The sequence below is a fragment of the Curtobacterium sp. MCBD17_008 genome, from assembly GCF_003234475.1.
Lineage (GTDB): Bacteria > Actinomycetota > Actinomycetes > Actinomycetales > Microbacteriaceae > Curtobacterium.
Map to the genome: position 1 here is coordinate 1 of NZ_QKTK01000010.1, position 115,343 is coordinate 115,343.

Genomic DNA, 115,343 nt, shown 5'->3' on the forward strand with positions numbered 1-115,343 from the left:
ATGGTGGGCAGGGGGCCGGGAGGGGGTGTGGTCACGCTGGTGGTCCTGTCTCGGCCGTTCCGGCCGGTGTCGGTCTGGAGGCTCGGTTCAGCTCTTCACGGCGCCCTGCGTCACGCCGCTGATCACCCAGCGCTGCGCGAACAGGTAGACGATGACGGTCGGCGCCATCGCCATGAGGTACGAGGCGAACGCGACGTTGTAGTTCGTGCCGAACTGGCTCTGGAAGATGTTCTGCACGACGGGCAGCGTCTGCAGCCCCGGGTCCGCGGTGATGAGCGACGGCATCATGAAGTCGTTCCACGAGGCGAGGAAGGCGAAGATGCCGACGGTCGCGTTCATCGGTCCGAGCAGCGGCAGGATGATGCGCCAGAAGATCTGCCACGTGGAGGCGCCGTCGATGCGGGCGCTCTCCTCGAGTTCGACCGGGATGGAGCGCAGGAACGCCGAGTAGAGCAGCACGCTGAACGACAGTTGGAACATGGCGTGCAGGATCGCGACGCCGATGGGGTTGTCGAGCGAGATCATCGCGGTGAGCTTGATCTGGGGGAGCGCGACGACCGGGAACGGCAGGAACATCGCCGCGAGCAGGTACACGAACGACCAGCGGAAGAAGCGGCGGTGCCAGTTCCGGACGATGGCGTACGAGGCGAACGAGCTGAGCAGGAGCGTCGCGACGACGGTGAGTGCGGCGACGCCGAGCGACACCGAGAACGAGACCGGGAAGCGGGTGAGCGCCCACGCCTCGGCGAAGCTCGCCGGGTTGAACGGGGTCGGCAGGGACAGCGCGTTGCCGTCGACCGCCTGCGCGCTCGTCTTGAACGCCATCGCGACCGTGACGTACAGCGGGACGAGGACGGTCAGGGACGCGAGCGCCAGGATGATCGTCAGCGGCCAGTTCACGCGCTCGAGGCGGCGGCGGCGCGGCTGGTCGGGGGCGGTGCGGGCGGCTGCGGTGGCCGGGGACCGGGTGTCGATGGCGCTCATGCGAGTCGGAGGTTCCTTCCGCGCGTCACTGCGAGCTGCAGGACCGAGATGAGGACGGTGATGATGAAGAAGACGGTCGCGTTGGCCATCTGGTAGGCGTAGTCACCGCTGGTGAAGCCGGTGAAGATCGTCATCGCGACACTGCTCGTCGCGGAGCCGGGCCCGCCGTTCGTCAGGCCGACGATGACGTCGTAGGCGCCGAGGTAGCCCTTCACGCCGAGCACGGTGTTGATGACGATGAAGCCACCGATGAGCGGCAGGGTGATCGACCGGAGCTGCTTCCACGTCCCGGCGCCGTCGAGGGAGCTGGCCTCGTACACGTCGGCCGGGATCGAGGTGAGTCCGGCGGTGTAGATGAGGAGCGCGCCCGGGATGGTCTGCCACGCCGAGACGATGACGATGGCGAGCCACGCCAGGTTCGGGTCGCCGAGGATGCTCTGCTCGAGCGGTCCGATCCCGACGGACGTTGCCAGGGCCGGCAACGTGTTCGAGAACAGGTAGTTGAAGACGTAGGCGACGATGATGCCGGACACGACCATCGGGATGACGAACACCGACCGGAGGCCCGCGGCGAAACGGACCCGCTTGGACAGGGCGATGGCGAGCGACAGCGCGATCGTCTGCGTGACGATGACGGTCACCACCGCGAAGCCGAGCGTGAACCCGTACGACCCGAGGATCGCCGGGTCGGACACGAGTGCGCGGTAGTTCTCGATGCCGAGGAAGTGCCACTGCCCGAACCCGAGGTAGTCCGTGAAGCTGTAGAAGATGCCGACGCATGCCGGCGCGACGACGAACGCCGTGAACAGCACGAGGGCGGGCACGAGGAACAGGTAGTACATGCCCTCGGTGCGGTGCAGGGAGCCGACGCGGCGGTGGACGCGGGTCGCTGCGGTGGCGGGGCCGGGACGGGGGTCCTCGGTCTCGGGGGTCAGGGGGGTCTGCATGGTCATGATCGCTCCTGGGGTCCGGTCCGGCTGTTCCTGGTCGCGCCGGTCAGACCGTCGCCGAGCGGCCGGCGAGTCGTCGCCAGTCGGTGTCGAGCCGCCGCAGCATCGAGTCGAAGTCGCCGCTGCGGATGGCGGTCTGCAGGTAGTTGCCGAGCGGGATGGAGGTGGGGATGAACGTGCCCGCGCCCTGGTAGAACGCGCCGTCGTCGACGTACTGCTGCAGTCCCTGGATGCGCTCGTCGGTCTGCGGGGCGGCGTCCTCGGTGGTCGAGAACGCGAGGTTGTCCAGGTTGTAGGCGTTGATCACGTCGGGCTGCATGAGGAACTCGACGAGCTCCTGCGCCTGCTCGAGGTGCGGGGTGGTGGTCGGGATCCACAGGCCGAGGTCGATGTTGACGCGTGCTTTCCGGTCACCCGGGTCGTTCGAGACCGGGAGTGCGAAGGTCCCGACGGGCAGGTCCTCGTCGACGAGGGCGATCTGGCTGAGCGCCCACGGTCCCTGCAGGTACATCGCCGCCTTGCCCTGCCCGAAGGCGAGGTTGCCGTCCGCGTAGGACCGGGTGGCGTGGTCGGGGTTGAAGAACGACGAGATCGTCTTCGCGCGCTCCATGGGCAGGGCGAAGTCCTTCTCGAACGACACCTCGGCGTCCGGCCCGACGTCGGTCCCGAGGGCCTTCATCTTCCGGAAGAACGAGCCGGTGTCGACCAGGCTCCCGACCGAGTAGTCGAACAGGCCCTGCCAGAGCGTCCAGGTGTCCCGGTCGGTCGCGTAGACCGGGGTGATGTCGGCCTGCTGGAGCGCGGTGCAGACGTCGACGAACTCGTCCCAGGTGGTCGGGACCGGCAGGCCCTGCTCGTCGAAGATGCGCTTGTTGTAGATGACGCCGGCGGCCGCGAGCGAGAACGGCAGCACGCTCGTGCGGTCCTCGTACTTCGCGTACTGGTTCGTCAGGCCGTCGATGCTCTTCCGGACCCGACCGGCGGAGGGCAGGTCGCTCAGGTCACGGAGCACCCCGCGCTCGATGTAGCGCGCGAGTTCGAGGTTGTCGTTGAAGCAGCCGACGTCGGCCGGCTCACCGCGGACGAACTGCGGGGCGATGGCGACGGTGCTGTCGTGCACGACCCGCATGCCGCGGTTCTCCCGCTCGAAGCGGCGGAGCAGGTCGTCGAAGTAGGCGATGACCTCCTGCTTCTGCTCATAGAAGCGCAGGGTGCTGCCGCCCGCCGCGGTGCTGCCGGCCGAGGGGGCCGAGCACCCGGCGAGCGCCAGTGTGCCGAGCCCGAGCCCGCCGACCGCGCCGGCGAGGAACCCGCGCCGGCTGAGTGCCGTCCGTGCCGTTGTGCTGCCCATGCCCATGGTCACTCCCTTTCGCGCTCCATCGCGCCAGCCCAGTTTTACAGCGCTGTAAACGCAAAGTCAACGCCGAAGTCGCGTTCTCCGGGGAGGGTCAGGGGAGGGACGAGCCGCGGGGGTCCGGTGCGTGCTGGAGCTCCTGCCGCAGGGACCGGACGGCCCGCATGAGGTCGTCCTGCTTCCGAGCGCTGGCGCCGAGCGGCGATCCCAGCGCGGGGCGCGCGATCACCCCGAGGCGTCCTGCCCCCGTGACGAGGGCGAGCGACCAACCGCTCTGCCCGGTGATGGTCCTGCGCTCGTCGGGTTCGACGTCGCGGAGGTCAACCCACGGGATCTCGACGACGGGCTCGGCCTGGTCGGGTGTCCACGCGTGCAGCCCGACCTCGTCGACGGTCCAGAGCGTCGGCCGTGCGCGACGCCGGGGAGCGATGCCGAACGCGGCGAGGTCGCCCCGGAGGTCCACGTGGGTCGGCAGGAACAGGCGCGGCTGCAGGCGCCACGCCCGAGCACGCTCCAGCGCGGCACGGTCGCGACGGCGGTACCGGGCGGTGCCGATCGCGAGAGCGACCGCGGCGAAGAGGAGGAACCAGGGCAGCAGCCAGCCCCGAGTGCTGCGGCCGTCGCCGGACCCGCCCCCACCTCCGTGGGAGAGCTCGAGCGCGACGCTCGCGAGCCCGAGCACGCCGAGGACCGCGACGGCGACGACGGTCTTCCAGACGGGCGGGAAGGCGCCGTCGCGGAGTCGCTGCATCCAGGGTTCGGGGACGGAGGTCATCTCCCCAGCCTGGCAGGGGGACGGCCACCCGTCCGGCGTGGATGCGGTCCGGGCCGTCAGGCGTAGCGGCGGGCGGCGCGCAGTGCGGCGTCGGTGTACGAGCCACCGAACAGGAACACGTGGAGCAGGAGCGGGGCGAGCTGGTGCAGCGCCACGCGGTCCTGCCACCCGGGCGCGAGCGGCGACTCGTCGTCGTACGCGGCCAACACGGTCCCGAGCTCCGGGAGGCCGAACAGCGCCAGCAGCGCCAGGTCCGTCTCCGCGTGACCGCCGTGCGGGGTCGCGTCGATGAGCACGGCGCCGGTCGGTGCGTCCGCCTCCCGCGGCCAGAGCACGTTCCCGGCCCAGAGGTCGCCGTGCAGTCGGGCCGGACCCTCCCCGACGAGCGCCGGCTGCGGGGACCCGAGCGAGCCGTCCTCCAGGCGGCCGCAGACCCGCTCGAACACGGCGGCCTCGGCACCGTCGTACCCGCCGGCGTCGACGATCCGCTCGACGAAGTCCCGGATCCGGTACTCGGCGAAGAACGCGCCCCAGGACGTCGGCGCCTCGGACGCGGGGACGAACGGCGTGCGCGAGCGGCCCATCCGCAGCGGACCGTTCGCCGGGAACCCGGGCGACGGGGCACCCCAGTGCGCGGCACCGGCGGCGTGCGTGTGGGCGAGCGAGCGACCGAAGCGCGCCGCCTGCGCACGGGTCGGCGTCCCGTCGGCGATGAGCTCCAGATCGAGCAGGGTCGGGTGCGGACGCCCCAGGACGCGGGCGATCCGGGTGCCACCGGTCTCCTCGGCCTCGGCGAGCCACTCGAGGCCGGCTGCCTCGGCGGCGGCCTCGTCCGGGTCCGTGAAGGTCTTCGTGTGCGTCGAGGCCATCACCCCATCCTGCCGACCGGGGACGACTCCGGGTTCAGACGGCGTCGACCAGGGCCCGGGCGAGGGGGTGCCACGGCCGCGAGGACGGCCCGCTCAGCACCAGCGTCCGCTGGTACCCGGGTGACACCGGCAGCATGACGAGGTCCGGCGGCAGCATCACGCGGCCGAGCGTCGGCACGATCGAGACGCCCTCGCCGCGCTGGATCATCCCGAACATCGTGCTCATCTCCCGCACGCGATGGGCGTAGCGGAACGGCTGTCCGGCCCGCTCGTGCATGAGCTGGATCTGGTGCTCGCAGCCACCGCCGCCCGCGACCAGGCCGTCCTCGTGCAGGTCGTCGAGGGTCAGCGCCGGGAGCTCGGCCAGCGGGTGGTCCCGGCGGACGACGGCGGCCATCTCGTCCTGTGCGACGACGACCCCGCCGTCCGGTACCGCGGTCGGGTCGACGAGCACCGCGGCGTCGACCGTGCCCGCTTCGAGCCACTCCGGCATCTCGTCGTCGTCGCCCTCGTACACCTGCACGTCGACGTCCGGCAGCGTGACCGCCCAGACCGCGCGGAGCCGGGGGAGCAGCCCCTGGCACACCGTCGGGACGGCGGCGAGGCGCACGGTGCCGCGTGCCGGGGCGGGCCGCACCACGGCCTCCAGGGCGTCGACCGAGGCGAGCACGCTCCGGGCGTGGGCGAGCAGGCGGTCGCCGAGCGGCGTCGGCGCGGTGGCGGCGCCGCGGAGCACGACCGGGCCGCCCACCTCGCGTTCGAGTCCGGCGACCGCGTGCGAGACGGCCGACTGCCCGACACCGAGCGCGAGCGCGGCCGCGGTGAAGGAGCCCGCGTCGACGGTCGCGACGAACGCGCGGAGCTGGGGGAGCGATACGGTCATGCGCTTCCTTCATGACGGCATGAGCGTCATGCGTTTGCCGCATGACCGGACACTCCCGAGACTAGGCCTCGTGAACGCCCTCCTCTACGTCCTCGTCGCCCTCACGTGGGGCTCGAGCTTCTTCTTCGCGAAGATCGGGCTCGAGGGCTTGGCGCCCCAGCAGGTCGCCACGGTCCGCACGGTGCTCGGCGCACTGACGCTCGTCGTCGTGCTGCTCGTCACGCGCCGTCGGTGGCCGCGTGAACGGCGGCTGTGGGGGCACCTGTTCGTCGTCGCGGTGTTCCTCAACGCCGTGCCGTCGTCCCTCATGGCGTGGGCCGAGCAGACCGTGCCGTCCGGGCTCGCCAGCATCTACAACGCGACGACGCCCATCATGACGCTGCTCGCGCTGGCCGTCCTGGTGCCGACCGAGCGGTTGAACCGGCGGCAGGTCGGTGGGATCGTGCTCGGCATCGTCGGGGTCCTCGTGCTCGTCGGTCCCTGGGACGTGCTCGGCGACCCGGAGGTCCTCGCGAGCGTGCCGGGACAGCTCGCGCTGCTCGGCATGACCGCGTCCTACGGCATCGGCCTCGCGTGGCTCCGCCGCTTCGGCGTCGGCGGCGGGATCGATCCGACCACCGTCGCGACGGTGCAGCTGACGCTCGCCGCGGTGCTCATGCTCCTGGTCGCACCCGTCATCGCGACCGGTCCGGTGCGGCTGGACTGGAGGATCGGAGCCGCGATGGTGGCGCTCGGCGCGGTGGGCACGGGGCTGGCGTACGCGTGGAACACCCGGCTGGTCGGGGCCTGGGGTGCCGGGCGCGCCTCCACCGTGACCTACCTGACGCCGGTCGTCGGGGTCGCACTCGGCGTCCTCGTGCTCGGGGAGCCGCTGCGGTGGAACGAGCCGGTGGGCGGTCTCGTCGTGCTCCTCGGCATCGCCCTGGCGTCGGGACTGATCGGGTCGCGGCGTCGGTCGGTTCCGGCGCCGGCCGGTGAGCAAGGGGCGGCGGCGGCCGGTCGGTGACGAGCCCGCGCGTCAGCGCCCTGCGGCGGACGGCGTCTGCTGCCGGAGCGGCTGCGTGCTGGTGTCGTGCAACCCCTTGCCCGTCGTCTCGGGTGCCATGACCTGCGACAGGATCCCGCCGGCGACGCAGACGGCCGCGGCGATGAGCATGCACGCACCGATGCCGATCGTCGAGATGCCGACCGGGAGCAGGAACGTCCCCGCGGCCGCGCCGATGCGGCTGCACGCGGCGGCGAACCCGACGCCGGTGGAGCGGACCTCGGTCGGCAGCACCTCGATCGGGTAGACCGCGGTCAGGTTGCCCTGCACGGCGTTCATGAACGAGAACACCGCGAAACACAGCACGACGACGACGCCGGGCGCGGATCCCCACAGTCCGACGACGGCGAGCGCCACGGCCATGATCCAGAACGGCGGGATCAGCTGCCGGCGACGACCGAGCCGCTCGATCGTGAGCATGCCGACGAGTGCTCCGACCGCCGCCATCGCGTTCACCGTGATCGTGCCCGCGGCCTCGTCGTGCAGCTGCAGGGACTTCAGCACCGTCGGGGCGAACGTGAAGATCGCGAAGTAGGGCGCGACGTTGCACGCCCAGAACAGGGAGATGAACGCCAGACGCTGCCGGTTCTCCTTCGAGAACAGCACGCGGTACCCGCCGGCTTTCTGCTGCTCCGCCGCGTACTGCTCGTCGCGGAAGTACGCGTCGCCGCCGAGGTGCTCGGCGACGATCGTCCGTGCCTCGTCCACCCGGCCACGGGCGAGCAGCCACCGCGGCGACTCCGGGAACCCGATCCGGGCGACGGCGGTGACGACGGCCGGCAGCGCGCTCGTCACGAGCACCCACCGCCAGCTCAGGCCGAACGCGTCGATCATCACGTAGGCGGTGACGACGGCGATCAGGTAGCCGCCGTACCAACACACGAGCAACCCGGACAGCCGTCGGCCGCGGTCCTTCGCGGGGGCGAACTCGGCGAGCATCGCGGCACCGATCGCGTACTCCGCGCCGATCGCCACTCCGAGCAGTACCCGGACGACGAACAGCTGCCAGCCGTCGGCGACGAACGCCTGCGCGAGACCGAGGACGATGAACGCCAGCACGTCGATCGTGAAGACGCGCTTGCGGCCGAACCGGTCGGTGAGCCAGCCGGCGAGCGGCGCTCCGATGAAGATGCCGATCAGTGAACTCGCACCGATCAGTCCTGCGAGCACCGGGTCCAGGCCGAGCGCCACGGTGACCGCGGGCAGGGCGACGCTGATCACGCCGAGGTCGAACCCGTCCAGGCCCTCGCCCCACGCGCAGGCGAAGGTCATCCGGCGCAGGAACCCCCGCCGCCCGGCCGGGATGCTCGTCGTGGTCATGGTGATCCCTCCTGCGTGCGCCCCGTGGTCGACGCCCATCGGACCCTAGGCCGGAGGTGGTCGTGTGCTCGTCCAGGTTCTCCGTGTGCGGACCCCACGAGGGTGACCGCCGGCCTCGCACTGCCCGGTGGCATGGCTCGTGGCGACCGAGCGCACGCCCGCTCCGTACGCTGGCACGGTGACCCCTCCGCGCAGGCCCTCGACCGTCCGCCTGCTCGTCGCGTCCTCGCACCCCGGCCCGACCGTGACGGTGACGGTCCTCGCCACCGTCCTCGCCGCCGCGGTGGGGCACCCGGTGGGGACCGTCGTGCTCGTGGCGCTCGCCGTGGTCGCCGGCCAGCTCTCGATCGGGCTCGCCAACGACTGGATCGACGCCGACCGTGACCGAGCCGTGGGGCGGAGCGACAAGCCGGTGGCCCGGGGGCTCATCGCCGTGGGGACGGTCCGCGCCGCCGCCGTCGTCACCGCGGGCATCGCCGTCGTGCTGTCGCTGTTCCTCGGGCCGGTCGCCGCGGTCGCACACGTGGTCCTCGTCGCGGCCGGGTGGGCGTACGACGCCGGCCTGAAGCGCACGGTCTGGTCGGTCGCGCCGTTCGTCGTCGCGTTCGGGCTGCTCCCGGTCGTCGCGATCGCGGCGGGGCCCGACGTCAGGTGGCCCGCCGCGTGGGCGATCGCGACCGGTGCGGTCTTCGGCGTCGCGATCCACTGCACCAACGTCCTGCCCGACCTCGTCGACGACGAGGCGACCGGGGTGCGCGGCTTCCCGCACCGGCTCGGCCTGCACGCGTCCGGGGTCGTCGCGTTCGGTTCGCTCGTCGTCGCGGCCGTCCTGGTGCTCGTCGGCCAGCTCGGCGGCGACGACCCGGTCCGCGGGGTCGGCGCTGTGCTGGCTGTGCTGGGTGCGGTCGTCGTGGTCGTCCTGGCAGCGGTCGGGCTGCGACTCGTGCTGACCGGGCCGCCGACCCGCACGTTGTTCCGCCTGGTGATCGCGTCGTCGCTCGTGCTCGTCGTCGAGCTCGGCTTCGCGGGAGGGGCCCTGGTGGCCTGAGCCGCGGCCGCGGCCGCGGCCGCCGCCGCCCGCACACCAGCCCCAGGGCGAGACCGACGCCAGGGCGTGCGGAGCGCCCGATCAGGACCGGCGCAGGAACGGGTCGATGACCGCCCACGTCGCGTCCGGGGCCTCCAGGTGCGGGAGGTGCCCGGCCGCCGGGACCTCGACGAACTGCGCACCGGGAACGGCTGCGGCGACGGCCCTGCCGTACGCGGGCGTGACGACGCGGTCAGTGGCACCCCACACGACGAGGGTCGGGACGTCCACCGCCCCCAGACGGCCGAGGAGCGTCGGGTCGCTCATGCTCGTGCCGGCGACGGCAGCCATGGTGCGGCCGTTCGCCTGCTGGACCGCGCGCTGCTCGTCGGTGGAGCCGGCCGGGTCCCGGTACCCGCGCTCGGGGTCGTGCCATGCCACCTCGGCCAGTCCGCGGGCGTCGAGGGCGAAGAAGTCGGCGATCGGCTCACCGTCCACCACGACGCCGACGCCGTCGATCACCACGACGGCACCGATCCGTCCGCGGTACCGGTCATCGGCGGCCGCCTGGACGGCCATCTCGAGGGCGACCCACCCGCCGATCGACGAACCGATCAGGACGACGTCGTGCTCGTCGCGGTCGACGAGGTGGTCGAGGTACGCGTGCGCGAGGTCGGCGACCGAGGCGATGGCCTCCGGCCGGGCGGTGCCGTCCCAGCCGGGGTGGGTCGGCGCGACGGCGTGCATGGTCGCCGCGAGGTGCCCGACGATCGGTGCGACGGTCTGCGGGCCACCGCCGCCGTGGAGGACCAGGGCGATCCGCGCGGCGGGGTCGCCGTCCTGGTCGACGGGGAGGTCAGTGGGGAGGGTGCTGGTCATGGTCCACCTGTCTCAACATGTTGATGTAATGATGTTGATACCGTAGCACCATGGCGACGGACCTCGAACTGCTCGGACAGATGCTCAAACGGGCGCAGTACCGGAACCACCGGACGATGGACGCTGCGCTCCGCGACGTCGGGGTCAGCCTCGTGCAGTGGGACGCGCTCCGTGCGGTCGACCGGATGCCCGGAGCCTCCGGCCACGACCTCGCCGTCGCCACGTTCCAGAGCGACCAGGCGTTCGGCACGCTCGCGACACGGCTCGTCGAACGCGGCCTCATCGAACGGTCGGCGGGACTCGGGCGCCGTCTCGTGCACACCCTGACGGACGCCGGCCGCGCAGCGCTCGACGACGGCCACGCGATCGCGGTCCACGTGCTCGACGAGCTCTTCGCACCGTTGGACGACGCGGGTCGGCGCCACCTGGAGCGCGCGCTGGCTGCTCTCACCGCGGCGGAGTGAACGGCCCCCCCCGCGTCCGGGTACGCGGGGCCCTCGACCGTGCGGGCCGTACAGTGCACCATGACCGAAACCACGCCGACACCCCACCTGCTCCGGCTCGGGGTGCTGGCTGTCTCCCGGAAGGCCGACGAACGTCGCCTGCCGATCCACCCCGCACACGTCGAACGCATCGACCCCGACCTCCGCGCCAGGATGGTCCTCGAGCGCGGGTACGGCGATCGCTTCGGCGTCCCGGACGAGCAGCTCGAACCCCTCGTCGGAGCGATGGCCACGCGTGCGGAGATCATCGCCACCACAGACGTCGTGCTCCTGCCGAAGCCCCAGGCACCGGACCTCGCCGACCTGCGGGACGGCCAGGTGCTCTGGGGGTGGCCGCACTGCGTGCAGGACCAGACGCTGACGCAGCTCGCGATCGAGAAGCGCCTGACCCTGATCGCCTGGGAGGCGATGAACCACTGGCGGGCCGACGGCGGCTTCGGCCTGCACGTCTTCCACAAGAACAACGAGCTCGCCGGGTACTGCTCGGTGATCCACGCGCTGCAGCTCTGCAGCTCTGCGGCTCCACCGGGGACTACGGGCGTCGGCTCACCGCCGTCGTCATCGGTTTCGGTGCCACCGCCCGTGGGGCCGTCACCGCCCTCAACGCCCACGGCATCCACGACGTCCGCGTCCTCACGAACCGCGACATCGCCGCTGTCGGGTCGCCGATCCCGTCCGTCGACATCCTGCAGATCGAGCACGACGAGGACGCACCGACGGGCAGCACGGTCCGGACCCGGGAGGGCTCGGTCCCGCTCGCGCCGTACCTGGCGCGGAACGACATCGTCGTGAACTGCACGCTCCAGGACCCGAACGCGCCCCTGACCTACCTCCGCACCGAGGACCTCGAGGCCTTCCGCCCGGGGAGCCTGGTCGTCGACGTCTCGATCGACGAGGGGATGGGCTTCAGCTGGGCACGGCCGACGTCGTTCGCCGAGCCCATGGTCACCGTCGGCGGGTCGACGAACTACTACGCCGTCGACCACAGCCCGTCACTGCTCTGGAACTCGTCGACGTGGGAGATCAGCGAGGCACTGATGCCGTTCCTCTGGACGGTGATGTCGGGGCCGTCGGCGTGGGCGGAGTCGGACACGATCCGTCGGGCGATCGAGATCGAGCACGGGCAGGTCCGCAACGAGGCGATCCTCGCCTTCCAGGGCCGCGCGGCCGCCTACCCGCACGTGGTCACCGCCTGACGGCGGCGTCTGCTCGGGACGCCTCGATGGCTCCGAGACGCCGCCACCTCCCGCGGCGTCCCGACCACTCGGCGGCGTTCCGCTCGGACGGGCCCGTCTCGCAGGCCAGTCGGACGGACGGGAGGTCGACTACGCCCAGGCCATCGCGTACAGCCGGGCCAGGGCACGCGCGGTCGGGAGCGCCAGGACGGACCGGAGCAGCGCCTCCCGGCCGACGCCGACCACGTCGGGGACCGCGCGGCCGAGGGCCATGTTCGCCTCCGCCTGCCGTCCGGCCCGTCGTGCGGCGGCCTGCCGCCGGCGCGCGTAGACCGGCCATGGTCCGGCCGCACCGGTGCGCACCGCGTCGGCGAGGACCGGTGCCAGGTCGGCCGCGTCCAGCCACCCGAGGTTCATGCCCTGTCCACCGATCGGGCTGATCTCGTGGGCCGCGTCGCCGACCAGGACCACCCGGCCGAGTCCGACGCGGTCCGCGGTGCGGCGACGCACGCGGAAGGCGCTGAGCATCGAGCAGGTGGCGGGGTCCGGCGCGACACCCGTGCGGTTCCGCACGATCGCCGCCAGCCGGGAGGCCCGGTCCGCCTCCGGCGCGTCGGCTGCGGCCGCGGGGACGGCCGGGTCCGCCAGGGCGTCGTCCCGGGGGAGGAGCACGACGTACCGTCGGCGGCCGTCGGGGAGCGGGAAGGACTCGACCACGCCCGCCGCGCCGACGTCGACGAGGGCGGCCGAACGGGCGTCCGCGTCCTCGGGGTCGGCGAAGTCGCCCATCACGTAGCGGTCCGGGTAGTCCCGGCCGGTCGTCCCGATGCCGAGCAGGTCGCGGACCAGGCTCCGGGCGCCGTCCGCGCCGACGACGAAGGACGCGCGGATCTCGACCGGCCGGCCGTCGCGGTCGGTGCCGGTCGCGTCCACGTGGTCGCGGTGCCGGGTGAGCCCGACGAGTGCGGTGCCGGTCCGGAGTGCTCCGGGTGCACCGGCATCGAGCCGGTCGCGGAGGAGCACCTCGGTCCGGTGCTGGTCGAGCGTCGCCACGTACGGGTGCGTGTCGGACGCGCCGTCGAACGACAGCGTGCCGAGGACCCGACCGCGACTCCGGGCCACCCCGGTCCGCACGAGGACCGCCTCCGCGAGCACCGTGTCGGCCAACCCGATCTCGGCGAACGCGTCGAGCGACGGCGGGTGGATCCCGATCGCCCGCGAGCCGACCGGGTCGGTGGTCCGGCGCTCCCAGACCTGCACGGCGGTTCCCCTGGCCGCCAGGAGCGCGCCGAGGAAGAGGCCGACCGGTCCGCCGCCGACGACGAGGACGTCCGTGGTGTCCGTGGTCACGGGCCGAGCCTACGCACGGCCGGACCACCGGTTGCCGGGAACGCCACCACGACCCCCAAAGAGCCCTTTGACGGTGCCGTCTCGCGAGTGTCACCATGACGCCGTGTCCGCCATCGACGAGCTCCGCGCCACCGCCCACCCCGTCCGCCTGCGACTGCTCTCGCTCCTGACCGGCGTCGCGATGAGCGCGGCCGAAGCCGGCCGGGAGCTCGGGCTCTCGCAGGCGACCGCGAGCTACCACCTGCGCGTGCTCGAGCGTGCCGGACTCGTCCGGGTCGTCGAGGTCGTCCGGCTCCGGGGCGGTGACGCCAAGCGCTACCGGCACGAGGCGTCGTCGGTGCCGTTCGACGTCCACGACGTGCACCCGCTCGACCCGGACACGGCGGAGGAGCGCGTCGCCTACCTCGGGTTGGTCGCGGACGAGCTCCGGCGGCGAGCCCTCGACCAGGTCGACGGCCCCGGCATTTCCGCCGACGCCGAACTCTGGGTGGACCCGGAGACGTGGCGCCGCGTGGTGCACCACGTCGGGCAGACCGCCGCCCTCCTGCACGCCGCCGCACGTCCGCCGCGGACACCCGGGACACAGCCGGTGTCGATGACGGCGGCGCTGTTCCCGGTGCGACGTCGGTGAGCACGACGGTGAGCACCACGGTCGACCGTCTCGGTCCGCTCCGGCACGCACCCTTCCGGCGGCTCCTGGCGGCCCGCACGACGAGCATCCTCGGCAACGCGGTCGCGCCCATCGCGCTCGCGTTCGCCGTGCTCGACCTGACCGGGTCGGCGGCCGACCTCGGGATGGTCGTGGCCGCACGGTCGGTGGCGAACGTCGCGGTCCTGCTGATCGGCGGCGTGGTCGCGGACCGCCTGCCCCGCGACGTCGTACTCGTCGGGACGTCCGGCGCTGCCGCCGTCACGCAGGGCGTGGTGGCTGCGCTCGTCCTCACGGGGTCGGCGAGCATCCCGACCCTCGTCGTCCTCAGCGTCCTGAACGGAGCCGTCGCGGCGGTCAGCCTCCCCGCCGCGGCGGCACTCGTGCCGGACACCGTGCCCGCGCCGATGCTCCGCCCCGCGAACGCGATGCTCCGGCTCGGCCTCAACGGCGGGAGCATCCTCGGCGCCTCGGCGGGTGCCGGCCTGGTCGCCCTCGTCGGGCCGGGATGGGGACTCGCGGTCGACGCGGCCGGCTTCGCCGTCGCCGGCCTGCTGTTCGCACGGATGCGACTGCCTCGGACCGGCGCGGCAGCGGCCGACGCGGACAGCGGGACGTCGCGGTCCGTCGTGTCCGACCTGCAGGAGGGGTGGCGCGAGTTCGCCAGCCGCCGGTGGGTGTGGATCGTCGTGGTGCAGTTCGCGGTGCTCAACGCGGCGTTCGTCGGCGCGACGGCCGTCCTCGGGCCCGTCGTGGCGGACGCGTCCTTCGGTCGGGCCGCGTGGGGGCTCGTCGTCGCCGCGCTCTCCGTGGGGCTCGCGATCGGCGCGGGCATCGCGCTCCGGTGGCGGCCCCGGCACGCACTCGGCATCGGGGTCGCACTGATGGTCGTCGCCGCCGTGCCCGTGCTCGCCCTCGCGCTGACCCCGTCGGTCGTCGCGCTGGTCGTCGCCTTCGCCGCCGCCGGCGTCGCGATCGAGGTGTTCTCCATCGCCTGGGACCAGTCCCTGCAGACGAACGTGCCGCGCGACGTCCTCGCCCGCGTGTACTCGTACGACGCGGTCGGTTCGGTCGTCGCGGTGCCCGTCGGCGAAGCGCTCGTCGGACCGCTCGCGCACACCGTGGGAGCGGTGCCGACCCTGCTCGGGTGCGCCGCGCTCATCGTCCTCGCCACCGTGGCAGCGGCCGCCACCCGGAGCGTCCGGCACGTGACGGTCAAGGAGTCCGCGGGCTCCTGACCGACCGGTTCCCGACTGTCCGCGAACCGCACCAGGTGCCGGATCTGCCAGCCCTCACGGGCGCACCCGAGTTCCGTTCCGTGCGGATCGACCACCAGCACGAGCACCACCGCCAGGAGGCACCCATGAGCACACCCGACGACGACACCCGGCCCGTCCGCGGCACCGGCGCGCACGACGGCACGGGTCGTGACGAGACGCACCACGACGGCGACGCCGCTCACGCGGTCGCCGCTCCCGGTGACGACCGGAACGACGGACGCGACCACGCACGGAACGACGGCGTCGCTGCGGGTGCTGCCGGACGCGCCGAGCGCGGTGCGACCCAGCGTGAGACCGTCCTCGAACGCGAGAAGGAGGAGTTCGCCGGCTTCAAGTGGGGCTCGGCGTTCTTCGGCTGGCTCACCGCCACCGGCACCGCGGTCATCCTGACGGCCCTCCTCACCGCCGTCGGCGCGGGCGTCGGCCTCGGCCAGAACGGCGGCGACGTCGACGACGCTGCGAAGGACGTGACGCAGAACGGCGACGTCGTCGGCATCGTCGGCGCCATCGCACTCGCCGTGATCCTGTTCGTCGCCTACTACGCCGGCGGCTACGTCGCCGGCCGCATGGCCCGGTTCTCCGGTGCCAAGCAGGGCGTCGCCGTCTGGATCTGGGCGGTCGTCATCGCGATCGTCGTGGCGATCGTCACCGCCGTCGCGGGCAGCCAGTTCAACGTCCTCGGGAACCTCAACAGCTTCCCGCGGATCCCGGTCGACGAGGGCACGCTCACCGTGACCGGGATCATCACCGTGATCGTCGTCGCCGTCATCAGCCTGGTCGGCGCGGTCCTCGGCGGCCTCACGGGCATGCGGTACCACCGCAAGGTCGACCGCGTCGGTCTCGGCCGCTGAGCCGAGGCACTGCCCCGGGCGCTCTGCCCCCACGAACCCACCTGACACACCACCACCGCACGACGAAGGGAACGACCATGATCGACACGAACAACATCAACAGCGTCTTCGACGCCAAGGTCATCGACCCGGACGGCCAGAAGGTCGGCACCGTCAAGCAGGTCTACGTCGACAACACCGACGGCCACCCGCTGTTCGCCAGCGTCTCCACCGGCCTCTTCGGCACCTCGGAGTCGTTCGTCCCCCTCGAGGGCGCCGACCTGACCGGTGACGAACTCCGCGTCGCGTACGACAAGGACCGCATCAAGGACGCACCGCGCATCGACGCCGACGGCGACCTCAGCGACGACGAGCAGGACCGCATCTTCGACCACTACGGCCTGGGCAGCAGCAGCAGCAGCACCACCACCGGCACCGACACCTCGGCCGGCTTCGGCACCGAGTCGACGACCGGCACGACCGGCACCGACCCGGACCTCACCACAGGCACGGCCTCCGGCTCCGGCACGACCGGTGACGTCACCGACGTCGACCGCAGCGCCGGCCACGACACGTCCGGGGCGAACACGGACGACGCGATGACGCGGTCCGAGGAGCGCCTGGACGTCGGCACCCAGAAGGTCCAGACCGGCCGTGCCCGCCTCCGCAAGCACGTCGTCACGGAACAGCAGTCCGTCACCGTGCCGGTGCAGCACGAAGAGGTCCGCCTCGAGACCGAGCCGATCACCGACGGCAACGTCGGCGCGGCGACCGACGGCCCGGCCCTGTCCGACGAGGAGCACGAGGTGACCCTCAGCGAGGAGCGCGTCGTGGTCGACAAGGAGACCGTCCCGGTCGAGCGCGTCCGCCTCGGCACCGAGACCGTCACCGAGCAGCAGCAGGTCTCCGAGGACGTCTCGCACGAGGAGATCGAGCTCGACGAGGACGGCACCACCCGCCGCTGAGTCGCGTTCTGCACGACCGGGCGGGCGTCGGAGGGGTGCCGACCACTAGCGTGTGCGCATGGCAGCAACCGACGAGACACCGGCAGTGGAGCCGACGCCGGCACAGCACATCGATGCGATGATCGCGGCGCACGCGGACTGGCGCGGAGCGGTCCTCGCCGACGCACGTGCGGCGGTCCTGGCCGTCGACCCGGCGATCGAGGAGACCTGGAAGTGGCGGGGCGCTCCGGTGTGGGAACTCGACGGCATCCTCGTCGTCGGCAACGTCTTCAGGACGGCCGTGAAGCTCGGCTTCATGTACGGCGCGGCCCTCGAGGACCCGGACGGCCTGTTCAACGACGAACTCGGTGGCAACCAGCGTCGCGCGATCAAGTACTCCGAGGGGGACGACGTCGACGTCCCGGCACTGCAGGCGCTCGTGCGACGGGCGATCGACCACAACCACGCGCGACGTCAGGCCAGCCGACGCCGCTGACCGACCGACGCCGCTGACCGACCGACGCCGCTGACCGACCGACGCCGCTGACCGACCGAAGCCGCTGACCGACCGGCCCCGCTGTCGGGTCCGCGTCAGCTCGCGGCGGCGCTGCGGGCGGCGTGGTCCTCGGCGACCAGGCGACGGGCCTCCCGAACACGCGCGCGGAGCTTCTCGACCGGGACCTCGGTCGCGTACGCCGCCCCGATGGACACGATGACGGCGGCGGCGAAGAGCCAGACGTTCCCGAACCAGCCGATCGCGAACGTGCCGAGCAGGGCGATCACGAGCGGGTGCCAGAGGTAGGCGGAGTACGACACCCGGCGTCCGAACCAGGCGACCGGGGACCAGGACAGGGCCACGGACACCGGGGTCCGCACCGAGACCAGCCCGCCGATGAGGACCGCCGCCGCCAGTCCGGTGGCCGGCATGAGCAGGCCGAAGGTCCAGGCGTGGTCGGTCCAGTCGTCACCAATCCAGAACTGCACGCCGACCACCGCCGCGGCGCCCGCCCAGGTGCCCAGGTGTCCGGCGAGGCCGGAGGCGAACGAACGGCACCGCTCGTCGTCGAGCAGCAGCGCGAGCACGCACCCGGTGGCGAGCGGCACGACGCCGAGCACGGGGGAGAAGTACACGTCCGGGGTCGAGCCGCCCGAGGGGGTGCGGTAGCTGAGCCACGACGCTGCCGACGCCGCCACGACGACGGTGGACAGGCCGAGGACGAGTGTCCGCCGACGACGTCCGAGCGACAGCAGGAGCAGCAGCACCGGTGGCCAGACCAGGTAGAACTGCTCCTCCATCGACAGGCTCCACGTGTGCGCGAAGACCCCCTGCGTGGTGTCCCAGAACGAGCGGAACAGGTTCCCGGTGTAGGTCAGGGCGATGAACGCCGCCGACCCCGCCGAGAGCGACGCGCCCTTGTAGTCGCCGACCCAGTTCCAGAGCAGCAGTCCGGCCACGACGAGGGCGACGAGTGCCGGGTAGAGCCGGAGCAGGCGCTTCCACCAGAACGACCCGAGGCGGATCGTGCCGGTCCGCTGCCGTTCGCGGAGGAGCAGCGTGGTGATGAGGTAGCCGGAGAGCACGAAGAAGACCGTGACGCCGATCCACCCGCCCTCGAACTGCGGGACGTGCAGGTGGTACAGGACCACCATGACGATCGCGACGGTTCGGAGGCCGTCCAGCGCGAGGGCGCGACCCGGCGGCGACGCCGGAGCTGGCGGGGCCGCCACGGGCGCGGCCGCGGCGGGTACGGACGGCGCGACGACGGGCACGGTGTCCGTCGGGGGTGCGATCCGGGTCATCGTCCCAGTGTGCTCCCGCTGTCCATGAACCGGCTCCGGCCCGTCAGGCCTGCTGTCGAACCATCGACGCGGCCAGTGCGTCGAGCCGCTCGGTCGCGAGTTCCGGCAGGGTGCGGGTCTCGCCCGGGGCGATCCACTGCGCGAAGGCCAGGTGGAACACCGTCACACCGGACTGCGCCAGCAGGGTAGCGGCCGGCTCGGGGACGCCCCGCCCGCGGAGGACCTCGGCGAGCCTGCGTCCGAGACCGGAGAGCTTCGCGAGTTCGCGCTCGCCGAGAGCGGGTTCGGCGTCGATCACGGTCTGCCGGCGGCGGGACCACTCGCGGCGGTCGTCGGGGAAGAACGAGCCGGCACCGTCGAGCGCCCGTGCGATGAGCTCGACCGGCGGGATGTCGGCCGGGGCGTCCTCGACGGGTCCGACGAACAGCCCGATGAAGGCGTCCTGGCTCGCGAACAGGACTTCGCGCTTGTCGGCGAAGTGCCGGAAGAAGGTCCGCTCGGTGACGTCAGCTGCACGGGCGATGTCGACGACGGTCGTGGCCTCGAAGCCCCGGTCGAGGAACAGTTCCAGAGCCGTCGACTGGAGGCGTTCCCGCGTGCCCGGTTGCCATCTCGCCATCCTCCGAGTGTACCGACGGACCGGTCATGATGACAGCGCCTGACATCGGGTGTACCGTCTTGATGTCAGCAACTGACATCAACGAGAAGGGCACCACCATGCACGTGTTCGTCACCGGAGCCTCCGGCTGGATCGGCTCCGCCACCGTCGACGAGCTCCTCACCGCCGGCCACCGCGTCACCGGGCTCGCCAGGTCCGACACCTCAGCCGCGGCCGTCCAGGCGAAGGGCGCCGAGGTCCTCCGCGGCGACCTCGACGACCTCGAGGCACTCCGCCGTGGGGCCGATGCCGCCGACGGCGTCGTCCACCTCGCGAACAAGCACGACTTCGCGCACCCCGAAGTCAGCGACGCTGCCGAGCGCGCCGCCGTCGAGACCCTCGGCGAAGCGCTCGTGGGCAGCGGGCGACCGTTGGTGGTCGCGTCCGGCGTGGCCCGACTGGCCGGCGACCGGGCCGCGACCGAGGCGGACCCGAACCCGGCCGTCGGTCCGCACTCCATGCGCGGCGGTGGTGAGAACCGTGCGCTCGACTTCGTCGACCAGGGCGTCCGGACCGTGATCGCGCGCTTCGCCCCGACCGTCCACGGCTCAGGCGACTCCGGCTTCGTCTCGCTCATCACCGAGGCCGCCCGTCGGCACGGGGCCGCCGCGATCATCGGCGAGGGGTCGAACGGCTGGGCTGCGGTCCACCGCACGGACGCCGCGCGCCTGGTCCGACTCGGCCTCGAGGGCGCACCGGCGGGCACTCGGATGCACGTCACCGCAGAGGACGCCGTGCCGACACGGGACATCGCGCGAGCGATCGGTGACGCCCTGGGCGTGCCGGTGACGACGATCGAGCCGGCCGACGCGGTCGACCACTTCGGCTTCGTCGGACCGTTCTACGCCATGGAGATGGCCGCGACGTCGACGGCCACTCGGGATCTCCTCGGTTGGCAGCCGACCGGGCCGACCCTGCTCGAGGACATCGCGGCCGGCGCCTACACGGCCGCACGGAGCTGAGCGCGCGGTTCCCTGACCGCACGGACCGGGCCGGACGGCGGACGGGAGGTCCGTCACCCGCTGGTGACGGACCTCCCGTCCGGTTCGTGGTCGCGCGGGGCGCTACTCCGCCTTCTGCAGCTGCCAGTGCTCCGGCTCGCGGTCGCCGTTCGGGCGCACCGGGCGGACGTCGCCGACGATCGGGATCGAGCGCTTCCGCATGAACCAGACGTAGCGGACGAAGAAGTGGGTCAGCGTCGACATGCGGTTGCCGTTGCCGAGCAGGCTCGTGATGTGCACGAACACCCACGCGGCCCAGGCCACCGGCCCGACCATCGTGATGCCGCCGCGGAGCTGGGCGACGGCGGCGTTCGTGCCGATCGTCGCCATCGTGCCCTTGTCGAAGTACTTGAAGCGCTCGGTCGGCTTGCCGGCGACGAGTCGCTTGATCTGCTCGGCGACGTGCTTGCCGCCCTGCAGCGCCGGCTGGGCGAGCTGGGCGAGGGCATCGTCCTGCGCGGCGATGTCCCCGGCCGAGAAGATGCGGTCGACGCCCTTCACGCTGAGGTCGTCGTTCACCTGGATGCGACCGCCGTGCGTCTGCGGCAGGCCCCAGTTGGCGACCTCCTTGTGCGCCGCGACACCGGTCGCCCAGATGACCTGCGACGCCGGGATGACCTCGCCGCCGGCCAGGCGGACGCCGTCGGGCAGGACCTCCTCGACACCGGCGTTGAGCCGCAGCACGACACCGCGCTTGCGGAGGATCTTGGCCGCGTACCGGCGGAGGCGCGGGGCGAACGGCTTGAGGAGCTCGCCGCTGCGGTGCACGAGCGTGATCGAGATGTTGCCGCGCTCGATCTCCGGGTAGGCGCCGACGAGCGCCTGGTCGCGGAGCTCCGCGAGCGCACCGGCCATCTCCACGCCGGTGGCACCGCCGCCGACGATGACGACGCGGATCTCGTCCGGACCCTGCTTCGCCGCGGCCTGCTCCAGGCGGGTGAAGAGCTCGTCCCGGATGCGCAGGGCCTGGGAGCGGGAGTACATCGAGTACGCGTACTCGTAGGCGCCGGGCGTCCCGAAGTAGCTCGTGTTCACGCCGTTGGCCAGGATCAGGTAGTCGTAGTGCAGGTGCTCGCCGTCGGACATCTCGGCGATGCGCTCGTCGTGCCGGATGCCCGTGAGCAGCCCGTGCCGGAAGTCCGCGTTCGCCTGACGTGCGCGGAGGCTGCGGAGGAAGTACGTCACGTCGCCGGCGTTCAACCCGCCGGTCGCCACCTGGTACATGAGGGGCTGGAACATGTTGTAGACGTGCCGGTCGACGAGGGTCACCCGGACCGGTGCGTCCTTGAGCTCGCGCATCGCGGCGATCCCGGCGAATCCACCGCCGACGACGACGACGTGCGGGCGGGTGTCCTGCGGCATGGTGAGCTCCGGGGGTCGTGCGGTCTGGGCCACCCAGAAGGGTACGCCGATCAGGCAGACCCGCTGTCCACGCTCCGGACAAGAGCCGGGAGGCGCGGATCACCGCCGTCAGGCGTCGAACCGCCCGTAGGTGCTCAGCACGTTCCCCTTGCTCGTCACGGCGTTCGCGACCAGGCGGAGCCGCGTCGGCGGGTCCGTCGGCTCGAACAGCTTCCGACCGTGTCCGGCGATCGCCGGGTGCACCATCAGCTGCAACTCGTCGAGCACCCCGGCGAAGAGCAGACTCCGGACGAGGGTGACGCTGCCGCACACGGCGATGTCAGCTCCGTCCCGTCGCTGCAGCTCGCGGACGAACGCCGGCACGTCGCCGGTGATCCGGGTGGTGTTCTCCCACGCCAGGTCGTCGCCGAGGGTGGTCGACGCGACGTGCTTCTCGATCGGGTTGATCCACTGGCCGAAGGGGTCGTCGGCGTGCGCTGGCCACCACTCCGACCACTCCAGGTAGCTGTTCCGACCGAGCAGCACCGTGTCGGTGGCCGCCATCCACGCGGTCATCGCGGCACCGAGCTCGTCGTCGAAGCTGTCGTACTGGAACCCGTACGGGTCCTGCACGACGCCGTCGATCGAGGTGAACAGTCCCGCAGTGACCTTCCGCATGTGGGCGAGGGTAGCGCCTGGAGCCCGGCGGGGGAACGGTTCCCAGGCGCTGCGGCCCGGTCGGCATAGGGTCGGGGGATGCGTGCACTGGTGGAGACCGTCCAGGTCGACGGACACCCCGTCCGGCTGCGGACGATGGCGCCGGCCGGTCGGGTGCGGGACTCGTTCGCCCCCACGGTCGTGCTCGTGCACGGCATCGGGATGTCGCACCGGTCCTTCCACCGGGTGCAGACGGCGCTGTCCCGGACGCACCGGACCGTGTCGGTCGACCTGCCCGGGTTCGGCGGGTCGCCGTACGGCCGCCGTCGGTTCGAGGAGCACGAGTACGCCGACCTCGTCGTGCGCGCGGTCACCGCCCGGGGAGCGGGGGACGTCATCGTCCTGGGACAGTCGATGGGCACGCAGATCGCCGTCGAGGCCGCCCTCCGTCACCCCGACGTCGTCAGTTCCGTCGTCCTCGTCGGTCCGGTCGTCGACGACCGCCGCCGCTCCCTCGTCCGGCTCGCCGCCGCACTCGGCGTGGACGTCCTGCTCGAGGGCGCCCGGATGAACGCGATCGTCCTCTCGGACTACCTCCGGAGCATGCCCCAGTACCTCCGCGAACTCCGGCCGATGCGCAACTTCCGGATGACCGACGGCGTCCGGGCCCTGACCGTCCCGGTGCTCGTCATCCGCGGTGCGCAGGACCCGGTCGCGAAGCACGACTGGGCCGTGCGGCTCGCGGAGACCGCCACGCGCGGTGCCCTCGTCGAACTGCCCGGACCGCACCACGTGCAGGAACACCAGCCGGTCGCCGTCGCCCGACTGGTGGACGAGTTCCGTCGGGTCCAGACGCTCGAGTCGGCGCGCGACGGAGTCGTGCTGTGACCGGCCCGACCCGGCACCCGGGTGCGCCGATCGACGTGTCGGCGGGTGGGCCTCCCGTCCGGGTCGGCCTCCTCCGACGCGTGCGGTGGGCACTGCTCGATTGGCTCTACGCCGGGGTGTGGCAGGTCCGGAGCCTCGGCCCGACCACGGCCGACGACTACCGGACCGGCGACCGGCAGGCCGTCGTCGTCATCCCGGGCGTGTACGAGACGTGGCACTTCATGCGCCCCCTGATGGACGTCCTGCACGACCGCGGCCACCCCGTGCACGTGCTCACCGATCTGCGCCACAACGTCCGACCCGTCCCGGTGTCGGCGGAGGCGGTCATGGCGTACCTCGACGAACACGACCTGCAGCACGTCCTCGTCCTCGCGCACAGCAAGGGCGGGCTGATCGGGAAGTACGCGATGACCCGACTCGATCCGCACGGGCGGATCGACCGCATGGTCGCCGTGTCGACGCCGTTCGCCGGCTCGAAGTACGCGGTGCTCGCGCCCGTGCGACACCTCCGCGTCTTCCGGGCGGCGGACCCGGTGCTCGCCGGGCTGGCGCGGGAGCTGGACGCGAACAGCCGCATCACCTCGGTGTACGGGGTGTACGACACGCTCATCCCCGGTGGGTGTGAGCTCGCCGGGGCGGAGAACGTGCGGCTCGAACTCGGCGGGCACTTCCGGATCCTCGCCGACCGGCGGACCGCCGTCGCGGTGTTGCGCGCGGCGGACGGCGACTGAGCGGTCGACCTGCTCGGTCCCGCGGCGTCCTGTCCCGCGGCGTGCTGCTCCCGCTGGGCCCGTTCCTCCGGGCGCCACTCCGCCGGGCCTCACTCCTCCGGTGGTCCGTTCCTCCGGTGCCCGTTCCTGCGGGGCCCGTTCGTCAGCGGGTGGCGACGCTCGCGCGCTCCACGATCCGGTGCGGCACGACGACCGTCCGGACCGGTGCCTCCCGGTCGGCGATCCGCCGCTCCAACAGGTCGAGGGCGGCGTCCGCGAAGGCCTGACGGTCGAACGACACCGTGGTGAGCGCGGGGATCGCGAACGCGGCCTGGTCGACGTCGTCGAACCCGACGACGCTCACCTGCTCGGGCACCCGCACACCCCGAGCTGCGAGGACGTGCAGCACGCCGAACGCGATCGAGTCCGTGAACGCGAACACGGCGTCGGGCAGGGGGTTCCCGTCGAGCCAGGTGGCGAAGGCGGTGGCGGCGGCCGCGGTGGTCCACTCGGGGAGCGGGACCCGGAGCGCGGGGTCCACGTGCAGGTCTGCGCTGCCGACCGCGTCGTCGTGGCCGAGCTGCCGCAGCCGCGCCGTCGCGGTGACCCCGTCACGCCGTGGTGCCCCGACCACGGCGATGCGCCGGTGCCCTCGGTCGAGGAGCATCGTCGTGACCTCCCGGGCCGCTGCTCGGCTGTCCACGTGCACCTGGTCGACCTGCTCGGGCTCGACCTCGCCGATGACGACCGTCGGCGGCAACCCCTCGGTGTTCGCGAGGGTGCTCGCGCTGAGCGACACCGGGTTGAGCACGAGTCCGTCCACCAGGTGCGCCCGCGCGCGCGACACCAGTTCGCGCTCCCGTTCCGGGTCGTCGGCGGTCTGCTCCAACTGCACGACGAGCCCTCGGTCGTGCGCGAGTTCGACGAACCACCGCGCGAGGTCCGCCGAGTACGCGCTCGCGAGCTCCGGCAGCGTCAGGGCGATGGCGCCGGTCCGGCCGTTGCGGAGGCCACGGGCGGAGAGGTTCGGCACGTACGCCAGTTCGGCGACCGCGGCCTCCACCCGGGCCCGCGTCTCCGGGCGCACGACGACACCGCCGTTGACGACGTTGGACACCGTCTTCGGCGACACCCCCGCGAGGGCGGCCACGTCCCGCACGGTCGCTCGCATGACAGCACCGTAGCGCGGCCGTCAGCCGACGGTGCGGACCCGCACCTGCGCCGGGTCGTCGTCGCCGACGGTGACGGTGGTCTCCTGTGCCCCGACGCGGACGGCGTACTCGCCGCGGAACCCGCGGAACACCACCCGCCCGGCGTCGTCGGTGCGCAGGGTGGTCGGCGGTGTCCACCACTCGTCCTTCACCAGCCGACGGAGGGCGTCGTAGGACGGCTTCGGGGTGCCGTCGGCCCGGACGAGCCCGATCGGTGCGCCCAGCCACGCCCCCTCGTCCGTGATGCCCCAGTAGGTGATCGCCTCGACGGCCGGGTGCCCGACCAGGCTGCGGTAGTGCCGTTCGAGTTCGTCCGCCTGGCGTGCCTCGCCCTCGGGCGTCGACGGCCACGAGTCGACCACGTGGTCGTTGAGGTCGACGATGTGCGCGGGCATGAGCTCGCCGGACACGAGTGACGTCTCGGTCAGGTGCAGCGGCAGGCCGTACCGGGCGAACCGGTCGACCATCGCGAGCATGGTGTCCTCACCCCAGTAGCCCTGGTGCATGTGGGTCTGCAGCCCGATCGCGTCGATGCGGATGCCGGCCTCGAGGACGCCCTCGATCAGGCACTCGTAGGCGTCCGAGAGGTCGAAGTCGTTGAGCAGCAGGGTGACGGCGGGGTTCGTGGTGCGGGCCTCCTCGACGGCCATCCGGATCATCGCCAGGCGACCGCGTGCCAGTGCGAGCGGCGTGATCGCGTTGTCGCCGTTCGCGAAGTGCGGCATGATCACGACCTCGTTGATCGCGTCCCACGTGTCGACCAGCCCGGCGAAGTCGCTGACCTCCCGGCGGATCCGCTCGCGCTGCAGGCGCTCGACCTCGTCGTTCCCCAGACCGAGCAGCCAGTCCGGTTGCACGGTGTGCCAGACGAGGGGATGTCCCTTCGTCGCGACGCCTCGGTCGCGGAACCACCCGGCGGTGCGCTGGAGTCGTCCGGTGTCCGGCTGCCCGCGCTCCGGCTCGAACCGGCCCCAGTAGAACGGCAGGGTCGCGGTGTTGAAGACGTCGAGCCACAGGTCCGCGAGCTCCGGCGTCCCGACGTCCGGCTCGCCGTTCGCCAGCCCGACGAAGTCGAAGCCGATGTTGCCGAAGCCGAACGCGTGCCGCCGCTGCTCGACTCGGACGTCGGCGTCCGCGACGGGAGTGCCGTCCGCGTCGGTGACGGTGACGACCGCCTCGCCGGTCCGGTGTGCTGTGTCCTGGTGCGTCGCCATCGACGGCCTCCCCATTTGTTGTGAGCGGCAACGTATCAGGTCCGGCTCGCGGACTCGAGGGGTGTGTGCGACGTCGTCGCCCGTCCGCGGGACGCCCCCGTCTGCCGGCGGCGCCGCCGACCAGGTGTGACGCCGCTGTCGACGCGAGACGCCCCTGGCCAGGCGGGACGCCGCCGGAAGTGCCGGCGTCTCGCGGGTGGGGCGGCGTCGTGCACGGACGCCGGCGTCTCGCGCGTCAGGACACCGGACGGGAGGCGCGGCTCGGTCGGGCACCGAGCCTCCCGTCCTGCGCGCGAGGCGGAGGCGGCAGGCCGCCGTCTGCCGACGCGAAACGCCCCTGGCCAGGCGAGACGCCCCTGGCCAGGCGAGACGCCCCTGGCCAGGCGAGACGCCGCCGGAAGTGGCGGCGTCTCAAGGGCGGGGCGGCGTCGTGCGCAGACGCCGGTGTCTCGTGCGCCGAGGGTGCCGGGACGGGAGGCGCGGGTCGATCGGACGCGGGGCCTCCTGTCGAGCGCGCGGGGCGGGGGCGAGACACCCCCGTCTGCCGACGGACGCCGCTGCCGACGCGAGACGCCGCCGGAAGTGGCGGCGTCTCGCGGGCAGGGCGGCGTCGTGCGCAGACGCCGGTGTCTCGCGCGCCGAGGATGCCGGGACGGGAGGCCCGGGTCGGTCGGGCACCGGGCCTCCTGTCCAGCGCGCGGGGCGGGGGCGAGACGCCCCCGTCTGCCGACGACGCCGCCGACCAGGCGAGACACCGCGGGATACGGCGGCGTCCTCCGCTCCCGGGGGTGTCTTCAGCGTCCGGCGGCGTCCTCCGTGCCCGGGGCCGCGCCCGGGGTCTCACGCACTCGGCGGCGTCCCGCGCGCCGGGTGCCGTCTCACGCGCCGGGCGGTGGGGCGGTGCTCGCGCGCACCACGAGCGACGCCGGCAGCTGCACGTGCGCGGGGACGTCCCGCCCGCCGAGGAGCTCGAGGAGCATTCGGAGGGCCTCGGCGCCGAGGTCGTGCAGTGGCTGGGCGACGGTCGTCAGCGGGGGAGCGGCGTTCGCGGCCTGCGGCACGTCGTCGAAGCCAACCACCGAGAGGTCCTGCGGCACCCGGAGTCCGAGTTCGCCCGCCACCTGGAGCACCCCGATCGCCGAGCTGTCGTTCGCCGCGAAGACCGCGGTCGGACGGTCCGGGCGGGAGAGGAGCTCGCGGGCGACCTCGGCGCTGACCGTGGTCTGGTAGTCGCCGACGCACACCAGGTCCGGGTCGAACGGGATGCCCGCGGCCTCGAGCGACTGTCGGTAGCCGATCTCGCGGAGTTCGGCCGACGCCAGGTCCGCGCGACCCCGGATGTGTGCGATCCGACGGTGTCCGAGGCCGATGAGGTGCTCGGTCGCCGCTCGGGCCCCGCCGATGTTGTCCGAGTCGATGGCCGCGTGGCCCTCGGGTCCGGTGTGCGGGTCGATCGAGACGACCGGGATCGGCGTGCTCGCCATGAGCGTGGTCGGCGTGACGACGATCGCGCCGTCGATCAGGGTGCCGGCGAGGCGGGAGAGCGACCGGCGCTCCCAGCCGGGCCGGGCCTCCCCGCTGACGAGTCCGGCGTAGGCGAGCAGTTCGTAGCCCGTGCCGTCGGCGGCCGACGAGATGCCCTTGAGGAGCTCGGTGGAGAACGGCTCGAACTCCGTGACGAGGATGCCGATGACGTCGGTGCGGCTGCGCCGGAGGCTCCGGGCGACGAGGGAGCTCTCGTACCCGAGTGACTCGATCACTGCGAGCACCCGCTGCGAGGTGGCGGCGGCGACACCGTCGCGCCCGTTGATGACCTTCGAGACGGTCGGCACCGAGACGCCGGCGGCTCGCGCGACATCGCTGATGGTGGTCCGCCCCGGGAGGGGAGCAGGACGGGCGATGGCATCCACGTCGACACCGTACTCGTCCACGAGCTCCGTCCGGCACGCCACGACCGAGTCCGTGGCATGGAGCGCGACATCGGCCGTCCACGCCGCGCACCGGACAGAAATCGTTATCGAAATCGATTGACAGCGCCTCCGGCAGCCGTGCATGCTCTCCCTGCGGCCTCGCGGTCGCATGTCAACGACGACTACCGAGGGACTCCACAATGACGAGGAAGAACAGGTTCGCGGCGGCCATCGCCATCGCAGCCGGCACCGCACTGCTCGCCACGGGCTGCTCGAGCGGCGGAGCCGCCGACGACGGCGACGGCAAGGTCACGATGACCTTCTGGCACAACTCCACCACCGGCCCCGGCAAGGCCTACTGGGAGGACACCGTCAAGGCGTTCGAGGCGAAGAACCCGAACGTGACGGTCAAGATCCAGGCGATCCAGAACGAGGACCTGGACGGCAAGCTCCAGACCGCGCTCAACTCCGGCGACGGCCCCGACGTGTTCCTGCAGCGCGGCGGCGGCAAGCTCAACGCGATGATCAACGCCGGGCAGCTGCTCGACATCAAGGACTCGATCAGCGCCGACGCGAAGAAGTCGATCAGCGCCGGGACCTTCTCGGGCTACGACGCGAAGGACGGCACCTACGCGATGCCCGTCGCCGTGCTCCCCGAGGGCATCTGGTACAGCCAGGACCTCTTCGAGAAGGCCGGCATCGAGGGCACCCCCACCACGATGGACGAGCTCAACGAGGACATCGCCAAGCTCAAGGACTCGGGTGTCGACCCCGTCGCCGTCGGTGCGAAGGACGCCTGGCCGGCCGCGCACTGGTACTACAACTTCGCCCTCCGCGCCTGCAGCGAGAAGACCCTGACCGGTGCCGCCGAGTCGTTGAAGTTCGACGACAAGTGCTGGACCGAAGCCGGCAAGCAGCTCGAGGACTTCAACGACACGAAGCCGTTCAACAAGGGCTTCCTGACCACCGCCGCCCAGCAGGGCGCGGGGAGCTCCGCGGGTCTGCTCGCCAACCACAAGGCGGCCATGGAACTCATGGGCGCGTGGGACCCGGGCGTGATCTCCTCGCTCACCCCGGACGCCAAGCCGCTGCCCGACCTCGGCTGGTTCCCGTTCCCCGCGGTCGAGGGTGGCAAGGGTGACCCGAAGTCGATGATGGGTGGCGTCGACGGCTACTCCTGCACCGCGCAGGCCCCGAAGAAGGCGTGCACCGACTTCCTCAACTTCATCGTGCAGAAGGACAACCAGGAGGGCTACTACAAGGCCTTCCAGGCGATCCCCGTCAACCAGGACGCACAGTCCGTCGTGTCGGAGCCGTACCTGAAGTCGGCCCTGGCCGCCTACAAGGAAGCCCCGTTCGTCTCGCAGTACCTCGACACCCTGTACGGCCAGAACGTCGGCAACGCGCTGAACACCAGCGTCGTGGACGTCCTCGCCGGCAAGGGGACCGCGAAGGACATCGTCACCACCACCAACCAGGCTGCGGCCAAGGGCTGACCATGACCCTCAACACCTCGCTCGGCACGACCCCGGCCACCGGGTCGGACGGCGCCGCGGGGTCCACGCCGGCGGGGAGCGGTGCGTCCAGCGCACCGCGCCCCGCCGGGCGTCGGCCCGCCAAGCGGCTCGCGGACTGGCGGCAGCGCGCGGAGATCGCCGTCCTCGCCGGTCCCGCCGTGATCGTCTTCGTGACGTTCGTCATCCTGCCCGTCGCCATGGCGGCGTACTACGGGTTCTTCAAGTGGCAGGGCTACGGCCCGCCCACCGACTTCGTCGGGTTGCAGAACTACCTCATCATCTTCCAGGACCAGGCCTTCCACTCGGTCCTCATGCACAACGGCTTCATCGTCGTGCTCTCCCTGGTGCTGCAGGGGCCGATCGCCATCGTGCTCGCACTGCTGCTCAACCAGAAGATGCACGGCCGCGGACTCGTCCGCGTGCTCGTCTTCGTGCCGTACGTCATCTCCGAGGTCATCGTCGGCACCGGGTGGAGCCTGCTCCTGCAGTCCAACGGTGCCGTCAACGACATGCTGCAGACGATCGGCCTCGGCGGCCTGCGGGCGGACTGGCTGTCCAACCCGGACATCGCCATCTGGACGCTGCTCGTGATCATCTCGTGGAAGTACATCGGCTTCGCGGTGATCCTGTTCCTCGCCGGTCTGCAGAGCATCCCCGAGGAGCTGTTCGAGGCGGCCGCGATCGACGGTGCCGGCTACTGGCAGATCCAGCGTCGCATCACCCTGCCGCTGCTCGGCCCGACGATCCGCATCTGGGCGTTCCTGTCCATCATCGGCTCGCTCCAGCTGTTCGACCTCGTCTACATCATCTGGGGGCAGTACATCGCCTCGACCGCCGGCACCTCGACGATGGCCACGTACATGGTCGGCAACGGGCGCAACTCCGGGAACTTCGGTTTCGGCAGCGCGGTCGCCGTCGTGATGTTCGTCATCTCCCTGGCCGTCGCGCTGATCTACCAGCACTTCGTGCTCCGCCGGGACACCGCGGGCGCGATCACCGAGAGGAAGAAGTGATGGCCACCACGAGCATCGTCGCCCCCGGGCGACGGGCGACGCGGGAGCGTCGGTCGAGCGCGGCCATCGGTCGCGCCAACCCGCTCACCTACGTCGTGGCGATCCTGTTCGTCGCCGCCAACCTCGCCCCGGTGCTGTACATCGTGCTGGGCGGGTTCCGGACGAACTCGCAGATCACCACGAGCCCGGCGGGTCTGCCGGCGCCGTTCGAACTCGGCAACTACGGCTCGGTGCTGAGCAGCTCGATCTTCTGGCGTGAGCTCGGCAACTCGACGATCAGCGCCGTCGCCACCACCGCCGGTGTCGTCGTGCTCGGCCTGATGGTGAGCTACGTGCTCGCCCGCTACCGGTTCGCCGGCCGCGGCGCGCTCTACGCCCTGTTCGCCGCCGGCCTGATGTTCCCGATCACCGTCGCGATCACGCCGCTGTACCTGCTCATCAAGGACCTCGGTCTCACGAACAGCCTGGCCGGCGTGATCCTCCCGCAGATCGCCTTCGCCCTGCCGACGACGGTCATCATCCTGGTGCCGTTCCTCCGGGCCATCCCCGACGAGCTCGAGGAGGCCGCGTCCATCGACGGCGCCAGCCGCCTCGGCTTCTTCTTCCGGATGATCGTGCCGCTGTCCCTGCCCGGTGTCGTGACGGTCGGCATCCTGGCGTTCATCGCCAGCTGGAACAGCTACATCTTGCCGCTGTTCATCCTCAACAACGAGGGCAGCTACACCCTGCCGCTCGGTGTGCAGGCGTTCTCGTCGCAGTACTCGGTCGACACCGCCAAGGTGCTCGCGTTCACGTCCATGTCGATGATCCCCGCCCTCGTGTTCTTCACGATCTTCCAGCGTCGGATCGTCGGCGGGCTCACCGGGGCGGTCAAGGGATGACGATCACGAACCAGCCCCGGCACACGTCGGGGGACCGCGCCGTCGGCGCGGCCCGGACCGACCTGGCGGACCCGACCCCGGGCCTCCCGGCCGTCCCCGAGGTGAGTGACCGCGTCCGCGACCTGCTCGCCCGGATGACCCTCGAGGAGAAGGCGGCGCAGATCGTCGGCTACTGGCTCGACCAGAACGGCGTCGTCGCCCCCATGCAGGGCGAGATGGCGGCCGCGCAGGACGCCCAGGCGACCCTGCCGGAGGTCACCCGCGACGGCATCGGGCACTACACCCGCGTCTACGGGACCCGACCGGTCGACGCCGAGGAGCGAGCCGCGTGGCTCTGGCAGGAGCAGCGGCGCCTGAAGCGGGAGACCCGCCTCGGCATCCCCGCGCTCGTGCACGAAGAGTGCCTCACCGGGCTCGCCGCGTGGAAGGCCGCGACCTTCCCGACCCCGCTCGCGTGGGGTGCGTCGTTCGACCCGGAGCTCGTCGAGCAGGTCGGCCGCGCCATCGGCGACTCGATGCGCGAACTCGGCATCCACCAGGGCCTCGCCCCGGTGCTCGACGTCATCCGGGACCCCCGCTGGGGTCGGGTGGACGAGTGCATCGCCGAGGACCCGTACCTCGTCGGGACCGTCGGCACCGCCTACGTCCGCGGACTGCAGGACGCCGGCGTGCACGCCACGCTGAAGCACTTCCTCGGCTACTCGTCATCGCGGGGTGGACGGAACCACGGACCGGTGTCCGCCGGGCCGCGGGAGATCCGCGACGTGTTCCTGCCGCCGTTCGAGATGGCACTGCTCGACGGGAACGCCCGTTCGGTCATGAACTCGTACACCGAGACCGACGGTGTCCCGATGGCGGCCAGCCCCGAGTACCTGACCGGGGTGCTCCGTGAGCAGCTCGGCTTCGACGGCACCGTCGTCGCGGACTACTTCGCTGTCGCCTTCCTCGAGGTCATGCACGCCGTCGCCGCCGACCGTGGGGAAGCGGCAGCGCTCGCCCTCGAGGCCGGCATCGACGTCGAGCTGCCCACCGGTGACGCGTACCTGCAGCCGCTCGTCGACCGGGTGCGGTCCGGGCAGTTCGACGAGGCGTTCGTCGATCGTGCCGTCCTCCGTGCGCTCGCGCAGAAGGAGGCGCTCGGCCTGCTCGACGCAGACGCGTACGAGGACGAGCCGCCCACCGGGGTCGACCTCGACTCGCCGCGGCACCAGGCCCTCGCCCGACGGCTCGCCGAGGAATCCGTCGTGCTGCTCGCCAACGACGGCGTGCTCCCGGTCCGGCGGACACCGCGCTCCGTCGCGGTCATCGGCCCGAACGCCGACCGGGCCGAGGCCCTGCAGGGCTGCTACTCGTTCGCGAACCACGTCCTGGCCGCGCACCCCGGGCTGCCGCTCGGGTTCTCCATCCCGACCGTGGCCGAGGCACTGACCGACGCGCTCGACGGCGCATCGGTCCGTGTCGTCGAGGGCTGCACGGTCGAGGGGGAGGACCGGACCGGCATCGCCGCTGCCGTCTCCGCCGCTGCCGACGCCGAGCTCGCCGTCGTCGTCGTCGGCGACCAGGCCGGCCTCTTCGGGCGCGGCACCGTCGGCGAGGGCAACGACTCCGAGTCGCTCGACCTGCCCGGCGTGCAGCGCGACCTGGTGGAGGCCGTGGTCGCCACCGGCACGCCCGTCGTCCTGGTGCTCCTCACCGGCCGCCCGTACGCGATCAGCTGGGCGCTCGACGGGGACCAGCCCCGTCCGGCGGCGGTGCTGCAGGCGTTCTTCCCCGGCGAGGGCGGCGGACTCGCGATCGCCGACGTCGTCACCGGGCGGGTGAACCCCTCCGGTCGCCTGCCGGTCTCGCTGCCCCGGTCCGCGGGGGCGCAGCCGTACTCGTACCTGCACCCGGTGCTCGGCGGTCCGTCGGACGTCACCGCGACCGACTCCACGCCGGTCCGGCCGTTCGGCTTCGGCCTGTCCTACGCGTCCTTCGCGTACTCGGACCTGGCCGTCGACGGCTCGGTGCAGGCCGGGGGCACCTTCACCGCGAGCGTCACCGTGACGAACACCAGCTCGGTCGCGGGTGGGCACGTCGTGCAGCTCTTCGGGCACGACGTCCACGGCTCGGTCACCCGGCCCGTCGTGCAGCTGCTCGGCTACGCACGTGTCGACCTCGACGCGGGGGAGACCGTCCGGCTCGCGTTCACGGTGCCCACCACGCGTCTGGCGTTCAGCGACCGGCGCATGGTCCGGATCGTCGAGCCCGGTGACGTCGAGGTGTGGGTCGGGTCGCACGCGGCGGCCTCTGCTTCCGTCGCGGACGTCGACGCGTCGACCGGCGGCGCGATCGTCAACGAGCGAGCGACCGCGGCGCCGGCGGTGCCCGGCACGGCGACTCCGCGAGCGCGGATCGCGGTCGTGGGGCCCGTCCACGAGGTGATCACCCGCGACGCGCGACTGGTCACCTGGGAGGTCGTCGGCTGACGGGGAACCAGCCGGAGACGCCCACCGCGGGGAGCGCGGTGCGTCGGACGGGAGGCCCGTGAACAGTCGGTCGCGGGCCTCCCGTCCGTCGTGTCCCACTGCCCGGTCCGCGCCTGGCGACGGCCCTCGGGCTGCGGCCTGCGAACGGTGTCGCTCACCGCGGAGCCCGCCGGCCGCCCGCCCTGGGTGGCGCGATGAGCAGCGCTGCCGATGGCGACCGGCGGGATGACGGCGGGCTCCATCGCCCTCGGGCTGGGTGTCCAGCTGTGGGCGTCGGCGTGGGGGTGTCGCGGGGTCTGCGCGGGGACCGGGCGCCGGTCGTCAGACCGCGCGCAGGGCGATCTGGACCGCGACGACGAACGGGAGGACCCCGAGCGCCGCGGAGGCGGCCGCGAGCCAGATCGCAGCGGTCCGACCGGGGACCCGACGGAGACCGACCGCGACGGCCACCGCGACGAGGGCGAGCGGGAAGGTGCACAGCGTCGCCCGCGCCGGCCACGCCCACGGTGCCCAGGCTCGTTCGCTCTCGTACGGCGCATCGATCGACGCCACGAGCCCGACGATGACGACGACGGTCTCGATGCCGGGCGGCACCGCGATGAGGACGTCGCGCAGCACACGCCACCGGTCCGGCCGATGGACTCGTGGTTCCTCCCCCATGTCGCGAGGCTACCGGGCGCGGGTGCCCGTGCGTCCCCGGGCGTCCGCACGGGCTGTCCGCTGCGGACGGGTCGACTCCTGACCAGTCGCGGTGGTTCCCGTCCCTAGGGTGGGGGGATGCCCACGCTGAACCGCATGCCCGTCCTGCTTGCCACCGGCTCGATCGCCATCCCGGTCGCGGAGGCCCTGGTCGCCCTGCCGTTCGAGGTGCTGCAACGCATCGAGGCCGCGCCGATCGACCCCGAGCTCGCCGACACCGCGGCGTTCTCCGAGGCGTACGGCTTCCCGGTCGCGGGCGGCGCGAACTGCATCGTCGTCGCGGGCAAGCGGGGTGACACCGTGACGTACGCGGCCTGCGTCGTGCTCGCCTCCACGAAGCTCGACGTGAACCGCACCGTGAAGGGGTTGCTCGGCGCCCGGAAGGTCAGCTTCGCGCCGATGGAGGACGCCGTGGAGCGCACCGGCATGGAGTACGGCGGGATCACCCCGATCGGGCTGCCCGCCGACTGGTCCGTGTACGTCGACGCACGGGTACTCGAGGCGCCCGAGGTCGTCATCGGTGCGGGCGTGCGCGGGGCGAAGCTGTTCCTGCCCGGTGCGGTGCTCGCCGCGTTGCCCCGGGTCGAGGTCGTCGAGGGGCTCGCGGTCGAACCCGCCGCCGACGCCGACGCGGCCGATGTCGATGCCGATGCCGATGCCGATGCAGGCACCGGTACGGGCTCCGAGCAGGTCGGCTGACGGCTCGCAATCAGTCCTGCGGTCGGACCAGGCAGAACGGGTGCCCGGCCGGGTCGAGGTAGACGCGGAACGTGTCCGTCCCCTCGCCGGTCGCGGCCGCTCCGATCGCCAGCACGGCTCGCTCGCCCGCGTCGAGGTCGTCGACCTTGACGTCGAGGTGGATCTGCTGCGGGACGTCCTGCCCAGGCCACACCGGCGCTCGGTAGTCGTCGACCCGTTGGAAGGCGAGCAGGGGGCGGTGCCCGGCGAACGGCAGGGTGACCTCCACCCACTCGTCGTCCGGAGTGAGCGTCTCGGCCTCCTCGACGACGCCCCCGAGGAGCTCGGCGTAGAAGCGGGCGAGGGCCGCGGGGTCTGGGCAGTCGAGGACGACGACGTCGAGTGAGCCGATCATGGCGGTCACCGTAGTCCTCGTGGGCAGGAGCCGTCCTCCGGTCAGCGTGAGGCCGCGGTGAGGGCCTTCGTGATCCGCTGCAGGGAGACGGTCTCGGCGGTGCCGAGCTCCTGCGCGAACAGGCTGAGGCGGAACTCCTCGAGCATCCACCGGGCGTGCACGAGCTCCGGATGCGACCCCACGACCGGTGGGAACGCGCCCCCGGCCTCGACGTAGCGATCGGTCGCGCCGGTGACCTCGCGCATCCACCCGGCGTCCCGGCCGGGGTTCTGCAGGAGCTTGGTCACCCGGGCCTCGATGCCCTGCAGGTACACGCGGATGCGCCGCAGTCGGTCGAGTCCGGCGACCGAGACGAACCCGGCGAAGACCAGCCGTTCCATCTGCTGGCGCATGTCCGACAGGGCCGGCAGCAGCGCCATGTTCGTCGCCTGCTTCAGCGCCCGCTCGGCGTTCCGCTGCGCCGTCAGGACGGCCGCGACCTCGGACACGGCGGTGAACATCGTGTCCACCACCGTCGCGGAGACCGCATCCCGGACCTGCTCGAACGCTGCCCGGGTGAAGACGAGACCGTCCGGGTGGGTCCGGCGGATCCCGGCGTCGACCACGGCGGCCAGGACGTCGTCGAAGAGCGCAGACGTGGACGGGTAGGGACTCGCGGCGAGGGCGAGCTTCTCCTGCGCGGTGAGGTGCTGCTGGATGTAGGAGACGGGGGACGGCACCGCGAGCATGACGAGTCGCCGCACCCCCGCGGGCATCTGGACGGCGCGGTCTCCCGGCGTCGCGAGGAGCTGCACGCCGACGGTTGCCTTCGGCCCGCTGCCCTCCTCGACGAGTGCCGGGTAGGCGCGGATGACCCCACCGGCCTGCTTCGTGTCGAGCACCTCGGGCAGGTCCTCGTCCGGCCAAGCGGTCAGGCCGGACCGTTCGATGCGGCGGCCCGAGCCGGCGTCCGCGACCCGGGACGAGCCTCCCGGCTGGCCCTGCCGCTGCGTGGCGGCGGCGACGCTCTGCTGCGTGCGGTCCTTGAGCTTGGTCTGCAGGGCGGCGAGGTCCTTGCCGGCCTCGACCCGGCGTCCGCGTTCGTCGACGACCGCGTACGTCGGCAACAGGTGCGCGGGCACCCGCGACATGTCGAAGTCGGACTCGGAGACGGGCACGTGCACGAGCCGCTGGATCGTCTTCGCCAGGGTCGCGCGGAAGCTCTCGGTCGGCGTCGTCGGGGCGTCGTCCGGCAGCTCGGCGACGATCTTCTCCGCCCAGTCCGCGGCCGGGACGACGTTCTTGCGGATCTGCTTCGGCAGCGCCTTGATGAGCGCGGTGACGAGTTCCTTCCGGAGCCCGCGGACCTGCCAGTCGAAGCCCTCTTCCCGCATGCGCGGCAGGACGGCGAGCGGCACCTGGACGCTCACGCCGTCGTCTTCGGCGCCGGGCTCGAAGCGGTAGCGGACGGCGAGGCGCTGGTCGCCGCTCCGCCACTGGGTCGGGTACTCGGCGTCGTCCTCAGCGGCGGATGCGGCGGACTCGTCGAGGAGGTCCTCGCGGCGCATCGTGAGGAGGTCGGGCTGGTCGCGGCGCGTCCTGCGCCACCAGCCTTCGAAGTCGCGGGTCGTGGCGACCTCGGCGGGGATGCGGGCATCGTAGAACTCGACGACCGTCTCGTCGTCGAGCAGGATGTCCCGCCGTCGGGTCCGCTCCTCGAGCTGTTCGAGTTCACGCCGGAGCTTCCGGTTCGCGCGGTCGAACGCCTGCTGCGAGTCCCATTCACCCTCGACCAGGGCGTGCCGGATGAACAGCTCCCGCGAGTGCACCGGGTCGATCCGGTTGTACTGCACCCGGCGTCGCTGGACGATCGGCACACCGAACAGCGTGACGCGCTCGAACGCGACGACCGCGCCCTGCTTCTTCTCCCAGTGCGGTTCGCCGTAGGTGCGCTTGAGCAGGTCACCCGCCAGGGGCTCCACCCACGCTGGGTCGATGCGTGCGACGGTCCGGGCGAACAGACGGCTGGTCTCGACGAGTTCGGCGGCCATCACCGCGTCCGGCTGCTTCTTCGCGAGCACGCTGCCCGGGAACACCACGAAGCGGGTGTTCCGCGAACCGAGGTAGTCGCGCTTCTCACGGTCGCGCAGGCCGATCTGGCTGAGGAGCCCGGCGAGCAACGCGCGGTGGACCGAATCGGGGTCGTCCTTGCGCTCCTTGCCGACGTGGATTCCAACCTGCTTCGCCGCCCGCGAGAGCTGGCGGTACAGGTCCTGCCACTCGCTGATGCGGAGGTGGTTGAGGAACTCCGCCTTGCACATCCGGCGGAACGCGCTCGAGGACAGTTCCTCCTGCTTCTCCTCCAGGTGGTTCCAGAGGCCGAGCAGGGTCAGGAAGTCGCTGGTGGGGTCGGCGAAGCGCGCGTGCAGCTGGTCGGCCTGTGCGCGCTTCTCGAGTGGACGCTCACGCGGGTCCTGGATGCTCAGGGCCGAGACGATGGCGATGACCTCCCGGCCGACGCCCTGCCGGCTCGCCTCGAGCACCATCCGACCCAGGCGGGGGTCGATCGGCAGCCGCGTCAGCTGCTTGCCCGTCTTCGTGATGGCGCCGGCCGTGTCGACGGCGCGGAGTTCGCGCAGCAGGTCGAGGCCGTCCTTCACGCCGCGCGAGTCCGGCGGCTGCAGGAACGGGAACGACTCGATGTCACCGAAGCCGAGGGAGATCATCTGCAGGATGACGGCGGCCAGATTCGTCCGGAGGATCTCCGGGTCGGTGTACTCGGGACGACGGTCGAAGTCGTCCTCCGAGTACAGGCGGATCGCGATGCCCGCGCTCGTGCGGCCGGCTCGACCGGAGCGCTGGTTCGCGGACGCCTGCGAGATCGCCTCGATCGGCAGTCGCTGCACCTTCGCCCGCGGGGAGTACCGCGAGATGCGGGCCGTCCCGGTGTCGATGACGTACTTGATGCCGGGGACCGTCAGGGACGTCTCGGCGACGTTCGTCGCGAGCACCACCCGACGGCGGACGCCCGGCGTCGTCGAGCGCTGGAACACCCGGTGCTGATCGGCCGCGGACAACCGCCCGTACAGCGGCAGGACCTCGGTTCCCGGGTAGTGCTTGCCCTCGATGGCGTCCTGGGCGTCGCGGATCTCGTTCTCGCCGGACAGGAACACGAGGACGTCGCCCGGGTCCTCGCGGGCGAGTTCGTCCAGCGCGTCCGTGATGCCCTGCAGCGGGTCCCGGTCATCGCCAGCCGTCGGGCTCCCGGTGCGGCCCGCGGCGCCGCCCTTCGACGTCGCCGGTCGGGTGCCGGCAGGACGCTCGTCGAACTCGTCCTCGTCCTCGTCGTCGCCAGCGGCGTCCTCGTCGGCGACGAGCGGCCGGTAGCGGATCTCCACCGGGTAGGTGCGCCCGGACACCTCGACGATCGGGGCGCCGCCGAAGTGCTGTGAGAACGACTCCGGGTCGATCGTGGCACTCGTGATGATGAGCTTGAGGTCGGGCCGCCGGGGGAGGAGTCGCTTGAGGTACCCGAGCAGGAAGTCGATGGTGAGGGACCGCTCGTGCGCCTCGTCGATGATGATCGTGTCGTACCGCTCGAGATCCCGGTCGAAGTGGATCTCGTTCAGCAGGATGCCGTCGGTCATCAGCTTGATGCGGGTGTTCGCGCTCACCTTGTCGGTGAAGCGCACCTGGTACCCGACCAGGTCGCCCAGCTCACCGCCGAGCTCGTCTGCCACTCGCTCGGCGATCGTGCGCGCGGCGATGCGGCGGGGCTGCGTGTGGCCGATGTTCTCGCGTCCGAGTTCCAGGCAGATCTTCGGCAGCTGCGTCGTCTTGCCCGAACCCGTCGCCCCGGCCACGATGACGACCTGGTTGTCGCGGATCGCAGCGGCGATGTCGTCGCGCCGCTGCGAGACGGGCAGTTCCGGCGGGTACGTGATGACGGGGGGATTCGACATGAGCATTCCAGGATACCGCCCGGGCGGGTCCACCATCAGACGAGTTGCGCCGCGAGCTCGTCGGCGGTGCGTGCCGGCAGGGCGCAGACGCGGTCGTGGCAGACGTAGGTCACGCCGTCCGCGGTGTCCCGTCCCTCCATGAGCGTGAACCCGGCTTCCGCCCACTCGGCCGCCTGCGCTCGCGTCAGCACCGCGGTGATCGTCCCGGGCCGACGTGTGGACCGGAGGGCGCGCAGCATCGCTGTCACCTCGGGCACTGACCGGTCGTCAGCGACGAGGACGACCTCGCGCGAGGGACGCTGCAGGGCGAGCGCGAGTCCGAGGGCGTCGGCGTGCCCGAGCGGGCGATCCACTCCGGTCCGCGCGCGGTCGGCGATGAGCCGTGCCGCAGCGGTCCGCCGATCGTCGTCCCCGGTCAGTGCGGCGAGGACCGCAGCCGCGCTCGCGAGCGCGACGGTCCCCGACCGGAGCGCGGTCTGCGGCTGCTCGCCGGTCGCCGTCCCGGCCGCGGCGAGGACCGGGTCGACCTCGAGTGCACCGGACAGGCCGTCGTCGACGAGCGTCCTGGCGATCGTCGCGTAACGCAGCTCGCCCGTCGCGAGCGCGAGTTCGAGGAGCCCCTCGGCGAACAGCCCGAGGTCCTCCAAGGTCGGCGCCGCCGCCGACGTACCGGCACCCGAGCTCGAGCGGACGGTGACGTGCCCGTCCCGGAGGTGTGCGGCGATGACCGCGTCCGCCGCGGCACGAGCGAGGTCGATCATCTCGTCGTCCCCGCTTCGTGCTCCGGCTGACACCAATCCTCGGACCGCCAGGCCGTTCCACCCGGTCAGGACCTGGTCGTCGAGCGGTGGTGGGTCGAGCCGGGTGCGTTCGTCGAGGGGCAGGCGGTACCACTCGCCCTCCACCCGTCGACCGTCGATCGTCGACTCGCTGTCCTGGGCGGCGACGAACGCGCCGTCCGGCCGCCGGAGCGTGTCGCGCAGGAAGTCGGCGATGCCGCGGGCACGAGCGGGGTCGGCGACGGCGAGCAGCCCGGCGTTGTCGTAGAGCATCCGCTCGTAGTGCGGGACGGACCAGTCGCGGCGCGTGGCGTACCGGAAGACACCGCCGTCCGCGTCGGTCAGCTCCGACCCGGCGATGGCGCCCAGCGCGCGGCGGAGGAGACCGCCAGCCGGCTCGACCCCGTCGGCTGCGGCATCACCGAGGAACTCCAACAGCGGCGCGTTCGGGAACTTCGGTGCGCCCCCGAAGCCGCCGTACTCGGCGTCCTCCGCTCGCTCGAGGTCGGTCACGACCCCGCGGATCGCGTCGACGGACGGGAGGCCCGAGCCGGCTCCGTCGGTGCGCCCCGCCTGCGCGGAGGCCGCGTCCGCTTCCGCACCCTGCCGGATCGCCCGCGCGATGGCCGACGCGTTCGCGTCCACCTCCTGCCGACGGTCCCGCCATGCGTCGAGCACCGCGGCCGTGACCTGGCGGAACGACGGGTGCTGCCCGACCGGCTGCGGCGGGTAGTAGGTGCCGGCGTAGAAGACCTGCGCATCCGGCGTCATGAAGACCGTCAGCGGCCAGCCCAGCTGCTCGGTGAAGGCGCTCGCGGCGGCCATCGCGCTCGCGTCGACGTCCGGGCGTTCTTCACGATCGACCTTGACCGCGACGAAGTCCCGCCGCAGCAGCTCGCCGACCTCCGGGTCGGAGAAGCTCTCCCGGGCCATGACGTGGCACCAGTGGCAGGTGGCGTACCCGATCGACACCAGGACGGGGACGCCCCGCTCGCGCGCCTCGGCGAACGCCTCGGCTCCCCACTCCCGCCAGTCCACCGGGTTGGTGGCGTGCTGGCGGAGGTACGGGCTGACCGCGGATCCGAGCCGGTTGTCGTTCATGCACCCAGCGTGCCCCGCCCGGCCTGTGTGGGCGGGCCTCCAGGCCGTCCTGTGGAGAGCGAGCCAACGTCCACAGCTGCACACACGTCAGCCGAGCCAGCCGGTGAGCAGCCCGAGCCGTCGGGCGATCTCGACCGGTGCGGACCCGTCGGTGTCCACCCGCTCGACGTGGTCCGTGACCGCCGAGTCGAGCCTCCGGGCCGTCGCGGAACTGCGCCGGACGTCCGCCGGTGGGGCTGAGCCGCCGGCGCGACGGGCCAGCCGGTCCCGGACCACGTCGTCGGCGGCGCGGAGCAGGACGGCGGTGACGATCGGGTCGTCACCGATCGCCGCAGCCAACCGGGGCGCCCCGAGGACCGAGACGGAGTTGGTGAAGACCGGGCGGTGGTGACCGAGAGCCCGGGCGTTGGCCCAGACGGCTGCGAGGTTCCGCTCGGCGAGCCGAGCCTCCGGGTGCTCCAGGTGCGGCGCCGGCCAGGCGAGGTCGAGGGTGTCGCCCTCGATCACCACGTGCCGGACCTCGGCTGCGGCGAGCAGTTCGTGGAGAGCCGCTGCCACGGTCGACTTGCCGACCCCGGATCGGCCGCCGACGAGGAGCACCTCCGGACGCCGCAGTTGCTCGACCACCGCTCAGCCGAGCCCCAACGACAGCAGCGCGAGCGCCGCGTCCTCCGGCCCGTAGTCGAACATCCGGTCCCAGAACGGGTCGTCGGCCCACGGGACGTCGCCGTCCGCGGGGGTCCGGTGGGCGGTCTCGACGAGCCAGTCGACCTCCGACCGGACCGCCTCCGCGAACCGTGGCGGGACCCATCCGAGCGCCCGGGCCGCGGTCGTGTCGAGCACGGACGGGGACGGGGTGGACCACGGCGTGAGTCCGACGAACGCCGGTGCGTCCTCGCCGAGCAGGACCTCGTCGAACGTGTGGCCGAGGTGTCCGGCGACCGTGCGGACGATCTCGAGCGCGGTCGGGGCGGTCTCGTCCGCGACGTTGAGGATCCGGCGGTCCGGGGCCTCCGCGACCAGCCGGACGAGCGAGCCGATGCCGGACGCGGCCGTCGTGTGGTCGACGCTGCGCCCCTGGTCGGCGAGCAGGATCCGCTCCCGTCCGTCGAGGACCCGCCGCACCACGAACCACTCGCGCGGTCGTCCGATCCCGATGCCGTACACCCTGGACGGGCGGAGGACGGTGACCGGTGCGCCGTGGTCGAGCAGCACCTGCTCGGCCGCGACCTTCGCCGCGGCGTACCCGTCGCGGGAGGTCGGGTCGCCGTCGCCCGGCGCGATCGTCGGCTGGAGTTCCGTGACCGCGCCGCCGAACACGGGCTTGTCGACCGAGTTGGCGTGCCGCCCCTGTTCGTCGACGTAGACGGCCTTCGACGACACGAACACGGTCGAGCCGACGTCGTCCAGGAACGGCGCGAGCTGCAGGGCGTCGTCCCGGGTCACACCGACGGTGTCGACGAGCAGGTCCGCCCCCGGCCGCAGCAGGTCCCGCAGCAGCGCGGTGTCCCGTCGGTCGCCGGGGCGGGCCAGCGCACCGGCGGCGACGAGGTCGTCGGCGACGGGACCGCCCTGCCGCGAGACGATCTCGATGGACCAGTCGTCCCCACCCCGACCCGAGAGGTCGAGGAGTTCGCGGGCGACCTGGGACCCGATGCCGCCGGTCCCGCCGAGGACCACCGCGCGTCTGCTGCTCATGGCGCCAACGCTAGCCCCCGGGCCACGTCGGCTCGGCGGTGTCGACCGCCCCGGTCAGGAGGCGATCGGCTCCCGCCACCACTCGGCCAGCGACCCGTCGTACACGCGGACCTTCTCGTGCCCGAGCATCGTCAGGGCCAGGGCGTCCACGCACGACGCGCTCCCGACCCCGCAGTACGTCACGACCTCGTCCGCCGTCAGGACCGGTGCGAGCGCCTGTTCGAGTTCCGACCGACGGAGGAACGCGTTCGACTCGCCGAGGAGGTCCCGCACACGGATGGTCGTGGTGCCCGGGACGAGGGGCGGGTGGTCGTCACCGAGGTCCTCGGGGTCTGCGGCGAGGACGAGTGCTGCTGGCTCCGACCCGTCCACGGCGCGGAGCACGCGCGACCGGTCGGCCCACAGCGGGAGTTCCTCGCCCGCGACGAAGGCGTCGTCGTCCGCGGCAGGCCGAGGAGTCCGCGAGAGTGCGCCGACGCGGACCGGCCGGCCCTCGTCGCGCCACTTCGCGAACCCGCCGTCGAGCACGGCGACCGTCCGGAAGCCGAAGGAGCGGAAGATCCACCAGAGCCGTGCGGACCACTCGCCGATGCCGTCGTCGTAGACCACGACCGTGGAGGCACGGCTCACGCCGAGCGCGCGGGCTGCCGCCTCGAACCGCTCGGCTCCGGGACGGGTGAAGGGGAGTCCCGTCTCGGGCGAGGAGAACTCGTCGACGAGGTCGGCGTAGACGGCGCCCGGCACGTGGCCGCGGCGCTCGTGGGTGTCGCGCGCCGAGTGCCACGACATGTCGAGGCCGCGGCCGTCCGTGTGCACCGACGCGTCGAGCACGAGCAGGTCGTCCGCACCGAGGTGGTCGGCGAGCCACTGCGTCGAGACGAGCGGCGAGGTCAGGACGGGGGCCATGCCCACACGGTAAACCAGACCCCTGACCCGCGACAGGGTGTGAGCAACGGGGCGACTTGTGCCGCGCGATCCGGCACGGACGGAAGGACGCAGCACGGGACGGACACGGCACCGTGCGGTCGCGCGGTGCCGTGTCCGTCCCGTGGTGTCGTGCGACGCAGCGGCTCGGTCGCTCAGTGCGCAGCCGTCGGGATGCTGCCGGTCGTACCGGCCCCGGCCCGCTCGAGACGGGCGACACGGACGGACTGGCGGTTGATGAGCAGTCCGCTGGCGATCGCCACGACCACGAGCACCCCGGCCGAGATCGCGAAGGCGGCGTGGTAGCCGTCGAGCGTGGCCTGCGCCTGCTGGAGCGCCGTCGGAGCCGCGGTCAGCCCGGACAGGCTGCTCTCCACCACGTTCGCGAAGATCGTCGACAGCAGCGCGGTACCGATCGAGCCACCGATCTGCTGCATGGTGTTCACCGTGGCCGACGCGACGCCGGCGTCCGACCGGGCGACCCCGGTCGTGGCGGTGTTCATGGCCGACGAGAAGATCGTCCCCATCCCGAGGCCGATGACGACGAGTGCCGGCAGGACGGTACCCGCGTAGGAGCTGTCGAGGTCGGTGCGGAGGAGCAGCAGGAGTCCCGTCGCGGCGACGAGTGCCCCGGCGAAGATGAGCACCTTCGGGCCGACGCGGGGGAGCAGGCGACCGCCGATCTGCGTGGCGGAGATCATGATCGACAGCGGCATCGGCAGGAACGCCAGGCCGGTCTGCAGCGCCGAGAACCCGAGGGTCTGCTCGAGGTAGTAGGTCAGGAACAGGAAGATGCCGAACATGCCGATCGCGACGAGGCCGATCGCGACGAACGAACCACCGCGGTCGCGGTCGAGCACGACACGGAGTGGCAGCAGCGGGTGCGCGACCCGGGTCTCGATGACGACGAACGCGGCGATGAGCAGCACGCCGCCGACCAGCATGCCGATCGTGAGCGGGGCGTCCCAGCCGTTCGTCTCGGCGTTCGAGAAGCCGTAGACGACCCCGACGAGACCGGCGGTGATGGTGACGACGCCGGCGACGTCGATGCGCGGACGCTCGACCTTCGGCGGCTTCGCCATGAAGACGAGTGCGCCGATCACGCCGAGGACCGCGAAGACCACGTTGACGTAGAGGCACCAGCGCCACGACGCGTACTCGGTCAGGACGCCACCGAGCAGCAGGCCGATGGCGGCCCCGGACCCGGCGATCGACCCGAAGATGCCGAACGCGCGCCCGCGTTCCTTCGGGTCGCGGAAGGTGGTGGTCAGCATGCCGAGGGCGGACGGGGCGAGCAGCGCACCGAAGACGCCCTGCAGCGCGCGGGCGGCGACGAGCAGCCCGAACGAGTCCGCGAGCCCGCCGAGCACGGAGGCGACGGCGAACCCGACCAGGCCGATGATGAAGGTGTTCTTCCGGCCGAACAGGTCGCCGAGACGACCGCCGAGCAGGAGCAGTGAGCCGAACGCGAGCGAGTACGCCGTGACGATCCACTGGCGCTGGTCGGTGGCGAACCCGAGGTCCTCCTGCGCGGAGGGCAGGGCGATGTTCACGATGGTGGCGTCGAGGACGACCATGAGCTGGGCGAGCGCGATGACCGCCAGGGCGATCCAGCGGTGGTCGGTGCGGGCCGGGGTGGTGCCCGCGGTCGTCGGCGTCGCTCCTGTGGGAGCGGGCGCGGTCTGTTCTGCCGTCATGACAGCCTCCTTCTCGAAGGATGGAAGGGGAGGGGCGCGCGCCGTCGGGCGTCCCGGAGGAGGGTGAAGCGGATGCGCGGCATCCGCTTGTGGTCACTGTACATCGAAACGGAGCAACCGCATCCGCTTGTTCCCAGAGAGGTCGATTACATTCGGTGTGTGAGCACCACCGGACCCGCAGCCGATCTCGATCGGCCTCTCGACCTCGACCGGCCCCTCCGTGCCGACGCGGCGCGGAACCGCGAACTGATCCTGCAGACGGCACGGAAGTGCTTCGCGGAGCGCGGCCTGTCGGTGACCCTGAACGACATCGCCCACGAGGCCGGGGTCGGGGTCGGCACCGTCTACCGACGTTTCGCCGACAAGGACTCCCTGATCGCGGCCCTGCTCAGCGCCAAGTTCGAGGCGCTGAACGCCGCGGCCGCTGCCGCTGCCGAGGAGACCGACCCCCGTGAGTCGCTCCGCCTGTACCTGATGGGCGTGTTCGCCTTCCGCGCCCGCGACCGAGCGCTCGCCGACGCGATCGTCCGCGCGGGCAAGGCCCGACCGTCGGTCATGCAGGAGCGGGACCGTCTCGAGCGGCAGGTCGCCGAGATCATCCGTCGTGCCCGCGAGGCCGGGGTCGTCCGGCCGGGCTTCGACGCCCGTGACCTGCCCATCCTCACGACGATGGTCGGCGCCGTGGCCGACGCGACCCGGAACCACGACCCGGACGCCTGGAAGCGCTACGCCCAGGTCCTCGTCGACGGCGTGCTGCCGCAGGCCCGGCAGGACCCGATGGTCGGCGTGCCGCTCGACCGCGACGCCCTCGAGCGGTCGATGCAGCCGCAATCCTGACGGCGGCGTCCCAGGTGCCCCCGAGGGCACGCGGATGCGACCGCGCGTGCCCGCGACGGCGCGTGCCCGCGACGGCGTGATCGGCCGAGCGCTACAACCAGCTCGGCAGCCAGTAGTGCGAGCGGATGAAGTCCCACGGGACCTGCATCGCCGTCCACATCGGGTACCAGTACACCGATGCGAGGACCACGACCAGCAGGTACACGCCGAGCCCGAGCAGCGCCCGCGTCCGCCGTCGCCGCGGATCGTCCCGTGACCCGATCAGGTGCGCGATCGCCGCGGCCAGGGCCGTCACGAGGAACGGCTCGAAGGCGATCGTGTAGAACTGGAACACCGTCCGGTCCAGGTACATCAGCCAGGGCAGGTACCCCGCGCCGATGCCGATCAGGACGAGCCCGTACTCCCATCGCCGACGCGTGACGAAGAGCACGAGCAGCACCACGGCGGCGATCACCGAGGCGTACCAGATGAAGGGGTTCGCGATCCCGGTCACGGCAGCGCCGCACCGGTCGAACCCGCAGCCGTCCTGGCCCGCGTTCGTGCCCTGGTAGTACATCGACGTGGGGCGTTGCATCACGAGCCAGAGCAGCGGGTTCGCCTGGTACGAGTGCGGCGTGTGCAGGCCGATGTTGAAGGCGTAGATCTCGGACTGGTAGTGCCACCAGTTCTGCAGGCTGTCGGGCACCCACGCGAGCACGCCCGTCCAGCGCTGTCCGCCGCCGCCGATCCAGTCGCGGTCCCAGCCGCCCTTCGTCAGGAACCACCCGGACCACGAGGCCAGGTAGGTCACCGCGGCGACCGGCACGGTGAGCAGGAACGTGACCGGTGCCTGCTGCAGCGCCGCACTGGACGACCAGAACGCCACGCCCGCCCGTCGTCGCAGCATCATGTCGCTGAGGACCGAGTACACCGCGAAGAACGCCAGGAAGTACATCCCGGTCCACTTCGTCGACGACGCCAGCCCGAGCGCGACGCCCATCGCGAGCAGCCACGGTCGCCACCACAGCACCGGGCCCCAGAGCGTGGCCCGTCCGGCCGCTGCCCGCCGGTCGGTCCACCGGTCGAGCTGGCGGGCGGACCAGCGCCGGTCGAGCAGCAGGGCGCCGAAGGCGAGGACGACGAAGAAGGTGACGATGCCGTCGAGCAGCGAGACCCGGGACATCACGATCGCCTGCCCGTCCACCGCCAGGAAGCCGCCGGCGAGCGTCCCGACGAGCGTCGAGCGGAACAAGGACCGCGCGATGACGGCGATCAGGAACACGGTCGCGATGCCGAGCACGGCGACCGTGAACCGCCACCCGAACGCGTTGTCCGGCCCGAACACCAGCATGCCGAGGCCGATGAGGTACTTGCCGAGCGGCGGGTGCGCGATGAACTCGGCGGCGCGGGAGTAGATGTCGGTCTGCCCGCTCGCGAACCGGTCGTCGGTGGTCGGCGCGCCCTCGTCGGTCGGGTTCGCCGGCCAGGTGCCCTCGTACCCGAGATGTACGAGCGACCAGCTGTCCTTGACGTAGTACGTCTCGTCGAACACCAGGGAGTGCGGTCGCCCGAGGTCGACCAGGCGGAGTACCGCGGCCAGCACCGTCACCGCGATCGGGCCGCCCCAGCGCCAGGCGGCGACCCGCCAGCCGACGGACAGCGTGCGCGCCCACCAGTCGTCGAGCCGCGAGCCACGGGGGACGTCCGGCACGGTCTGCAGCGGGTCGGCCAGGTCCGTGGTCACGCGCAGCATCCTACGGAGGCCGCGCACGCGTCGGCTGCGCTGTCCACAGGTCGCAGGCGTGACGACGACAATGGGGACGTGATCGTCCTCGCAGCAACCCCCATCGGCAACCTCGGTGACGCCTCCCGTCGACTCGTGGAGACGCTGTCGAACGCCTCCGTGGTCGCCGCCGAGGACACCCGGACCGCGATCCACCTCATGCGTGCCCTGGGCATCGAGAACCGACCGCGCCTCATCGCGCTGCACGAGCACAACGAACGGGAGCGCGCGGCCGAGGTCGTCGAGCTCGCCCGCGAGGACGACGTCGTGGTGCTCACCGACGCGGGCATGCCGGCGATCAGCGACCCCGGGTTCCCGCTGGTCGAGGCCGCCGCGGCCGCAGGCGTCACCGTCACGGCCGTCCCCGGCCCGAGCGCCGTGCTCACCGCCCTCGCCCTCTCCGGGCTGCCGACCGACCGCTTCACGTTCGAGGGGTTCCCGACCCGGAAGGGCGGGGAGCGGCGTCGTGTCTTCGCGGCGCTCGCCGGGGAGCAGCGGACGATGGTCTTCTTCGAGTCCCCGCACCGGATCGCCGACACGCTCGGGGACATGGCCGCCGGCTTCGGTGCCGACCGGCGCGCGGCGGTCTGTCGTGAACTCACGAAGCTGCACGAGGAGGTCCGTCGCGGCACCCTCGCCGAGCTGACCGAGTGGGCGGCCGACGGGGTCCGCGGCGAGATCTGCGTCGTCGTCGCCGGGGCCACCGGGTCGGGGGAGGACGCCACGATCGAGGACGGTGTCCGCCTCGTGCTCGAGCGCGTGGCCGCGGGAGCGCGGATGAAGGAAGCCGCCGCCGCGGTGGCCGACGCGACCGGGCTGTCGAAGCGGGACCTCTACGAAGGCGCGCTCGCCGCGCGCTGAACCGACCGGGGGGAGTCGGACGGGAGGCCCGTGGCGACGTCGCGACGAGCCTCCTGTCCGGTCATCCACAGGCGGCCGGGAGGCGCGTCGCGCGGTTTCGAGTCGCCTCTAGGATGGTCCGCATGGCCGACGGCAGCTCGTTCTCGATCACCACGCCGATCTTCTACGTCAACGACGTGCCCCACATCGGGCACGCGTACACGGAGGTCGCCGCGGACGTCCTCGCGCGCTGGCACCGGCAGCGCGGCGACGACACCTGGCTGCTGACCGGCACCGACGAGCACGGGCAGAAGATCTTGCGGACCGCCTCGGCGAACGACGTCACACCGAAGGAGTGGGCCGACCGGCTCGTCACCGACGCGTGGAAGCCGCTGCTCGACACGGTGGACGTCGCCAACGACGACTTCATCCGGACGACGGACGAGCGGCACGAGCGGGGCGTGACGGCGTTCCTGCAGAAGCTGTACGACGACGGCTACATCTACGCGGGCGAGTTCGAGGGCTTCTACTGCGTGGGGTGTGAGGAGTACAAGCAGCCGAGCGACCTCGTGCCCGGGACCGGTCCGTACGAGGGCCAGCAGGTCTGCGCGATCCACTCGATCCCGGTGGAGGTCCTGGCCGAGCGGAACTACTTCTTCCGCATGTCCGACTTCGAGCAGCGCCTGCTCGACCTCTACGAGTCGAACCCGCAGTTCATCCAGCCGGAGAGCGTCCGCAACGAGATCGTGTCGTTCGTCAAGCAGGGCCTGCGCGACCTGTCCATCTCGCGGTCGAGCTTCGACTGGGGGATCCAGATCCCCTGGGACTCGGACCACGTCCTCTACGTCTGGTTCGACGCGCTCCTCAACTACGTCACCGCACTCGGCTACGGCACGGAGGACGACGAGGCCTTCCAGCGTCTCTGGCCGAGCGTGCACATCGTGGGCAAGGACATCGCACGGTTCCACGCTGTCATCTGGCCCGCGATGCTCATGGCGGCCGGACTGCCGGTACCGGAGCGCGTGTTCGGCCACGGGTGGCTGCTCGTCGGCGGCGAGAAGATGTCGAAGTCGAAGCTGACCGGCATCGCCCCGAGCGAGATCACCGACACGTTCGGGTCCGACGCGTTCCGTTACTACTTCCTGCGTGCCATCACCTTCGGGCAGGACGGCAACTTCAGCTGGGAGGACATCTCGGCGCGGTACCAGGCGGAGCTCGCGAACGGGTTCGGCAACCTGGCGTCCCGCATCGTCGCGATGCTGAACCGCTACTTCGACGGCGCCGTCCCCGAGCGCGGGGAGCTGACCGAGTCCGACGCCGCGATCGACGCCCTCGCGCAGGCCGTCACCGAGCGTGCCGACGCGGCGATCGAGGCCTTCGCGCCGCACGACGCGATCAGCACCGTCTGGGAGCTCGTGGACGCCCTCAACGGCTACATCACCGAGCAGGAGCCGTGGGCCCTCGCCAAGGACGAGGCGCAGCGTGCGCGGCTCGCGACCGTGCTCGTCACGGCGCTCCGCGGACTCGGGACCGTCGCGGTCCTGGTGTCGCCGGTCATGCCGAAGGCCACCGAGAAGCTCTGGGCGTCGATCGGCGCCGGCGGGTCGATCGCCGAGCAGCGCGTCGACCGTGCCTGGGAGTGGCAGGGCTCCGAGACGGTGACGCCCCTCGCCGCCGGGCTGTTCCCGCGCATCGAGCAGCCGGAGCAGGGCGCCGCGTGACGGACGCGCACGTCCGCGCACGCGGTGGCGACGGTGGTGGGCAGAAGCGGGACCTGACGTACCCGCCGTTGCCGCAGGCCCTGGCGGTCCCGGTGTACGACAACCACACCCACATGGAGATCGCCAACGGCGTCGGTGACGGTGGGGACGGTCCGCTCGAGTACGGCGAGCACCTCGACCGCGCCGCGAGCGTCGGTGTCCGCGGCGTGGTGCAGGTCGGGACCGACCTCGCAACCTCGCAGTGGTCCGCGTCGATCGCAGCCCGTGAGCCGCGCGTCCTCGCGGCGGTGGCCCTGCACCCGAACGAAGCGCCGGTGCTCGACGAGCAGGGGTTGTTGGACGAGCACCTGGCCGGCATCGAAGCGCTCGCGGGGCTGCCGCGCGTCCGGGCGATCGGCGAGACCGGACTCGACTTCTTCCGGACCGGGGACGACGGCCGAGCCGCCCAGGTCCGCTCGTTCGAGGAGCACATCCGGATCGCGAAGGAGTACGACCTCGCGCTGACGATCCACGACCGGGACGCCCACGACGCCGTGGTCGAGGTCCTCGAGCGCGTCGGCGCTCCGGAACGGACGGTCTTCCACTGCTTCTCCGGCGGCACCGAACTCGCGCGGCTCTGCGCCGAACGCGGCTGGTACATGTCCTTCGCCGGGACGGTCACGTTCAAGAACGCGCAGAACCTGCGGGACGCCCTGCACGTGGCGCCGCGGCACCTCATCATGGTCGAGACCGACGCCCCGTTCCTCACACCGACGCCGTTCCGCGGCCGGCCGAACGCGCCGTACCTCATCCCGCTCACCGTGCGGTCGATGGCGGAGACCCTCGGCACCGACCCGTCGACGCTCGCCGAGCAGATCTCGTCCAACACCGAGCTCGTGTACGGCTCGTGGGACGACGAGCCGACCACGGTGGGGGAGTAGTCATGGGTGCCCTCCTCGGTCCGGCGGAGATCCGCGACCTCGCGGCGACGCTCGACGTCACCCCCACCAAGAAGCTCGGCCAGAACTTCGTGCACGACGCCAACACCGTGCGACGCATCGTCTCGGTCGCGGGGGTGACGCCGGACTCCCGCGTGCTCGAGGTCGGTCCCGGGCTCGGTTCCCTGACGCTCGGGCTGACCGAGACCGGCGCTCCCGTGACCGCCGTCGAGATCGACGCCCGGCTCGCCGCGCACCTGCCGACCACCGTCGCCGCGATGCAGCCCGACGCCCGCCTCACGGTCGTCCACCAGGACGCACTCCAGGTGTCCGCCGAGGACCTGCCCGTGGCGCCGACGCACCTCGTCGCGAACCTGCCGTACAACGTCTCCGTGCCGGTGCTCCTGCACCTCCTCGCCACCTTCCCGTCCCTCGTCCGGTCGCTCGTCATGGTGCAGGCCGAGGTCGGCTACCGGCTCGCGGCGGACCCGGGCAGCAAGGTCTACGGGTCCCCGAGCGTCAAGGCCGCCTGGTACGGCTCGTGGCGCATCGCGGGGCAGGTCAGCCGCCAGGTGTTCTGGCCCGTGCCGAACGTGGACAGCGTGCTCGTCGGTTTCGACCGGCACGAACCGCCGGGGGACGAGCAGCTGCGGTCGCGGGTCTTCACCCTCGTCGACGCGGCGTTCCAGCAGCGGCGGAAGATGCTGCGGCAGGCACTGTCCGGCGTCCTCGGTGGCAGCGCCCGTGCGTCGGAGGTCCTCGAGGCGGCGGGCATCGCACCGACCGCCCGCGGCGAGGAGCTCGGGGTCGACGACTTCGTGCGGCTCGGCCGGACCGTCCTCGCGGCCGCCGGCGGCGCCGCGTCCTGACCCCGCCACACCTGGCGGCCGTCCGGCGGAGGATCCGGTCCGCGCTGGGTACGCTCGCTCCATGACCGACGACGTCGTCCGCTCGCACGCACGGGGGATCCCCGCCGAGCGCGTGGTCGCGGCCACCGGTGCCGCGCCGGACGACTGGTACGACCGCCTCGACCGAGCCGACGGGCGCACCATCGGCCACACGGCCATCGCCGCCTGGCTCGTCGGTCAGGGCGTCGACCCCTGGTGGGCGCAGAGCGTCGCCGTCGGCTACGAGCAGTCCCGCGGCCTCCGTGTCCCCGGGCAGCGCTCCGACGGCACGTTCGCCGTCTCGGCCTCACGGCAGGTCGACGGCGACCGGGAGGCGGTGCTCGACCGCGCGGTCGTCGTCGCGGCCGCCGCGTTCGGGCACGGCCCGACCTCGGAGCGCCGGGGTGGGAAGCGTCCCTCGGCCCGGTGGACGTCCGCCGACCGGGAGTCGGTGCTGCTCACGACGGAGGACGGCCCCCGCCCGGGCACCGTCCGGCTGTCGGCGACGCGTGAACGTCTCACCGGGCCGGAGCGGATGCCCGAGGCGAAAACCGGACTGCGGGACCTGCTCGCCGCGGTCTGAGCCGCAGAGCGGGCTCAGTGCTCGCGGCCCGCCATCATCTCGAGGATCTGCTGGTGGGTGCCGTCACGTTCGGCCCACCGGAGCGGCTGGACGTTCTGCACGAGGACCTCCGACGTCCCGCCGGCCTCGATGATCGTCATCACCTCGTCGACGAAGGCGTCGAGGGGCATGCCGCCGAAGTCCGCTCCGCCCATCAGGTCGGTCTGCACGGCCGGCGGAGCGAGTTCGAGCACCTCGACCGCGGTGCCGGCGAGCTGCTGCCGGAGTGCCTGCGTGTACGAGTGCACGCCGGCCTTGGTGGCGCTGTAGGTCGGGGTCGCGGTGAGCGGCACGAACGCGAGCCCCGACGACACCGTCATGACGGTGGCGGCCGGGCGGGTGAGCAGGTGCGGCAGGAACGCGTCGATCAGGCGGATCGTCCCGACCAGGTTCGTCTGGATCGTCTCGAGGGCGTCCTCGATGTGGCCGGGGTCGCGGAGGTCCTCGTTCCGCATGATGCCCGACATCGTCACGAGGGCGTCGAGTCCGGGGTGTGCGGCGAGGACCTGGTCGGCGGCCGCCCGGATCGAATCGGCATCGGCGACGTCGATCTGGACCGTGCCGAGGCCGTGCTCCTCGGCGAGGGAGTCGAGCAGGGCCTGTCGGCGCCCGCCGATGACGACGGTGCTGCCCGCGGCCTGCAGGCGGAGCGCGAGCGCCAGGCCGATGCCCGAGGTCGCGCCGGGGATGAAGACGGTGCTGTTGGTGGTGTCCATGACGACCACGATGCCCGCGCCGTGTCGACGCATCCAGAGCCCGCACATCGGGGGACCGCCGGTCCCTGGTTCCCGGCCGCGCCGAGCAGCAGACTGGACGCATGGACCGTGCCGCCCTCGCCGACTTCCTGCGCCGCCGACGCGAGCTCCTGCGCCCGGAGGACGTCGGGCTCGGTGCCGGCGCTCGTCGGCGCACCCCGGGCCTCCGTCGTGAGGAGGTCGCCGCGCTGGTCGGCATGTCGGTCGACTACTACACGCGCCTGGAGCAGCAGCGCGGACCGCAGCCGTCCGAGCAGATGGTGGCCGCGATCGCCCGTGCCCTCCGCTGCTCCCTCGACGAGCGCGACCACCTGTTCCACCTCGCGGGGCAGAACGCGCCGGTGCGCATGCACCGCGCCGACCACGTGGACCCGGCGATCCTCCGGGTGCTCGACCGGCTGACGGACACGCCGGCGATCGTCGTCAGTCACCTGGGGGAGACCCTCGTCGAGAACCGGCTCGCCGTGGCGCTCCTCGGCACGTCGGTCGGCCTGTCGGGCAACGACCGGTACCAGGCATGGCGGTGGTTCGTCACCGGCACCGAGCTCGACCGGTACGCACCGGAGCAGCACGAACGACTGGGGCGGGTCGTGGTGGCGTCACTGCGGGCGGCGGTCGGTCTCGCCGGACCCGGCGATCGTCGGGCGACCGAACTCGTCGCCGAACTCGAGCGGCGCAGTCCCGAGTTCGCCCGGCTGTGGGCGCTGCACGAGGTCGCCCTCCGCTGGTCGGACAACAAGACGATCATGCAGGCCGAGCTCGGTCGCATCACCGTCGACTGCCAGGTGCTGCACACGGACGACCAGGCACAGGCGCTCCTGCTCTTCACGGCACCGCCGGGGAGCGAGGACGCCCAGAAGCTCGAACTGCTCGGCGTCCTCGGCCAGCAGACCTTCGCCGGTTGACGGCCGGATCGACCTGTTCCGTCGATCTCGACAGGGCCTATGCCGGATGATATTGTGACATGGCAGGACGTCGTCAGACCTCCCGCACCCAGCCGGCGCCCCGCCCTCGAGCGGGGCGTCGTGCGTCCGGGGGGCACCAGACGGCCTCCTCGACTGTGATCGACCGCACTGCCCGCACGATCCGGGCCGTGGCCCGCGCTGCGCGGTGGTCACGTTCCGGCACGGTCCTGTCCCGGTTCAGGAAGTACGTCGCGAAGTCGGCTGCCTGGAGCAGCCGGCTCTCGCGCGACGGGCCGAAGTAGAGCGTGTCAGCGATCCTGGTGAGCGGACCCGCTGTCCATCCGGAGGACACGCCCGTCTTGACGTCCCGCAGGCTGCGCCGCGCTCCGTCGGCGGCGTGGTGGTCGTCGGCGAGCACGAGTCCGAGTTGCTCACTCGGGTCAGCTCCTTCCAGGTGCTCATCGACCGCTTCGAGCACGTGTGCGAGCGTCAGGAGGTGTACCGGACGGGCGTCCGTGACGGGATGAGCGCGGTGTGCACGGAGGTCGATGCCCCGGAACACGAAACTGGCCGTCGACCGGGCGAGCACAGTCGCCGTCGACATGCAGGCCCGCACTCGCACTTGCGGCGGGACGCACCCCCAACCGCTCTTGCCGTGGAACATCTCGACGGCGTGGAACTCGGTCTCCGGGTCGAACCCCGGCACTGACCGCGCGACGTCCGTCGCCGCCGCGTCCAACCCGTCCTCGATCGTCCGGAGCGCTGCCGCGTCGACGATGAGCGCGCCGAAGAAGTAGTAGCGGTCATCACGAGCGGATTCGTCGATGAAGATGAGACGCATCGAGCCAGGATACTGATGTACCAGTGCGTCGATGCGCCGCAGCCGCAACACCACGTCACACACCTGGCAGCCCCCACACGTGCGTGCCTAGGGTGGGGCGGTGAGCACTCCGCGCGTGACCGTCATCCACGAGAACCCCGAGTGGTTCCCGCCGCTCGCCGCTGCCTTCGAGGCCGAGGGCGTCCCGGTGCGGGAGCTCCTGCTGACCGAGGGGCAGATCGACCTCGGCGCCGAACCGGAGCCCGGTGTGTACTGGAGCCGCATGTCGGCCAGCTCGCACACACGCGGGCACGAGCACAGCAAGGAGTACACCCGCGCGGTGCTCGGCTGGCTTGAACGAGCGGGCCGCCAGGTCGTCGGCGGCAGCCACGTGCTCGAGCTCGAGGTCTCGAAGGTCGCTCAGCACGGGCTCCTGCAGCAGGCCGGGTTCGACGTGCCCCGCACCACCGCGGTGTTCGGCACGGCGACGCTCACGCAGGCGGCCGCGGACTTCACGGGCGGCCAGGACGTCCCCTTCATCACGAAGCACAACCAGGGCGGCAAGGGCCTCGGCGTCCGGCGCTTCGACTCGCTCGCCGAGTTCGACGCCTACGTCGACAGCCCGGAGTTCGAGGAGCCGGTGGACGGCATCACGCTGCTGCAGGAGTACCTGACCGCTCGTGAGCCGTTCATCACCCGCGTCGAGTTCGTGGGCGGCGAGTTCGTCTACGCCGTCCGCGTCGACACGAGTGCGGGCAGCTTCGAGCTCTGCCCCGCCGACGCATGCGAGGTCCCGCAGGTCATCGCCGGCGCGGTGTGCGAGGTCCCCGGCACGGAGACCGCAGGAGCGCCCCCGGCGTTCAGCGTCCGGACCGAGGTGACCGCGGAGCACCCGCTCGTGCAGCAGCTCCGCACGTTCCTCGCCGACCAGCGGATCACGATCGCCGGCGTCGAGTTCATGGAGACGACCGACGGTCGGACGGTCGTCTACGACATCAACACGAACACGAACTACAACCCCGCCGTCGAGGAGGCCGCACCGGCCTCGGGCCCGCGGTCGATCGCCCGCTACCTCGGCGGGCTGCTCGACGCGGAGTACGCCACGGCCGCCGCACCGGCGGCGCACGCCTGACCGGCGACACGACACCGCCGCACCACACGGCACCGCCTGACCCACCCACCGGTCTGGAGGCCCGGCTCGCCACCGGAACCGAGCCTCCAGACCGTCATCTCCACCAGCAAGGAACCCCCGTGCGATTCGGATACTGGACCCCGCTCTTCGGCGGCTGGCTGCGCAACGTCGACGACGAGCAGATGCCGGTCACGTTCGACTACGTGAAGCTCCTGGCGCAGCGCGCCGAGCGGATCGGGTTCGACCTGACGCTCGTGCCGGAGCTCAACCTCAACGACATCAAGGGCGTCGCGGCGCCGAGCCTGGAGGCGTGGGCGCTCGCGGCGGCGATCGCGGCGACGACCGAGCGCCTCGAGATCATGGCGGCGATGCGGCCCGGGTACCACCTGCCCGCGGTGACGGCGAAGCAGGCGGCGACGATCGACGACATCTCCGGCGGCCGGTTCACCTTCAACGTCGTGAGCGCCTGGTGGGCGGAAGAGGCCCGTCAGTACGGCGGCATCTTCTCGGAGCACGACGACCGGTACAAGCGCACGGCGGAGTTCGTCGAGATCATGAAGGGGCTGTGGCGCGAGACGCCGTACAGCTTCTCCGGCGAGTACTACGAGATCGAGAACGCCCACCTCGAGCCGAAGCCCCGCGTCACCCCGCGCATCTACGCCGGCGGTGAGAGCGAGGCCGGCAAGGCGAGCATCACGCACTACGCCGATGCCTACGTCACCCACGGCGGCACCGTCGAGGAGCTCCGCACGAAGATCGCCGAGATGCGCCGGCGCCGCGAGGACGCCGGGCTCCCGCCGTTCGAGGCGTTCGGCATGGCCGCGTACGCGATCGTGCGCGACACCGAGGAGGAAGCGCAGGCCGAGCTCGCGCGCATCACCGACGTGCAGCACGGCAAGGCGTACGAGTCCTACCAGGACTTCATCTCGAAGTCGCAGCTCGAGCACGTGCCGTCGCTCGAGGACTACTCGGTGTCGAACCGGGGCCTGCGCCCGCAGTTCGTCGGGACGCCGGAGCAGGTCGCCGCACGGATCCGCGAGTACGAGGAGGTGGGTGTGGACACCCTGCTCCTGCAGTTCTCGCCGCAGCTCGAGGAGATGGAGCGCTTCGGCGAGCAGGTCATCCCGCTCGTGCGTGCGTCCGTCCCCGTGGAGACGGTGTCCTGATGGCCGCCGAGGACGACTGGGCGTTCGAGACCCGGCAGATCCGCGCCGGGTTCAAGGCCGATCCGGGCTTCGGCGGGAACGTGCCGCCGATCGCGCAGACCGCGGCCTTCGTGTACCCGTCCGGCGAGGACGCGGCCGACCGGTTCCTGCTCAACGCACCCGGGCACACGTACTCCCGGGTGAACAACCCGTCGGCTGCGGCGCTGGAGCGTCGGATCGCCGACCTGGAGGGCGGGGTCGCCGCGCTCGCGCTCGCGTCCGGGCAGGCGGCCACGTCGCTCGCCGTGCTCGGGCTCGCCCGTGCCGGGGACCACATCGTGTCGAGCGCGTCGCTCTACGGCGCGACGTACACGCTCTTCGCGTCGACGCTCCGCGACCTCGGCATCGCGTTCACCTTCGTGCAGGACCCGACGGACCTGGACGAGTGGGCCGCGGCCGTCCGACCCGAGACCCGCGCGTTCTTCGGCGAGTCCATCCCGAACCCGCGCGGCGACGTCCTCGACTTCGCCGGGGTGGCGGGCGTCGCGCACGAGGCCGGCGTCCCGCTCATCGTCGACAACACCATCGCGACGCCGTACCTGGTCCGGCCGATCGAGCACGGCGCGGACATCGTCGTGCACTCCGCGACGAAGTACCTCGCCGGGCACGGCAGCGCCATCGCCGGACTCATCGTCGACAGCGGCAACTTCGACTGGGCCGCACACCCGGACGAGTACCCGCAGCTGACGACGACCGAGCACTCGGGCTTCTCGGGTACGAACTTCGCGGAGAAGTTCGGTCGCCGTGCGTTCATCCAGCGCACCCGCTCGAAGCTCTCCGCCGACCTCGGCCCGGCGATCGCACCGTTCAACGCCTTCCTGGTGCTGCAGGGCATCCAGACGCTGTCGCTCCGCATGGACCGGCACGTGTCGAACGCCGCGACGGTCGCGTCCTGGCTCGATGCACACGACCAGGTCGAGCACGTGCACTACGCCGGCCTGCCGAGCTCCCCGTGGCACCACCTGCAGCAGCGGTACGTGCCGAAGGGGCCGTCGAGCGTCCTCGCGTTCGACCTGGCCGGCGGCGTCGAGGCCGGGCGGCGCTTCGTGTCCGCGCTCGAGCTCTTCGACCACGTGTCGAACATCGGTGACGTCCGTTCCCTCGTCGTGCACCCGGCGTCGACGACCCACGTGCAGATGACCCCGTCCGAGCGGGCCGCGGCGGGCGTCGGCGAGGGGCTCATCCGGCTGTCCATCGGCCTCGAACACGTCGACGACGTCATCGCGGACCTGGAGCGCGGCTTCGCCGCTGCGGCGTGAGCCGTCGGACGGGAGGCCCGTGGCGGCGCCGCCACGGGCCTCCCGTCCGGTACGGACGGCGGGTGGACCGACGGGACGGGGATAGGTTGGTCGCATGACGTCGATGCCTGCTCCCGGTCGGGTGCGGACGCGCGCGCCGGGCAAGATCAACGTCCACCTGTCGGTCGGCGCCCTGCAGGACGACGGGTACCACGACGTCGCCACCGCGTACCAGGCGGTGTCCCTGTACGAGGACGTCACCGCCGAGCGTGCCGACGACTTCTCCGTCCGCTTCACCGGGCCGATCGACTCGTCCTCGGTGCCGACCGACGACACCAACCTGGCGCTCCGGGCCGCACGGCTCGTCGCCCGGACCGCCGGACACCGCGGCGGTGTGCGTCTGACGATCGACAAGCAGGTGCCCGTCGCCGGTGGGATGGGCGGCGGCTCGGCTGACGCCGCCGCGACCCTGTTGGCGGTCGACACGCTCTGGGGCACCGGACTCGGACGCGACGAACTGCTGCGGCTCGCCGCCGAACTCGGGGCCGACGTCCCCTTCGCCTTCGCCGGCGGGACCGCCGTCGGGACGGGTCGTGGCGACGAGCTCAGCCCGGCGCTGGCGAAGGGCGAGTTCCACTGGGTGCTCGCACTGAGCGACACCGGGCTCTCCACGCCGTCGGTGTACCGCGCGCTCGACGAGCACCGGGAGCGCTACCGGGCCGACATCTCCCCGGCCCCGCGGACGCCCGTCGTCGAGGCGCACGTGCTCCAGGCGCTCCGGGCGGGCGACGCCGAACTCCTCGCCGAGAACCTGCACAACGACCTGCAGGCCCCGGCCATGCGCCTGCAGCCGGGCCTGGCCGACACGCTCGAGCTCGGGGAGCGCTCCGGCGCCCTGGCCGGTCTCGTGTCCGGCAGTGGTCCCACCGTGGCCTTCCTGGTGCCCGACCGTGACGCCGCGCTCGAGGTCCAGGTCGCGCTGAGCGCCTCGGGGCGCGTGGCACTCCGCGCGACCGGCCCCGTGCACGGCGCCCGCGTCCTGCACTGACACGCTGCCGGCACGACGCGGGCAGGGGACGCGGGGTCAGGAGCGGACGAACTCCGACATGATGACCTTGCCGGTCTGCCAGTTGTGCGCGACGTGGAAGCCCTGCTCCTCGAGCACCGCCTTGAGCTCGGGCCGGATGGTGCGGGAGGTGCCGCCGACGTACCAGACGGTGTCGATGTCGCCGAGACGGGACGGGACGGTCGTCGCGAGGTCGCCGTTCGTGTTCCAGAGGACGCCCTCGTCGGCCCCGTCGGTCGCGACGGCCAGGTCGGTCAGACCCGAGAACGCGTCCGGGTAGGACACCCGGATGACCTCGGCGGTCGTCGTCGGGTGGCGGTAGACGCTGCCGAACACGACGCCCTCGTTGGCGCTCGGGCGGGCGGCGCGTTCGGCGCTGATGATCGCGGCGGCGTGCGCCCAGGTGGACGCCTGCTTCGCCTCGGGGCCCTTGACGGTCACGGCCGTGGGGACCGACAGGACCACGAGCACCGCGACGGCGGCGGCGAGCAGCGCCTTCGGCCGGACCGCGGTGAGCGCGACGGCGACGAGGAGCGCGACGAACGGCAGGCTGAGGGTCGCGTACTTCGGCGAGTACAGACGCTCACCGAGTGCCGTCGCGACGAGGAGCACGGAGGTGGGGACGACGACGAGCGGCAGCGCCACCCGCACGGTCTGCGCCCGGAACAGGGCGCGTGCGGACGGTACCCGGCGGTGCACCTGCACGAGGGCGAGCCCGACGCCGAGGACCATGAGGGACCAGATGACGGCCGCGTACGGGTCGGACGCGCCGAACCAGGCGGTCGACCACACCTGCCCGAGGGTGTCGCGGCTGATGTCCTTGATCCAGCCGACCTGCTTCGCCTGCGAGGACACGACGACCACGAACGGCGCGACCACGGCGGCGGCGATGCCGGCGGCGACGGCCCAGCGGACGAGCACCCGACCGGTGACGAGCGGCGGCCCGGGCGTGCGGCCGTCCCGGGTGACCACGGCCGTCCGCAGCGCGTGCCGTTCGGCCACGAGGGTCCAGGCGAGCGCGACGGCGTGGGCGAGGACCGCGAGCGCCAGGTAGACGTTGCAGAGCACCGCGACGACGGCGAGCACGCCGTAGGCGACCCACCACCCGGCGGCCCGGGGTGCGCGTGACCGGGTGCGGCGGAGGGCCGTGACGCCCACGAGCGTCAGGCAGACCGACAGCGTCGTGATGGTGGCGTAGGGACGTCCCTCGGTCCCCGCCCACTGCACGCGGGGGAGGAGCAGGAAGACGATGCCCGCCGTGATGCCGACCCGTCGTCCGCCGAGGCGTCGGCCGAGGGCGACGACGAGTCCCGCGGCGACCCCGATCGCGAGCGCACTCGGCAGGCGCAACGTGAACGGGGTGTACCCGACGAGCCAGAACCAGACGTGCATCAGGGCGTAGTACAGACCGTGCACGGCGTCGACGGTGTGGAGCTCCGCGAAGAGCTGCGCCCAGGACCGCTGGGCACTCGTGACGGTCGCCGCCTCGTCGTACCAGACGGACGGGACCCACGAGGCTGCCGCGGCGACGACGACGCCCACCGCGCCGATCGTGAGCTCCGGCACCCGGACCGCTGCCGTCGCGGCGGCGGAGACGGCCCCGCGGACGCCGGCACGCACCGGTACCCGGCGGACCGCGTGCGGGACGCCGATGCTGCCGGTACGGGGGGAACTCACGCCCAGCACGGTACCGAGCGCCGCTGGACGGGAACCCGGTGTCGGGCCCTGCGAGACGGTGAGTGTCCACAAGTCGTACCGGGTCGTCCCCGGTCTAGGGTCGTCGTCATGACGCAGCTCCGCATCCGTGACGCCGCGACCTACCTGGGCATCAGCGACGACACCGTGCGGCGGCTCGTCGAGGGCGGCACGTTCACGAGGGCGACCGACCCCGCGGGCAGGGCCGTGGTCGACGGACGGGAACTCGCCGAGTACGCCTCGTCGCGCGGCGACCAGCTCGCCGACCCGTCGGGCGTCCGGAGCTCCGCACGCAACCGGTTCGTCGGCATCGTGACGGGCCTGGTCGTCGACACGGTGATGGCCCAGGTCGAGCTGCAGTGCGGGCCGCACCGGGTGGTGTCGCTGATGAGTGCCGAGGCGGTCCGGGAGCTCGGTCTCGAGGTCGGGTCCGTCGCGGTCGCCTCGGTCAAGGCCACGATGGTGACGGTCGAGGCCGCGAGCCCGGAGACGGACGCGTGAGCACGACACCGGACACGAGCACGGACACGGAGATGGACACAGACACGCCCGTCAGCACCGCGCGTCGGCGCCTCGGGTCACGCACGGCGGCGCTCACCGGTGCGGGGCCGGACGTCCTGGAGCGTCTCGGTCGAGCCCGGGTGCTCGTCGTCGGTGCCGGCGGCCTCGGTGCACCGGTGATCGCCCTCCTGGCCGGCAGCGGGCTCGGTCGGCTGACGATCGTGGACGACGACGTCGTGGACGGGTCGAACCTGTCCCGGCAGACCCTGTTCACCAGCGACGACGTCGGTTCCGCCAAGGCCGAGGTCGCGGCCGCCCGGGCGCGCGCGGTGGACCCCGAGCTCGAGGTCGTCGCGGTCGTGGGACGGTTCCGGCCCGAGCACGTCGCCGGGCACGACGTCGTGGTGGACGCCGCGGACGCCGTCGACGTCACCCGTGCGGTGTCCGACGCCTGCGCGCCGCTCGGGATCCCGTTCGTCTGGGGCACGGTGCTGTCCTGGGACGGCCAGGTCTCGGTGTTCCGGGACGCCGGTCCGGACGGTGTCGACTTCCACGACCTGCACCCCGAGGTCCTGCCGGACGAGGGGTCATGCGCGGTCGACGGGGTCCTCCCGGCACTGTGCGGCGCGGTCGGGTCGGTGATGGCCGCGCAGGTGACGGCCCTCGTCGCGGGTCTCGGCGAGCCCCTGCTCGGGCGGCTCCTCACCGTCGACGCCCGCCGGTGGCGGTGGACCGAGAGTCCCGTCCGACGTGGGCCGGCGTCGCGACGGCCCACGGGCCTCCCGGCCGGGACGGCGGACGCGGACGCGGACGGCGTGACCCGGCCCGCGCGGATCGCCCCGTCCGCACTCGCCGCCCGTCTCGCCGACCCCGCCGACCGGGTGACGGTCGTCGACGTGCGCACACCGGCCGAGTGGGCGACGGGCGTCATCGCCGGGTCCGTGCACCCGGACGCGGTCCCGTCCGACACGGAGGTCGTCGTGACCTGCGCCCGTGGGCCCCGCGCGGATGCGTGGGCACGGACCGCCGGGAGGCCCGTGACCGTCCTCGACGGTGGCGTCGACGCATGGCGTCGGGAAGGGCTCCCGCTCGCATCCGAGTGAGGCGTCGACCGCTGGTGCGGATAGGATCGGCCGTGGACGCCGCACCTGCGGCAGTGTGGAGGGCCGATGCGACGCGCGACCGCACTCGCAGCCGTCCTCGTGCTGGCGCTGACGACCGCCGGGTGCGCGAGCGGTCCCACCGCCGACCGCGCGGGCGGCGGCGTGGAACGGACTCCCTCGAGGACGGTCACGGTGTTCGCCGCGGCATCGCTGCAACGGACCTTCACGACCCTGGGGCGCGGGTTCGAGCGCGCGCACCCCGGCACGACGGTGACGTTCTCGTTCGCCGGCTCGAGCGACCTCGTCTCGCAGATCCGCAACGGTGCCCCCGCCGACGTCCTCGCCTCCGCCGACCAGGCGAGCACCGAGGCGCTCGGGGCCGACCTGCTGGACGGTCCGCCGCGCGCCTTCGCGACGAACACGCTCGAGATCGCCGTGGCGCCGGGCAACCCGCTGCACGTGTCCGACCTCGCGGACCTGACGGCGTCGGACGTGCAGCTCGTCACGTGCGCCGCGCCGGTGCCGTGCGGTGCTGCGACCGCGGCCGTCGAGCGTGCGAGCGGGGTCGAGCTGCACCCGGTCAGCGAGGAGCAGTCCGTCACCGACGTCCTCGGCAAGGTCACGTCCGGTCAGGCGGACGCGGGCATCGTCTACCGCACCGACGTCCAGGGCGCGGGCGGGGACGTGGCGGGCGTCCCGTTCGCCGCTGCTGCGGACGTCGTGAACACCTACCCGATCAGCGTGCTCCGGGACGCGGCAGACCCGACGACCGCTCGGGCGTTCACGGCGTACGTGCTGTCGCCCGCCGGCCAGCGGGTGCTCGCCGCCGCCGGGTTCGGGGAGCCCTGACCGTCGTGCGCCGTGCCACCGCCACCCGTGCCGCCGCCGCCCGCACCACCGCCGACCACGGTGCCGCCGGCCACGGCGCCGCTGGCCGCTCCGGCAGCGTCCGCCGTGCACCGGTCCCGTGGTGGCTGCCGGTGCCGGCCGTGCTCGGCGGCCTGTTCGTCGTCGTGCCGGTGCTCGCGATGGTCGGCCGCGTCGAGTGGGGGTCCTTCGTGGCGCTCGTCACGTCACCCGCGTCCCGGACGGCCCTGGTCCTGAGCCTCGGGACCGCGGCTGCGGCGACCGGGGTGTCGTTCGTGCTCGGCTACCCGCTCGCGGTGCTCTTCGCCCGGTCCCGGTCGCGGTGGATCGGCGTGGCGCGGGCGGTCGTGCTGCTGCCACTCGTGCTGCCGCCGGTCGTCGGTGGGCTCGCGCTCCTGGCCGCGTTCGGGCGGATGGGCGTGGTCGGCGCGTTCCTCGACGAGCACGGACTGCGGATCGCGTTCACCACGGTGGCGGTCGTCATGGCGCAGACGTTCGTCGCGATGCCGTTCCTGGTGTCCGCGATCGAGGGTGCCCTGCGCGTCGAGGGGGACCGCTACGAGCGCGTCGCGGCCACGCTCGGCGCCGGCCCGACCCGGACGTTCCTGACCGTCACGACGCCGCGGGTGCTACCGGGGATCCTGTCCGGCCTGGTGCTCTGCGCCGCCCGGGCGCTCGGTGAGTTCGGCGCGACGCTGACCTTCGCGGGCAGCCTGCAGGGGGTGACCCGGACCCTCCCGCTCGAGGTGTACCTGCAGCGCGAGGTCGACCCGGACGCCGCGGTCGCCCTCGCCCTCGTGCTCGTGGTCGTCGCGGTGCTCGTCATCGGCCTGGCGTCCGTCCGGACCCGCGCGGTGACGCCGTGACCGCCGCCGCAGCCCGGACCGGCCTCGTCGCGCACGTGGTCCGCCACGACCGGGACGTCGACGTCGCCCTGTCCGTCGGACCGGCCGAGTGCGTGGCCCTCGTCGGTGCGAACGGTTCCGGCAAGTCGACCGTCCTCGACGCGGTCGCCGGCCTCCTGCCGCTCGACGGCGGTGCGGTCCGCTCCGACGACCGGGTCCTCGCCGGTGCCGGGCGGGGCCTCCCGGCACACCGTCGCCGCATCGGACTCGTCGCCCAGCGGCCCGACCTGTTCCCGCACCTCTCCGTCCTCGCGAACGTCGCCTTCGGGCCGCGGGCCGCGGGCCGGTCCGGCCGGGAGGCCCGCGCGGCAGCCCGGCACGCCCTGGCCGCCGTCGGGGTGGCCGACCTGGCAGACCGGGCGCCCCGGACGCTGTCCGGCGGGCAGGCGCAGCGCGTCGCGATCGCCAGGGCGCTGGCCGCCGACCCCGCCGTCGTGCTGCTCGACGAACCGACCTCGGCACTCGACGTCGGCGCGCGCGAGGACGTCCGCGCCGCCCTCCGCACGGCCGTGTCCGGTCGGCCGAGCGTCCTCGTGACGCACGACCCGGTCGAGGTGATGGCCCTCGCGGACCGGGTCGTCGTCCTGCAGGACGGGCGGGTCGTCGAGTCCGGCACCCCGGCCGAGGTGCTCGCGCGTCCGCGGAGCGGGTTCGCGGCGGCGTTCTCGGGTCTGGTGGTGGTGCACGGGACCGCGACGGCGGACGGGCTCGTACTCGACCGTGGCTCCGGTGGCGGGGGCCCGCTGGCGTCGGCCGCGCACCACGTGCCTGCCGGTCGACCCGTGTCGGCGGCCTACCACCCGACGGCGGCGGTCGTGACACGGGACACCGGCGTCGGCCCCGGTCTGCCGCGGGTCGTCCGTGCCCTCGAACCGCGGAACGGCCTGGTGCGGTTCCGCACCGACGACCTGTCCGCCGACCTGACCCTGGCCGCGGTCGCGGCGCTCGGGGCGACGGTCGGATCGACGGTGCGGGTGCACGTCCCGCCCGCCGAGGTCACCGTCTGGGAGTCCTGAGCGCGGAGTCCGGCGCCCGTGCGCTGAGCTCCGTGTGCTGAGCTCCGTGTGCTGAGCTCTGGGCGCTGCTCAGCCGCCGGCGAACGGCGGCATCACGTCCACGAGTGCCACCCCGTCGAGCGACGTCGACCGGTCGCGGGTGGTGACCCCGTCGACCAGGTACGAGCACCGCTCCTGCAGCGCGGCCCAGCGCTCGGGGTCGGCAGCCTCGACCTGACGGAGGGCGTCGTCGAGCGAGTCCGCCGTGACGGTCGTGTCGTCGATGCCGACCGCGGCACGGGCGGCGGCGAAGAAGCGCAGGGTGGTCATGTCCTCATCCTCCGATCGCGCTCATGCCCCGGGTCGGGTGCACGAGGCCGTCGGTGTCGTCGCCGTGGTCGCGGGGCTTCGCCCACATCGCCCGCCGCCAGCGGTCCAGGACGTCGGCGTCGTCGGCGCCCGCGCGTAGGGCACCGAGCAGGTCGGTCTCGTCGTCGGAGAACAGGCAGCTGCGGACGTGACCGTCGGCGGTGAGCCGGGTGCGCGTGCAGTCGCCGCAGAACGACTCGGTGATGCTCGCGATGACCCCGACCGTCCCGAGGTCGGCGCCGGTCGCCCGGGACCGCACCCGGTACCGCTCGGCCGGAGCGCCGTTCCGCGGGGCGTCGTCGGGGGTCAGGACGTGGTCAGCGCTGAGCAGGTCGCGGATCTGCGCGGCCGTGATCATCGTCGTGGCGTCCCAGGCGTGCCCGGGGTCGAGCGGCATCTGCTCGATGAACCGCAGCTCGTGGCCGCGCTCCAGGCACCACGCGAGCAGCTCGGACGCCAGGTGGTCGTTCACCCCGCGCAGCAGGACCGCGTTGATCTTCACCCCGAGGCCGGCGTCGGCCGCGGCGGCGATCCCCTCGAGGACGCGGTCGAGGAACGGGCGCCGGGTGACCTCGGCGAAGACGTCCGGGTCCACGGTGTCGAGCGAGACGTTCAGTCGGTGGAGTCCGGCCGCTCGCAGCGCTGCCGCGCGACCCGCGAGTCCGATCGCGTTCGTGGTGAGGGACAGCTCGAGGTCGGGGTGGGCCGCCGCGCACCGGGCGATGACGTCGACGAGGTCCTTGCGGAGGAGCGGTTCACCGCCGGTGAAGCGGACCTTGCGGATGCCGAGCTCCCGCGCCCCGAGGCCGACGAGCCGGGCGATCTCGTCCGCGGACATGAGCGCTGCGTCGGGCGCGAAGGGCAGACCCTCGGCCGGCATGCAGTAGGTGCAGCGGAGGTTGCAGCGCTCGGTCAGGGACACCCGCAGGTCGACGGCGTACCGGCCGAACCGGTCCACCAGGCCCGGGTCGCCGTCGGGCCGGGGCGGGAGGCCCGGATGCTGTGCGACCAGGGGGTGCACCGCGGTGTCCGTCGCTCCCGGGCGCACACGGCTCATCAGACCCGTCGAGGGGAGCATCTGGGCCGGCATGTCGTCAGGATACGTCGCGGGGACCGCGGCTCGCGTCTCCGGCGGGCACCGGGGCTCCCGGACTCCGGCCGAGCATGCGGTCCCGCCACCGGAGCCAGTCCTCGCGGCGCGTGCGGACGAGGGTGACGACGAGCACGACCGCGATCGCGGCGAGCAGCCACCACCGGTAGGCGACGACCGACGGCCACACCCCGCGCAGCGCGATGGCGAGCGTCAGGGACAGCCACTCCCACCGGCCGGAGAGCACCACGAACGGGATGAGCAGCAGCGCGTACCAGGGGTAGCGCGGCGTCACCGCGAGGAAGGTCACGCCGATCATGAACACCTGCCCGGACCACGGGTTCGCGGGGTCCGACAGCCGCCAGGCGATGACCGCCGCGACGAGGACGATCAGGCCCACGGCGATCGTCGCCGCGTCGCCGGGCAGGACCTCCGCCACCAGGGCGAAGCGCGAGCCGTCCTCGTAGCCCTCCTCCGACAGGTAGCCCGGCAGGTACCCGAGCACCTTCGGCCCGGTCGAGAGCACGTACGGCACGTAGAGCAGCCCGAACACGGCGACGCCGACCGGGATCGCCCCCCAGCTCCGCCACCGGCCGAGCAGTGCGGGGTAGACGATCGCCGGGATGAGCTTCGTCGCCGTCGCGGCACCGAGCGCGATGCCGCCCCAGATCGGCCGACCGAAGGCCACGAGCACGGCACCCGCGGTGGCCAGAGCGGCCCCGACGACGTCGACGTGCGAGTTCGTCACGGCCTCGGCGGCGACGAGCGGTGACCAGGCCCACAGCGCGGCCCACCACGTCGGTCGGCCGGTCCGACGGAGGACGACGAGCAGGCCGACCGTGACGCCGAGCGAGACGAGCAGTCCAGCGACCTGGAACGGCATGTACTGCGCCGTGGCCGGCACGAAGACCCGGACCAGGGCGAACCAGAGCTCGGCCATCGGCGGGTAGATCGTCGGGACGTCCGGACGGTTGATCGCCGTGCAGTGCCCGAGCGCGCCGTCCCCGAGTCCGCGGTACCGCGGCTCGAGCGGCTTGCACGTGCCGTCGACCTTGTCCGGGAACAACCACTCCGGGCGGAGACCTGCCAAGGCCTCGGACTGCGGCGTGTGCGCGTAGGGGGACACGCCCGCGTGCTGCACGATGCCGTCCCAGGCGTAGCGTGCGGAGTCGGTGCTCGTGTTCGGCGGGCCGACGAGGGCCGCGATGCCGACCACGACCGCCCCACCGAGCACGATCCGCGTCACGAGGTGCGGCGGCACGAACCTGAGCGCCAGCACGGAAGCCGCGAAGACCGTCCAAGCGATGAGCGTCCAGGTGACGAATGGAGAGCGATGACCCTCCCGGAGGAACCCCAGATGCGTGACACCCACGGCGATCACGGTGCCGAGCGCGAGCACGCCCACGACGGCGAGCAGCGTGGCGACGAGCCCGGTCGAGGGTCGGCGGCCGGGGCGCAGTCGTTCGCTCATGGTCCGTCGAGGCTAGCGGGCGTCCAGCGCCTCCTCCTGGACGCACGGAGCGTGATGGCGTCGCCGAACCGCACCGCGCGCTCGGCGGTCGTCACCGGTCGGCTGCTCGGGATCGCGTTCCTCGTCTGCTTCGCCACCGGGGTCTACAGCCACCTGCTGCAGGAACCGCCCGGGTGGATGCGCTTCCCGACCCGGCCGGTGCAGCTCTACCAGGTCACGCAGGGCCTGCACGTCACCGCCGGCATCGCCGCGATCCCGCTGCTGCTCGCCAAGCTCAACGTCGTCATGCCGGCGCTGCTCCAGACACCGCCCGTGCGTGGTGTCCTGCACGGGCTCGAGCGGCTGTCGATCGCGGTGTTCGTGGCGGCCGCGCTCATCCAGGTCGTGACCGGACTGCTCAACACCTTCCAGTGGTACCCGTGGCCGTTCCCGTTCCGGCAGGTCCACAACGCCCTCGCGTACGTCCTCATCGGCTCGCTCGTGCTGCACATCGGCACGAAGCTGCGCATCATCACGCGGTACTGGCGCTCACGGGACGCGTTCGACGAGCACGGTCGGTTCGTCGTGGACGAGACGGTGGGCAGCGACCTGCCCGACCCGACCCTGCAGGCCCGTCCCGGCCTGGAGGCCCGCCCTCCCGCCGCCGCGACGTCCCGCGGGTTCGTCGGTCGCCTCCACCGCTGGATCGACGGCGCTCCGCCGGTCGCGGACCGTGCGGCACCGGACCCGGCCGCCGACGCCGACGCCGAAGGCGGGCGCCAGCGTCTCGCCCGCCGCGGGTTCATCGCGGGTGTCACGGCGGCCACGGCCGGCGTCGTCGTCCTCACGGCCGGCCAGTCGTCGGTGCTCGCCGAGCCGTTCAACGTCTTCGCTCCCCGTCAGCGGCACATCGGGCAGAACGGGCTGCCGGTGAACCGGACGGCTCGCGCCGCCGGGGTCCTCGCCACGGCGACCGCCGCCGACTGGGCCCTCACCGTCGCCGGCCCGGCGGTCAGCCGCACGTTCTCACGCGCCGAACTCGTCGCCCTGGGTCAGGCCGAGGCGCGGCTCCCGATCTCGTGCGTCGAGGGCTGGAGCCAGATGGCGAGCTGGAAGGGCGTCCGAATGCGCGACCTGCTCGCGGCGGTGCAGTCCGACCCGGACGTACGCGTGCGGGTGACGAGTCTGGAGCAGCACGGCGGATACCGGGTGATGGAGATGGGGCCGGAGTACACCGCCGACCCGACCACCCTGGTGGCCCTCGAGCTCAACGGTGCGACGCTCGACCTGGAGCACGGGTTCCCGGCGCGGATCATCGCCCCCGGACGACCCGGCGTCCTGCAGACGAAGTGGATCGAACGGATCGAGGTCATCGCATGAGCGCGGTCCCCACCGCCGAGCGTCCCGACCGGCGGATCCGGGTGGCGCGGACCGTCCTCGTGGTCGTCGGCGTGCTCGTCATCGCCTTCGGGGCGTGGGTCCTGCTGACCTCGGTCCGGACGGACCGGATCGGCGGCCTGCTCGTGTGGCTGCTCGCCGCGGTCGTGCTCCACGACGCCGTGCTGTCGCCGTTCGTGCTCGCCGTCGGCGCGGGGCTCCGTCGGGCAGGGCGCACGCTCCGCACGTGGGTGCTCGTGGTCGTGCAGGCCGCGGTCGTCCTCGGCAGCGTGCTCGCGCTCGTCGCCGTGTCCGAGATCGTCGCGAAGTCGCAGGGCACAAAGAACCCCACGGTCCTGCCGTTCGACTACACCGCGCGGCTGCTCGTCGTCGAGGGGGTGTTCGCCGCCGTCGTCGTGGTCGTGCTCGTGGTCGGCGTGGTCACCGCTCGGCGTCGTCCGGACGATGCTGTGGTTGCAGCGACAACCTCTCCGTAGGATGAGCGGCATGACCGACGACACGCCCTGGCTCTCCCGTGAGCAGCTGCGTGCCTGGATGGGGTTCGTCGCCGTCATGGAACTCCTGCCCGCAGCGCTCGACCAGCAGCTCCAGCGCGACGCCGACCTGACGCTCTTCGACTACATGGTCATCGCGATGCTGTCCGAGCGGGACTCCCGCACCCTGCGGATGTCGGTCCTCGCGTCGGCCACGAACGCGTCCCTCCCGCGCCTGTCGCACGTCGTGTCGCGCCTCGAGAAGCGTGGGCTCGTCGCCCGGTGCCCGTCCTCCGAGGACCGCCGCGCCACCGACGTCCGGCTCACCGACGCCGGCTTCGACCACATCGTCGCCGCCGCGCCGGACCACGTCCGCACCGCCCGTCGTCTGGTGATCGACGCGCTCACCGACGAGCAGGTCGCCGAGCTCGACACGATCTCCCGCGTGCTCCTCGCCCGGGTCGACCCCGAGGGCCGGTTCGCCGCGGTCAGCGACATGCCCGGCGGGGACGGAGCCGGTGCGGAGGGCGCGTCCTGCGACGAGGTGGTCGCCGCCACCGAGATGTGCGAGGCGCGGATGACCGGCACCGCCGATGACTCCCTGCCGAGCACCGTCGACGGCATCGGGTACCGCGCGGCCACCGCCGACGACCTGCCGCTGCTCCGCCGGGCGACCCTCGACGCGATGAACTGGTCGGGGGAGCGGTTCGCCGACGCCGACCTCGACCGGCCCGAGTTCGCCCACTACTCCGCCGCGTTCGACCCCGAGCGGCCCGGTGCCGCCGACCTCGGGGTCGTCGCGACCGACGACGACGGACCGGTCGGCGTCGCGTGGGCGGTGCACCTGCCCGCCGAGGACCCCGGGTACGGGTTCGTCGCCGAGGACGTCCCCGAACTCACCCTCGCCCTCGACGCCCGGGCACGCGGCCGCGGGATCGGCTCGGCGCTGCTCACCCGGCTCGTCGCCGCGGCGCGCGACGCCGGATGGCCCGGGATGAGCCTGAGCGTCGAGGACGGCAACACCGGTGCGCGCATCCTCTACGAACGAGCGGGGTTCCGGACCGTCGGACGGAACGGCGACTCGGACACCATGCAGCTCGTCCTCTGAGCGGCGGACGGGGCACCGCACGCCGATAGGCTCGCCGGTATGAGCCAGGCCGCCGACTCCCCGTCCGAGACCTACAGCTACCTCGGACCGGCGGGGACCTTCACCGAGGCGGCACTCAAGCTCGTCGAGGCCGCCGCCGGGAAGCCCTGGCGGAGCGTCAACAACGTCGGCGAGGCGCTCGACGACGTCATGACCGGCCGCTCGGTCGGAGCCGTGATCGCGATCGAGAACAGCGTCGACGGCGGCGTGAGCGCCACGCAGGACGCCCTCGCCCGGATCCCCGGCGTGCGGATCGTGGGGGAGTACCTCGTCCCGGTCGACTTCGTGCTCGTCGCCCGCCCCGGCACGTCCCTGTCGGACGTCCGCACCGTGAACGCCCACCCGGTCGCCTACGCCCAGACGCACCACTGGCTCGAGGCGAACCTGCCGGGCCACGGGCACATCCCGGCGTCCTCGAACGTCGCCGCGGCGGCCGTGCTCCTCGACGACCACCCGACCGCGGACGCCGCCGTCGCCCCGCCCGGCATCACCGACCACTACGACCTCGCCGTGCTCGCCGACTCGATCGGCGACAACGCGAGCGCCGTCACGCGGTTCGTGCTCGTCTCGAAGACCCTGGCGATCCCGCCGCGGACCGGGTCCGACAAGACGAGCGTCATCGTCGAACTGCCCGCGGACCACCCTGGTGCCCTCGTCGACATGCTCGAGCAGTTCGCCACCCGGGGCATCAACATGGGGTTGCTGTCCTCGCGTCCGATCGGCGACGAGCTCGGCCGCTACCGGTTCGTCATCGACCTGGACGGCCACGTCCACGACGAACGCGTCGCGGACGCCCTGCTCGGTCTCCGCCGGTTCAGCCCGCGTGTGACCTTCCTCGGCTCGTACCCGCGTGCGGACGGCCTCCGGTCCGAGGTCTCACCCCGCTACTCCGACCAGGCCTTCGTCGAGGCGCGCGACTGGCTGCGCGCGATCGTGAGCGGGGAGCCGGACGCGGGCTGAGCCTCCCGTCCGACACCCCCGCGCGCGGTCAGCGGCGGCGGGTCGCCCGCGTCTGGTCCTCGGGTCCGGCCACGCGGACCGTCAGACCGCCCGCGTCGATCTTCGCCCGGAAGGCGCGGACCTCGCCCACCGGGTCGCCGTCGATCTCGAACTCCTCGGCACGCTCGAGCCGCGCGGTGAACTCCTCGCCGCGCAGGTAGCGCAGCGGACGCTCGTCGCGGGTCTTCGTGACGATGGTCTTGCCGATCTCGGTCTTGCCGAGCGCGGAGCGACGGAAGCGGCGGAGGATCGCGTTCTCCCAGAACACGCGGGCCCCGATCCGGACCCAGCCGAAGAACCCGTGCGGACGCATCACGACGACGTCGAAGTAGCCGTCGTCGATCTCGGCGTCCGGCAGCAGGGTCGCGCCGGCCTGCAGCATGCCGCAGTTGCCGACGATGAGCGAGTGGGCGCGGACCGACCGGGTGCTCTGGCCGTCCAGGCGGTAACGGAACTCGATGGCGTCGGAGTCCCGCAGCGACCGGACCAGCGAGTCGACGTACGCGAGCCAGCCGACCTTCTTCTTCAGGTCGTCGTTCGTGTTCACGAGCATCCGTGCGTCGAGCCCGAGGCCGGCCATCACGAGGAAGCCGAACTGCTCACGCGAGCCGTCGGGGCGCTCGACGTGCACCGTGCCCATGTCGATCTCGCGGTCCTCGCCGTGGAAGATCGTGTGCGCGCTGGCACCGAGGTCGTCGATCGGCGCGGGGATGTTGCGGGCGAGCAGGTTGCCCGTGCCGCTCGGCAGCAGGGCGAGCGCGGCGTCGGACCCGTGCACGACCTCGGCGACGGCGCGGACCGTCCCGTCACCACCGGCAGCGGCGATGACGTCCGCACCGGCCTCGAGTGCCTGCCGCGCCATGCCGCCGCCCGGGTCCTCCTCGCTCGTGGCGTACCACTTGGTCTCGGACCAGCCGGCCTCGCGCTGGTACCGGTTCACGGTGCGCTTCAGGGTCGGCAGGTGGACCTTGACGGGGTTGTAGATGACTGCGGCGGTGCGCTGGTCCGTGGCAGGGGCGTCCTCCGGCACGGCGGTGGCTTCCGAGGGCGTCGACATGCCGTCAACGCTACCGGGCACCGGCTGCGCGGTCCGGAACGTGACCACGTCCGGGACGGGAGCGCGGGTCGATCCTGTGCCGGGCCTCCCGACCGGTGCGTCCACCGATCGGCCACCGGGTCCCCGGTAAGCTGGGCCGGTGATCGACCCCCAGCTGTTGCGCGACGAACCGGACCTCATCAAGGCCTCGCAGGCGGCGCGCGGCGCCTCCGTCGACGTCGTCGACCAGGCCGTCGCCGCGGACGCAGCGCGACGCAGCGCCATCACCGCGTTCGAGGCGCTCCGCGCCGAACAGAACGCGTTCGGCAAGACCGTCGCGAAGGCCCCGAAGGACGAGAAGGCCGCGCTCGTGCAGCAGGCGCAGGCGCTCGCCGCGAAGGTCAAGGAGGCGCAGGCCACCGTCACCGCCGCCGAGGACACCTTCAACTCCGTCGTCCGCGCCATCCCCAACGTGGTGCTGCCGGACGTGCCCGCCGGTGGCGAGGACGACTTCGTCACCCTGCGCACCGTCGGCACGAAGCCGTCGTTCGCCTTCGAGCCGAAGGACCACGCCGACCTCGGTGAGTCCCTCGGCATCATCGACATCGCCCGCGGCGTCAAGGTCTCCGGCTCGCGGTTCTACTTCCTCAAGGGGATGGGCGCCCGCCTCGAGATCGCGCTCATGTCGCTCGGCCTCGACCGCGCCGTGCAGCACGGCTTCGAGCCTCTGATCACGCCCACCCTCGTGCGCCCCGAGACGATGGCCGGCACCGGCTTCCTCGGTGAGCACGCCGCCGAGGTCTACCGGCTCGAGGCCGACGACCTGTACCTGACCGGCACGAGCGAGGTCGCCCTCGCCGGGTACCACGCGGACGAGATCCTGCAGTTCCCGTCCGAGGACGACCCGGCCCTCCGCTACGCCGGTTGGTCGACCTGCTACCGGCGCGAAGCCGGGTCGGCGGGCAAGGACAACCGCGGCATCCTCCGGGTGCACCAGTTCAACAAGCTCGAGATGTTCGCCTACGTCCACCCGGACCAGGCCGACGCCGAGCACCAGCGGCTCATGTCGTACCAGGAGTCGATGCTGCAGGACCTCGGGCTGCACTACCGCGTGATCGAGACCGCCGCGGGTGACCTCGGCACGAGTGCTGCGCGGAAGTATGACCTCGAGGCATGGGTGCCGACGCAGGGCACTTTCCGCGAGCTGACCTCGACGTCGAACTGCACGACGTTCCAGGCCCGCCGCCTCGACATCCGGTACCGCACCGAGAGCGGCAAGACCGCGCCGGTCGCGACCCTCAACGGCACGCTGGCCACCACCCGCTGGCTCGTCGCGATCCTCGAGACGCACCAGCAGGAGGACGGCTCGGTCGTCATCCCCGAGGTCCTCCGGCCCTACCTGGGCGGCGTCGAGGTGATCGAGCCCCGATGAGCTCCTCACGCGGCTTCGTGGACGGGTCCGACGCGGCATCGGGCCGGGACGCCGCTGCGCCCGCGCGGGTGAAGCGCTGGCTCGTCGCGCTCGACATCGACGGCACGACCATGCGCGAGGACGGGGTCATCACCGACACCGTCATCCGGGCCGTCCGCGACGCCGAGGCCGCCGGGCACGAGGTCATGCTCTCCACCGGCCGCAGCGAGGGCATGACCGTCCCGCTGCTCGAGCAGCTCGGCATCGAGCCGCGGTACCTCGTCTGTGCCAACGGCGCGCTCACGCTCGAGCGCACCCCCGACGGCGAGTACGAGCGCGTCCACGTCGAGACCTTCGACCCGACCGAGGTCCTGCAGACCATCCGCGGGGCCCTGCAGAACGGTGCGTACGGCGTCGAGGACGAGACCGGCCACTACCTGCTGTCCGGCGACTTCCCCGACGACACCATGACCGGGTCCGGCGACCACGTCGACTTCGAGCAGCTGCTCGGGGTCCGCGCCACCCGCGTCGTCGTCATCTCCCCGGAGCACGGGCTCGAGGAGTTCCTGCAGATCGTCGACCGGATGGGCCTGCACAAGGTCTCGTACACCGTCGGCTGGACGGCCTGGCTCGACATCGCGCCGGAGGGTGTCACGAAGGCGACCGCGATGGAGCGGGTCCGCGAGTGGCTCGACATCCCGCGCTCCCGTGTCTTCGCGGCCGGTGACGGACGCAATGACATCGACATGCTGCGGTGGGCCTCCACCTCGGGCCGCGGTGTCGTGATGGGGCAGGCGCCGGACGACGTCGTCGACGCCGGCAGCGAGATCACCGGTGGCGTCACCGACGACGGGCTCGCGGCGGCGCTCGACACCCTGCCCCGCTGAGGCGCGCGCGGGCGCTCCGCCGCCGGACGGGAGGCCCGGTAGACTGCTCCGGACGCGGTCACGTCTCGCCACGTGGTCGCGTCACGGAGGGTTGTCCGAGTGGCCGATGGAGCCTGTCTTGAAAACAGGTGGGCAGAGATGTCTCGTGGGTTCGAATCCCACACCCTCCGCCACTACTCCGCGCCCCTGCGCCCCCGGAGGTCTCGGGATGCGAGGGGTTTCTTTGTTCGCAGCCGCACCTCTGCCCACATCTTGCCCACAACTGTTTGCGTGAGGCCGCTATGGATCCGGCCGCGACAACGTCAAGGTCGTCTTCGAAGAGCGCGAGACTTCTGCCTCGACGGCAACGCTCTCACCATCTCAGGCCGAGGAGACGACGCGAGAATGACCGTCGCCGGCCGCGGCGTCACGGCCACCAGTCACGTTGACCGGGCTTGCCGCTAAAACCATTCCCGCCGCGCAGAAGGCGCAGCCGCTCGACACCAACACCATCGGCAGCGACGACACCCGCTCGACCACCACCAGTCACGCGGAAATCCGACTCTGACCCACGCCGGCGCCAAGAAGCACGGCACGATCATTCTCACGCGTGACGGCGGTCTCACGCTGTCCGCGCTTCGGCGGCTCGTCCCGTACGGGTCAGCTGAGCTCGTCCGTAGTGAGCTCTACGAGTTGACGCTGTCCGACCAGCATGCTGAGGCATCGCGTGAGGCGCAGGCAGCGCGGCTAACCAGCGCTTCCAAGGACCAGGTTCCACGCGAGCGCGACTAAGTCTGACGCGTCAGCCACACGACTCAGGTGTGCCGCCCGTAGAAGTCGGGCCTGGCGTACTGGATCGCGACGCGCCACCGAGGAGATCGTCAGTGCCTGCCGATAGAGTGCATCATTCAGTACAACGAGTCCTCCGCTGGACTCACCTCGTCTGTCAGAGAAGGACTCCAATGCCGCTGCTTTGGGTTGAAGCTCGGAAGCAGGCCGATCTCCTGCGCCGCGAGTTCGCGGACCGGCGTGGCTTTGTAGATCCGTATGCTATTTGTGAAGCACTCGGTATCAGCGTTTTGACAACGGAGTTGCCACCGAAGGTTTCCGGAATGATTGTCAAAGAAGCTGAAGAAGATGCTGAAGTTCTTATAGCGAGTCAAGAGCCGGAGCCGCGTCAAAGGTTCACGCTTGCTCACGAGCTGGGTCATTTCATCGAGCGGACACGGCTAACGCAAGATCCAGAATTCTCGTTCCGAGATTCACGATCAACCAAGTATACCCTTCATGAGTTTTTTGCCGACGAGTTTGCCGGCGCTTTGCTGATGCCAAATCCGCAATTCAGTATTGATGTCGAGCGAATGGACGATGTTGCGCTGGCGAAAAAGTACGGGGTCTCGCCCGCAGCTGTCGAGAAGCGGCGCGTCCGTCTCGAAAAAAACCCGGACCGAGGCTAAGCTTCAAAATGCGGAAGTAGCTGACGTCCAAAAAGATGTCAGGCTCGATCGCGAAGACCAGCGATTAGTGAACGACCTCAAGGGTGCGCGGCTTATTCAAGCCCAGGGTTTCCGGACCGTGTTGTTCTATGTTGCTCTCAGCATGGCTGCCCTCTGCATCCTCACAAGTGTCGCTTTGGTAGTTGGTATGGTATTTCTCGGCTACGGAAGGCCCCTGGGTAAGATGCTCTCGCCAACCATCGTGGTAGCGTTTATTTCCGGGCTCACGGTTGAGACGGTCAGTTTGCTTGTGGTCATCTCGCAGTACCTCTACCCGAAAGACCAAGGGGTCGAGTAGGCCGGTCGTCTAAGGCGGGTGAGGCGCACCCCTCGCCGGGGGTGGTGGTAACCTCCGGATAGTAGTTCGCATCCTGCGTGTGCCATCTCTGTTTTTTGCCGGATAGAACCCCTGGTCAGTGCCCCTTTCGGGCCTACTACAACGAGTTCGACGACAAGTTCTCGTGCTCTTAAAGCATGGAGACCGGCACGGGTCGACCGCCGTGCAGTCGAGCACATCCTCATCCAACTGATCCCGTTCGAGCTTGCGGAGTTCAACGCGACGGCGCGCGGACATCAGTCGTTCACGACATGCCTAGACCCAGCCGGCTTAGAGGGTCGCCACAGGGCAACCTTCGCGCTGAGCCCTCGTTCTCGCGGAAGCAAGCCCTGCACATCCCTGGCCCGTCACGAAGCACGTTGCTCGCGGTGTAGCGAGCCGCAACCGGCATGCTCTCCTTCGGGATATGAAAGACGAGGAGCGACAGCACGCACAGGCAGTTCGAGACGGCATTACCCTCACGGACTTCGACGGTCAAGACCACCACCTGTCGCCGGACGATGGTCGAACTCGGTTCGATGTGCGTCATCGCCCCTACCTCGACAAGCTACGCAGCTACGTCAGACTGAACGGGCCGACAGCCTGCTGAAGCGACGGGAGCTGTTTCGCCGACTAGCGCAAGTGACTAGCGTGGCCGAACGGGCCCTCGACGTCCTTGAGTCGACGCAAAACCGCAACGCCGGGAAGCCGCGTGAGGAGTTGAGGACGGCGCTCGACGGAGTCGACTTCCTCCCGTCAAGTGGACGTACGACCTGAGAGCCCCGCGGCTGCCCACGATTCACCCACAACCTCTAGGAACTGAGGTGACGCCAGGCGACCCGCACAAGCGCCTGGGGATCGTTCGAATTCCACACCCTCCGCACCGCTGAGCTGGCTTTCGGATGTTGCGGAGAGTGTTCGACAATGGCGATCCAGTCTCCTCTCCGACCCCGCAGCGCGGCCGCTCGCACCTACCTCCCCGCGGACGACACCCGAGACGATCTGGTCGACTTCGCTCGACAGCTCCGTGAGGACTACGGTGTGACTCAGCATGCGGGCGCAGCGCTCCGTGCGCCCGACGGCTCGATGAGATCGATCCCGGAGGAGATCTTCGAGGTGCTGGAGCAGGTCGCCGACGCGCTTGCGAGTGGCAGCGGTGTGACCGTGGCGCCGAACGACGTGCAGATGACCACGCAGCAGGCCGCCGACTTCCGCGGGGTGCCGCGTCCGACGTTGATCAAGTACCTCGAGGACGGCACCATCCCCTTCGACAAGCGCGGTCGGCACCGCCGCGTCTTCCTCCGCGACATCGTCGCGTTCCAGGAAGAGTTCCGCGTGAGCAGGAAGGCGGCTCTGCGTGACATGGCGCGGACCAGCCAGTCCCTCAAACGGCAGCAGACCGGGCCATCGGGTGCCTGAACGATGGCGTTCCTGCGTTCTTGGATGCCTGCACGCTGTACGGCATCCGGCTGACGGACCTCCTCCTCAGGCTGGCGGACGCTGGTGCGTTCCGTGCGCTTTGGTCGGACGAGGTGCTTGAAGAGGTGCGTCGGGACGTCATTCGGTCGGGGGTCGACGAGGCTGCCATCGACCACCGGCTCAGTTCTTCCCCGACGCCCTCGTCACGGGGTACGAGCCCCTTACCGCGTCGATGACATGCGATCCGAAGGACCGGCATGTCCTCGCAGCGGCAATCCGATCCAAGGCAGACGTCCTCGTGACCTTCAACGTCAGGGACTTCCCGGACTCCGCGTTCGAGTCGTTCGACGTGGAAGTGGTCCATCCGGATGGCTTCCTGCTCGACCAACTCGACCTGTTCCCGGGTCTCGTCACGCGCGTCCTCCGCGAACTGGCCGAGGCCTACGTCGACCCACCGGTGTCGATGGACGACGTCCTGGACACTCTCCGGCGTGCTGGCGTTCCAGGATTCGTGGCGGACGTCAGGCGTCATCTCTGAACCTCCGAGCCGCGGACAGGCTCGACCCTCCCTAGGCCCTGGCAGGGCCCCGGGACCGTCCGCAGCGTCGACCTAGCGTCGAGGCATGGACATCACCACTCGCTCAGTCGTCATCGTCGGTGCCACCTCCGGCATCGGCCTCGAACTCGCCCGGCGCTTCCGGGACGCCGGCAGCTCGGTCGTCATCGGCGGCCGCCGGACCGACCTGCTCGACCAGCTCCGTGCCGAGGGCTTCGGTACCGTGGCGGTCGACGTCACCGACACGGCGTCGGTTGCGGCCGCACGCGACTCCGTGCTCGACCTCCTGCCCGAGCTGGACACCGTCGTCACGATGTCCGGCATCGGGCTCCCCGAGGACCTCCGCGACCCGGCGCACTTCGCCGACGCCGAGCGGACGATCGACGTCAACGTGCTCGGCACCATCCGGGTCGTCGACGCCTTCACCCCGCACCTGCTCGCGCAGGGAAGCGGCACGATCGTCACCGTGAGCTCGGGCATCGGCTTCCTGCCCTTCCCGCTCATGGCCTCGTACGGTGCCTCGAAGGCGGCCGTCCACGCCTACAGCGAGGCGCTCCGTGCACAGCTCGCCGGGACGGGTGTCGACGTCGCCGAGCTCGTGCCGCCGGCGGTCGCCACGAGCATGGGGACCAGCAACCCGAACGCGCTCGACCTCGGGGCGTTCGGCGCCGAGGTGATGACGCTCCTGGCACAGGACCCGACGCCGCACGAGGTCCTGGTGCAGGGTGTCCTCATGCACCGGTGGGCGGAACGCGACGGCACCTACGACGACCTCGTCGCGCAGCGGTCGCGCGCGCTCGCGACGCTGCCCGGCCGGACCGGGACGGCCGCATGACCGCAGGCGGAGGCCCGGACGACGCCCCGACGAACCTGCTCGGCGCGTACCTGCAGGCACGACGTGGGCTCGTGACACCCGAGCAGGCCGGCATCCCGGGCGGCGGGCTCCGCCGCGTGCCGGGCCTCCGCCGCGAGGAGGTCGCCATGCTCGCGGGTGTCAGCACCGACTACTACCTCCGACTCGAGCGGGGTCGGGACACCCACCCGTCGCCGCAGGTCCTCGACGCACTCGCCCGCGTGCTCCGGCTCGACGACGTCGAACAGGCGCACCTCCGGCACCTCGCCGAGCCCGTCCGCCGGAGTCGACCCCGCCGGAGCGCCGAGCGGGTCCCCGCACGGCTGCACGCACTCCTCGCAGCGGTCGACGTCCCCGCGTTCATCGAGGGGCGCGCGTTCGACGTCCTGGCGGCGAACGACCTCGCGACCGCGTTCTCGCCCCGACTCCGGGTCGGTGCGAACCGACTGCGGTCGCTGCTGCTCGACCCCGAGGAGCGGGCGTTCCACCGCGACTGGGACCGTGCGGTCGCGCAGTTCGTCGGGGCGTTCCGGCGCTCGGTCGCGGACGACGTGCAGGACCAGCGGGTCGTCGAACTCGTGGGCGAGCTGTCGCTCGCGAGCGGACGCTTCCGGCAGCTCTGGGCGCGTCAGGACGTCCGGGCGCTCGAGGGCGGGTCGGTCACGGTCGACCATCCGGTCGTCGGCGAGCTGCACCTGCACCGGGACAAGCTGCCGGTCGAGGGCCTCGTCCTCGTGCTCTACTACGCGGACCCGGGGAGCGAGAGCGCCGAGCGGCTCGGGCTGCTCGCGGCGCTGACGCAGGAGGCACCGCCGCAGTCAGTGGTGTGAGGAGTCTTCGCTTCCGGGGTAACGTTGTCGCAGGCGTGCACCGGTCGTTCTGTCCACGCCCAGCACCAGGGACCACGGGGGAACGAAGACCATGACGATGCCGACCTCCGTGCCCGGACGCGGGACCGACCGCAGGACCGCGATCCTCGACGCGGCGGCCGTCGAGTTCGACCGGGAGGGATTCGGCGCCGCGAGCATCGCCGGGATCGCCAAGGCAGCCGGGGTCAGCCAGGGCGCGATCCACTTCCACTTCCGGACGAAGCAGGCGATCGCGCTCGGCGTGATCCACGAACAGAACGCCCGGACCTTCGCCGCCGTCACGTTCGCCGACCCCTCACCGCTCGGCGGGCTCGTCGTGGCGTCGCGGACGATCGCCGGGCTCCTGCTCGAGGACCCCGTGGTGCGTGCCGGCATCCGGCTCTCGCTCGAGAACCGCGTCTTCTCCGGCGCCACCTCCGCCTTCTACGACCAGTGGATCGCGAGCGTCGTCGACGTCTTCCGGCTCGCCGTCGCCGCGGGCGAGGTCGACTCGACCGTCAGCGCCGATGCGCTCGGCGCCACCGTCGTGCCGTGGTTCACCGGCGTGCAGCTCGTCTCGGACGTCCGTGCTGCCCGGACGGACCTGCTCCCGGCGGTCGGGACGATGTGGCGCGTGCTCGCCCACGCCTGCGTGGCCCCGGCCCACCGCGCCCGCCTGCTGGCGGTCGTCGACCGCTCGTTCGCCTGCCCGCCGGTCTGACACCGACGCCTCGGGCGCGACCACCGCGACCGAGGCACGCACCGTGCAGCCGCGAGAGTGAGCACCACGGGCGAGAGCGCGGAAGCACAGGAGGCCCGGACCGGCCCCGGCGGGCTGGTCCGGGCCTCCTGTCCGGAGCCGGTGGCGGCGTCAGTCCGCCTTGGCGGCCTTCGCGGCCTGCTTCGCGCGGGCCTTCTCCGCCTTCTCGCGGCGTTCCGTGCGGGCCTTCTGTGCCTTCTCGCGACGCTTCGCGCGCTTGTTCGCGCGCTCGTGGTCCTCGACGTCCTCGGAACGCTTCTGGCGCCACGGCTCGGCGGCCAGGTCCGGGCCGTCCCAGACCTTCACCGCACCCCACGCGGCGGCGAGGAGCGGCACCGAGATGATCGCGCCGGTGATGCCGGCCAGGACGGTGCCGGCGGTCAGGCCGATCAGGATGACCAGACCGTGCAGGCGGAGCGTCTTGCCCATGAGCACCGGCTGGAGGAAGTTGCCCTCGAGCTGGTTGACGACCACGACGATGCCGACCACGAACAGCGCCTGGACCGGACCGAGCGCGACGAGGGCGACCAGCGCGGCCAGGATGCCCGCCGCGGTGGCGCCGACGATCGGGATGAACGCCGTGATGAACACGATGACGGCCAGGGGCAGGGCGAGGGGGACACCGACGATGGCGATGCCGACGCCGATGCCGATCGCGTCGACGGCCGCGACGGTGGCGGTGCCACGGACGTAGCCGCCCAGGGTGGAGACGACGCGGTCACCGACGCGGCGGGCGCGGGTGTACGAGGCGCCGGTGAAGGGACGGAGCAGGAACTCCCAGATGCGGGGCCCGTCCTTGAGGAAGAAGAACAGCACGACGATCATCAGCACGAGGCCGGTGAGGAAGTTCGCGGTGGCGGAGGCACCGGCGAGTGCGCCCGAGCCGAACTGCGCGCTCGTGACGAAGTCCGTCGCGGTCTTCACCGCGTCGTCCACCTGCGAGTCGGAGACCGCGAACGGCAGGGTCGTGCTGAAGTCCTGCAGCTGCTGGAACCCCTGCACGGCCGACTTCTGCAGGCTCGACCACTGGTTCTCGACGGCGACGACGATCAGGTAGCCGAGCAGTCCGAGCACGACGAGGACACCGAGGAGCACCGTCAGCGTCGCGAACACGGACGGGAAGCCGTGCCGACGGAGCCAGGACACGACCGGGTGCATGGCCGAGGCGATGATGAGCGCGAGGAGCACCGGGATCGTGACGACGCTGAGCACCTGGCTCGCGTACACGATGCCCGCGACGATGACCAGGATGATGATGACCTGGAGGCACCGGGTCGCGAGCTTGCCGAACGAATCGGACCACGCGGCCCGCGCGCCGGTCAACGGCTCCGTCGGGGGAGTCGCGGGCGGGGCTGGGGTGGAACGGAAGAACGGCATGTCGCCGACCGTACAGACAGAACGGTGAGCGCGCCGCGGTGGAGCGCGTCGCGGTGGACAGTGCAGACCTGTGGACGGGAGGCGTCAGTCCTCGACCAGGTCCCGGTCGCGGAACCACTTCAAGAGCCAGGCGGCGCTCGTGCGGTCGAAGGACGGCGCGAACTCGAGCGTGCCGGACAGGAAGGGGCTGAAGCCCTCCTCGGCCGCGATGTCGGCGTCGTCGAGGCCGCGGTACGCCATCGACCAGCCGTCGAACCGGCGGTGCTCGATGTCCTCACGGATCAACGACCGGATCGTGTGGTGGCGCGGGTCCCGCTCGATCGCGGCGAACCGGTCGTCCACGCTCCACGCCGGGCCCTCCAGGAGCTGCATGAAGCGGCCGCCCTTGACGACGAGCAGCCCGGAGACGCCGAGCGCCTCGTTGCGCAGGCGTGCACCGGCGAGCATCTCGGCGAGCTCGTCCTCTCGGAACTCGTGCGTCGCGACGCTCATGTAGACGATGGAGACCAACACCCCTCGATTCTCGCGGGTCTGCGGATCGCGCGCACGTGCCTGTCCGCGGTCGCACCGTCGGGCGCGCCTAGGATCGTCCCCATGGCGACCGTCCTCCTCGTCCGGCACGGGCGCACCACCGCGAACGCGACCGGACTCCTCGCGGGCCGGACCGCCGGCGTCGCCCTCGACTCCGTCGGCAAGCGCCAGGCGGCTGCGACCGCCGAGCGGATCGCCGCGGTGCCGCTCGCCGCGGTCGTGTCCAGTCCGCTGGAGCGCTGCCGACAGACGGCCCGCGCGATCACGGCATTCCAGCAGGGCGAGCCGCAGCAGCTCGTCGAGCGAGGCATCATCGAGGCGGACTACGGCGACTGGCAGAACCGGGCGATCAGCGACCTCGCGAAGGAGCCGCTCTGGCGGGTGGTGCAGGCGAACCCGAGTGCCGTGGTCTTCCCGGGCGGGGAGTCGATGCAGACCATGCAGTCCCGGGCGGTCGCGGCGGTCCGGCGCCTCGACGCGCAGATCGAGGCCGAGCACGGCGCGCACGCGGTCTGGGTCGCGGTGAGCCACGGCGACATCATCAAGTCCGTCCTCGCCGACGCGCTCGGCATGCACCTCGACCTCTTCCAGCGCATCGCCGTCGGGCCGGCCTCGGTGTCGATCGTCCGGTACGGCGAGCAGCGGCCCGAGGTCGTCGCAACGAACACCGAGTCGGGTGACCTCTCGTGGTTGGCACGGGCGGCGGCGCCGACGGGGGACGCACCGGTCGGCGGCGGCGCGGGGCACGAGGACACCGAGCGACCGACTCCCTGAACGGTCGGAGGCGGTCGCTCCTACAATGCGGGTATGCCCCCCATCGTCCACGGCTTCGACTGGCCGGACAGACTCGTCGTCGGAACGATCGGGCTCCCGGGCGAGCGGTCGTTCTACATCCAGGCCCGCGACGGCCGCCGCGTCGTGAGCGTCGCCATCGAGAAGGAACAGTCGGCCGTCCTCGCCGACAAGATCGACGAACTCCTCGACGAGGTCGCGACGGTGGAGGACAACCGCTTCAGCGTCCCCGACGCCGCACCCGCCGAACTCCGCGACGGCGACCCCCTCGACCAACCGGTCGAGCCCGAGTTCCGCGCCGGTGCCCTGAGCCTCGGGTTCGACCCCGCGACCGCACAGGTGGTCATCGAGGCCTACCCGATCGAGGAGGACCTCGAGGTCTTCACCGAGACCACCGGCGACGGCGACGAGGTCGAAGCGGTCGTCGAACTCCCCGAGCCGACCGAACTCCTGCAGGTGAAGATCCCGGTCGGCACCGCCCGTGCGTTCGTCGAGCGGACCCGTGAGGTCGTCGCAGCCGGTCGGCCGAACCCGCCCGAACTCGGATGACGGTCCAGCGCGGCAGCGGTGACGGCTCCACCGGCCTCGACGCCGCCAGCGCCGCGGTGCCGAGCGCACCGGGAGAGCTCCGGATCACCGGACGCATCCGCGAAGCGTCGAACGCCACCTTCATCGCCCGGCTCGACGGCGAGAACGTCGTGTACAAGCCGATCGAAGGCGAGAAGCCGCTGTGGGACTTCCCGGACGGCACGCTCGCCGGCCGCGAGGTGTCCGCCTACCTGGTCTCCGAGGCCCTCGGGTGGAACGTCGTCCCGCCGACCTGGCTCGGGGACGGCCCCTTCGGTCCCGGCATGGTCCAGCGGTGGCAGGACATCGACCCGGCGCAGGACGCCGTCGACCTGCTCCCGAGCGAGGAGGCCGCGGCCGCGATCGCCGAGGGGACCGTGCGCGAGGTGCTCGACGCCGTCGACGAGAACGAGCAGGCGGTCACCCTGGTGCACGAGGACACGGCCGTGCTCCGGCGGATGGCGGTCTTCGACGTCGTCACGAACAACGCGGACCGCAAGGGTGGCCACGTCCTCGCGATGCCGGACGGCCACCGCTTCGGCGTCGACCACGGTCTGACCTTCCACGCCGACCACAAGCTCCGGACCGTGCTCTGGGGATGGATCGGCGAGCCCCTCACCGACGACGAGGTCGCCGGGCTCCAGCGGCTGTCCGAGGCGCTGCGCGGCGAGCTCGGCGAGACCCTCCGGGAGCACCTGACGGACGACGAGCTGTCCGCCCTCCGCGGTCGGTGCGCTGCGCTCGCCGCGGTGCGGGCGTTCCCGCCGCCGGCCGGGTCCGGGCCGGCCGTGCCCTGGCCGGTCTTCTGACGCGGGCCGGTCTTCTGACGCTGGCCGGTCGGCAGCCGGGAGGCGCGCCTCCCGTCCGGCAGTCGGCACCAGTCTGTCCCGTCGCCGTTCAGGCGAAGCGCCCGAAGGCGCTGCCCCACAGCCCGTCGTCGCCGAAGGCCGAGCCGGACCCGCGTCTGGCCCCCAGGTAGGAGCCGACCACCGCGACGCCGAGGTCCTCGTTCTCCGGCGCGGTCACCGTGCCGTCGACGCGGCGGGCCATGCCGTCGACGAAGCGTGCCAGACCGGGGTCGTCGCCGAGGCGGAAGAACGTCGTCTTCGCGCCGAGACGGTGGGCGTTCTCCAACTCGCGGACGCTGAGGGCGATGGTCACCGGGTCCGGCGGGTAGCTGAAGTACACCTGCCCGTTCGGCTCGAGGTGCGACGTCGGCTCGCCGTCGGTGACGATGAGCAGGACCGGCTGCGCGTTCGGGTGCTTCCGGAAGTGCCGGTTCGCGAGCAGCAGGGCGTGGTGCAGGTTCGTCCCCTTGTCCCACATCGCGTCGAGGCCGACGAGCTGTTCGACGTCCATCACCTCGGCTTCGCGGCCGAAGGCGATGAGCTGCAGGTCGTCCCCGCGGAACCTGGTGGAGATGAGCGTGTGCAGGGCCAGTGCGGTCCGCTTCATCGGGACCCACCGGTCCTCCATCGCCATCGAGAACGAGGTGTCGACGAGCAGCGCCACGGCGGCCTGCGTGCGGGCCTCGGTCTCCTGCACCTCGACGTCCTCGATCTGCAGGCGCACACTCGCACCGGTCCGCGCTCCGTCGCCCGCGGTCCTGGTCAGGGCGTTCGTGATCGAGCGCGTGACGTCCCACGGCTCGGTGTCGCCGAACTCCCACGGACGCGTCGAGCCCGAACGGTCACCGGCGGCTCCGGCCCGGCGCAGGTCACGCGCGCCCTGCCGACCGGACATCCGCTCGGCGACGTCCTTGAGCAGGCTCTTCCCGAGCTGCCGCATGGCCCTGGGGGTGAGCCGGAGTTGCCCGTCCGCGCCACGGCGCATCGATCCGGAGTTCCGGAGTGCTTTCTCGAGCTGCTGCAGGGTGCGGGCGTCCACGGCGGCCTGGTCGCCGAGCTGCTGCGCGAGGGCGTCCAGGTCCAGGTCGTCGAGTTCGGAGCCCGGACCGACCTGGGCCAGCTGGTCGGCGAGGGCGTCGAGGTCCGCGATGTCCTGGAAGACCCCGGTGCCGTCGCCGAGCCCGAGGCCCTGCTCGCCGTCCATCCCCTCGGACCCGCCCCAGTCCTCGCCGGGGCGGAGGGCGCGGAGGTTCTCGTCCAGCTGGGAGAGTGCGCCCATCAGGGCTGGCGAGCCGAACGCCTGCTCGGCGAGGGCGTCGAGTTCGTCGCGCTGCTCCTGTGTCATCGAGTTCCGCATCCGCTGGGCGGCGGCGGCCCGGGCAGCGAGGTCGTCGAGGAGCTCGTCGACGTCCTGCGGGTTGCTCGGGAACTGGGCACCGTGCTGCGCCATGAACGCGTCGAACTGCTCCGAGGTGTCCTCGCCCCGACGGTGGGCGTCGAGCAACTCGTTGAGGTCCTGCATCATCTGCGCGACCGCGGCCCGGTCCTCGTCGGTGGCGTTCTCGAGCGCCTGCTTCATGCCCGCGAAGCGCTGGTCGAGCATCTCCCGGCCGAGCAGGTCCTTGATCTGCTCGTACTTCTGGCGTGCCGCGGGGCTCTTCCAGTCGTAGCCGTGCAGTTCGTTCACCGCGGCCGCGGGCGACGGCGGCAGGCTGTCGAGCTGGAGTTCGGCGAGAGCGCGGTCGCCGTCGTCCATCGCGGTGTCACGCGCGAGTTGTCCGCGCTCGGCGAGGACGGCCTCGTCGAGGAGCCGTCTGACCTCCTGCAGCGTGCCGTCGAGGTTGTTCTCGCTGGTGAGCTCCCGGCGCTTCTCGGCGACGAGCCGGGCGAGGTCGTCGAGCCCGCGCTGCGTGCGGCCACCGCGGCGGAGGAACTCCCGCATCGCGCGCTCGGGGGAGGTGCCGGCCATGACGTCCTCGCCGATGGCGTCGAGCGCCTCGGCGAGGTCGACTGGCGGTGCGAGGGGGTCCGGCCCGCCCTCGTACCGGCCGTAGCGGCTGTCCCGCCCGAGCCGACGGTTCGGCCGACTAGCCACGGGACACCCCGTCGCTGCCGGCGAGCACGACGTCAGATCCCATATGCTGCTTCGCCCCCGCCGGACTCCTTGCTGATGCGCCGGGCGAGGAACAACCCTTCGAGCGCCAACTCCACGGCGCCCGCACGCTCGCCGTCGTTCGTGGCGCCGACGCGTTCACCGATCTGGTCGTACAGGTCGGATTCGCCGAGCGACGGCAGGCCGGCGAGGAAGTCCCGCGCGCTGACCTGCTCGCCCGTGGTGACCATCGTGCCGGACTCGAGTGCGTCGACGAGGACGCCGAAGTCGAGTCCGCGGAAGCGCGAGCGGACGGTCTCGGCGGTGGCGGTGCGGAGCAGGTGTTCGAGCACCTCGTCGGCGCGGTCCTCTTCCCCGGACTCGAACTCGATCTTGCCGCCGAGCACGTCGACCGCGGTCTCGAGGTCGATCGGACGGGCGACCGCCTCGGGCTCGCCCTGTCGGGCGGCGCGGTGCACGGCCGCCGCCGACACGGTCTCCGCCCCGGCGATCGAGAAGCGGGCGCTGACGCCGCTGCGCTGGTCGACGGCGCTCGACTCGCGGAGCGCCCGGGTGAAGCGGGCGAGGATCTCGACGAGCGGGTCCGGGACGTCGGCGGTGAGCTGCGCCTCCTGCCGGATCACCGCGATCTCGTCCTCGAGTTCGATCGGGTAGTGCGTGCGGATCTCCGCACCGAAGCGGTCCTTGAGCGGCGTGATGATGCGGCCGCGGTTCGTGTAGTCCTCGGGGTTCGCGCTCGCGACGATGAGCACGTCGAGGGGCAGCCGGAGGACGTACCCGCGGATCTGGACGTCCCGCTCCTCCATCACGTTGAGCATCGCGACCTGGATGCGCTCGGCGAGGTCGGGCAGCTCGTTGATCGCGACGATGCCCCGGTGTCCGCGCGGGATGAGACCGAAGTGGATGGTCTCGGGGTCGCCGAGGCTGCGGCCCTCCGCGACCTTCATCGGGTCGACGTCGCCGATGAGGTCCGCGACGGAGGTGTCCGGCGTCGCCAGCTTCTCGACGTAGCGCTCGTCGCGGTGCACCCACGAGACCGGCAGCGCGTCGCCGAGGTCCTCCGCACGACGGATGCTCGCCGTGGTGATCGGTTCGTACGGGTGCTCGCCGAGCTCGGACCCGGCGATGACCGGCGTCCACTCGTCCATCAGGCCGTTCATCGTGCGGAGCAGTCGGGTTTTGCCCTGGCCGCGCTCCCCGAGCAGGACGACGTCGTGCCCCGCGATGAGGGCGCGCTCGAGCTGCGGGATGACGGTGGTCCGGAAGCCGTGCAGGCCGGGCCAGGGGTCGCGGCCCTCGCGGAGGGCGGTCAGCAGGTTGTCGCGGATCTCGGCGCGGACCGACTTCTGGACGTGCCCAGCAGCGCGGAGCTCGCCGACCGTGGAGATGTCAGGTCGGTTCACGGGCGCCACGGTACGCCTGCCCGCCGACGCTGGCGACCCTCCGGCCGCGGGCCGCGTCCGCCGGAGCGGGGTCAGCCGAACAGGCGGCGCGACGCGATCTCGGCGCCCTCAGTGAGCGCGCGCAGCTTCGCCCACGCGACGTCCGACGCGACGAACTCGTAGCTCGCGAAGGTCGCCAGTCCGCAGTCCGTGCCGGCGATGACACGGGTGGGGTCGCCCACCGCCTCGGCGGCCTCGACGATGCGGTTCGCGACGAGTTGCGGGTGTTCGAGGTAGTTCGTCGTCACGTCGATGACGCCCGGCACGAGCACGGCGTCCTCGGGTAGCGGCAGGTCGCGGAACGCCGGGAACTCGTGCGCGTGCCGCGGGTTGCCGAACGGGATGCTGAAGGACCCGACTCCTGCCCGGTACAGGTGCGGGAGCAGCACGTCGACCGGCACGTCGTCCTGGTGCGGACCCTGCCAGTTGCCGTAGCAGACGTGCAGGCGGGTCTGCTCCTTCGGGATGTTCCGCAGGGCGTGGTTGAGGGCGTCGACGTGCAGGTCCACCGCCGCGAGGAACTCGTCGAGGGTCGCGTCGCCGAAGTGGATCACGCGCTCCATCGCCAGGTCCGGGGCGTCGAGCTGGAGCACGTGGCCGCGGGCGACGATCTCCTCGTACTCGACCCGGAGCTGCTCGGCGAGGGCGAACACGTACTCGCGGTGGTCGGCGTAGTGCGGGTTGGCGTCGTCGAGCAGCAGGGTCGTGGCGACGATGCCGGGCGTCGCGGCGGAGATGAAGGTCCCCTCAGGAACACGTCCGGCCGCGGCGTTCCGCGCCAGTTCGCGCTCGAACCCGTCCAGGTCCTCGCGGATCCCGGTCCGCTCCGTGTCGTACTGCAGCAGGCCCTGCGCCACCGGGGTGTCCCACACACGGGCGAACTCGGCACCCTCGTCGATCTGTCGCGCCTGGAACGCGGCGTACCCGGGGAACTTCACCGAGTCGAGCGTCGGCTTGCGGTGGCCGGTCCCGCCGAAGCCGGTCAGTCGTTCGCGGATGTAGGTCGAGAACCCGACGCGGGGGACCTCGCCGTCGTTCACGACGTCGAGCCCGGCATCGAGCTGCGCGTCCACGGTCGCGGCGAGCACGGCGGCCGTCTCCTCGCGGAGTGCCCGCTCGTCGAAGGGTTTCCCCTGGTCACGGGCCACCAGGAGGGCGGTCAGCTCCGGCGTCCGGGGGAGCGAACCGGTGTGGGTCGTGAGGATGCGGTCGGTCGAGTTCTGCAGCGGCACGCGACCACGCTACTGGCCGGGAGGCTCGTGGCGGGGTCCGCCACGGGCCTCCCGGCCGGCGGTCCGAGCGATTCGGGAGTTGTGAGGATCCCTAGCATCCTGGAGGATGAGGGCAGAGCGGCGGAGCCTGATCGACATAGGGGGATCCGGCTCCGCCCCGCTCGACCCCCCTCCTGCCGGTCGACGGGCGCGGTCGATCCGCACGTCCTGGCCGAGAACCCGGGCGGTGGCGCAGGCGTACGGTCCTGCCTTGCGGCAGGCCGAGGGCGTCCGCCGCGGGAGGAGCATGCGCATGACGAGCGCCAGCGGAACGAGGGACGGCACGGTCACGAGCCTGGTCCCGGCGAGGATGGACCGGCTCCCGTGGACCAAGTTCCACTGGAGCGTCGTGGTCGGCCTCGGGGTGTCGTGGATCCTGGACGGACTCGAGATCCAGATCGTCTCCAACGCCGGCTTCAAGGCGGACCTGGGGCTGTCGAACCAGGACGTGACGTCGCTCGGCAGTGTCTACCTGGTCGGCCAGGTCGTCGGTGCCCTGGTCTTCGGACGCATGTCCGACCGGCTCGGTCGACGCAAGCTCTTCATCCTGACGCTCGCGATCTACCTCATCGGGTCGGGCGTCGCGGGCCTGGCGCAGGACTTCTGGTTCCTCGCGGTGTTCCGCTTCGTCGCCGGGCTCGGGATCGGTGGTGAGTACGCGGCGATCAACTCGGCGATCGACGAGCTGATCCCGTCGAAGTACCGCGGGCACGTCGACATCGCCATCAACGGCACCTACTGGGGCGGCGCGGCACTCGGCGCGGCCGCGAACATCTACCTGCTCGACACCGCGCACTTCGCCGAGGACGTCGGATGGCGGATCGGGTTCTTCCTCGGCCCGGTGCTCGGCATCGCGATCATCTTCCTGCGTCGGCACATCCCCGAGAGTCCCCGGTGGCTGATGACCCACGGCAAGGAGCAGGAGGCGGAGGAGACCGTCTCGCGCATCGAGGCCGAGGTCGAGCGGGAGTCGGGGCGGAAGCTCGAAGTGGTGCCGCAGTCGAAGGCGATGACCGTGACGCCGATGGACCGCGTCGGGTTCCTCACCATCGCCCGCGTGCTGCTCAAGCAGTACCCGACCCGCACGCTGGTCGGCGCGACCATGATGATCACGCAGGCGTTCCTGTACAACGCGATCTTCTTCACGTACGCGTTGGTGTTGACGAACTTCTTCGACATGGAGACCGCGCAGACGAGCCTGTACTTCTTCCCGTTCGCGATCGGCAACCTGCTCGGTCCGCTCATCCTCGGCCGGTTCTTCGACACCTGGGGTCGGCGGCAGATGATCTTCCTGACGTACCTGGTGTCCGGGCTCGTGCTCGCGACCTCTGCGTTCCTGTTCCGCGCCGACGCCATCAGCGCCACCGTCCAGGTCGCGTTCTGGTGCGTGTCGTTCTTCTTCGCGTCGGCCGGAGCGTCGAGCGCCTACCTGACGGTGAGCGAGATCTTCCCGCTCGAACTCCGGTCGCAGGCGATCTCGTACTTCTTCGCCCTCGCGCAGGTCTTCGGCGCGATCGCTCCGCTGGTCTACGGCGCCTTCATCGGGGACGGGTCGTCGCGCGAGCCGCTCTTCTGGGGCTACCTGCTCGGGTCCGGGGTGATGGTCCTCGGCGGCGTCGTGGCACTCGTGTTCGGGGTCGACGCCGCGCGGAAGGGACTCGAGGACATCACGCAGCCGCTGTCCGTCCTGACCGCGAAGGACGGGGCGGGGGCGTCGTCCTCGCGAAACTCCTGATGCAACATGTTTAGCGGTGAGCGTCACGTCCTGTGATCCTCGTGGCCACGGCCCGTCCTGGAGGGCCGTGGTCACGGAGGCACCATGCGGAACGCGAGAACGACGAATGGACGACGGGCGACGGCCGAACGGGCCGTCGCCCTCCACATGCAACTGAACAGGGCCGTTGTCCACCGTGCCGTCGGGGTGGTGTCCCGTCAAGGCCGCCATGCGTGACGGTGACGTGATGACCGGCCTCCTGCGCCCCGATCGTGATGTCGCCCATCCCGGCGACCCCATCGCCGTCCCGCGCAACCTGCTGCGCGACGCCGTCTTCGCGCGGATGCTCCGGAGCATCCTGCGCGGTGACTACCGGCGCGGCCAGCGCCTCCGGCTCGATGCGCTGGCGGACGACATGCAGGTCTCGCGGACGCCCGTCCGTGAAGCCCTCGTCCCGCTGGAGGCCATGCGGCTCGTGGTCGTCCAGCGGTACGTCGGCGTCGTCATCGCGCCGTGGACCGTCGGGCAGATGGTGGAGCGCACGCGCATCGCCCGGTCGATGCTCGTCGACCCGCCGACCAGCTGTGCGCCCACCGACGAGCCGTTCGACGCCGTGGTCCTGCGCGACTGCCAGTCCGAGGCGGGGGCGTTCGTCGAACTCGCCGTGTGGGTGCTCCGCCGCTCGGGAGCACCGGTGAGCGCGGACTGGCTCCGGTCGCAGCAGCCGGTGCTCGACGTCTTCCACACGGACGACATCGCCCGCGCGAACGGCATCGACGTCGCCGCGGACTGGACCAGTCGCATGCACCTGGTCAAGGCGGCCCGTGCCGCTGCCCTGGCCGACGACGTCATCCGGTGCGCGGCCCGTTTGATCGAGCTCGCCGAGCTCCTCATCGCCCTGCCCGAACGGTTCCGGAGCGCGGAGTCCGCCTAGCGCTGCCGGGCACGCGGTCGCTGCTGCGTGCTGGCAGAGACGACGTCGCTCCCCGGGCGGGCGCCGGGCGATCGGGGACGCCGGGCCCAGGCCACGGGGAGCGACGTCTGGGTGCTGTGTCGTAGCGACAGGGCACGGATGCCCCGGAATGTGATCGCCACGTCCCGACGAGACTATGCAGCGGGGTACACGCTGGCAAGCCCCCGCCGTCCCCACTTCGGGGGACCGACCGCGCCGGGGTCGGGTGGAGCGCTGCCGGACCGTTTCGTCCCGGCCCTCGTCCTCCTGTATGGTGGTGGGAGTGCCGTCAGGCACCTGGAGACGTCGCATAGTCAGGCCGAGTGCACCACCCTGCTAAGGTGGAGTCCCCTCTAGGGGACCGAGGGTTCAAATCCCTCCGTCTCCGCACTCCTCGAAGCCCCGGTTCCGCAGCAGCGGACCGGGGCTTCGTCGTCGGCCGAGCTCCTCGGTGCGCGGGCTACGACGCGGAACAAGTTAGCACCCGGAACGAAACTGCCTCCTGACCAGGGCTTTGCCGCGGACCTGCAGGACGCCCGCGGTCGGCGTACCCCGGGGGACAGATCCTGACCCCCGATCCGGGGACTGGTGCATCGGAGATTCCCCAGAATCCGCTAGGAGTCCCCTGTTGTTCATTTCCGGGTCACGGATCAGTTGATCTCGGGAGGGCTGCGGTTCGCCATCCGACTGCCACTGTGATGCCGCCGAACCGGAGAGCAGCACTCCGTCGGTCGCCCGAGCAGCTGCCCCGGAATCCCGAAGGATCACGTTGTCCACAGATTCGCCCCGTCTCCTCACGGTCGTGCGGGACCCGTCGGACGTCAGGTTCCGGATCATCGCCCGAGCTGGCGGGGTCGCGGTCCTCACGATCATGTCGCTGGTCGGCCTGTTCCTGGCGTTCCGCGCCTCCGAGGCCCTCGGCGTCGCCGGTTTCAGCTTCCTCACCACGCAGGCCTGGGACCCGGATGCCCACCGCTTCGGCATCGCGGCCGTCCTGGTCGGCACGATCCTCATCGCCTGTGTCGCGATCGCCCTCGCCGTCCCGCTGTCCCTCGGCACCGCGCTCTACATCACCGAGTACGCACCGACCCGTGTGCGGAAGTTCTTCATCGGGCTGGTCGACCTGATGGCCGCGATCCCGAGCGTCGTCTACGGCCTGTGGGGGTTCTTCTTCCTGCAGGGGCAGATCACCCCGGTGTCGCGGTGGATCTCGCAGTGGTTCGGGTGGATCCCGCTGTTCCGCGTCGAGGGGATCGACCTGGACGACCCGCTCGCGTCCTCGACCGTCTACACGGCGTCGACCTTCATCGCCGGCATCGTCGTCGGGCTGATGATCACCCCGATCGTCACCTCGATCATGCGCGAGGTCTTCTCGCAGGCACCGCTCGGCGAGCGGGAGGGGGCGCTCGCCCTCGGGTCGACGAAGTGGGGCATGATCCGCTCGGTCGTGCTGCCCTTCGGCCGCGGCGGGATCATCGGCGGCACGATGCTCGGACTGGGCCGTGCGCTGGGGGAGACCATCGCGGTCTACATGATCATCTCGCCGGTGTTCGTCATCCAGCCGCACGTCCTGCAGGCCGGCGCGAGCTCGGTGTCGTCGCTCATCGCCCTCCGCTACGGCGACGCGACCCCGTTCGGGATGTCCGCCCTGATGGCGGCCGGCCTGACCCTCTTCCTGATGACCCTCTGCATCAACTTCGCCGCGTCCGCGGTCGTCGCCCGTTCACGGTCCGGAGCGAGCAGCTAGCCATGACCGAGATCACCCAGGCGCCGTCGGGCGCCACGACGCCCCTGCCCGCCATGACCCGCCGCACAGCGGTCCCGACCAGCCCGCCGACCGCTGCGGGCCCGTCCGGTGCCGGAGCCGGCACCGTCCTGCCGCTGGCCGAACGGGCCTCCGAGCCGGACCGCGGTCCCGAGGACCGCCGCGTCGGCGGGGTGCGGATCAGCGACCTGCTCTGCCACGTCGGCGCGGGCCTGGCCTCCCTCGCCGTCACGGTCGTGGTCTTCACCGACCTGGCACCGGTGTCCGGTCCGATCGCGTTCGCCGCCGTCGCGTACGTGATGTTCCTCGTGTTCTACGCGCTGCTGGTCGCGACGACCGAGAACGCCGCCGTGGTGCGGGACCGCGTGGTGTCGGCGGCCGTCCACACCCTGGCGTTCGTCGTCGTCGCCACACTCGTCTTCGTCGTCGGGTTCAGCGTCGTCCGGGCCACCAGGGCCCTGCCGCACGCGAACTTCTACACGCAGGACATGGCACTCACCGGGCCGCTCGACCCGATGACCTCAGGCGGCGTACTGCACGCCATCGCCGGGTCGCTCATCCAGATCTCGATCGCGCTCCTCATCACCGTCCCGCTCGGGATCACGACCGCGCTGTTCCTCACCGAGGTGCCGGGGCCGTTCGCCCGGTTCGTCCGGACCATCGTCGAGGCGATGACGGCCCTCCCGTCGATCGTCGCCGGGCTGTTCATCTACGCGAGCGTCATCGTCGGGCTCGGCGTCGACAAGTCCGGCTTCGCGGCGTCGCTCGCGATCAGCGTGATGATGCTGCCGATCATGATCCGGTCCGCCGACGTCGTGCTCCGTCTGGTCCCGTCGACCCTCAAGGAGGCGTCGATCGGGCTGGGCGCGGGGCAGTGGCAGACCGTCTGGCGCGTCGTGCTCCCGACGTCGCGGTCCGGTCTCGTCACTGCGATCATCCTGGCGACGGCGCGCGGGATCGGCGAGACGAGCCCGGTGCTGCTCACCGCCGGGTACGCGCCGGACCTCAACATCGACCCGACGAACGGCCCGATGATCTCGCTGCCCCTGGCGATCTTCGAGTTCGTCAAGTCGCCGGAGCCGAACATGATCGCCCGCGGCTTCGGCGCCGCCGCGGTGCTCATGTCCCTCGTGCTCGTGCTGTTCGTCATCGCCCGCGTGATCGGTGCGCAGACCGTCGCGACCCGGGAACGCCGCAACGACCGCATCCGTGCCGCCGGTCGACTGGTCCGCCGCGGTCTGGCCGCCGTCGCACCCGCCGTCCGTTCCGCCCGCCGGTTCGTCGACCGCCACGTGGACAGCCTCAACTCCCGCCTGACCGACTCCTCCCCGAAGGACCCCTCGTGACCACCCGCAGAAGACGCACGATCGGTGCGCTCCTGGCCGCCGCCGTGCTGGCCCTCACGACCCTGCCCACCACCGCCGCGAGCGCGGCCGAGAACTACGTGCCCATCTCGGGCGCCGGTTCCTCGTGGAGCTCCGTCGCCATCCAGCAGTGGGCGGTGAACGTCCAGCAGTACGGCATGAAGGTCCGGTACGCGAGCACGGGGTCGTCCGACGGCCGCAACCAGTTCAAGGCCGGCACGGTGGACTTCGCGGTGTCCGAGATCCCGTACGGCATCAAGGACGGTGGGGTCACGGACGACCCGCCGACCGTGGGGTACGGCTACATGCCGGTCGTCGCGGGCGGGACGTCGTTCATGTACAACCTCAGCTCGGGTGGCAAGCAGATCACGAACCTGCGGCTGTCCGGTCCGGTGCTCGCCGGGGTGTTCACGGGGAAGATCACGAGCTGGGACGACCCGGCGATCAAGGCGGACAACCCCGGCCTCGAGCTCCCGAAGCGTCCGGTCGTGCCCGTCGTCCGTTCCGACGGCTCCGGCTCCACCGCGCAGTTCACCACCTGGCTGAGCAAGAAGTACCCGTCCGAGTGGAACGCGTACTGCAAGCAGGCCGGACGTCCGCTGCCGTGCGGCGTGACGTCGAACTACCCGACGGTCCCGGGCAAGGGCTTCATCGCCCAGCCGAACTCGCAGGGTGTCTCCGGCTACGTGGCGCAGAAGGCGAACGTCGGCACGATCACGTACGTCGAGTACTCCTACGCACTGAAGACCGGGTACCCGGTCGCGAAGGTGCTCAACAAGGCGGGCTACTACGTCGAGCCCACCGCCTCGAACGTCGCCGTCGGGCTCCTCGGGGCGAAGATCAACGAGGACAAGAACTCCTCGGCGTACCTCACGCAGGTGCTCGACGGCGTCTACGACAACGCGGACGCGCGCACGTACCCGCTGTCGTCGTACTCCTACATGGTCATCCCGACGACCACCGACGCCAGCCTGACCCCGGCGAAGGGCAAGACCCTCGCCGCGTTCGACTACTACTTCCTGTGCGAGGGGCAGCAGCAGGCCGAGGTCCTCGGCTACTCGCCGCTGCCGATCAACCTGGTGCAGGCCGGTCTCGAGCAGGTGCGCCGGATCCCGGGGGCGGTCGCGAAGGACGTCGACATCCGGAAGTGCAACAACCCGACGTTCTCGGCGGACGGCACGAACACGCTGGCGGCCAAGGCCCCGCAGCCTCCGGCCTGCGACAAGCTCGGTGCGGAGCAGTGCACCGTGGGCACCGGCGGCGCGAAGGCCACCGAGACGCCGAGGCAGACCCAGGCCGGCTCGAAGGGCGGGGGAGCGACGGGCGCGTCCGGTTCCGGCGGCTCCGGCGAGGGCGCCACGGCGACGTCCGGAGGCTCGTCCGCCGGAGCCTCCGGCTCCGGCGGTGAGGCCCTGTCCGGCGGTGGCAGCGGCGGTCCCGGCGGCACCGGTGTCGCAGCGAACGCGGTCGGCAACGGCTCCCCGGTGCAGTGCGACGCCGACAGCGGTGTCTGCCAGAACGTCGCGGCGCTCCCGGTGTCCGTCGACGCGCTGCACGGGTGGAGCTCGCGCCAGACGCTCATGCTCGTCGCCGTCGCGGCCCTGCTCGCCCTCGTGCTGCTGCCGCCGTTCATCGGCGTGCTCGTCTCCCGACGGAGGGGCCGCAAGTGAAGAACCAGCACCTCGTCCGGCTCGGCTCCGCCGCGCTCGCCTTCGGCATCATCACGACGACGGTCGCCGGGTCCCTGCTCGTCGTGACCGCGCCCGCCTCGGCCACCGCCCCGACGGACAGCTCCGCGATGACCCTGACGTGGGAGGAGGCCCAGGCGTCGCTCGGCGGCGGTCAGGCCCCGGGCACCGGCACGCCCGACCCGGACGCCGAGACCTTCTCGGGGATGACCTTCCGGGTGAGCCAGACGGAGGAGCTCACCGACCAGGGCATCACGGTCAGCTGGAGCGGAGCGAAGACGACCTCGCCGAGCGAGTACGCGACCGACTACGTGCAGATCATGCAGTGCTGGGGCGACGACCCGGCCGGTCCCTCCCCGCAGCAGTGCGTGTGGGGTGCGCCGTCGGCCGCTGTCAGCAGCCGGACCGGCGTCGGCGCCGCCAAGCGGGACCTCGTCCGCGGCGACGACCCCGTGCAGGACACCACCCTCGTCGGCGAGCAGGCCGACCCGGACCTCATGCTCGAACCGCCCGCCGAGAACCCGTTCCTCAAGGCGTACCGGATGCCGTTCCGCGCGGTCGACGGCACCCTGGCGAAGACCTCCACGGAGCTGTCCAAGCAGTTCGACGCGAACACCTCGAACGAGGTCACCGCCGGTCGCACGGCGGGTGACGGCACGGGGCAGGTCGTCTTCGAGACGCAGTCCGGGCTCGAGGCGCCGCAGCTCGGGTGCGGCCAGGAGGTCGCCGGCACGAGCACGCCCCGGTCCTGCTGGCTCGTCGTCGTCCCGCGCGGCTCGCACAACCTCGACGGCAGCACCGCCGACTCGACGGCCGCCGGTCGCGTGACCGGGTCCCCGTTGTCGGCCTCCGCGTGGCGCAACCGCGTGGTGTTCCCGCTCGGGTTCCAGTCCGTCGCGCAGTCCTGCCCGATCGGCAACGCCGAGGAGCGCCTGGTCGGGTCGGAGACCGCCACCGAGGCCGTCACCGCCTGGCAACCGGCGCTCTGCGGCCTCGGGACCACCTACGGGTTCTCCCAGATCGGCGACGGCGAGGCCGCCAACCAGATCGTCTCGGAGGTGGACGGCTCCTCCCGTCTCGCCCTCGTGACCAGTCCGCTCGCGAAGGCCGTCGCGGCGGAGCACACCATCCGGTACGCGCCCGTCGCGCAGTCCGCCGTCGTGGTCGCGTTCACCATCGACTACCGCCTGTACCCGGACGCACCCGCGAAGGTGCGTGACGGCCTCCAGGCCCTCGACCTGACGCTCGACGCCCGCCTCGTCGCGAAGCTGCTGACGCAGTCGTACCAGGCCGACGTCCCCGGTCGGGGCAGCGGGAACACGACCCTGCAGGGGAACGCGGCCAGCCTCGTCACCGACCCGGAGTTCCTCGCGCTCAACCCGACGTTCGTCGGGTCGAAGAGCGACACCGCCCCGGCCGGGCTCATGGTCGCGCTCGGCAACGCCGACGCGAACGGCCGGGTGTGGTCGTGGCTGCGCTCCGACCCGGTGGCGGCCGCGTTCCTCGACGGCCGTCCCGACGAGTGGGGGATGCGGATCAACCCGGCGTACCGGTCGCTGGCGCTCGCCACCGACACGAGTGTGGACAGCTTCCCGAAGGCCGACCTGACCATCGCGAAGGGCGGTGACCCCGACGAGACCGGCTACGGCACGCTCGACATGCGTCCCTACATGAACGACATGCACGAGGGGGCGTACCGCACCCTCAAGGCCGACCCGAACGAGAAGAGCTCCTGGAACCCGTTCGGGCAGCCGAAGGGCTACACCTCGCTCGGTGCGCAGGTACCCGGCAGCCGGTTCGTCCTGACGATCACGGACGCCGCGTCGGCCGCGCGCTACGGCCTGCCGACCGCGAAGCTCGTGAACGGAGCCGGCGAGGCGGTCGCACCGACACCCGAGTCGGTCGCCGCAGGCGTCGCCACGATGCGCGCGTCGACCGTCCCCGGGGTCGTCGTCGCGGACCCGGCAGACCGCACCCCCGGCGCCTACCCGCTGTCGATGCTCAGCTACGCCGCCGTCAACGTCTGCGCCGCGACGCCCGAGGAACGCCGCGCCTACGCGGGGTTCATCGGCTACGCGGCGGGCAAGGGGCAGGTCCAGGGCGAACGGCAGGGCGAACTGCCCGCCGGGTACGTGCCGCTGCCCGCCGCCATGACGACCCAGGCGGAGACCGTCGCAGCCGACCTCGTCGACACCCGTGCCGTCGCCGCCGCCTGCCCCGAGGCCGCCCCGTCCGCTCCGGGGACCGGCGAGACGCCGGAGGCAGAGGCCCCACCGGCCTCCGCACCGGAGGACCAGTCGCTGCCCGTCGGGACGACCGACACCGGCTCGACGTCCACCGGTCCGGTGTCCGCTCCCGAGGTCCCGGCCGTCCAGGAGCCGTCGTCGAACGACGTCGACCAGGCCGCCGCCGCGGACGGACCCGACCACCGCACCACGGACCAGCCCCTGGCCGCGACCCGCATGGGACTCGCCGCCGCACTCGGGGCCGGCGTGCCGGCCCTCGGCATCGGTCCGTTCCTGATCCGCCGCGGACGGAGGCTGGCGATGCTGGCCGCCGCCCACGTGTGACCCCGTTCCACCCCATCGACTGCTGCCACCTGGGCCGCGTCGGAACCCACGAAAGGAACCACCAGCCATGAAGGCGAACACCTTCTGCAAGATCGGCGTCACGTTCGGGGCGACCGCCCTGATCGTCGGTGCCCTCGCCGTGCCGGCCGCCCAGGCGGACCCGGCCGGCAACGCGTTCGGCACCCTCGTCGGACTCGGCTCGGACACCACGCAGGACGTCATGAACGGCGTGGCGACGGCCGTCGGCGGCGGACAGATCGCCTCCTACGACGCGGCGAACGCCGGTCCCTCGGTGGTCACCCGTGCCGGCGGCAAGGCGATCCCGCGCGTGTCCGGATCCGGTGCCGGTCGTGACGCGCTCCTCGTCGCCATCGGTGCGATCGCCAGCAAGTCCGGCGTCGCGCTGGCCGACGGCACGAGCACGACGGTCGACTCCTCGGTGGTCGGTCAGCTCGACTTCGCCCGGTCCTCGAGCGGCCCGTCGAGCACCGCGTCCGACGGCGTCGTCGCGTACGTCCCGTTCGCCCGCGACGCCGTCGACGTGGCGTACGCCCCCGGCAGCCAGCTCGCGAAGGTCCCCTTCTTCGTCGGCGACGGCACCCAGGCGAAGACCGCCCCGACCCTGTGGAACGTGTACCGCGGCGACGTCACCCACGCCTACTTCAGGGCCGACGGCTCGTACGACTCGGTCGGCTCGTCCGCCACCGGCCCCGACGGCACCACGGCCGTGAAGATCAAGCCGCTCCTGCCGAAGTTCGGCTCGGGCACCCGCAGCTACTTCCTCGGCAAGCTCGGCCTCACCGACGCCTCCGGCTTCACCTCGACCAGCCCGTTCGTGTCCGACACGGTGGCCGGTGAGCCGATCGAGGAGCACAACGGCCAGGCGATCGTCGACAGCACCACCGGGGGAACGCTCGCCCTCGCCCCGTTCTCGGTCAGCCAGTGGGTCGCGCAGGCGAACGGCGTCGGCTCGGTCAAGGACCGTCGCCACGGCGTGGTGCTCGCGCCGCTGAGCGTCGTCGACGGCAAGCAGGCCCCGGCCACCACCGGCAGCGGCTCGTCGTACGCGACCAACCCCGCGTACGCCGGCTTCGTCCGCGACGTCTACAACATCGTGCCGTCCCGCCTGGCCGACGACCCGTCGAGCGCGATCGCGAAGACCTTCGTGGGCAAGGACTCGCTCGTCTGCAAGCAGACCGCCACGATCGCGGCCTACGGCTTCCTCCCGGAGCCCGCCACCACGCCGGCGACCACCTGCGGCTACGACCAGCTGCGCTCGGTCACCGCGTCCCCGAGCACCACGAAGCTCACCGTCCCGGCGACGGCCACGGCGGGCAAGGCCGTCACCGCATCGGTCTCCGTCGACTCGTTCGGCGCGGGCGGTGGCACGGTCAAGGTGTTCAAGGGCACCACGGTGGTGGGCATCGGCACGATCGCGCGCGGCGCCACGACCGGCACCGCCTCGGTCACCCTGCCCGCCGGATCGGCCTCGGTCACGGCGCTGTTCGTCCCGGCGCTCGCCGGTGTCGCGTCCAGCAGCTCCGCGCCGTCCACCGTGGACGTCGCCCCCGCGACCGCCGTGGCGCTGACCGCCCCGAAGCTCACGGTCGGCAAGACCGCGAAGGTGGCCGTCACGGTCACCGGCGCGGACGCAGCCGGCGGCACGGTCACGCTGAAGAACGGCAAGGAGACCCTCGGCACCGCCCAGGTGGCCGCTGCCGGCACCGCGACCGTCTCGTTCGTCCCGAAGGCGGCCTCGTACAAGCTCAGCGCGGTCTACGTCGGGAAGGCGTCGGGCACGACCGTGACGAGCCCGACCGTGTCCGCCGCGGCGGCCAAGGGCACCGCGACCGTCACGGTCAGCGCGATCAAGTCGGTCAAGGCCTCGGCCAAGGCGAAGGTCGCCGTCCGGGTCTCCGGCGCCGGCTCGGTGCCGACCGGGACCGTCACCGTCAAGGAGGGCAGCAAGAAGCTCGCCTCCGGCACCGTGTCGAGCAAGGACGGCCGCGTGACCGTCACCCTGCCGAAGCTGAAGGCCGGCACCCACAAGCTGACCGTGTCCTACGGCGGCAGCACGACCTGGAACAGCGCCAGCAAGGCCGCGACCCTCAAGGTCACCAAGTAACACCCCCTGCCCGGTCGGCCGCACCGCGGCCGGCCGGGCCCCTCCCACCACTGCGATGGACGAGACCATGACCAGCACCCCCTCCCGACGGGACCGGCCAGCCCGACGGCTGCCCGTCCTGCGCCGGCCGACCTCCCGACGCACGGTCCGCCGACCTGCCGTCCGCCGCCCGACCAGCGGGTGGTCGACGGAGCCCGTCGGTCCCGCCGCCCGGGCACTCCCGGTACTCGGCCGGCCCGAGCGGTGGCGGTTCGGCGGGTCCGCGCTCGTCGTGGTCGGGTTGCTGCTGGTCGGGTTCGCGTTGCAGTTCATCGCCGTCTCGCAGGTCTCGTACGTCCGCGACCAGCAGCTCGCCCTCGACGCCTACCGGTTCGAGCTCGCGAACGCGACCGCCCCCGTGGGGCAGACCGGGCCCGACGGCCGTCTCGTCGCGGACGGCACCCCGGTCGCCCTCCTCCGGGTCCCCGCGATCGGCCTGCGCTCGGTCGTCCTCCAGGGCACCACGTCGGACGTCACGCGGTCCGGCCCGGGTCACCGGCGGGACACCCCGCTCCCCGGACAGGCGGGGGCGAGTGTCGTGTACGGACGCCAGACGGCCTACGGCGGCCCGTTCGGCCGCATCGCCGAGCTGCACCGCGGCGACACCCTCACCGCCACCACCGGCCAGGGCACCGCCCGGTACCGCGTGACCGACGTGCGCCGGACCGGCGACCCCGTCCCGGCCCCGATGGCGGTCGGTGACGGTCGGCTGACACTCGTCTCCGGTGCCGGGCTGCCGTTCCTTCCGCACTCCGTCGTCCGCGTCGACGCCGAGCTGGTGTCCGACCCGGCGCCGACCCCCACCCCGGCCTTCGGCTACTCCAGCCTCGAACCCCGCGAGCTCACGATGGCCGGCGACGGGACGGTCTGGCCGTTCGTGGTGCTCGGGCTCATCGTGCTCGCCGCGATGGTCGCGCTCTTCACGGTCGGGATGCGCCTGTGGGGCCACCGGCAGACCGTCGTGGTGGCCGTCCCCGTCGTGCTCGCCGTCGGACTCTTCGCGGCCTCGCAGCTCACCCTCCTGCTCCCCAACCTGATGTGACCGGAAAGGCCACCACCATGACCGACACCGCCACCACGGTCGACGAGTTCGACAGCTGGTTCGCCCCCGGCACCGCCCCCGGCGCAGTCATCGGCACCGACACCCCGACCGAGCTCATCCCGACGCTCACCCCGGCAACCCTGGATGCCCGTGACGTGTCCGCCTGGTTCGGCGACCACAAGGTCCTCGACCGGGTCTCGCTGACCATGCCGGCCGGTCGGGTCACCGCGCTCATCGGGCCGTCCGGGTGCGGCAAGAGCACGTTCCTCCGGACGCTCAACCGCATGCACGAACTCGTCCCCACAGCGTCGCTCGCGGGCGAGGTGCTGCTCGATGACGTCGACATCTACGACGCCTCCCGCCGCATCACCGAGGCACGACGCCAGATCGGCATGGTGTTCCAGAAGCCGAACCCGTTCCCCGCGATGAGCATCGCCGACAACGTCCTCGCCGGCCTCGCCCTCACCGGGGTCAAGCTCGACAAGAACGCGAAGACCGACCTGGTCGAGGAGACCCTGACGAAGGCCGGGCTCTGGAACGAGGTCAAGGACCGCCTCCGGCAGGCGGGCGGCGGGCTCTCCGGCGGCCAGCAGCAGCGCCTCTGCATCGCCCGGTCGCTGGCGGTCCGGCCGCGGGTCCTCCTGATGGACGAACCGTGCTCCGCCCTCGACCCGACGTCGACGCGCCGCATCGAGCAGACCATCACCGAACTGGCGCGGGACGTCACCGTCGTCATCGTCACGCACAACATGCAGCAGGCCCAGCGTGTCTCCGACCGGTGCGCCTTCTTCCTGGCCGAGGCCGGCACCCCGGGCGCGATCGTCGAGCACGGTCCGACCGACGCGATGTTCGGTGCGCCGCAGGACCCGCGCACCGCCGACTACGTCAACGGCCGGTTCGGGTAGGCGGAGCGCGCCACCGCCGGGCGGCACGTCCCGACCGCACGGTACAGTCGGCGCGTGCAGCGACGATCAGTGGTGGTGACGGCCGGCGTGCTCGCAGCGGGCCTCGTGCTCGGCGGCGGTGCCACGGCGGGTGCGGTGACGACCGAGGCGTACATCGGCCCCGGTCCGCACGCGGTGTCCCGTGTCGCGGACGCCGGACAGCGGGCGACCACGATCGGCGTGGACGGCGTCACCCTCCGGGACGACGGGAAGGCCCTCGCCGCGGCACCCGACGGCCTGGCGCGTCTCGCCCGCACGGCACACGCGGCCGGTGCCCGGTCGGAGCTGCTCGTGAGCAACTTCTCGGAGACCCTGGGCGACTTCTCGCCCGAGACGGGCACGGCCCTGCTCGCCGACGCGACGAACCGCGACCGCGTGGCCCGCGCGCTCGCCCGGACGGCTCAGCGCGACGGCTTCGACGGCGTGCAGATCGACCTCGAGTCCCTGCGGGAGCAGGACCGACCGGGCCTCGTCGCGTTCATCGACGCGGTACGGGCGGCGGTCCGCGAGCGACTGGGCCCGAGCGCGAGGACGTCCATCGCCGTGATGGCCTCGACGGACCGGGCGGGCTACCGCGACACCGGCTACGACCTGCGGGAGATCGCCCGCCGTGTCGACCGGGTCGTGCTCATGACCTACGACCAGCACGGGCCGTGGAGCGGTCCGGGGACGATCGGTGCCCTCCCGTGGACGCGGCAGGTCGTCCGGGCGGCGCAGTCCGCCGGCGTCCCGCGCGGTCACATCGACCTGGGCGTCGCCGGGTACGGGTACGTGTGGGGCCCCGGGGCCGTGGACCGCTCGTTGACCGTGGCGCACGCGGCACGGCTGGCGGGGGACCGGGCACGGTGGTCGGCGCCCAACGGCGAGTGGTCGGCGACGCTTGCGGACGGTCGGGAGCTGCACTGGTCCGACGCCCGCTCCTACCGGGTGCGCCAGGACCTGGCCCGCGAGCTCTCGCTGCACGGCGTCGCGATGTGGTCCCTGGACTCCATGCCGCTGCCCAAGGACCGTCCGCGCAACCGGTGACACATCCTCCGCTGGCTGTCATCGCGCCGGGGTAGCATCGCCGCACATCGACCCCGTGGCGAGGAGACCTGCGTGCCGGACCTGACCCACCGAACCGTCCCGATCGACGTGATCCAGGAAGCCGGGGCGGCCATCGCCTCGTCGGTCGCGACCGTGGTGGACGGCAAGCCCGACGCGATCCGCACGGCCCTCACCGTCATGCTCGCCGAGGGCCACCTGCTCGTCGAGGACGTCCCCGGCGTCGGCAAGACCGTGCTCGCGAAGGCGCTCGGGGCGTCCGTCGGGGGGTCGGTCAACCGCATCCAGTTCACGTCCGACATGCTCCCGTCCGACGTCACCGGCGTGAACATCTACGACCAGTCGTCCGGCACCTTCCGGTTCTCACCCGGGCCGGTCTTCGCGAACGTCGTCATCGGCGACGAGATCAACCGCACCAGTCCGAAGACCCAGTCGGCCCTGCTCGAGGCCATGGCGGAGTCGCAGGTGACCGTCGACGGCGTCACCCGGCCGCTCGAGTCCCCGTTCATGATCGTCGCCACGCAGAACCCGGTCGACATGGAGGGCACCTACCCACTGCCGGAGGCCCAGCGGGACCGCTTCATGGCCCGCATCGCGATGGGGTACCCGAGCGCCGGGGCGGAACGGCGGATGCTGTCAGCTCGGGGGGCGCACGACCCGCTCGGCGACCTGCGCCCGGTCGTCGACGTCGACACCCTGCGGTCGATGATCGCCGCCGTCCGCACCGTGCACGTCGCCGCGGACGTCGAGGCGTACATCGTCGAGATCGTCCGCGTCACCCGCACGCACCCCGACCTGCTGCTCGGCGCGAGCCCCCGTGCGACCCTGCACCTGGCGCAGGCCGCCCGCGCCGCCGCGGCCCTCGCCGGACGCCCGTTCGTCACCCCGGACGACGTCGCGGCGCTCGCACCGGTGGTCCTCGCCCACCGACTCGTCCCGGTCGCCCGTGGACTCGGCGGCGCGGCCGAGGACACCGCCCGCGAGATCGTCGTCCGCATCGTCGCCGACACCGCGGTGCCCTTCACCGCCACGCCCGTCCGGTCCTGATGGCGGACCAGCGTCCCGTCGCCGGGCGGCTCGCGCGTCGCACCGGCGCGACGCGCTCGGTGCTGTCCCGGTACGGACGGCGGGGGCTCGGGATGCTGCGGCGCACGCCGTTCCCCCGCCCGACGCTCCGCGGCTGGACCGTGACGGTGGCCGGCATCGGCCTCGTCCTCGCCGGACTGGCGACGTCGATGAGCGTCGCCGTGACCGCCGGGCTGCTCCTCGTCGTCCTCGTCGTGCTCGGCGTCGTGACCGCACTCGCCGTGGCGGCGCCGCTCCGGGCCTCCCGGTCGGCACCGCGCGCGGTCGTGCAGGTCGGCGAGGTCTACCGGGAGCGGGTGACGCTCCGCGGCTCCGGCATGCGGTTCGCACCACGGTCGACGCTGCTCGTCACCGAGCAGCTCGACGACGTGTTCGTCAGCACGGCGGAGCCGATGTCGCTCCTGGCCGTCGGGCCGGCGACGCCGCCGGCCGTGCTCGATGTCGAGGCCCTCGCGATCTCCCGGGGGCGCGGACTGGTCGGCCCGGTGACGGTCCGTGTCGAGGACCCCTTCGGCCTGCTGCGGATCGACCGGCCCGTCGTGTCCGCGGAGGAGGTCGTCGTCGTGCCCGCGTCCGTCCCGCTCGCGGCGCTCGACTCCGCTGCCCTCGCCGGGGCCGTGTCCGCCGACGAGGGGCGGGTCGGGCAGGGCGGGTCCGCCGACGACAGCGAACTGCGCCCCTACCGGCCCGGCGACCCGATCCGCCGGGTGCACTGGGGGCAGAGCGCCAAGCGGGGCGGCCTGCACGTGCGCCAGACCACCCAGGCCCAACCGCCCGAGGCGGTCGTCGCGCTGGACGTGCGACGCGAGTCGTACCAGCAGCTCGGTCGGGACGACCTGGCCGAACTCGCCGACCTCGGTGGCGACCAGGCCTTCGAGCACGCCGTCGTGGTGGCGGCCAGCGTCGCCCGGGCGTTGTCGGCGCGGACCTCGCGCGTGGCCCTCGTGACCGACGGACCCGGCGGGGACGTCCGGCACAGCGGCGACGCCGGCGGGCTGTCCGAGGTCCTCGTCGGGCTCGCGGACGTCTCCGTGCGGAGCGGCGCCCGTGACGTGCCCGAGGTGCTGCACGGCGTCCGGGGCCGGGACGTGCACGGGATGACGGCCGTGGTGACGGGACACTGCACCCTCGACCAGGCCGCAGAGCTCGTCTCCGCCACGAACGGGTCGAGCCGGGGCCTGCTCGTCACGGTGGTGCCGCCGGACCCGGCCGTGCGGGGCGTCCTCGACCGGGCCGGATGGCGTGTCCTCGTCGTCCCGGTGCCGGGCAGCGCGACGGCGGGACGCACCCGGTGACCGCCGACCCGACCGCGGACGGACAGCACGCATGACCGCCACCACCCCGAGCCGACCGCGGCCCCACGTCGACGTCCGCGAGGTCCTCGCCCGCGACGACCGCCTGTCGGACCGTCCCGACGCCCGCGTCGTCGCACTGGCCCCGGTGCCGGTGCTCGTCGCCGCCCTCGCGATCCGTCCGCTCGTGCAGGGGACCGCGTGGTGGGTGTCCGGCGTGCTCGTCGCCGCCGTGCTCGTCGCCGTCGTGCTCGCGTTCCGGTCCCGCCCGCGGGGCGTCCGCTTCGTCGCGCTCGTCGCCACGCTCATCGTCACGTCGTGCGGGGTCGCGCTCCTCAACGGCTCGGCACCGCTCAGCTGGCTCGACCAGAGCGGTGCGCTCGGACAGACGCTCGCGGCCATCCGGCTCAACCCCGCGCCGCTGCCGCAGACCGACGCGATCCGCCTGGTCGTCACCGTCGCGATCGCGTGGGTCGCCGGCGCGTCGCTGTTCCTGGCCGCGATCGCCCCGACGGCGGCGCTCGCTGCCGTGCCCGCGCTCGTGATCCTGCTCGTGCCGGGGATCATCACGGGGGAGACCCCGTCCGCGTGGATCGTGGTCCTCACCGCGCTCGCCTTCCTCGCGCTCCTCTGGACCTCCGTCCGTCCGGTGCAGCGGGTGCTCCCGGCCGCCGTGGTCGGTGCGATGGGGCTCGTCGTCGCGGTCGGGCTGCCGACCCTCGTGCCGCTCGACTCGGGGTGGCTCTCCGGCGTCACCGGCTCGGTCCGCTCGCCGATCCAGCCGGGCCGTCCGGGGACGCTGCTCGAGCTCGGGCAGGACCTCCGCCGCCCGAGCGAGCTCGAGGTGTTCCGGTACCGGTCGGCCGACGGGCAGCCGCAGTACCTGAAGCTCGCCGACCTCGACGAGTTCGGGACCGGGGACTGGGTCCCGACCGTGACGGACGCCAGCACCGCCGACACCGCCGACCAGTCCCGGTGGGCTGTCGGCGTGAACCCGCGGCTCGCAGGCCGTACCGACGTGACGGTCCGCATCACCGGGCTGTCGAGCAACTACCTGCCCCTGCCGGCGGGGGCGATGTCGGTCGAGTCGCAGTCGACCAACCTGGACCTCACCCAGTGGCGCTGGTCGGGCGACACGAACACGGTCCGGTCCGCCGGGCCGGCGACCACGCGCGGCGCCACGTACGAGGCGTACGGCGCATCGGTGTCGGCGAACGCCTACCTCGACGCCGTGGCCGCGTCGGGGCGGCTCGGCCAGGCGGGCGGCCGCGGCTTCCGCACCCCGTCCGCGGCGCAGCTCCGGACCGACACCGAGCTCCCGGACGACCTGCCGGCGGTGATCGCCGACACCGCCGCCCGGGTCGAGGGGTCGACGACGGGCGACTACGAGCGGGCACGTGCGCTCGAGCAGTGGTTCCGCAGCGGGCTGTTCGAGTACTCGGAGACGGCCCCCGTCGAGCGGGGGTACGACGGCGACAGCATGGACGTCGTCGCGACCTTCCTGCGGGAGCGATCGGGCTACTGCGTGCACTTCGCCTCCGCGATGGCGGTCATGGCCCGCACGCTCGGCATCCCGTCCCGCATCGCGGTGGGGTACCGGGCCGGCGGCGCGAAGGAGGACGGCGAGTACACGGTGTCGAACCGGCAGCTGCACTCGTGGCCGGAGCTGTACATCCGCGGGGCCGGCTGGGTCGCGTTCGAGCCCACACCGGCGTCGGACGCCGCCGCGCAGGCCGAGTCCACCCCGACGTCGACGCCGTCGGCCGCCCCCTCCGAGACGCCGCTGCCCGCTCCTGGCGAGACCACCGCGCCCTCGGCCTCACCGAGCGCCGAGCCGAGTGCGGGGGCCGGGGCGGACGCAACCGGCGGGACGGGCGGTGGGGGAGCCTCCCGGGCCTGGGGCGTGCTCGTCGGACTGCTCGTCGCACTCGTGCTCCTCGTCGCGCCGGGCCTGCTGCGGGCGGTCCGTCGTCGCCGTCGGACGGCCGCGGTGTCCGCCGGCCGCGACCCGGCCGTGACCGCGTGGCGGGAACTCCTCGACGACCTCGACGACCACGGGTTCGCCCCGGTGTCCGCGCCGCCGGGCGACGCCGCCGCCGCCGCGCGGACGGCACGGGCGGTGTTCGGACGGCTCCGTGCGACCGTCCCGTCCGCGGTGGTCCCGCACCTGGAGACGGTCGTCGACGCGGTCGACCGGGAACGGTACGCGGCGGGTGGTGCGGCCGACCCGCAGGTGCTCGTGACGGCACTCCGGGAGGCCCGGACCGTGCTGGACGCGGCCGTGTCCCGCCGGCAGGTGCTGCGGTCGCGGCTGCTCCCGCCGAGCCTGCTGCCCTCGTCGGCGTGGACGCACGGGCGACCGGTCAACGCGGCCGGATGACCGCCTCGACGAGGGCGGCGACGACGTCGCCCGGGTCGGCGTCGTCGAGCGCGGGGGCGTCGAACACGGTCCCGGAGTTGGCCGCGACGAGCAGCGTGGCGAAGGTGTCGAGCGGCATGCCGGGGTCGAGCTCCGGGTGCGCGGCGAACCACCGGTGGACGAGTTCGCGGACGCCGTCGTGCAGGTGTCGACGCTGTCGGACGAACTCGGGCATGAACTCCGGGTGGCGGATCGCGTAGCCCCGCAGTTCGGAGAGCAGGGCGAACTGGGCGCTCTGGTCGTGCCGGCCGAACGCGGCGCGGACGACGTCCCCGACGTCCGCGGCCTCGATGTCGACCCGGACGAGCTCCTGCAGCGATTGGAGCACGAGGTTCGTGGCCCGTTGCATGACCTGCCCGACCAGGTCCTCCTTCGACGAGAAGTTCGAGTAGACGGCGCCCTTGCTGAACCCGGCGGCGGCGGCGATGTCGTCGAGCCGGGCCTCGTGCACGCCCTGCTCGGCGAAGGCCCAGGCGCCGGCGGTGAGCAGGCGCTCCCGGACCTCGGCGCGTGGCGTGCGCGGGACCGACCTCGTGCGCTCGGGGCCGGGGGTGTGCGGTTCGGGTGCGTCGGTCATCGGATCCTGTTCCGGGACTCTGCTGGTCGGTGTCGGGGCACCGCCGGTGGTGACGGCGGTGCGTGCGGGTCGGGGAGCCGCGCCGTGCGTCGGTCGCCGCGCGGGCGGCAGCCCCTCGTGCCCGCACGTCCCGGACGGGACCGCCGTCTTCGGGTCACGTCGGTGCGGCGACCGGGTGTGCGGCCGGGTCGATACCCGGCGGTCTCGAGTGTACGACGGTGCCGCCGCGGATCCCAGTGCCGATCTCAGTCCCCGGCGGGGTCCGCGGGATGCGGCGCTTCGCCGTCGGTGTGCACGCTGCCCGCGCCGGCTCGTCGACCGGGACGGCGGAGCAACCGGACGGCCTCGGGGCGGACGAACCGACGACCACGCCCGCGCCCGCGGCGCAGCAGGGAGGCCAGCCGGGACTGCGGCTGCCAGTCGCGACCGTTCGGCAGGCCCCACCCGCGCCGGACCGCGCCCCAGCGGAGGACGAGCGAGAGCAGGATCGCGACCAGGATGCCGATCGACGGCGAGCCGAGGTACGAGGCGACCACCATCACGGCGGACGCGGCGACCGCAACCGTCGCGTACAGGGCGTTCCCGCCGAAGACCGCCGGCACACGGCGCAGGAGCATGTCACGCATGGCCCCGCCCCCCACCGCGGTGACGGTGCCCATGATGATCGCGGCGGGCCACTCCAGTCCGGCGTCGAAGGTCCGCTGCACGCCGACCACCGCCCAGAACCCGATGACGGCGGCGTCGAGCACGGTGAAGAGCCGGTCCCAGGTGCGTTCGGAGAAGGAGACGAAGAACGCCGCGAGGGCGCCGGCGACCGCGACCGGCAGGTAGAGCGGGTCGGTCAGGGCGACGGGCGGCCCGTTCTGCAGCAGGACGTCCCGCAGCAACCCACCGCCGAGGCCGGACACGAAGCCGACCACGAGGAACCCGAACAGGTCGAAGTCCATCGTCCGCGCGATCGACCCGCCGAGCAGCGCGGACGCGAAGACCCCGGTGAGGTCGAGCACGTTCGTCACGGCGGCGAGGCCGTCCACGGTCAGCACGTTCATGGAGACCATCCAACCGCACGCGCGCCGCCCACCGGACGGAGAGGGGGTGCCCTCCGCCGTTTCCCTGGAGGCGGAGGACACCCGCACCGCGGGGTCTCGACGGACGGAACCACCGTCCGGCGACCCGGCGCGATGCATCGCGATGCGACGGGAGCAGCGTACCGCGGCGCGGTGCGGAAACCGACCCGGGGACCCCGGGACGGCGACCGGCGGACCCGGGACCGCGCCTCCTGGCCGAGCAGACGGGACGGGCCCTCCCACCGGTCGGTGGGAGGGCCCGTCGGACGTGGCCGGGAGGCCCGTCAGCGGTCGGCGTGCACCGTCGCGTCGTGCGCAGCCCGCTTGCGGCGGGCGAGCACCAGGGCGGTCACGCCCGCGAGGAGCAGGAGCACCGCCGCGAGTGCGGGTCCTGCGACCTCGGCGCCCGTGTAGGCCAGCGGCCCGCCGTCGCCGTCGGCGTCGTCGATGCCACCACCGGCGATCGGCACCGCGACGAGCCCGCCGTCCGGGTCGGTCGCGACCGGCACGGTCGGCGTCGCCGGGTCCGTGGGGTCGGTCGGGACGGTCGGTTCGGTCGGGTCGGTCGGGTCGGTACCGGGCGTCGGCACCGGCTCCTCACCGGGTGCCGGGGCCACGAGCACCGGCACGGTCACGGCCAGCGTGATCCGCTGTCCGCTCGGCAGCTCGACGACGAGGGGTTCGTCCGAGGTCTCGACCGCGGCGGCCGCGGGGCGTGCGCGCTCGGTCGGGGTGGTGGGTCCGCCCGGCGTCGCGGCACCGGTCTCCGGGACGGTGAAGGTCAGCGAGGCGCGGCCCTGCTCGTCGTACTTGTCGACCACCGTGGTGTCGATCGGGGCGGACGCGAGCTCCGTTCCGCCGGCCGACACCGAGACCGTGCCGCTCTGGTCTCCGGCGTTGCTGAAGACGAGCGACGAGAGGTCGACGGTCACCTCGTCGCCGGGCTGGAAGCCGCCATCGGGCTCGGGCGTCGTGGTGACGCCGACGGCGCGCTGGTCCATCGGGGGCTCCACGGCATCCTGCGCCGCGAAGTAGTCCGCCTGGGCCTGCAGGTCGACCTGGCCCGAGTCGGCCTTGTTCGTCCCCGCCGCGAACGCTGCGAAGTTGTCGCCGCCCGTGGACAGGAAGGAGTTGACCGTGACCTTGAGCGTCTCGTCGAGCGCGATGGGCTCGCCGTCCAGGGTCATGCCGGTGATGCGCTCGCCGCGGCCCTTCGAGGGGTCGTACGTGTAGGCGAACCCCTCGGACACGCCGAGCTTGAGGAACGGACGCTCGAGGCCGTCCGGCTGCCACTGCTGCTCGAGGGCGTCCTTGATCTGCTGCCCGGTCATGTCCTCGGTGACGAGCGTGTTCGCGAACGGCTGCACGAGGGCGGCTTCCTTGTAGGAGACGCTGCCGTCGGGGTCACCGGCACCGCTCGACGCGTAGACGAGGTC

The 115,343-nt window shown here is 72.1% G+C and carries 102 protein-coding genes, 2 tRNA genes and 1 pseudogene (1 of these 105 running past the window's edge); 65 read left to right on the top strand and 40 right to left on the bottom strand.

Annotated features, from left to right (window positions below):
• Positions 1-87: 87 nt before the first annotated feature.
• From DEI95_RS10475 to DEI95_RS10500, 6 genes are all read right to left on the bottom strand, one after another.
• Positions 88-984, bottom strand: a complete 897-nt coding sequence (locus DEI95_RS10475) for a carbohydrate ABC transporter permease (protein WP_110825936.1) — start codon at positions 982-984, stop codon at positions 88-90.
• Positions 981-1,937: a carbohydrate ABC transporter permease gene (locus DEI95_RS10480; protein ID WP_111060195.1), complete on the bottom strand. Its 957-nt coding sequence runs from the start codon at positions 1,935-1,937 to the stop codon at positions 981-983. The genes DEI95_RS10475 and DEI95_RS10480 overlap by 4 nt, the downstream gene beginning before the upstream one ends.
• A gap of 43 nt (positions 1,938-1,980) precedes the next feature.
• Positions 1,981-3,285 carry an ABC transporter substrate-binding protein gene (locus tag DEI95_RS10485; protein WP_111060254.1) on the bottom strand — a complete coding sequence of 435 codons (1,305 nt, stop codon included), beginning with the start codon at positions 3,283-3,285 and terminating at the stop codon, positions 1,981-1,983.
• 97 nt (positions 3,286-3,382) lie between these two features.
• Complete coding sequence (locus DEI95_RS10490; RefSeq protein WP_111060196.1) at positions 3,383-4,063, bottom strand: hypothetical protein; 681 nt, start codon at positions 4,061-4,063, stop codon at positions 3,383-3,385.
• Between the two features lie 56 nt (positions 4,064-4,119).
• Positions 4,120-4,932, bottom strand: a complete 813-nt coding sequence (locus tag DEI95_RS10495) for a fructosamine kinase family protein (RefSeq protein ID WP_111060197.1) — start codon at positions 4,930-4,932, stop codon at positions 4,120-4,122.
• Between the two features lie 34 nt (positions 4,933-4,966).
• A complete protein-coding gene (locus DEI95_RS10500) occupies positions 4,967-5,815 on the bottom strand; it encodes a LysR family transcriptional regulator (protein ID WP_111060198.1) in 849 nt (282 codons plus the stop codon).
• Positions 5,816-5,885: 70 nt separating this feature from the next.
• Between DEI95_RS10500 and DEI95_RS10505 the strand changes: the two genes are divergently transcribed.
• On the top strand, positions 5,886-6,821 hold the full coding sequence (locus DEI95_RS10505; protein ID WP_111060199.1) for a DMT family transporter: 936 nt from the start codon (positions 5,886-5,888) through the stop codon (positions 6,819-6,821).
• A 12-nt stretch (positions 6,822-6,833) separates the two neighbouring features.
• Here the strand turns inward: DEI95_RS10505 and DEI95_RS10510 are convergent, their stop codons facing one another.
• The gene (locus DEI95_RS10510; protein WP_111060255.1) at positions 6,834-8,180 is read right to left on the bottom strand and encodes an MFS transporter; all 1,347 of its coding nucleotides are present in this window, start codon (positions 8,178-8,180) and stop codon (positions 6,834-6,836) included.
• Positions 8,181-8,358: 178 nt separating this feature from the next.
• Here DEI95_RS10510 and DEI95_RS10515 point away from each other — a divergent pair, with 178 nt between their 5' ends.
• Positions 8,359-9,228, top strand: coding sequence for a UbiA family prenyltransferase (locus DEI95_RS10515; RefSeq protein ID WP_111060256.1), 870 nt, complete (start codon positions 8,359-8,361; stop codon positions 9,226-9,228).
• An 81-nt stretch (positions 9,229-9,309) separates the two neighbouring features.
• Here DEI95_RS10515 and DEI95_RS10520 read toward each other — a convergent pair whose 3' ends face one another.
• Positions 9,310-10,086 carry an alpha/beta fold hydrolase gene (locus DEI95_RS10520; protein ID WP_111060200.1) on the bottom strand — a complete coding sequence of 259 codons (777 nt, stop codon included), beginning with the start codon at positions 10,084-10,086 and terminating at the stop codon, positions 9,310-9,312.
• 50 nt (positions 10,087-10,136) lie between these two features.
• On the opposite strand from DEI95_RS10520, the gene DEI95_RS10525 reads away from it, so the two are divergent.
• Positions 10,137-10,550, top strand: coding sequence for a MarR family winged helix-turn-helix transcriptional regulator (locus DEI95_RS10525; RefSeq protein WP_110825943.1), 414 nt, complete (start codon positions 10,137-10,139; stop codon positions 10,548-10,550).
• Positions 10,551-10,610: 60 nt separating this feature from the next.
• A pseudogene (locus DEI95_RS10530) lies at positions 10,611-11,785 on the top strand (N(5)-(carboxyethyl)ornithine synthase).
• A 129-nt stretch (positions 11,786-11,914) separates the two neighbouring features.
• On the opposite strand, the gene DEI95_RS10535 reads toward DEI95_RS10530, so the two are convergent.
• The gene (locus tag DEI95_RS10535; RefSeq protein ID WP_111060201.1) at positions 11,915-13,114 is read right to left on the bottom strand and encodes an NAD(P)/FAD-dependent oxidoreductase; all 1,200 of its coding nucleotides are present in this window, start codon (positions 13,112-13,114) and stop codon (positions 11,915-11,917) included.
• Between the two features lie 103 nt (positions 13,115-13,217).
• Here DEI95_RS10535 and DEI95_RS10540 point away from each other — a divergent pair, with 103 nt between their 5' ends.
• The 5 genes from DEI95_RS10540 (at position 13,218) to DEI95_RS10560 (ending at position 17,313) form a co-directional block, all read left to right on the top strand.
• On the top strand, positions 13,218-13,745 hold the full coding sequence (locus tag DEI95_RS10540) for a helix-turn-helix domain-containing protein (protein ID WP_111060202.1): 528 nt from the start codon (positions 13,218-13,220) through the stop codon (positions 13,743-13,745).
• A gap of 8 nt (positions 13,746-13,753) precedes the next feature.
• Positions 13,754-15,001 carry an MFS transporter gene (locus DEI95_RS10545; protein ID WP_258367565.1) on the top strand — a complete coding sequence of 416 codons (1,248 nt, stop codon included), beginning with the start codon at positions 13,754-13,756 and terminating at the stop codon, positions 14,999-15,001.
• Between the two features lie 125 nt (positions 15,002-15,126).
• Positions 15,127-15,894, top strand: a complete 768-nt coding sequence (locus tag DEI95_RS10550; protein ID WP_181436276.1) for a hypothetical protein — start codon at positions 15,127-15,129, stop codon at positions 15,892-15,894.
• A gap of 77 nt (positions 15,895-15,971) precedes the next feature.
• Positions 15,972-16,838, top strand: coding sequence for a DUF2382 domain-containing protein (locus DEI95_RS10555; RefSeq protein WP_110825948.1), 867 nt, complete (start codon positions 15,972-15,974; stop codon positions 16,836-16,838).
• Between the two features lie 58 nt (positions 16,839-16,896).
• A complete protein-coding gene (locus DEI95_RS10560; protein WP_110825949.1) occupies positions 16,897-17,313 on the top strand; it encodes a DUF1801 domain-containing protein in 417 nt (138 codons plus the stop codon).
• Between the two features lie 95 nt (positions 17,314-17,408).
• On the opposite strand, the gene DEI95_RS10565 is transcribed toward DEI95_RS10560, so the two are convergent.
• A complete protein-coding gene (locus DEI95_RS10565; protein WP_111060204.1) occupies positions 17,409-18,617 on the bottom strand; it encodes an acyltransferase in 1,209 nt (402 codons plus the stop codon).
• Positions 18,618-18,660: 43 nt separating this feature from the next.
• Entirely contained in the window at positions 18,661-19,236 is a 576-nt protein-coding gene (locus DEI95_RS10570) for a TetR family transcriptional regulator (RefSeq protein WP_111060205.1), read from the bottom strand.
• Positions 19,237-19,298: 62 nt separating this feature from the next.
• Between DEI95_RS10570 and DEI95_RS10575 the strand changes: the two genes are divergently transcribed.
• Complete coding sequence (locus DEI95_RS10575) at positions 19,299-20,237, top strand: SDR family oxidoreductase (protein ID WP_258367566.1); 939 nt, start codon at positions 19,299-19,301, stop codon at positions 20,235-20,237.
• Between the two features lie 102 nt (positions 20,238-20,339).
• On the opposite strand, the gene DEI95_RS10580 is transcribed toward DEI95_RS10575, so the two are convergent.
• Positions 20,340-21,671 (bottom strand): NAD(P)/FAD-dependent oxidoreductase, encoded by a 1,332-nt coding sequence (locus DEI95_RS10580; protein ID WP_258367567.1) that lies wholly within the window; start codon positions 21,669-21,671, stop codon positions 20,340-20,342.
• Positions 21,672-21,746: 75 nt separating this feature from the next.
• Positions 21,747-22,295 (bottom strand): dihydrofolate reductase family protein, encoded by a 549-nt coding sequence (locus tag DEI95_RS10585; RefSeq protein WP_111060207.1) that lies wholly within the window; start codon positions 22,293-22,295, stop codon positions 21,747-21,749.
• Between the two features lie 78 nt (positions 22,296-22,373).
• Here DEI95_RS10585 and DEI95_RS10590 point away from each other — a divergent pair, with 78 nt between their 5' ends.
• On the top strand, positions 22,374-23,162 hold the full coding sequence (locus tag DEI95_RS10590; RefSeq protein ID WP_111060208.1) for an alpha/beta fold hydrolase: 789 nt from the start codon (positions 22,374-22,376) through the stop codon (positions 23,160-23,162).
• Entirely contained in the window at positions 23,159-23,893 is a 735-nt protein-coding gene (locus DEI95_RS10595; RefSeq protein ID WP_258367568.1) for a triacylglycerol lipase, read from the top strand. Before DEI95_RS10590 ends, DEI95_RS10595 begins: the two co-directional genes overlap by 4 nt.
• 142 nt (positions 23,894-24,035) lie before the next feature.
• On the opposite strand, the gene DEI95_RS10600 is transcribed toward DEI95_RS10595, so the two are convergent.
• The 3 genes from DEI95_RS10600 to DEI95_RS10610 form a co-directional block, all read right to left on the bottom strand.
• Positions 24,036-25,043: a LacI family DNA-binding transcriptional regulator gene (locus tag DEI95_RS10600; RefSeq protein ID WP_111060209.1), complete on the bottom strand. Its 1,008-nt coding sequence runs from the start codon at positions 25,041-25,043 to the stop codon at positions 24,036-24,038.
• A gap of 21 nt (positions 25,044-25,064) precedes the next feature.
• Positions 25,065-26,297, bottom strand: a complete 1,233-nt coding sequence (locus DEI95_RS10605) for an endo-1,4-beta-xylanase (RefSeq protein WP_111060210.1) — start codon at positions 26,295-26,297, stop codon at positions 25,065-25,067.
• 878 nt (positions 26,298-27,175) lie between these two features.
• A complete protein-coding gene (locus tag DEI95_RS10610; RefSeq protein ID WP_258367569.1) occupies positions 27,176-28,207 on the bottom strand; it encodes a LacI family DNA-binding transcriptional regulator in 1,032 nt (343 codons plus the stop codon).
• Positions 28,208-28,407: 200 nt separating this feature from the next.
• Between DEI95_RS10610 and DEI95_RS10615 the strand changes: the two genes are divergently transcribed.
• The 4 genes from DEI95_RS10615 to DEI95_RS10630 are packed head-to-tail and all read left to right on the top strand — an operon-like array spanning position 28,408 to position 34,086.
• The gene (locus DEI95_RS10615; RefSeq protein ID WP_110825957.1) at positions 28,408-29,703 is read left to right on the top strand and encodes an ABC transporter substrate-binding protein; all 1,296 of its coding nucleotides are present in this window, start codon (positions 28,408-28,410) and stop codon (positions 29,701-29,703) included.
• Between the two features lie 2 nt (positions 29,704-29,705).
• Positions 29,706-30,737, top strand: a complete 1,032-nt coding sequence (locus tag DEI95_RS10620; protein WP_110825958.1) for a carbohydrate ABC transporter permease — start codon at positions 29,706-29,708, stop codon at positions 30,735-30,737.
• Positions 30,737-31,618 (top strand): carbohydrate ABC transporter permease, encoded by an 882-nt coding sequence (locus DEI95_RS10625; RefSeq protein WP_110825959.1) that lies wholly within the window; start codon positions 30,737-30,739, stop codon positions 31,616-31,618. Before DEI95_RS10620 ends, DEI95_RS10625 begins: the two co-directional genes overlap by 1 nt.
• Positions 31,615-34,086, top strand: a complete 2,472-nt coding sequence (locus DEI95_RS10630; protein WP_111060212.1) for a glycoside hydrolase family 3 N-terminal domain-containing protein — start codon at positions 31,615-31,617, stop codon at positions 34,084-34,086. The genes DEI95_RS10625 and DEI95_RS10630 overlap by 4 nt, the downstream gene beginning before the upstream one ends.
• A 321-nt stretch (positions 34,087-34,407) precedes the next feature.
• Here the strand turns inward: DEI95_RS10630 and DEI95_RS10635 are convergent, their stop codons facing one another.
• On the bottom strand, positions 34,408-34,746 hold the full coding sequence (locus DEI95_RS10635) for a hypothetical protein (protein ID WP_146234137.1): 339 nt from the start codon (positions 34,744-34,746) through the stop codon (positions 34,408-34,410).
• 117 nt (positions 34,747-34,863) lie between these two features.
• Between DEI95_RS10635 and DEI95_RS10640 the strand changes: the two genes are divergently transcribed.
• Positions 34,864-35,484, top strand: a complete 621-nt coding sequence (locus DEI95_RS10640; RefSeq protein WP_110891243.1) for a YbaK/EbsC family protein — start codon at positions 34,864-34,866, stop codon at positions 35,482-35,484.
• A 10-nt stretch (positions 35,485-35,494) separates the two neighbouring features.
• On the opposite strand, the gene DEI95_RS10645 is transcribed toward DEI95_RS10640, so the two are convergent.
• The 7 genes from DEI95_RS10645 to DEI95_RS10675 form a co-directional block, all read right to left on the bottom strand.
• Positions 35,495-35,878 carry a VOC family protein gene (locus DEI95_RS10645; RefSeq protein ID WP_111060258.1) on the bottom strand — a complete coding sequence of 128 codons (384 nt, stop codon included), beginning with the start codon at positions 35,876-35,878 and terminating at the stop codon, positions 35,495-35,497.
• A 41-nt stretch (positions 35,879-35,919) separates the two neighbouring features.
• A complete protein-coding gene (gene hrpA, locus DEI95_RS10650) occupies positions 35,920-39,819 on the bottom strand; it encodes an ATP-dependent RNA helicase HrpA (protein ID WP_111060259.1) in 3,900 nt (1,299 codons plus the stop codon).
• 35 nt (positions 39,820-39,854) lie between these two features.
• Positions 39,855-41,699, bottom strand: coding sequence for a thioredoxin domain-containing protein (locus DEI95_RS10655; RefSeq protein WP_110891242.1), 1,845 nt, complete (start codon positions 41,697-41,699; stop codon positions 39,855-39,857).
• 87 nt (positions 41,700-41,786) lie between these two features.
• A complete protein-coding gene (locus DEI95_RS10660) occupies positions 41,787-42,326 on the bottom strand; it encodes an AAA family ATPase (protein WP_258367570.1) in 540 nt (179 codons plus the stop codon).
• Positions 42,327-42,329: 3 nt separating this feature from the next.
• The gene (locus DEI95_RS10665; protein WP_111060213.1) at positions 42,330-43,397 is read right to left on the bottom strand and encodes an NAD(P)-dependent oxidoreductase; all 1,068 of its coding nucleotides are present in this window, start codon (positions 43,395-43,397) and stop codon (positions 42,330-42,332) included.
• A 54-nt stretch (positions 43,398-43,451) separates the two neighbouring features.
• Positions 43,452-44,303: a sulfurtransferase gene (locus DEI95_RS10670; protein WP_111060214.1), complete on the bottom strand. Its 852-nt coding sequence runs from the start codon at positions 44,301-44,303 to the stop codon at positions 43,452-43,454.
• Positions 44,304-44,476: 173 nt separating this feature from the next.
• Complete coding sequence (locus DEI95_RS10675; RefSeq protein WP_110891239.1) at positions 44,477-46,018, bottom strand: MFS transporter; 1,542 nt, start codon at positions 46,016-46,018, stop codon at positions 44,477-44,479.
• A 159-nt stretch (positions 46,019-46,177) separates the two neighbouring features.
• Between DEI95_RS10675 and DEI95_RS10680 the strand changes: the two genes are divergently transcribed.
• A complete protein-coding gene (locus DEI95_RS10680) occupies positions 46,178-46,855 on the top strand; it encodes a TetR/AcrR family transcriptional regulator (RefSeq protein WP_181419618.1) in 678 nt (225 codons plus the stop codon).
• A gap of 91 nt (positions 46,856-46,946) precedes the next feature.
• Here DEI95_RS10680 and DEI95_RS10685 read toward each other — a convergent pair whose 3' ends face one another.
• Positions 46,947-48,578 carry a dolichyl-phosphate-mannose--protein mannosyltransferase gene (locus tag DEI95_RS10685; protein WP_181436281.1) on the bottom strand — a complete coding sequence of 544 codons (1,632 nt, stop codon included), beginning with the start codon at positions 48,576-48,578 and terminating at the stop codon, positions 46,947-46,949.
• Between the two features lie 78 nt (positions 48,579-48,656).
• Here DEI95_RS10685 and rsmI point away from each other — a divergent pair, with 78 nt between their 5' ends.
• The 5 genes from rsmI to DEI95_RS10710 all read left to right on the top strand — a co-directional run bounded on the left by rsmI (position 48,657) and on the right by DEI95_RS10710 (position 53,565).
• Positions 48,657-49,478: a 16S rRNA (cytidine(1402)-2'-O)-methyltransferase gene (rsmI, locus tag DEI95_RS10690; protein ID WP_110825969.1), complete on the top strand. Its 822-nt coding sequence runs from the start codon at positions 48,657-48,659 to the stop codon at positions 49,476-49,478.
• A 122-nt stretch (positions 49,479-49,600) separates the two neighbouring features.
• Positions 49,601-51,178 (top strand): methionine--tRNA ligase, encoded by a 1,578-nt coding sequence (gene metG / locus DEI95_RS10695; protein WP_110825970.1) that lies wholly within the window; start codon positions 49,601-49,603, stop codon positions 51,176-51,178.
• Positions 51,175-52,098, top strand: coding sequence for a TatD family hydrolase (locus DEI95_RS10700; protein ID WP_111060216.1), 924 nt, complete (start codon positions 51,175-51,177; stop codon positions 52,096-52,098). The genes metG and DEI95_RS10700 overlap by 4 nt, the downstream gene beginning before the upstream one ends.
• Positions 52,099-52,100: 2 nt before the next feature.
• Positions 52,101-52,964, top strand: coding sequence for a 16S rRNA (adenine(1518)-N(6)/adenine(1519)-N(6))-dimethyltransferase RsmA (rsmA, locus tag DEI95_RS10705; RefSeq protein ID WP_111060217.1), 864 nt, complete (start codon positions 52,101-52,103; stop codon positions 52,962-52,964).
• A 61-nt stretch (positions 52,965-53,025) separates the two neighbouring features.
• On the top strand, positions 53,026-53,565 hold the full coding sequence (locus DEI95_RS10710) for a hypothetical protein (protein WP_110891235.1): 540 nt from the start codon (positions 53,026-53,028) through the stop codon (positions 53,563-53,565).
• Between the two features lie 14 nt (positions 53,566-53,579).
• Here DEI95_RS10710 and DEI95_RS10715 read toward each other — a convergent pair whose 3' ends face one another.
• Complete coding sequence (locus DEI95_RS10715) at positions 53,580-54,320, bottom strand: SDR family oxidoreductase (protein ID WP_111060261.1); 741 nt, start codon at positions 54,318-54,320, stop codon at positions 53,580-53,582.
• Between the two features lie 101 nt (positions 54,321-54,421).
• Here DEI95_RS10715 and DEI95_RS10720 point away from each other — a divergent pair, with 101 nt between their 5' ends.
• Positions 54,422-55,264: a helix-turn-helix transcriptional regulator gene (locus DEI95_RS10720; protein WP_110825974.1), complete on the top strand. Its 843-nt coding sequence runs from the start codon at positions 54,422-54,424 to the stop codon at positions 55,262-55,264.
• Between the two features lie 73 nt (positions 55,265-55,337).
• On the opposite strand, the gene DEI95_RS10725 is transcribed toward DEI95_RS10720, so the two are convergent.
• On the bottom strand, positions 55,338-56,105 hold the full coding sequence (locus DEI95_RS10725) for a DUF3800 domain-containing protein (protein ID WP_111060218.1): 768 nt from the start codon (positions 56,103-56,105) through the stop codon (positions 55,338-55,340).
• A gap of 100 nt (positions 56,106-56,205) precedes the next feature.
• Between DEI95_RS10725 and DEI95_RS10730 the strand changes: the two genes are divergently transcribed.
• The 4 genes from DEI95_RS10730 to DEI95_RS10745 all read left to right on the top strand — a co-directional run bounded on the left by DEI95_RS10730 (position 56,206) and on the right by DEI95_RS10745 (position 60,707).
• Positions 56,206-57,216 carry a RimK family alpha-L-glutamate ligase gene (locus DEI95_RS10730; RefSeq protein WP_110825976.1) on the top strand — a complete coding sequence of 337 codons (1,011 nt, stop codon included), beginning with the start codon at positions 56,206-56,208 and terminating at the stop codon, positions 57,214-57,216.
• 119 nt (positions 57,217-57,335) lie between these two features.
• Positions 57,336-58,382, top strand: a complete 1,047-nt coding sequence (locus DEI95_RS10735; RefSeq protein ID WP_110825977.1) for an LLM class flavin-dependent oxidoreductase — start codon at positions 57,336-57,338, stop codon at positions 58,380-58,382.
• The gene (locus DEI95_RS10740) at positions 58,382-59,680 is read left to right on the top strand and encodes an O-acetylhomoserine aminocarboxypropyltransferase/cysteine synthase family protein (RefSeq protein ID WP_110825978.1); all 1,299 of its coding nucleotides are present in this window, start codon (positions 58,382-58,384) and stop codon (positions 59,678-59,680) included. The genes DEI95_RS10735 and DEI95_RS10740 overlap by 1 nt, the downstream gene beginning before the upstream one ends.
• Before the next feature lie 94 nt (positions 59,681-59,774).
• Positions 59,775-60,707, top strand: coding sequence for a 4-(cytidine 5'-diphospho)-2-C-methyl-D-erythritol kinase (locus DEI95_RS10745; RefSeq protein WP_110825979.1), 933 nt, complete (start codon positions 59,775-59,777; stop codon positions 60,705-60,707).
• Positions 60,708-60,743: 36 nt separating this feature from the next.
• On the opposite strand, the gene DEI95_RS10750 is transcribed toward DEI95_RS10745, so the two are convergent.
• Positions 60,744-62,402: a glycosyltransferase family 39 protein gene (locus DEI95_RS10750; protein ID WP_146243646.1), complete on the bottom strand. Its 1,659-nt coding sequence runs from the start codon at positions 62,400-62,402 to the stop codon at positions 60,744-60,746.
• Between the two features lie 108 nt (positions 62,403-62,510).
• Between DEI95_RS10750 and DEI95_RS10755 the strand changes: the two genes are divergently transcribed.
• The 5 genes from DEI95_RS10755 (at position 62,511) to DEI95_RS10775 (ending at position 66,812) form a co-directional block, all read left to right on the top strand.
• A complete protein-coding gene (locus DEI95_RS10755) occupies positions 62,511-62,921 on the top strand; it encodes a molybdopterin-binding protein (RefSeq protein WP_110825981.1) in 411 nt (136 codons plus the stop codon).
• Positions 62,922-62,953: 32 nt separating this feature from the next.
• The gene (locus DEI95_RS10760) at positions 62,954-64,024 is read left to right on the top strand and encodes a ThiF family adenylyltransferase (protein WP_146243647.1); all 1,071 of its coding nucleotides are present in this window, start codon (positions 62,954-62,956) and stop codon (positions 64,022-64,024) included.
• A gap of 66 nt (positions 64,025-64,090) precedes the next feature.
• Positions 64,091-64,873 (top strand): molybdate ABC transporter substrate-binding protein, encoded by a 783-nt coding sequence (gene modA / locus DEI95_RS10765; protein ID WP_110910955.1) that lies wholly within the window; start codon positions 64,091-64,093, stop codon positions 64,871-64,873.
• A 125-nt stretch (positions 64,874-64,998) separates the two neighbouring features.
• Positions 64,999-65,757 carry an ABC transporter permease gene (locus tag DEI95_RS10770; RefSeq protein WP_258367577.1) on the top strand — a complete coding sequence of 253 codons (759 nt, stop codon included), beginning with the start codon at positions 64,999-65,001 and terminating at the stop codon, positions 65,755-65,757.
• The gene (locus DEI95_RS10775) at positions 65,754-66,812 is read left to right on the top strand and encodes an ABC transporter ATP-binding protein (protein ID WP_220036651.1); all 1,059 of its coding nucleotides are present in this window, start codon (positions 65,754-65,756) and stop codon (positions 66,810-66,812) included. The genes DEI95_RS10770 and DEI95_RS10775 overlap by 4 nt, the downstream gene beginning before the upstream one ends.
• A gap of 69 nt (positions 66,813-66,881) precedes the next feature.
• Here DEI95_RS10775 and DEI95_RS10780 read toward each other — a convergent pair whose 3' ends face one another.
• The 3 genes from DEI95_RS10780 to DEI95_RS10790 are packed head-to-tail and all read right to left on the bottom strand — an operon-like array spanning position 66,882 to position 69,721.
• Complete coding sequence (locus tag DEI95_RS10780) at positions 66,882-67,121, bottom strand: MoaD/ThiS family protein (protein WP_110891058.1); 240 nt, start codon at positions 67,119-67,121, stop codon at positions 66,882-66,884.
• A gap of 4 nt (positions 67,122-67,125) precedes the next feature.
• Entirely contained in the window at positions 67,126-68,250 is a 1,125-nt protein-coding gene (moaA, locus tag DEI95_RS10785; RefSeq protein ID WP_258367571.1) for a GTP 3',8-cyclase MoaA, read from the bottom strand.
• A 4-nt stretch (positions 68,251-68,254) separates the two neighbouring features.
• Positions 68,255-69,721: a glycosyltransferase family 87 protein gene (locus DEI95_RS10790; RefSeq protein WP_111060221.1), complete on the bottom strand. Its 1,467-nt coding sequence runs from the start codon at positions 69,719-69,721 to the stop codon at positions 68,255-68,257.
• A 54-nt stretch (positions 69,722-69,775) separates the two neighbouring features.
• On the opposite strand from DEI95_RS10790, the gene DEI95_RS10795 reads away from it, so the two are divergent.
• Genes DEI95_RS10795 through pheA form a run of 4 tightly spaced genes read left to right on the top strand, consistent with a single transcriptional unit; the run spans position 69,776 to position 73,678 of the window.
• A complete protein-coding gene (locus tag DEI95_RS10795; RefSeq protein ID WP_111060222.1) occupies positions 69,776-71,080 on the top strand; it encodes a molybdopterin-dependent oxidoreductase in 1,305 nt (434 codons plus the stop codon).
• On the top strand, positions 71,077-71,574 hold the full coding sequence (locus DEI95_RS10800) for a hypothetical protein (protein ID WP_111060223.1): 498 nt from the start codon (positions 71,077-71,079) through the stop codon (positions 71,572-71,574). Before DEI95_RS10795 ends, DEI95_RS10800 begins: the two co-directional genes overlap by 4 nt.
• Before the next feature lie 10 nt (positions 71,575-71,584).
• Positions 71,585-72,679: a bifunctional helix-turn-helix transcriptional regulator/GNAT family N-acetyltransferase gene (locus DEI95_RS17065; RefSeq protein ID WP_309146540.1), complete on the top strand. Its 1,095-nt coding sequence runs from the start codon at positions 71,585-71,587 to the stop codon at positions 72,677-72,679.
• A 39-nt stretch (positions 72,680-72,718) separates the two neighbouring features.
• Complete coding sequence (gene pheA, locus DEI95_RS10815; protein WP_111060224.1) at positions 72,719-73,678, top strand: prephenate dehydratase; 960 nt, start codon at positions 72,719-72,721, stop codon at positions 73,676-73,678.
• A 28-nt stretch (positions 73,679-73,706) separates the two neighbouring features.
• Here pheA and DEI95_RS10820 read toward each other — a convergent pair whose 3' ends face one another.
• A complete protein-coding gene (locus DEI95_RS10820; protein WP_110826056.1) occupies positions 73,707-74,774 on the bottom strand; it encodes a diacylglycerol kinase family protein in 1,068 nt (355 codons plus the stop codon).
• 139 nt (positions 74,775-74,913) lie between these two features.
• Between DEI95_RS10820 and serS the strand changes: the two genes are divergently transcribed.
• The 11 genes from serS (at position 74,914) to DEI95_RS10870 (ending at position 83,239) form a co-directional block, all read left to right on the top strand.
• Positions 74,914-76,185 (top strand): serine--tRNA ligase, encoded by a 1,272-nt coding sequence (gene serS / locus DEI95_RS10825; protein ID WP_110825990.1) that lies wholly within the window; start codon positions 74,914-74,916, stop codon positions 76,183-76,185.
• On the top strand, positions 76,182-77,051 hold the full coding sequence (locus DEI95_RS10830; protein ID WP_111060225.1) for an HAD family hydrolase: 870 nt from the start codon (positions 76,182-76,184) through the stop codon (positions 77,049-77,051). Before serS ends, DEI95_RS10830 begins: the two co-directional genes overlap by 4 nt.
• Positions 77,052-77,136: 85 nt before the next feature.
• Positions 77,137-77,224 (top strand) — tRNA-Ser (locus DEI95_RS10835).
• 251 nt (positions 77,225-77,475) lie between these two features.
• Positions 77,476-77,598 (top strand): hypothetical protein, encoded by a 123-nt coding sequence (locus DEI95_RS16985; protein ID WP_258367572.1) that lies wholly within the window; start codon positions 77,476-77,478, stop codon positions 77,596-77,598.
• A gap of 394 nt (positions 77,599-77,992) precedes the next feature.
• Positions 77,993-78,487, top strand: a complete 495-nt coding sequence (locus DEI95_RS10840) for an ImmA/IrrE family metallo-endopeptidase (protein WP_111060226.1) — start codon at positions 77,993-77,995, stop codon at positions 78,485-78,487.
• A 67-nt stretch (positions 78,488-78,554) separates the two neighbouring features.
• Positions 78,555-78,824 (top strand): hypothetical protein, encoded by a 270-nt coding sequence (locus DEI95_RS10845; protein ID WP_111060227.1) that lies wholly within the window; start codon positions 78,555-78,557, stop codon positions 78,822-78,824.
• Positions 78,825-79,883: 1,059 nt separating this feature from the next.
• Positions 79,884-80,261 carry a helix-turn-helix domain-containing protein gene (locus DEI95_RS10850; protein WP_181436284.1) on the top strand — a complete coding sequence of 126 codons (378 nt, stop codon included), beginning with the start codon at positions 79,884-79,886 and terminating at the stop codon, positions 80,259-80,261.
• A 298-nt stretch (positions 80,262-80,559) separates the two neighbouring features.
• Complete coding sequence (locus DEI95_RS16855; protein ID WP_220036652.1) at positions 80,560-80,799, top strand: hypothetical protein; 240 nt, start codon at positions 80,560-80,562, stop codon at positions 80,797-80,799.
• An 85-nt stretch (positions 80,800-80,884) separates the two neighbouring features.
• Positions 80,885-81,652: an SDR family oxidoreductase gene (locus DEI95_RS10860; protein WP_111060229.1), complete on the top strand. Its 768-nt coding sequence runs from the start codon at positions 80,885-80,887 to the stop codon at positions 81,650-81,652.
• A complete protein-coding gene (locus DEI95_RS10865; RefSeq protein WP_111060230.1) occupies positions 81,649-82,500 on the top strand; it encodes a helix-turn-helix transcriptional regulator in 852 nt (283 codons plus the stop codon). The genes DEI95_RS10860 and DEI95_RS10865 overlap by 4 nt, the downstream gene beginning before the upstream one ends.
• Positions 82,501-82,591: 91 nt before the next feature.
• Positions 82,592-83,239, top strand: coding sequence for a ScbR family autoregulator-binding transcription factor (locus DEI95_RS10870; RefSeq protein WP_110901226.1), 648 nt, complete (start codon positions 82,592-82,594; stop codon positions 83,237-83,239).
• Positions 83,240-83,389: 150 nt separating this feature from the next.
• Here the strand turns inward: DEI95_RS10870 and DEI95_RS10875 are convergent, their stop codons facing one another.
• Together DEI95_RS10875 and DEI95_RS10880 are read right to left on the bottom strand one after the other, a co-directional pair.
• Positions 83,390-84,655 (bottom strand): AI-2E family transporter, encoded by a 1,266-nt coding sequence (locus DEI95_RS10875; protein ID WP_110891050.1) that lies wholly within the window; start codon positions 84,653-84,655, stop codon positions 83,390-83,392.
• Positions 84,656-84,739: 84 nt separating this feature from the next.
• Complete coding sequence (locus DEI95_RS10880; RefSeq protein ID WP_146243648.1) at positions 84,740-85,168, bottom strand: BLUF domain-containing protein; 429 nt, start codon at positions 85,166-85,168, stop codon at positions 84,740-84,742.
• Between the two features lie 81 nt (positions 85,169-85,249).
• Here DEI95_RS10880 and DEI95_RS10885 point away from each other — a divergent pair, with 81 nt between their 5' ends.
• Genes DEI95_RS10885 through DEI95_RS10895 form a run of 3 tightly spaced genes read left to right on the top strand, consistent with a single transcriptional unit; the run spans position 85,250 to position 87,354 of the window.
• Positions 85,250-85,960, top strand: a complete 711-nt coding sequence (locus tag DEI95_RS10885; RefSeq protein WP_111060232.1) for an MSMEG_4193 family putative phosphomutase — start codon at positions 85,250-85,252, stop codon at positions 85,958-85,960.
• Between the two features lie 33 nt (positions 85,961-85,993).
• Positions 85,994-86,527, top strand: coding sequence for a DUF3090 domain-containing protein (locus tag DEI95_RS10890; RefSeq protein ID WP_110891047.1), 534 nt, complete (start codon positions 85,994-85,996; stop codon positions 86,525-86,527).
• Positions 86,524-87,354 (top strand): SCO1664 family protein, encoded by an 831-nt coding sequence (locus DEI95_RS10895; RefSeq protein WP_111060233.1) that lies wholly within the window; start codon positions 86,524-86,526, stop codon positions 87,352-87,354. Before DEI95_RS10890 ends, DEI95_RS10895 begins: the two co-directional genes overlap by 4 nt.
• 88 nt (positions 87,355-87,442) lie before the next feature.
• Here DEI95_RS10895 and DEI95_RS10900 read toward each other — a convergent pair whose 3' ends face one another.
• The 3 genes from DEI95_RS10900 to DEI95_RS10910 all read right to left on the bottom strand — a co-directional run bounded on the left by DEI95_RS10900 (position 87,443) and on the right by DEI95_RS10910 (position 92,180).
• Positions 87,443-89,488: a VWA domain-containing protein gene (locus DEI95_RS10900; RefSeq protein ID WP_111060234.1), complete on the bottom strand. Its 2,046-nt coding sequence runs from the start codon at positions 89,486-89,488 to the stop codon at positions 87,443-87,445.
• Between the two features lie 32 nt (positions 89,489-89,520).
• A complete protein-coding gene (locus tag DEI95_RS10905; protein ID WP_111060265.1) occupies positions 89,521-90,909 on the bottom strand; it encodes a magnesium chelatase in 1,389 nt (462 codons plus the stop codon).
• Between the two features lie 71 nt (positions 90,910-90,980).
• Positions 90,981-92,180 (bottom strand): cobalamin-independent methionine synthase II family protein, encoded by a 1,200-nt coding sequence (locus DEI95_RS10910; protein ID WP_258367573.1) that lies wholly within the window; start codon positions 92,178-92,180, stop codon positions 90,981-90,983.
• A 292-nt stretch (positions 92,181-92,472) separates the two neighbouring features.
• Between DEI95_RS10910 and DEI95_RS10915 the strand changes: the two genes are divergently transcribed.
• From DEI95_RS10915 to DEI95_RS10980, 14 genes are all read left to right on the top strand, one after another.
• A complete protein-coding gene (locus DEI95_RS10915; RefSeq protein WP_110826002.1) occupies positions 92,473-93,954 on the top strand; it encodes an MFS transporter in 1,482 nt (493 codons plus the stop codon).
• 226 nt (positions 93,955-94,180) lie between these two features.
• Positions 94,181-94,867, top strand: a complete 687-nt coding sequence (locus tag DEI95_RS10920) for a GntR family transcriptional regulator (protein WP_181419621.1) — start codon at positions 94,181-94,183, stop codon at positions 94,865-94,867.
• Positions 94,868-95,184: 317 nt separating this feature from the next.
• A tRNA-Ser gene (locus DEI95_RS10925) sits at positions 95,185-95,273 on the top strand.
• Between the two features lie 381 nt (positions 95,274-95,654).
• Entirely contained in the window at positions 95,655-96,632 is a 978-nt protein-coding gene (gene pstC / locus DEI95_RS10930) for a phosphate ABC transporter permease subunit PstC (RefSeq protein WP_220036653.1), read from the top strand.
• Positions 96,633-96,634: 2 nt separating this feature from the next.
• Positions 96,635-97,996 (top strand): phosphate ABC transporter permease PstA, encoded by a 1,362-nt coding sequence (gene pstA, locus DEI95_RS10935; protein WP_258367574.1) that lies wholly within the window; start codon positions 96,635-96,637, stop codon positions 97,994-97,996.
• Positions 97,993-99,684, top strand: coding sequence for a phosphate ABC transporter substrate-binding protein PstS (gene pstS, locus DEI95_RS10940; protein ID WP_258367575.1), 1,692 nt, complete (start codon positions 97,993-97,995; stop codon positions 99,682-99,684). The genes pstA and pstS overlap by 4 nt, the downstream gene beginning before the upstream one ends.
• Positions 99,681-102,272, top strand: a complete 2,592-nt coding sequence (locus DEI95_RS10945; RefSeq protein WP_111060236.1) for a hypothetical protein — start codon at positions 99,681-99,683, stop codon at positions 102,270-102,272. Before pstS ends, DEI95_RS10945 begins: the two co-directional genes overlap by 4 nt.
• 67 nt (positions 102,273-102,339) lie before the next feature.
• On the top strand, positions 102,340-104,397 hold the full coding sequence (locus DEI95_RS10950; RefSeq protein WP_110826006.1) for an Ig-like domain repeat protein: 2,058 nt from the start codon (positions 102,340-102,342) through the stop codon (positions 104,395-104,397).
• A 67-nt stretch (positions 104,398-104,464) separates the two neighbouring features.
• Positions 104,465-105,478 (top strand): sortase, encoded by a 1,014-nt coding sequence (locus DEI95_RS10955; protein WP_181419622.1) that lies wholly within the window; start codon positions 104,465-104,467, stop codon positions 105,476-105,478.
• Positions 105,479-105,495: 17 nt separating this feature from the next.
• On the top strand, positions 105,496-106,383 hold the full coding sequence (locus DEI95_RS10960; protein WP_111060237.1) for a phosphate ABC transporter ATP-binding protein: 888 nt from the start codon (positions 105,496-105,498) through the stop codon (positions 106,381-106,383).
• Between the two features lie 54 nt (positions 106,384-106,437).
• Positions 106,438-107,448 carry a glycosyl hydrolase family 18 protein gene (locus DEI95_RS10965; protein WP_110826009.1) on the top strand — a complete coding sequence of 337 codons (1,011 nt, stop codon included), beginning with the start codon at positions 106,438-106,440 and terminating at the stop codon, positions 107,446-107,448.
• A 72-nt stretch (positions 107,449-107,520) separates the two neighbouring features.
• The gene (locus DEI95_RS10970; protein WP_181419623.1) at positions 107,521-108,513 is read left to right on the top strand and encodes an AAA family ATPase; all 993 of its coding nucleotides are present in this window, start codon (positions 107,521-107,523) and stop codon (positions 108,511-108,513) included.
• A complete protein-coding gene (locus DEI95_RS10975; RefSeq protein WP_111060238.1) occupies positions 108,513-109,847 on the top strand; it encodes a DUF58 domain-containing protein in 1,335 nt (444 codons plus the stop codon). Before DEI95_RS10970 ends, DEI95_RS10975 begins: the two co-directional genes overlap by 1 nt.
• 31 nt (positions 109,848-109,878) lie before the next feature.
• Positions 109,879-112,224: a DUF3488 and transglutaminase-like domain-containing protein gene (locus DEI95_RS10980; RefSeq protein ID WP_111060239.1), complete on the top strand. Its 2,346-nt coding sequence runs from the start codon at positions 109,879-109,881 to the stop codon at positions 112,222-112,224.
• On the opposite strand, the gene DEI95_RS16705 is transcribed toward DEI95_RS10980, so the two are convergent.
• The 3 genes from DEI95_RS16705 to DEI95_RS10995 all read right to left on the bottom strand — a co-directional run.
• Positions 112,208-112,840 (bottom strand): TetR/AcrR family transcriptional regulator, encoded by a 633-nt coding sequence (locus tag DEI95_RS16705; protein WP_181436286.1) that lies wholly within the window; start codon positions 112,838-112,840, stop codon positions 112,208-112,210. The genes DEI95_RS10980 and DEI95_RS16705 overlap by 17 nt on opposite strands.
• A 245-nt stretch (positions 112,841-113,085) precedes the next feature.
• A complete protein-coding gene (locus tag DEI95_RS10990; protein ID WP_110891068.1) occupies positions 113,086-113,889 on the bottom strand; it encodes a trimeric intracellular cation channel family protein in 804 nt (267 codons plus the stop codon).
• A 302-nt stretch (positions 113,890-114,191) separates the two neighbouring features.
• A protein-coding gene (locus tag DEI95_RS10995; RefSeq protein WP_111060240.1) for a 5'-nucleotidase C-terminal domain-containing protein crosses the window boundary here: on the bottom strand, positions 114,192-115,343 show its end. It continues 1,275 nt past the right edge of the window; the window shows 1,152 of its 2,427 coding nt (coding positions 1,276-2,427); the start codon falls outside the window, past its right edge; it ends in the stop codon at positions 114,192-114,194.

Coding starts and splice junctions, on each gene's coding strand:
- DEI95_RS10475 (WP_110825936.1), bottom strand. CDS start 984: ATGAGCGCCATCGACACCCGGTCCCCGGCCACCGCAGCCGCCCGCACC.
- DEI95_RS10480 (WP_111060195.1), bottom strand. CDS start 1,937: ATGACCATGCAGACCCCCCTGACCCCCGAGACCGAGGACCCCCGTCCC.
- DEI95_RS10485 (WP_111060254.1), bottom strand. CDS start 3,285: ATGGGCAGCACAACGGCACGGACGGCACTCAGCCGGCGCGGGTTCCTC.
- DEI95_RS10490 (WP_111060196.1), bottom strand. CDS start 4,063: ATGACCTCCGTCCCCGAACCCTGGATGCAGCGACTCCGCGACGGCGCC.
- DEI95_RS10495 (WP_111060197.1), bottom strand. CDS start 4,932: ATGGCCTCGACGCACACGAAGACCTTCACGGACCCGGACGAGGCCGCC.
- DEI95_RS10500 (WP_111060198.1), bottom strand. CDS start 5,815: ATGACCGTATCGCTCCCCCAGCTCCGCGCGTTCGTCGCGACCGTCGAC.
- DEI95_RS10510 (WP_111060255.1), bottom strand. CDS start 8,180: ATGACCACGACGAGCATCCCGGCCGGGCGGCGGGGGTTCCTGCGCCGG.
- DEI95_RS10520 (WP_111060200.1), bottom strand. CDS start 10,086: ATGACCAGCACCCTCCCCACTGACCTCCCCGTCGACCAGGACGGCGAC.
- DEI95_RS10525 (WP_110825943.1), top strand. CDS start 10,137: ATGGCGACGGACCTCGAACTGCTCGGACAGATGCTCAAACGGGCGCAG.
- DEI95_RS10550 (WP_181436276.1), top strand. CDS start 15,127: ATGAGCACACCCGACGACGACACCCGGCCCGTCCGCGGCACCGGCGCG.
- DEI95_RS10555 (WP_110825948.1), top strand. CDS start 15,972: ATGATCGACACGAACAACATCAACAGCGTCTTCGACGCCAAGGTCATC.
- DEI95_RS10560 (WP_110825949.1), top strand. CDS start 16,897: ATGGCAGCAACCGACGAGACACCGGCAGTGGAGCCGACGCCGGCACAG.
- DEI95_RS10565 (WP_111060204.1), bottom strand. CDS start 18,617: ATGACCCGGATCGCACCCCCGACGGACACCGTGCCCGTCGTCGCGCCG.
- DEI95_RS10570 (WP_111060205.1), bottom strand. CDS start 19,236: ATGGCGAGATGGCAACCGGGCACGCGGGAACGCCTCCAGTCGACGGCT.
- DEI95_RS10575 (WP_258367566.1), top strand. CDS start 19,299: ATGTCAGCAACTGACATCAACGAGAAGGGCACCACCATGCACGTGTTC.
- DEI95_RS10585 (WP_111060207.1), bottom strand. CDS start 22,295: ATGCGGAAGGTCACTGCGGGACTGTTCACCTCGATCGACGGCGTCGTG.
- DEI95_RS10590 (WP_111060208.1), top strand. CDS start 22,374: ATGCGTGCACTGGTGGAGACCGTCCAGGTCGACGGACACCCCGTCCGG.
- DEI95_RS10600 (WP_111060209.1), bottom strand. CDS start 25,043: ATGCGAGCGACCGTGCGGGACGTGGCCGCCCTCGCGGGGGTGTCGCCG.
- DEI95_RS10605 (WP_111060210.1), bottom strand. CDS start 26,297: ATGGCGACGCACCAGGACACAGCACACCGGACCGGCGAGGCGGTCGTC.
- DEI95_RS10615 (WP_110825957.1), top strand. CDS start 28,408: ATGACGAGGAAGAACAGGTTCGCGGCGGCCATCGCCATCGCAGCCGGC.
- DEI95_RS10620 (WP_110825958.1), top strand. CDS start 29,706: ATGACCCTCAACACCTCGCTCGGCACGACCCCGGCCACCGGGTCGGAC.
- DEI95_RS10625 (WP_110825959.1), top strand. CDS start 30,737: ATGGCCACCACGAGCATCGTCGCCCCCGGGCGACGGGCGACGCGGGAG.
- DEI95_RS10630 (WP_111060212.1), top strand. CDS start 31,615: ATGACGATCACGAACCAGCCCCGGCACACGTCGGGGGACCGCGCCGTC.
- DEI95_RS10635 (WP_146234137.1), bottom strand. CDS start 34,746: ATGGGGGAGGAACCACGAGTCCATCGGCCGGACCGGTGGCGTGTGCTG.
- DEI95_RS10640 (WP_110891243.1), top strand. CDS start 34,864: ATGCCCACGCTGAACCGCATGCCCGTCCTGCTTGCCACCGGCTCGATC.
- DEI95_RS10645 (WP_111060258.1), bottom strand. CDS start 35,878: ATGATCGGCTCACTCGACGTCGTCGTCCTCGACTGCCCAGACCCCGCG.
- hrpA (WP_111060259.1), bottom strand. CDS start 39,819: ATGTCGAATCCCCCCGTCATCACGTACCCGCCGGAACTGCCCGTCTCG.
- DEI95_RS10655 (WP_110891242.1), bottom strand. CDS start 41,699: ATGAACGACAACCGGCTCGGATCCGCGGTCAGCCCGTACCTCCGCCAG.
- DEI95_RS10665 (WP_111060213.1), bottom strand. CDS start 43,397: ATGAGCAGCAGACGCGCGGTGGTCCTCGGCGGGACCGGCGGCATCGGG.
- DEI95_RS10670 (WP_111060214.1), bottom strand. CDS start 44,303: ATGGCCCCCGTCCTGACCTCGCCGCTCGTCTCGACGCAGTGGCTCGCC.
- DEI95_RS10675 (WP_110891239.1), bottom strand. CDS start 46,018: ATGACGGCAGAACAGACCGCGCCCGCTCCCACAGGAGCGACGCCGACG.
- metG (WP_110825970.1), top strand. CDS start 49,601: ATGGCCGACGGCAGCTCGTTCTCGATCACCACGCCGATCTTCTACGTC.
- rsmA (WP_111060217.1), top strand. CDS start 52,101: ATGGGTGCCCTCCTCGGTCCGGCGGAGATCCGCGACCTCGCGGCGACG.
- DEI95_RS10710 (WP_110891235.1), top strand. CDS start 53,026: ATGACCGACGACGTCGTCCGCTCGCACGCACGGGGGATCCCCGCCGAG.
- DEI95_RS10715 (WP_111060261.1), bottom strand. CDS start 54,320: ATGGACACCACCAACAGCACCGTCTTCATCCCCGGCGCGACCTCGGGC.
- DEI95_RS10720 (WP_110825974.1), top strand. CDS start 54,422: ATGGACCGTGCCGCCCTCGCCGACTTCCTGCGCCGCCGACGCGAGCTC.
- DEI95_RS10725 (WP_111060218.1), bottom strand. CDS start 56,105: ATGCGTCTCATCTTCATCGACGAATCCGCTCGTGATGACCGCTACTAC.
- DEI95_RS10740 (WP_110825978.1), top strand. CDS start 58,382: ATGGCCGCCGAGGACGACTGGGCGTTCGAGACCCGGCAGATCCGCGCC.
- DEI95_RS10745 (WP_110825979.1), top strand. CDS start 59,775: ATGACGTCGATGCCTGCTCCCGGTCGGGTGCGGACGCGCGCGCCGGGC.
- DEI95_RS10755 (WP_110825981.1), top strand. CDS start 62,511: ATGACGCAGCTCCGCATCCGTGACGCCGCGACCTACCTGGGCATCAGC.
- DEI95_RS10760 (WP_146243647.1), top strand. CDS start 62,954: ATGGACACAGACACGCCCGTCAGCACCGCGCGTCGGCGCCTCGGGTCA.
- modA (WP_110910955.1), top strand. CDS start 64,091: ATGCGACGCGCGACCGCACTCGCAGCCGTCCTCGTGCTGGCGCTGACG.
- DEI95_RS10780 (WP_110891058.1), bottom strand. CDS start 67,121: ATGACCACCCTGCGCTTCTTCGCCGCCGCCCGTGCCGCGGTCGGCATC.
- moaA (WP_258367571.1), bottom strand. CDS start 68,250: ATGCCGGCCCAGATGCTCCCCTCGACGGGTCTGATGAGCCGTGTGCGC.
- DEI95_RS10790 (WP_111060221.1), bottom strand. CDS start 69,721: ATGAGCGAACGACTGCGCCCCGGCCGCCGACCCTCGACCGGGCTCGTC.
- DEI95_RS10795 (WP_111060222.1), top strand. CDS start 69,776: ATGGCGTCGCCGAACCGCACCGCGCGCTCGGCGGTCGTCACCGGTCGG.
- DEI95_RS10800 (WP_111060223.1), top strand. CDS start 71,077: ATGAGCGCGGTCCCCACCGCCGAGCGTCCCGACCGGCGGATCCGGGTG.
- DEI95_RS17065 (WP_309146540.1), top strand. CDS start 71,585: ATGACCGACGACACGCCCTGGCTCTCCCGTGAGCAGCTGCGTGCCTGG.
- pheA (WP_111060224.1), top strand. CDS start 72,719: ATGAGCCAGGCCGCCGACTCCCCGTCCGAGACCTACAGCTACCTCGGA.
- DEI95_RS10820 (WP_110826056.1), bottom strand. CDS start 74,774: ATGTCGACGCCCTCGGAAGCCACCGCCGTGCCGGAGGACGCCCCTGCC.
- DEI95_RS10830 (WP_111060225.1), top strand. CDS start 76,182: ATGAGCTCCTCACGCGGCTTCGTGGACGGGTCCGACGCGGCATCGGGC.
- DEI95_RS10840 (WP_111060226.1), top strand. CDS start 77,993: ATGCCGCTGCTTTGGGTTGAAGCTCGGAAGCAGGCCGATCTCCTGCGC.
- DEI95_RS10860 (WP_111060229.1), top strand. CDS start 80,885: ATGGACATCACCACTCGCTCAGTCGTCATCGTCGGTGCCACCTCCGGC.
- DEI95_RS10865 (WP_111060230.1), top strand. CDS start 81,649: ATGACCGCAGGCGGAGGCCCGGACGACGCCCCGACGAACCTGCTCGGC.
- DEI95_RS10870 (WP_110901226.1), top strand. CDS start 82,592: ATGACGATGCCGACCTCCGTGCCCGGACGCGGGACCGACCGCAGGACC.
- DEI95_RS10875 (WP_110891050.1), bottom strand. CDS start 84,655: ATGCCGTTCTTCCGTTCCACCCCAGCCCCGCCCGCGACTCCCCCGACG.
- DEI95_RS10885 (WP_111060232.1), top strand. CDS start 85,250: ATGGCGACCGTCCTCCTCGTCCGGCACGGGCGCACCACCGCGAACGCG.
- DEI95_RS10890 (WP_110891047.1), top strand. CDS start 85,994: ATGCCCCCCATCGTCCACGGCTTCGACTGGCCGGACAGACTCGTCGTC.
- DEI95_RS10895 (WP_111060233.1), top strand. CDS start 86,524: ATGACGGTCCAGCGCGGCAGCGGTGACGGCTCCACCGGCCTCGACGCC.
- DEI95_RS10915 (WP_110826002.1), top strand. CDS start 92,473: ATGACGAGCGCCAGCGGAACGAGGGACGGCACGGTCACGAGCCTGGTC.
- DEI95_RS10920 (WP_181419621.1), top strand. CDS start 94,181: ATGACCGGCCTCCTGCGCCCCGATCGTGATGTCGCCCATCCCGGCGAC.
- pstA (WP_258367574.1), top strand. CDS start 96,635: ATGACCGAGATCACCCAGGCGCCGTCGGGCGCCACGACGCCCCTGCCC.
- DEI95_RS10950 (WP_110826006.1), top strand. CDS start 102,340: ATGAAGGCGAACACCTTCTGCAAGATCGGCGTCACGTTCGGGGCGACC.
- DEI95_RS10955 (WP_181419622.1), top strand. CDS start 104,465: ATGACCAGCACCCCCTCCCGACGGGACCGGCCAGCCCGACGGCTGCCC.
- DEI95_RS10960 (WP_111060237.1), top strand. CDS start 105,496: ATGACCGACACCGCCACCACGGTCGACGAGTTCGACAGCTGGTTCGCC.
- DEI95_RS10975 (WP_111060238.1), top strand. CDS start 108,513: ATGGCGGACCAGCGTCCCGTCGCCGGGCGGCTCGCGCGTCGCACCGGC.
- DEI95_RS10980 (WP_111060239.1), top strand. CDS start 109,879: ATGACCGCCACCACCCCGAGCCGACCGCGGCCCCACGTCGACGTCCGC.
- DEI95_RS16705 (WP_181436286.1), bottom strand. CDS start 112,840: ATGACCGACGCACCCGAACCGCACACCCCCGGCCCCGAGCGCACGAGG.
- DEI95_RS10990 (WP_110891068.1), bottom strand. CDS start 113,889: ATGAACGTGCTGACCGTGGACGGCCTCGCCGCCGTGACGAACGTGCTC.